The sequence below is a fragment of the Kitasatospora sp. NPDC001159 genome (assembly GCF_053598235.1).
In genome coordinates this window covers 1-89024 of record NZ_JBSFJV010000028.1, presented here as the reverse complement: position 1 = coordinate 89024, position 89024 = coordinate 1, and the positions used below count along the sequence as shown (strand labels likewise).

Genomic DNA, 89024 nt, shown 5'->3' with positions numbered 1-89024 from the left:
GCTGCCCTCGCTCATGCGTCCTCCTCGCTTCGCTCGGCGGGGGCATTCGCCCACGCGCGCCTCTTGATGATTCGCTCGCTGCCCTCGCTCATGCGTCCTCCTCGCTTCGCTCGGCGGGGGCATTCGCCCACGCGCGCCTCTTGATGATTCGCTCGCTGCCCTCGCTCATGCGGGCACCTCCTGCGTGAGTGGTCCGGCAACGGCTGCGGAGCTGGAGCCGGGGCCCGGCCCCGCCCGTCCCGGTGGGCATCGATCGGGGATCGACCGGGAGGGCGGGGGCCGGACCGCGGAATCGGGGGTGAACCGCCCTGTGGAGGGCGTTACTCGGCGCCCGGTCCGGCGTCCGCCACGGGGGCCTGGCCCTGGGCCGCGAGGACCTTGTTCAGCAGGGTGAGGTCGTAGATGCCGTTCAGGTTCGCCCCTGCGCCAGCGGAACTTGATCTGGGCAGCTTGAGCAGCCCGGCGGTCACGGCGTGGTCGGCCTCGGCCTGCAGGGTGTTCGCCAGCGGGTCGTCCAGGAAGTCGATGTCCTGCCAGGCCGGGTCGAGGACGGCCGGCTCCAGGGCGTTGCCGGCCTCCCTCTTGATCGCCTCGTTGGCGTCGGCCTTGGCCTTGTCGGGGTTGGCCTTGATGAAGGCGTTGGTCTTCACCGAGCCGCGCAGCACGGCCTCCACCACGTCCGGGTGCTCCTTGAGGAACTTCTGCGAGACGATGATGTTGGTGATCACGAACTTCTTGTCCGGCCAGACGTCCTTCTCGTTGAGCAGGACCTTCGCGCCGAGCGTGACCAGCTTGGAGGCGGTCGGCTCGGGCACCCAGGCGCCGTCGATGGAGCCCTGCCGGTAGGCGTCGGGGGTGACCTTGTTGTCGGTGCGCACCACCGAGACGTCGCCCGCGCCGGAGGCCGCGTCGACCTTGTAGCCCTTGCCCGCGAGGTAGTTGAGCAGCGCCACGTCCTGGGTGTTGCCCAGCTGCGGGGTGGCGATCTTCTTGCCCCTGAGGTCGTCGAGCGAGGAGACCTTGTCCGGGTTGACCACCAGCTTGACCCCGCCGGAGGCCGAACCTCCGATGATCTTCAGCGACTTGCCGTCGGACTTGGTGTAGCCGTTGATCGCGGGGGAGGGGCCGATCCAGCCGATGTCGATGGAGCCGGCGTTGAGCGCCTCGATCTCGGCCGGGCCCGCGTTGAAGACCTGGGTCTTGACCCGGGTGGCGCCCAACTCCTTCTGGAAGGTGCCCTCCTGGAGGCCGACCAGCGCGGTGCCGTGGGTCAGGTTGGCGAAGTAGCCGATCTTCACGGTGTCGGCGGAGAGCTTGGCGCCCGAACCGCCGGCCGCGGCCCAGGAGTTGGCCGAGCCGTCGGTGGAGCCCTTGTCGGCGGCCTTGGAGCCGTAGCCGCAGGCCGACAGCAGGGCCACGGCGGCCAGGCCGGCGACGGCGGCCGCGGCGCGGCGTCTGATCCGCCCGGCGTTGGGGCGGGGCAGCCCATGGGAGGCAATGCTGCGCGAGGGCGTCGGGTGCGGTGCCATGGTGAGTCCTGTTCGCGGACGGACCGTCAGGAGGCGGTCCCGGGCGGGAGGTCGGAAGGTGGTGTGCGCGGCATCGAGGTGCCGGGGCAGGCCGGGCCGCGGTGGCGGAAGCGGCCCGGTGACAGGGCGGTCAGCCCTGTCGGTCCACACATCGGGTCAAGCCGCCCTGGCCGCTGCCGAGGACGCCGCTGCCGATGCGGCCGCCTTCCTTGTCCATGCCCGAGAACGCCTCGCTGGGCATCAGACCCAGTCCTCCTCTTCGGATGCGTCGGGCGCGTCGTCGGTGCGTACGGTCTCGAAGGCCTCGCCCGCCATCCCGGCGGTGAGGGTGGTGCCGTCGGCCGGGTCGATCAGCAGGAACGAGCCGGTGCGGCGGTTGTCGCTGTAGCCGTCCAGGGCCAGCGGTTCGGCGGTGCGCAGCCGCACGTGGCCGATGTCGTTGACGTTCAACCCCTCGGGGGCGCTGCGCTGTTCGAGGCCCCCTTCACCGATCGGCGCAGTGATGTCGATCCGGTAGGAGATCTCCTTGACCAGCGCGCGCACCGTGCGGGTGGTGTGCTTGAGGAGCACCTTGCACCCGGCACGCAGCGGACGCTCGTTGAGGTGGCTGACGGTGGCCTCGATGTCCTTGGTCGGGGCGGGGGCCGCCCCGGCGGCGATCAGGTCGCCGCGGGAGATGTCGAGGTCGTCGGCGAGCCGGACGGTGACCGACTGCGGGGCCCAGGCGATGTCGGTCTCCCGGCCGAGCGCGTCGATCCCGGAGACGGTGGTGGTGTGTCCGGAGGGCAGTACGGTGACGCTGTCGCCGACCCGCAGCACCCCGGAGGCCAACTGGCCCGCGTAGCCGCGGTAGTCGGGGTGCTCCTCGGTCTGCGGGCGGATCACGTACTGGACCGGGAAGCGGGCGGCCTCCAGGCTGGGGTCGCTGCCGACCGGGACGGTCTCCAGGTGCTCCAGCAGGGTCGGGCCTCCGTACCAGTCCATGCGCGCGGACGGCTCGACGACGTTGTCCCCGGCGAGCGCCGAGATCGGGACGGCGAGGACGTCCTTGACGCCGAGCGAGGCGGCGTAGCCGGTGAACTCCTCGGCGATGGCGGCGAAAACGGGCTCGGCGTAGTCGACGAGGTCCATCTTGTTGACGGCCAGCACGACGTGCGGCACCCGCAGCAGGGCGGCGACGGCGGCGTGCCGGCGGGTCTGCTCGACCACGCCGTTGCGGGCGTCGACCAGGACGACGGCGAGCTCGGCGGTGGAGGCGCCGGTCACCATGTTGCGGGTGTACTGCACGTGCCCGGGGGTGTCGGCGAGGATGAACCGCCGCCGGGGGGTGGCGAAGTAGCGGTAGGCGACGTCGATGGTGATGCCCTGCTCGCGCTCGGCGCGCAGGCCGTCGGTGAGCAGCGCCAGGTCGGGCGCCTCCTGGCCGCGGCCCAGGGAGACGCGCTCGACGGCCTCCAGCTGGTCGGCGAGCACCGACTTGGAATCGTGCAGCAGCCGGCCGACCAGGGTGGACTTGCCGTCGTCGACGGAGCCCGCGGTGGCGAAGCGCAGCAGCGCTGTGGCGGTGGCTTCCTGGGTGGTGCTGGTCATCCTAGAAGTACCCCTCGCGCTTGCGGTCTTCCATGGCTGCTTCGGAGAGTTTGTCGTCGGCTCGCGTCGCACCGCGTTCGGTGAGGCGCGAGGCGGCGATCTCGGCGATCACGGCCTCGATGGTGGTGGCGTCGGAGTCGACGGCTCCGGTGCAGGACATGTCGCCGACGGTGCGGTAGCGGACCAGTCGCCGCTCGACGGGCTCGCTGTCCTTGGGGCCGCCCCACTCGCCGGCGGTCAGCCACATGCCGCCCCGGGCGAAGACGTCCCGCTCGTGCGCGTAGTAGATCTCCGGCAGTTCGATGCCCTCGCGCTCGATGTACTGCCAGACGTCCAGCTCGGTCCAGTTGGACAGCGGGAAGACCCGCACGTGCTCGCCGACGGCGTGCCGGCCGTTGTACAGCGACCACAGTTCGGGGCGCTGGCGGCGCGGGTCCCAGGCGCCGAACTCGTCGCGCAGCGAGAAGACGCGCTCCTTGGCGCGGGCCTTCTCCTCGTCCCGGCGTCCGCCGCCGAACACCGCGTCGAAGCGGTTCTTCTCGATCGCGTCGAGCAGCGGCACGGTCTGCAGCGGGTTGCGGGTACCGTCCGGGCGCTCGCGCAGCACGCCTCGGTCGATGAAGTCCTGGACGTGGGCGACGTGCAGGCGCAGGTTGTGCTCCGCCACGACACGGTCGCGGTAAGCGATGACCTCGGGGAAGTTGTGCCCGGTGTCGACGTGCAGCAGCGAGAAGGGCACCGGCGCCGGGTGGAAGGCCTTGAGCGCCAGGTGCAGCATGAGGATGGAGTCCTTGCCGCCGGAGAACAGGATCACCGGGCGCTCGAACTCCCCCGCCACCTCGCGGAAGATGTGCACCGACTCGGCCTCCAGCGCGTCCAGGTGGGACAGCGCGAAGGGCCCCCCCGAATTCTGGTCGGGGTCGTCGTCGGTGCGGACCGGGCTGTCGGTCGCGGTGGTCATGCGAGACTCCTCTCGGCCAGGAAGGCGTGCAGCTCGGCGGTCGACTCGGCTACCGTTCGGTCCTGCGTCTGGATGCGGAACTCCGGATTCTCCGGAGCCTCGTACGGGTCATCGACGCCGGTGAGACCCGAGATCTCACCGGCGGCCTGTTTGGCGTACAGGCCCTTGACATCGCGGTCTGAGCACAGCTCGACGGGGGTGGCGACGTGGATCTCCAGGAACTCGGTGCCGGCCGCCGCGTGCCGCTCGCGCACGGCGGCGCGGGAGTCGGCGAACGGGGCGATCACCGGGGCGAGCACCTTGACGCCGTTGGCGGCGAGCTTCTCGGCGACGAAGCCGATCCGGGTGACGTTGGTGTGCCGGTCCTCGCGGGAGAAGCCGAGGCCCTTGGAGAGGAACTCGCGGATCTCGTCGCCGTCCAGGACCTCGACCTTGTGGCCCTCGGCGCGCAGCCGCTCGGCCAGCGCGAAGGCCAGGGTGGTCTTGCCCGCGCTCGGCAGCCCGGTCAGCCACACGGTGGCGCCGCGCTCGCAGGGGACGGCCGCGGGGGCCGCCTCAGTGCCCCCGACGGAGCCGCGGCGGCTCAGGGCGTCAGCTGTCACGGTTCTTTCCTTACGCAGTAGTTGGCAGGGGCTCAGAGGTGGATGCCGCACTCGGTCTTGCCGGAGCCGGACCAGCGGCCGGCCCGGGCGTCCTCGCCCTCGGCGGGCTTGCGGGTGCAGGACAGCGGGGAGCAGCCGATCGAGGTGTAGCCCTCCCACAGCAGCGGGTTGAGCAGCACGCCGTTGGCGGCGACGTAGGCGTCCACGTCCTCCTGCGTCCACCGGGCGATCGGGGCGATCTTGACCTTGCGGCGCTTGGCGTCCCAGGCCACCACCGGGGTGTTCGCCCGGGACGGCGACTCGTCGCGGCGCAGCCCGGTGGCCCAGGCGTCGTAGCCGCCGAGGCCGCGGTTCAGCGGCTCGACCTTGCGCAGCGAGCAGCACAGGTCCGGGTCGCGGTCGTGCAGGTTCGGCCCGTGCTCGGCGTCCTGCTCGGCGACGGTCCTCAGCGGCTTGAGCGTGATGACGTTGACCGGCATGGTCGCGGCCACCGCGTCGCGGGTGCCGATGGTCTCCGCGAAGTGGTAGCCGGTGTCCAGGAACACCACGTCCACACCGGGGAACACCGAGGAGGCGAGGTGGGCGACCACCGCGTCCTCCATCGAGGAGGTGACGCAGAACCGCTTGCCGAAGGTGTCGGCGGCCCAGCGCAGGACCTCCTGCGGCGTGGCCTCCTCCAGTTCGCGGCCGGCCCGGACGGCGATCTCCTCGTAGTCAGTCGTCGTGCTGCTCATGGGACGTACCCCCGTTGGTCGGTGACAGCAGGCCGAGGAACTTCAGCTGGAAGGCGCGGCGGCAGCCGTGGCACTCCCAGGCGCCGTGTCCGGCCTCGGACGGGCGCAGGTCCTCGTCCCCGCAGTACGGGCAGAAGAACGGGGCGGCACGCTCACTCATGCGCCCAGCTCGCTTCGCTCGGCGGTCACTTCGTGACACACGCACCTCTTGATGGTTCGCTCACTGCGCCCGCTCACGAGAGCTGCTCCTCGGTGGCCCGGGCAGCCCACTGGGCGAAGCGCTCGCCCTCGGTGCGGTCGGCCTGGTAGCGGGTCAGCAGGCGCTCGACGTAGTCGGGCAGGCCGGCGCTGGTGACCTTGAGGCCGCGGACCTTGCGGCCGAAGCCGGCCTCCAGACCGAGCGCGCCGCCCAGGTGCACCTGGTAGCCCTCGACCTGGTTGCCGTGCTCGTCGGTGACCAGCTGCCCCTTGAGGCCGATGTCGGCGACCTGGATACGGGCGCAGGCGTTTGGGCAGCCGTTGATGTTGATGGTCAGCGGCTCGGCGAACCCCGGCAGGCGCTGCTCCAGTTCGTCGATCAGGGAGCGGCCGCGCTCCTTGGTCTCGACGATGGCGAGCTTGCAGTACTCGATGCCGGTGCAGGCCATGGTGCCGCGGCGGAACGGCGAGGGGGTGACCCGCAGGTCGAGCGCCTCCAGGCCGGCCACCACCGACTCGACGTGCTCCTCGGCGATGTCGAGGATCAGCATCTTCTGCTCGGCGGTGGTGCGGACCCGGTCGCTGCCGTGGGCGGCGGCGAGGTCGGCGATCCGGCCGAGCAGCTTGCCGTCGACCCGGCCGACGCGCGGGGCGAAGCCGATGTAGTACCTGCCGTCCTTCTGCCGGTGGACGCCGACGTGGTCGCGCCAGCGGGCGGCGGGCTCGGCGGGCGCGGGGCCGTCGACCAGCTTGTGCTCGAGGTACTCGTCCTCCAGCACCTGACGGAACTTCTCCGCGCCCCAGTCGGCGACCAGGAACTTCAGCCGGGCGCGGTTGCGCAGGCGGCGGTAGCCGTAGTCGCGGAAGATGCCGATCACGCCGCCGAAGACGTCCGGCACCTGCTCCAGCGGGACCCAGGCGCCCAGGCGCACGCCGAGCTTGGGGTTGGTGGACAGGCCGCCGCCGACCCAAAGGTCGAAGCCGGGCCCGTGCTCGGGGTGGACCACGCCGACGAAGGCGACGTCGTTGATCTCGTGCGCGACGTCCAGCAGTGGGGAGCCGGAGACGGCGCTCTTGAACTTGCGCGGCAGGTTGGAGAAGTCCTTGTTGCCGATGAAGCGGCGGTTGATCTCCTCGATGGCCGGGGTGCCGTCGATGATCTCGTCCTCGGCGATGCCGGCCACCGGGGAGCCGAGGATGACGCGCGGGGTGTCGCCGCAGGCCTCGGTGGTGGACAGGCCGACGGCCTCCAGCTTCTGCCAGATCGCCGGGACGTCCTCGATCCGGATCCAGTGGTACTGGATGTTCTGGCGGTCGGTCAGGTCGGCGGTGCCCCGGGCGTACTGCTCGGAGACCTCGGCGACGGCCCGCAGCTGGGGGACGGTCAGCCGGCCGCCGTCGATCCGCACGCGGAGCATGAAGTACTCGGAGTCCAGCTCGTGCGGGTCCAGGATCGCGGTCTTGCCGCCGTCGATGCCCTCCTTGCGCTGGGTGTAGAGGCCCCACCAGCGCATCCGGCCGCGCAGGTCGGCGGGGTCGATCGAGTCGAAGCCCCGGTGCGCGTAGATCGTCTCAATACGTGTCCGCACATTGAGACCGTCGTCGTCCTTTTTGAACTGCTCGTTGGCGTTCAGAGGAGTGAAGTGGCCCATGCCCCACTGGCCCTCGCCGCGGTGGCGGGTCACCTTGCGAGCCGCGGCGGGGCGGCGCGCGGCGGCGCGGTCGGCCGTGGGCTCGACGGTCTCGGGGGAGGTGGCCATGGTGAAGTCCTTCGGGGCAGGTGGCTCTGACGCCGGATCGGTCGCTGGGCGTGCTCGGCGGTGCGCTGCTGCTGTGACCTGCTGTTTCTCAGGGCCGGGAGAGCAGTGACCGAGGCCGGGCGGGGCGCCTGCGCAGCCGCTTCAGCGGGGATGGCGGGGTGGGTGGCGCCGGGTGCGGTGGTGGCAGCGGGGTGGGGGCTCAGGTCACCGGACAGATGGCGCTGGACACGCGAAGGAGATCGACGTGGAGTCGACCTACCAAGGTGGTTCCGGCGCTAGACATGGCAAGAGATTCGCACGGCACGGGACTCGCGGTCCACTAACATCCAAATGGTGGACGCTGGAGTGTCACTATTCGGTACACCGAACGGTTCCCGCCGCTCCCCGCCCGGTGTCCGGCCACACGCCCGTACCCCCGGGGGGAGATCAACCGGAGCGCCGCGGCCCGATACCGTTAGCCCTGTGCAAGCAGCAGGCGATACGAGCAGACCGAGCCCCGAGCGGCCCTCCCGGCGCCGGGGCAAGGGCTCCCGGCGCGCGGCCAAACAGGCCACCTGGCGCCGCACCGCGTGGGAACTGGTGAGGGACACCACCAACACCTGCGTGGAGTACCGGGTCACCGGCCTCGCCGCCGAGGCGGCCTTCTTCACCCTCCTGTCGATCCCACCGCTGCTGCTCGGCCTGGCCGCCACCCTCGGCTACCTCGACGAGTTCGTCGGCGCCGGCACCATCGACCGGCTCAAGCACGACATCGTCTCAGCCTCCGGGACGGTGCTGTCGGACTCCTCCGTCAACGAGGTCGTCAAGCCGCTGCTCAGCCAGGTCTTCGACCACACCCGGCCGGACCTGATCTCGATCGGCTTCCTGCTGTCGCTGTGGTCCGGATCCCGGGCGCTCTACATCTTCATCGACACCATCACGGTGATGTACGGGCTGGACGGCAAGCGTGGCATCGTCAAGACCCGGCTGCTGTCACTCGGCCTCTACCTCGGCGCCCTGGTGATCAGCTCGTTGGTGCTGCCGCTGCTGATGGCCGGGCCCGGACTGGTCGAGAACGCCGTGCACGGCATCGCGGGGCTCGTCGGCGCCGCCTACTGGCCGGTCGCGATCCTGCTGCTGATCGTCTCCCTGACCACCCTCTACCACCTGGCCGTACCGGTCTCCACGCCCTGGCGCGAGGACATCCCCGGCGCCCTGGTCGCCCTGGTGGTGCTGGTCTTCTGCAGCGTCGGCCTGCGGCTCTACCTGGTCAGCTCGGTCGAGGGCCCCTCGGTGTACGGCTCGCTGGCCGCGCCGGTGGCCGTACTGCTGTGGATCTTCGTGGTGGCCCTCGCGGTGCTCATCGGCGCCGCCATGAACGCCGCCATAGACCGCCGCTGGCCCACCCTGGAGACCGCCGACGCCCGCGCCGAGAACGAGCGCGCCCACGAGGAGGCCGCCGCCGCGGTGGTCCGCGAGGTGGCCGCCCGGCGGGCCGTCGAGCGCGCCCGGCGGGCCCGCGAGCTGGGTCTGGCCGAGGGCGTCGAGGATGAGTGGGGCGAGGAGGAGGTCGACGACGTCGACGTACCCGCCGAGTACCCGGAGCGGTGGGCCGACATACTGGCCGCCGACAACGTGCGCGGCCGCCTCACCGCCCGCGGCGGGCCGCACCACCGGCCCGCCCCGCCGCCGCCGGACAGTGACCGGCCGGCCGGGCCGCCGCCGGAGCGGCCGGCGCCGAGCTACCCGCCCAGGCCGCCGCGCCCGCCGTGGGAGCAGCGGTAACGGGCGATCAGGGTGTACGGGCAGGGCCTCCCCCGCGGGTGCGGGGGAGGCCCTGCGTGCGTCTGCGGCCGGATGTGACGACCGGGTGGTGATCAGGTGGCGGCCGGGTTCGGCGGGTACGGCGACTGCGGGGGCTGGCCGTAGCCGTGAGTGGGCTGGTCGGTGGCCGGGGGGTAGCCGTGGGAGGGCTGGGGGCCGCCCGGTCGGGGGCCTTCGGGCCGCAGGCCGGTGGGGGCGCGGCCGAACGCGGGGCGCAGCTCGGTGGGGGCACCCGGGTCCGCGGCGCCGGCCGGGGCGGGGCTCGGGTCGGTGTCCGGCGCGGTCGGGGCGGGCGTCGCCGAGCGGTCGGCCGGGCCGACCTTCGCCGGAAGCGGCTCCGGGCTCGGCGGGGCCGGCTCCAGGGCGGTGCGCCCCGAGGAGTCGCTCAGTTTGATCAGCAGCGCGACCATCAGCCAGTTCGCCAGCAGTGAGGAGCCACCCGCGGCCAGGAACGGCAGCGCCTTACCGGTCAGCGGGACCAGCCCGCTCACACCGCCGACGACCACGAAGATCTGCAGAGCGAGCGCCGCCGACAGGCCGGTGGCCAGCAGCTTGCCGAACGGGTCGGTCAGGCCGACCGCGGTGCGCAGCCCGCGCTGGATCAGCAGCACGTACACCAGCAGCACCGCCGTCACCCCGGCCAGGCCCAGCTCCTCGCCGATGGTGGTGAAGATGAAGTCGCTGCGCCCGGCGAAGCCGATCAGCCAGGGCCGGCCCGAGCCCAGGCCCGTCCCGGTCATGTGCCCGGTGCCGAGGCTGAACAGTGCCTCGGCGGGCTGCTCGGAGATCGCCGGGTCGTGCACCGGCTTGTAGTAGTCCATCGGGTGCAGCCAGGCCTCGACGCGCCCGTGCACGTGCGGTTCCACGGTGCCGACCACCGTCGCTCCGCCGACCGCCATGATCACGCCGAGCACCACCCAGCTGGTGCGCTCGGTCGCCACGTACAGCATCACGATGAAGAGGCCGAAGAAGATCAGCGAGGTGCCCAGGTCGCGCTCGAAGATCAGCACCAGCAGGCTGACCGCCCAGATCGCCAGCACCGGCCCGGCGTGCCGGCCGCGCGGCAGGGTCATCCCCCAGACCTTTCGCCCTGCCAGCGCCAGGGCGTCCCGGTTGGCCATCAGGTAGCCCGCGAAGAAGATCGTGATCGCGACCTTCACGAACTCGTCGGGCTCGAAGGAGGGCAGCCCGGGGAGCTTGATCCACCGCTTGGCACCGAAGCTGTCGGTCGGCGAGAACACCGGCGCGGTCAGCAGGATCAGCGCGCCCGCCATGAGCACATAGACGTACCGCTGGAAGAAGCGGTGGTGCTTGACGAAGACGATCAGTGCGAGCGCCGCCGCCACCGAGATGAACACCCACATGAACTGGGAGGGCGCGGCGGGGAGCTTCTGGTAGTCGCCCTTGACCGCGTGCGCGGCCTTGTAGCTGAAGTCCAGCCGGTCCAGCAGCATCAGCCCGAAGCCGGTCAGGAACACCCCGATCGGCAGGATCAGCGGGTCGGCGTACGGCGCGAACCGGCGCACCGCCAGGTGCGCCACCGCGACCAGTGCCCCGAGGGACAGACCGTGGACGAGCAGCCCCTTCGGCATCGAGCCGGTCAGCGCCAGCGAGGCGTCGATGTGTCCCGCCAGACAGACGGCCACCGCGAGGACCAGCAGGCCCAGCTCGATATTGCGGTGGCGCGCGGCCAGCCGGCGGCCCTCGCCGCGTGCAGTGCTTTGCACCTCTTGTCGTCCCCTTGTTGTCACCCACGTGGCCGGTATCGCCGACGGTGCATCCTGCCAGACGAACAGGGCTCTCCGCCGGTTGCGGTCCCGGGGTCGGCTAGGGCAGAACTTTGCCTTGGCAAACCTTTGTCGGGGCTAGGTAAAGCTTTGTTCAGGTCGGGGTATAGAGGTGGGCCCCGCGCAGGGCCGGTCGCGTGGGGAGCGCCATCATGGCCGGGCGCCGCGGCCTGTGCCCGGCGCCCTTCCCGGCGCCATCCGGCGACGGCCGGGTGGCGGCTGCGGACGAGGTGAGTGGACGGATGGACGGCGCGGCGCTTGCGTACAGCGGACCGCCCGCGTGGCAGTGGTCCGACCTGGTCACCTCCTGGACCTTCGAACCGCTGGTGCTCGCGCTCTCGGTGCTGCTCGGCGGCTGGTACCTGACCGCGGTGCGCACCGTCCGTCGGGGCGGCGAGCGCTGGCAACCCACGCGCACCGCCGCCTTCCTCGGCGGGCTGCTGCTGTGGATCTGGTGCACCTGCTCCGGCCTCGGCGTCTACGAGCGGATCCTCTTCACCGACCGGGCCGTGCAGGTCGTGCTGCTGCTCATGGTCGTCCCGCTGCTGCTCGCCCTCGGCGCGCCCGTCTCGCTGCTGGTCGAGTCCTCGCCGGACCACCGCCGCGAGCGGATCCTGCGGGCGCTGCGCAGCCGGCCGTCCAAGGTGCTGATGTTCCCGGCGGTCTCCACCGCGCTGCTGATGGCGCCGCCGTGGCTGCTCTACTTCACGCCCTGGTACGAGTGGTCGCTCTCCAGCGGGGTCGGCAACGTGGTGCTGCACTTGGCGCTGGTGCTGCTCGGCCTGGCGTACTTCTGGCCGCGGCTGCAGCTCGACCCGGTCGGGCACGAGTACCCGCACCTGGTCGGGCTGTTCATCACCTTCGCCGAAGTGATCTTCGACGCGGGCCTGGGGATCGTGCTGATCTACGGCGGCCACCTCGTCGCCGAGCACTACTACGTGGCGCTCGGCCGGCCCTGGGGGCCGAGCCTGGCGCAGGACCAGACCTGGGGCGGCAACGCCTTCTGGGTGCTGGGGGACCTCGTCGGGCTGCCGTTCCTGGCCGCGCTGGTGCGGCGGATGGTGGTGCAGGGGCGCGAGGAGATCAAGGCCGTCGACGCCGAGCTGGACGCCCGCTTCGAGGCGGCCGCCGAGGAGGCCCGGGCGGCGGGGCTGCCGGAGGAGGAGGAGACCGGCATGCGGCCCTGGTGGCTGGACGACCCGAACCTCAAGCACCGGTACGGCGGCTGACCGCGGCCGTTCGGCCCCTGGCTGGACCCGCTTCGGCCTCCGACCGAGCCCCTTCCGGCCTCCGCGAGTACGTTTGCGCAGGTCAAAAATAGGTTGGCCGCATACAGCCGTTCCGCTAGCGTGTGACGCGTCCGGTTCGGGGGCCGTTGGGCCACCCGAGGAGTAGAGAGCAGGAGGTGAACCCCCGTGGTCGTTGTCGCCCCGATAGCTGCCCTGGGCAGCACTCGCGTTCACCTCCTTTTCCCGGCCGCAGGCTGAGCCTTCCGCGCCAGCCGTAGCCCGCCGGGACCATCTCCTCCCGAAGGGCCACTGCGTTGTTCAACGCTGCCTCCGTTCCGTCGTACTCTCCTCTCTCTGCCTCTCCGTCCTCCGCCGAGGACTCCCCGCTGTCCCGCTACGGCTGGACGCCCGAGCACGCGCAGCTCTTCGCCCCGCTCGCCGAGGCCGGACTGCTCCCCGCCCGGATCGTCCGGGTCGACCGCGGCCAGTGCGACGCCGTCCTGGCCGACCCGGAGACGGGCGAGCTGCGCACCGTCCGGCTCGACACCCGGCCAGTGGGCGACGCCGACATGATCAACTGCCCGTGCACGGGCGACTGGGCTGCCGTCGACCTGAACGCCCAGCCGATGGCCGCCGTCTCCGCGTTGTTGCCGCGCTCCACCGCGATCATCCGCAAGGTGGCCGGCAAGCGCTCCGACGGCCAGGTGCTGGCGGCCAACGTCGACACCGTGCTGATCGCCGCCTCGCTCGCGGTCGATCCCGACCTCGGGCGGATCGAGCGCTTCCTCGCCCTGGCGTGGGAGTCCGGCGCCGAACCGCTGGTCGTCCTCACCAAGGCCGACCTGGTCGACGACGCCGAGTTCATCCGCGCCGACGTCGAGGCGGTCGCCCCCGGCGTCACCGTGCTGGTGGTCAGCGCCGAGACCGGCGAGGGCATCGACGTGCTCCGCGCGTGCGCCCCCGGCACCACCGTGGTGATCGGCCAGTCCGGCGTCGGCAAGTCCACCCTCACCAACGCCCTCGTCGGCACCGAGGTGATGGTCGTCCAGGAGGCCCGCTCGGTCGACCAGAAGGGCCGCCACACCACGACCACCCGCGAACTGACGGCGCTTCCCGGCGGTGGCGTGCTGATCGACACCCCCGGGCTGCGCGAGGTCGGCCTCTACGGTGGCGAGGGGGTGGACCTGGCCTTCGCGGACATAGCCGAGCTGGCCGAGGACTGCCGCTTCCACGACTGCGGCCACAACACCGAGCCCGGCTGCGCGGTCCGGGCGGCGCTGGACGACGGCACGCTGCCGCAGCGCCGGATGGACAGCTACCTCAAGCTCCAGCGCGAGAACGAGTGGATCGCCTCCCGCTCGGACGCCCGGGTGGCCAAGGCCCGGTTGAACAAGTGGAAGACGATCACCAAGTCGATGCGGGCGGCTGGAGGTCCGGTGAAGCGCTGACCTGATCTGGCCCGGCCACGGTCTTCCGGGGGCGTGGTGGCGCGGGCGGTCCGGACTGCCCGCGCCACCAGTCGGCCCGGGCAGTGCGGGCGGCACGGACTTCGGGAGCTACAGGTCCACCGGCGGCACATCTGCGGCACCGGCGGCATCGGCAGCGGTGGCAAGCGCGGAAGCCGGCGCCCTGCGGGCCCCGGCGTGGGCAGGAGGCGGGAAAGTGCGGGAAAAGGGTGGAGGAGGAGGCGGGAGGGCGGGGCGGGGCCCCCGAACGGTGATGTCCGATTCCCGCCAGTCGCCCCTCACCCGGTACCGCAAACTGGACAACGTGATCGACGACGACATCCGGTACCGAGCCGTGGACAGCCGCGACGCCCGCTTCGACGGCGTCTTCTTCACGGCCGTCACCTCCACCGGCATCTACTGCCGACCGAGCTGCCCCGCCGTGACTCCCAAGCGTGCCAACTGCCGCTTCTACCCCAGTGCCGCGGCCGCCCAGGGCGCCGGCTTCCGCGCCTGCCGCCGCTGCCGCCCCGACTCCGTGCCGGGCTCCCCGGAGTGGAACCACCGCGCCGACCTGGTCGGTCGCGCGATGCGCCTGATCGGCGATGGCGTGGTGGACCGCGAGGGCGTCGCCGGCCTGGCAGGTCGGCTCGGCTACAGCTCCCGCCAGCTGCAGCGCCAGCTCACCGCCGAACTCGGCGCCGGCCCGATCGCCCTGGCCCGCGCCCGCCGCGCCCAGACCGCCCGTCTGCTGCTGCAGACCACCGAGCTGCCCGTCACCGACATCGCCTTCGCGGCAGGCTTCGCCTCCGTCCGCCAGTTCAACGACACCGTCCGCGAGGTCTACGACCGCACCCCCACCGGCCTGCGCGCCGAGGTCGCGGCCGGCCGCCGCACCGCGACCCCGGCCGGCGGTCTCACCCTGCGCCTCGCCTACCGCGGCGCGATCGACAGCGACCACCTGATCGACTTCCTCGCCCTGCGTGCCGTCCCCGGCGTGGAGGAGGTCGTGCCCGGCGCGCTCCCCGGCGTCCGCACCTACCGGCGCACCCTCTCGCTCCCGTACGGGCACGGCATCGCCGAGGTCGACGGACTCGTGCCGGACGAGCCGCGGACCCGCGGCTGGCTCGACTGCCGTCTGCTGCTGGCCGACCTGCGCGACCTGCCGACCGCCGTCCAGCGACTGCGCACCCTCTTCGACCTGGACGCCGACCCGGACACCGTCGACGAGCAGCTCGGCGCCGACCCGGTGCTCGGGCCGCTGGTCCGCGAGCGTCGGGGCCTGCGCTCGCCCGGCCACGTGGACCCGCATGAGCTCGCCGTCCGTGCCGTGCTCGGCCAACAGGTCACGGTCGGTGCCGCGCGCACCCTGGCGGGCCGGCTCGCCGAGAAGTACGGCACCGCGCTGCCCGAGCCCAACGGCGGCCTGCGGCTGCTCTTCCCCACGGCGGCGGCCATGGCCACCGCCGACCCGGAGGACTTCGCGATGCCCGCCGCCCGCCGCCGCGCGCTCACCGGTCTGTGCGCCGCGCTGGCGGAGGGTGCGGTCCGCCTCGACGGTGGGGTCGACCGGGAGGAGGCCGCGGCCCAGCTGCTGGCCCTGCCCGGCATCGGCCCCTGGACGGTCGGCTACCTGCGGATGAGGGCCCTGGCCGACCCCGACGTCTTCCTCCCGAGTGATGTGGGCGTCAAGCACGGCCTCACCCGGCTGGGCGCCGACGGCGACCCGAAGTCCGCCGCCCGCGCGGCCGAGGCCTGGGCCCCGTGGCGCTCCTACGCCGTCCACCGGCTGTGGGCCGGTCCCGCGAACACCAGCCCCAGCCCCAGCCCCAGCCCCAAGCTCAGCACCAGCACCGGAACGGAGCACGACCCGGCATGACCACCACCGTCTACACCACCATGGAGAGCCCCTTCGGCCAGCTGTTGCTCAGCGGCGTGCTGCCCGAGGACGGCGGCTCGGCGGCCCTGGCCACCGTCACCGCGCCCGGGCAGAAGTACGCGCTGGCCGAGCCCGCCGACGACTGGGTGCTCGACCCCGAGGCCCTCGCCGAGCCGGTGGCGCAGCTGACCGCCTACTTCGCCGGCGAACGCACCACCTTCGACCTCCCGCTGGCGCCCGAGGGCACCGAGTTCCGCCGCCGGATCTGGGCCGCGCTGGACGAGATCCCGTACGGCAGGACCGTCACCTACGGCCAACTCGCCGAGCTGGCCGGGCAGGAGCCGCGGATGGTCCGGGCGGTCGGTGGCGCGGTGGGCGCCAACCCGCTGCTGATCGTCCGTCCCTGCCACCGGGTGCTGGGTGCCGGCGGCGCGCTCACCGGCTTCGCCGCTGGCGTGGACCGCAAGCGCTGGCTGCTGGAGCTGGAGAGCGGCACCCTCTTCTGACCGCGGGGCCGCGACATGGGACGGGCGTCTGACCTGGGCTGGCGTCTGACCCGGGCCCGAAGGCGGTTCAACCGCGCAGGTCCACCCGCCAGTTGTTGCTGCGCATGAACCGCCCGGGCGGGAACTCGAAGTCCGTCTGGCCGAGCAGCGTGAACCCGGCCTTCGCGCAGACCGCGTTGGAGGCGGGGTTGTCCACCGACGGGAAGGCGTGCAGATGGCGATGGGCGGCCTCGCGCCGGGCGGCGTCGACGGCGGCCCGGGCGGCGGCCACCGCGATGCCCCGACCCTGGTGGCCGGGCAGCACGTTCCACCCCATCTCGTGCACCGTCTCGCCCTCCCAGGTCCGGGTGCCGTAGCCGACCGTCCCGACCGCCTCGCCCTCGGGCAGCAGTACGATCCGGTACATGCAGCCCAGGCCGGACGGGACGAAGTCCAGGTAGCGCCCGTGCCGGACGAGCAGCTGCTCCTCGGTCTCCGGCCCGCCGACGTGCTTCTTCATCTCTGGCGTGTTGACCCCGCGCAGCAGCGTGAGGTCCGCGTCGGTCCAGGGCTCGATCCGTACTTCCACGGTGCTCATGCCGGGGACGGTAGCGCTCGTCGGCTGCGTCGACCAACGGTTTTACCCGGCCGAAGGCCCCTGCTCGGCGGTACCCGGCTGGGCCAGGGCGCGGGCGAGCTGCTCCAGCGCGGGCAGTGCGTGGACGACCGCCTCGCGGTCGGCCGGGTCGAGGGTGTCCAGGGCGGTGGCGATCCGGCGCTCGTGGGCGCTTTGCCAGTCGTCCAGCTGGCGCCGCCCGGCCGGGGTGAGCGCGATCCGGGCGGTGCGCCGGTCGCCGGGGTCGGCCTGGCGGTCCACGAACCCGGCCTCCAGCAGCTTGCCGACCAGCCCGCTGACGGTGTTGGGTGCGAGTCGCTGCCGGGCGGCGAGTTCGCCGACCCGCAGCGGTGCCGCGGCGAGCGTCTGGAGGAGCTCGACCTGCGCCATCGGCAGGGACTCCCACGGGTAGTCGGTGCGGATGCTGCTGCGCAGCGCGCGGCGCAGCCGGGTGACGGTGTCGGTCAGTCGCCGGGCGTGCTCGACCGCCGGGTCGGGGGTTTCGGCGGCGGGGTCGGGAACGTGCGGTGACGACGGCATGGCGGACAGCGTATCGCCTGGTACGGGGCGTTTCCGGGGCGCCGTCCGCCCCTCGGACGCGCAGTGTACGCAGTGCGAGACGTTTCGTGTCGCAGGACGATCGGCTCGTAGAGAGAACATGTCTGCATCCGATATATTCGTGGCATGAACGCCACCGCCCTTGCCGCGCGCCTGCTCACCGAGCGGCCCAGGCCCCGCGGCATCGCCGGCTGGCGCCATGCCCACTGGCTGGCCGTCGGCACGGTCTGCCTCGGCGCCTTCCTGGGTCAGCTCGACGCCAGCGTCATTGCCCTCGTCTTCCCAGCCCTCGGCCGCCACTTCGACGCGGGGTTCGCCGCCGTCGAGTGGGTCGCCCTCGCGTACCTGCTGGTCCTGGTCGCCCTGCTGGCCCCGATCGGCTGGCTGTCCGACCTGGTCGGCCGCAAGACCATGTACATCGGGGGCTTCGCCGTCTTCGGCCTCTCCTCGCTGGGCGCCGGATTCGCCGGCGGTCTGTGGATCCTGGTCGCCTGCCGGGCGGTCCAGGCCGTCGGCGCCGCGATGATGCAGGCCAACAGCGTCGCCCTGGTCGCCCGCGGCGTCCCGGAGCACGCGATGCGCCGCGCGCTCGGCATCCAGGCCGCCGCCCAGGGCCTCGGACTGGCGCTCGGCCCCAGCCTCGGCGGGCTGCTGGTGGAGCACGCATCCTGGCAGTGGGTGTTCTGGGTCAACGTGCCGATCGCGGTGTTCGGCATCGTGGCCGGCCGGTACCTGCTGCCCCGAACCCGAACCCGAACCCGCGTCCCGGGGGTGGTCCCGACACCGCGCGACGGCGAGCCGCGGGCGCCCCGCTTCGACCTGCCCGGCATGCTGCTGCTCACCGGCGCGACCACCGCGCTGCTGCTCGCCCTGTCCACCGCCTCCGGCCTGCCCCTGCCCGGCTGGGCCGTCGCCGTGCTGCTGCTCACCTCCGTCGTGCTGGCGCTGGCGCTGGTGCGCCAGGAGCGGCGGGCCGCCCGGCCGATCCTGGCGCCGGGGCTGGTGAACACCCCGGGCGTGCGGTCCGGGCTGGTGGTCGCGCTGATCGGCTACCTGCTGCTGTTCTGTCCGCTGGTGCTGGGCCCGGTGCTGCTCACCGGTGCGGGCTTGTCGACGGCCGCCGCGGGCCTGGTGGTCACCCTGCTGCCGGCGGCGTTCGCGGTCGCCGCGACGGTCGGCGGCGCGCTGCTGCCTCGGGGCTGGTCGGACCTGACCCGGTGCCGCTTGGGTGCGGGCCTCGCGGGCGCGGGACTGCTGCTGTTCGCCGTGCTGCCGGTCTCCGGCGCGACGGTGGCGGCCCCGCTGCTGGTCGCCGGGTACGGGCTGGGCCTGCTGCTGCCCGCCAACAACGCGTTGGTGATGCGGGCGATCCCGGCGGAGTGCTCGGCCGTCGGCGGCGGCATGGTGAACATGGCACGCAGCCTCGGCACCGCGCTCGGCATGGCGCTGTCCGTCCTCGGCGTCCACCTGGCGGGTGCGGCGTCCGGCGGGCGGACGGTGCTGATCGTCCTCGCCGTGGTCGCGGTGGCCGCCGCCGCGCTGACCCGGCCCGTCACCACCGGGGCCGGCCCCGCCGCTGCTACGCGGTGACGTTCAGGGCGTCCTGGGCCCGGTTCAGGCCGAGCCGCACCAGCGTCTCCAGGGCGTCCGCGCAGCGGTCCAACACCCCTGGCATCGCGGCCAGTTCGTCGTCCGAGAACTTCTTCAGCACGTGGTCGCCGATGCTCTGCCCCTTCGGCGGGCGGCCGATGCCGAACCGCAGCCGGATGAAATCGCGGGTGCCCAGCACCTCGCCCACCGAGCGCACCCCGTTGTGGCCGCCCGGTCCGCCGCCACGCTTCAACTTGCCGGAGCCGTACGCGAAGTCCAGGTCGTCCTGGACGACCACCAGGCGCTCGACCGGCACCCCGTGGCGGCGCAGCAGGGCGGCCACCGGGCGGCCGGACAGGTTGATGAACCACAGCGGCTTGGCCAGCAGCACCCGGCGGCCGTCCACCTCGATCTCCGCGACCAGGGTGGCGAGCCCGCGCCGACGGAACCGGCCGCCGTGCCGCTCGGCCAGCCGGTCCACGGTCAGGAAGCCGGCGTTGTGCCGGGTCAGCCGGAACCACGGGCCGGGATTGCCCAGGCCGGCGATCAGCCAGGGTGCGTCGGCGGTGGCCGTACCAGTGGTCATACGGGGTCTCCAGAGGTCGGGACGGCGTGACGGCCGGGGCGCGGTGGGGACGGTGCGGGACCGCCGCCGCGCCCCGGCCGTCCGGGAAAGCACTGCGGAACGGGGGAGCTTCGGTCGTCAGGACGCGGGCACGCCGGGGGCGGCGCCGCGCTCCTTGAGCATGTCGGTCATCAGCTCCAGCTCGGAGGTCTGGGCGACCACCATCGACTGGGCGAGCCGCTTCTCGACGTCGTTCTTCGCCAGGTCGACATAGCCCTGGGCCATCTCGACCCCGCCCTTGTGGTGCTCGACCATCAGCTGCAGGTAGAACACCTCGGCGTCCCGCCCGCTGAGCGAACGCAGCTTCGCCATCTGGGCGTTGGTGGCCATGCCGGGCATCAGCGAACCGTCGTGGGCCGCGTAGTCGTGGTCCATCCTCATCCACGCCATCGGCTTGGCGGTCGAGTGCTGCGACAGCCCCCACTGGTCGAGCCAGCCCGTCATCATCCCGCGCTGGTTGGCCTGCGTGTTGATGATGTCGAAGGCCAGGGTGCGGGTCGGCTCGTCGCCGGTGCGGTCCCGGACGATGAACGACAGGTCCACCGCCTGCTGGTGGTGGGTCGCCATGTCGCGCGCGAACCCGGCCTCGGGCGAGTCGTCCGCCGGGACGGCCACCGAGGCCGTGCCGGAGGCCGACGAGCCGCTCGCCACCAGGGCCGGCACCCCGAGCGCCAGCGCCACCGCGGCGGCCAGCGCGGCCGGCCACCACAGCCGCCGACGGCCGGGACGGGCCGCCGGCTCCTCGGTCGCCTTCGCTGCCGTCGCGTCCTCCTCCGGGAGGTCGGCCGCCGAGGCCTCCTCGGGGCGGGTCGCGTCGGCGGTCACATCTGCCCCATGGTGCAGGAGGCGCCCGGCTCCTGGGTCTGCTTGCCCTGGACGTACTTGGTGAAGAACTGGTTCACCCGCGGGTCGCTGGCGCTGTCCACGACCAGCTGGGTGCTCCAGGCGTTCAGGGTGATGGTGCCCTGCTCGTCCGGGTACGGGCTCATCAGCGAGTACGGGGTGGCCTTGACCTTGTCGGAGAGGGTCTTGATGTCCTCCGGCGTGGCCTTGCCGTTGTACGTCACCCAGACCGCGCCGTGTTCCAGCGAGTGGACGGCACGCTCGTTCTCGACCGGCTGGTCGTAGACGTGGCCCATGCAGTCCAGCCAGATCGCGTTGTGGTCGCCGCCGACGGGCGGGGTCATCGGGTAGTTGACCTTCTCCTTGACGTGGTTGCGGCTCAGGTCGCCGAAGGTCTTCACGCCCGGGATGTCCGCGTTGGCGGCGGCCTCCTTGTCCTTCTTCTTCTGGTTCTGGTCCATGACGATCCAGGTGCCGGTGGCGATCGCGCCGATCACCAGCACACCGGCCGCCACCGAGGCGATGACCTTGTTGCGGCGGTCGCGGCGCTCCTCGGCGGCGCGCAGCTCGGCGATGCGGGTGCGGCGGTCGGCGACGCCCTTGGCGCCGGGCTTGTCGGACTGCTTCGAGGCGGAACCCATGATGGTTGTCCTTGTCCCCGCCGCGCACGGCTGGTGGCGGCGGTCGGCTGTAGTGGGGGGAGGGGCGGACCCGCCGACGGCGAGCGTCGGCGGTGGGTTCCGCTCAGGACCGGTGGACCTGGAGTTCGTGCAGATCGGGCGCCGGGTGCGGGCCGTCCAGCAGCCCCGCGGGCACCACTCGGGGCAGCGCCTCGGGCGCCGGCGCGACGAGGGGTGAGACGGCGGGCTGCGGTTGCGGCGGCGGGTTCGGCAGTTGCGCGTCCTGCGGGCAGAACGGGTGGCTGGAGCAGCCGTTGTCGCGCGGCGGCTGGCCGTCGGCGGTGCACAGGATCCAGTGGTCCTGCTCCGCGGCGAGCCGCTGGTGGCGCTCGGACGCCCTGACGGCGTGGCCGGTGTGGGGAGTCTGCGCAGTGGCCTCCGCGGCGCTGACCACCGAGACGGCGCTCGCCGGGGCCGACGCAGGCCGGACGGGAGCGTCCAGCCCGTTCGCCTGGCCCGCGCAGGGCAGCGCCGTCAGCAGGGCGACCAGCAGCAGGACCAACAGCGCACCCGCCGGGCGGCCCGCCAGTGCGGCCCTCCCCGGTCGGAGCGAGCTGGGGGTCGACGCGGTCATGCGCACATTTAATCAGCCGAACGGGTGAAGCGATGCCCCTCATTGGGCCCCATTTTCAGCGGTCCCTGCCCTGCAATGTCCAGGAAACGCCCTGCTCGGGGCACATCCGGCAAGCCCGGACGGAACGGAAGCGAACACTGCGGGGGCGGCCCCCGCCACCGCCCGGCCGCGCCCCGACGAACCGCCTGGTGAGCGCGGTGGCCGGGATGATCCGTTCGGTGACCGGTTGTCGCCGAAACCCGGACAGGGTCGTTGCGCTTGGAGACAATGACGCCAGTCCGGCCCCGCCGGGGGCGGCGCGACCACGGACCGACCAGGAGCCGCCAGATGAGCAAGCAGGGTGCACCCGCACAGCCGCCCCGGCCGGGCGACGGCTGGTGGGACACGGTCTACGACGGCCCGGCGGGCACCCTTCCCGACACCCCGCACGCCGACCCGGGCGAGGGCAGTGTGGACGACTGGTTCGACACGGCGGTCGGGCTGATCGGGCAGCAGCGCACGGTGGGGCCGGAGGCCGCTCCGGGGGAGGAAGCGCCGGAGGCCGTCGCGGAGGCCGTCGCGGAGCCCGAGCCCGTCCCCGCGGTGGGTCGGGACAGCATCGACGACTGGTTCGACACCGCGATCGGCGTGATCGAGGGGACCGGCGGGATCGGCGGGATCGGACGCCAGCGCACCTCGACGGAGACCCATCAGTTCCCCGCCCCCTCCTTCGCCGCCGACGCGCCCCGGGCGGAGGCCGTTGCTGCGGCCGAGCCCGGTCCTGTGCCCGAGCCCGGGCAGGAGGCCCAGCAGGAGCCGGAGCCCGACGCGCCGCCCGCGCCGGTCTCCCTGGAGAAGCCCGCCCCGGCCCCCGCTCCCGAACCGGCGCCGGAACCGGAGCCCGCGGTTGCCGAGGAGCCCGCTTTCGAACCGGCGCCGGAACCCGCTCGCGCCCCTGAAACCGCCCGCGACCCCGACCCGGAGCCCGAGCCCGCCCCGCAACCCCCGGTCGCCAGGACCCCCACCCCCGAACCCGAGCCCGACCACGCCCCCCAGCCCGACCCGGAACCAGCGCCCCCCGTCCCCGACCCCCGCCTGGCCATCCGCGCGCCCCTCGCCGAGACCGGCCCCACCGTCCCGCACGTCGGCGAGCGCCCCCCGACCTACGGTCCCGAGCCGACGGCCGTACCGGAGACGGACCCGGGCTCGCTCGGCTCGGTCGTCCCGGACACCGCGCTGGAGGGCGCCCAGTACGGCAGCACCGTGCTGCGCGCCGTCTCCGTACGGGGCGACTCCGCCCGGTACCGGGGCGAGCCGCGCCGCGACAGCCTGCTGGTGACCAGGTTCGGCGACGGCCCCGATGGTCTGCTGCTCGCCGTCCTCGCGGGCTTCGAGCGCAGGGGCGACGCCGAGGACGAGGCGCTCACCGCGGAGACGGTCGCCGCCGCCACCGGCGAGGCCTGCCGCCAGCTGGCCGCCGCGATCGGGCGCAGCCGGGCCGGCCTGGCCGCCGATCTGCGCGACGGCGCCCGGGACCGGCTGCGCTACGGCCTCCAGCGCCTGGCCACCAGCGCCGCCGCCCCGCTGCGCGCGTTGGCGCCCCGGGCCGAGGGGGACGACACGCCGTCCCCGGCCTCGCTGCACTGTCTGATGGTGTCGCTGGACCCGGTGGCGGGCTACCGTGCGGCCTTCGGCGTCGGCCCGGGCGGGCTCTACCTGCTGCGCTCCGGCCACTGGATCGACGCCTACGCGGCCCGGCTGCTCCACCACCCGGACGGCCAGCCGGCGGCGCCGGACGGCCCGGTGCCGGACCCGCGCCCCTTCCGTTTCCGGCTGGTCCCCGCCACCCCGGGCGACATCCTGCTGCTCTGCAGCCCGGGCCTGGCCGGTCCGATCGCGGACGAGCCCGCCGTCGCCCACTTCCTCTCCGCGCACTGGGCGCACCCCCACCCGCCGGGCACGGTCGACTTCCTGCGCCAGGTCCAGGTCCGTGCCAAGGGCTACTCCGACGACCGCACGGCGGCCGCGATCTGGACCGAATGAGTCAATGCCCCTGCGCCGGAAGGCGGCCCGTAGGACGTCCGGTGCGTGCGGGTGAGCCCCGGCCGGTGCTCAGGCCCGCAGCAGGATGGTCGCGACCGCGGTGGCCTGGTCGAGGGCGGCGGGCCGGTCGGCCTCGGGCAGGCCGATGGCGATCGGGACGGCGAGGCCGTCGAGCAGGGCGCGCAGCTGGACGGCACGGTCGGCGGCGGGGCCGGGGGTGAAGTGGCCGGTGGCGGTGCCCTCCTCGATGAGGGCGACCAGGTCGGCCTGCCAGGGGGCCTCGATCTCCTGCTGGCCCTGGCGGATCTCGGCGCTGGCGGGGGAGCGGCCCCACACCTCGACCCAGAGGATCCAGCGCGGGTCGCCGGGCCCCTCGGGCAGGTAGAGGCGCAGGTAGGCGTCGAGGCGCTGCCAGGGGTCGGGGGCGTGGTCGGCGAGGGCCTCGCGGCGGCGGGCGCCGAGCTGTTCCTCGCTCCAGCGGAGGGTCTCCAGCAGCAGCTGGTCCTTGCTGCCGAAGTAGTAGAGCAGGTGCCCGGCGCTCATCTGGAGCTGCTTGCCGAGCCCGGCCATGGTGAGCTTGGCGAGCCCGTGTTCGGCGATCGCGGCCCGGGCGGTGGCGAAGACCTCCTCGCGGGGGCGCGCCGGCCGGCGCGGGCGGGCGTCCGCCATGTGCAGTGCTCTCCCTCGGTGGTGCGGAGCTCAGAAGGCTACCCGGGCGGGAGCGCGCGGCTCCCGCCCGGGGGCGGACGTCAGAGCGCCTTCGGCTGCTGCTGGGTGATGCAGTGGATGCCGCCGCCGTTGGCGAAGATCTCCCGGGCGTCGACGAGCTCGACGGTGCGGCCCGGGTAGGCCTTGGCGAGGATGTCGGCGGCCTCCCGGTCGCGCGGGTCGTCGAAGGCGCACAGCACGACCGCGCCGTTGGCCACGTAGTGGTTGATGTAGGAGTAGTCGACCGGCTCGCCGTCCTCGTCCAGCAGGACGGTGGGGGCGGGCAGTTCGATGACCTCCAGCGGGCGGCCCTGGGCGTCGGTGGAGGCGCGCAGGACGGCGACCAGCTCCCGGCAGACCTCGTGGTCCGGGTGGGCCGGGTCCGGCTGGACGTGGGCGACCACGACGCCCGGGCGGACGAAGGAGGCGACGATGTCGATGTGGCCGCGGGTGCCGAACTCGTCGTAGTCGCGGGTGAGTCCGCGCGGCAGCCAGATCGCCTTGGTGGTGCCGAGGAAGGCGTGCAGCTCGGCCTCGACCTCCTCCTTGGTCCAGTCGGCGTTGCGGCCCTCGCCGAGCTGGACGGTCTCGGTGACCAGCACCGTGCCCTCGCCGTCGACGTGGATGCCGCCGCCCTCGTTGATCAGCCGGGAGGCGAAGCGCCGAACGCCCGTCAGTTCGCCGATGTGTTCGGCGATGTGCTGGTCCTTGTCCCAGCGGGCCCAGGACTGCGCGCCCCAGCCGTTGAAGATCCAGTCGGCGGCGGCGACCGTGCCCTCGCCGTCGATCAGGAAGGACGGGCCGATGTCGCGCATCCAGGCGTCGTTGAGCGGGCGCTCGACGATCTCGACCCGATCGGAGACGTACCGGCGGGCGTCCGCCGTCTCACCGGTGTTGACGATCAGCATCACCGGCTCGTACCGGACGATGGTGTCGGCGACGGCCGCCCAGGCCTGGCGGGCCGCGTGCAGCTGCTCGGGGCCGTCGAAGGTGGGGTTGGCGGTCGGGAAGGCCATCCAGGTGCGGTCGTGGGGGTGCCACTCGGCGGGCATCCGGTAACCGAGGGAGGCGGGCGTGGGGGTGGTCATCATCAGGTCCTTGAGGGGGAGGATCAGAGGAAGTAGAGGCGGCTGAGCGAGACGCTGTCCGCGGGTTCGGAGCGCAGCGGCGAGCCGTCCAGCGAGACCAGCCCGGTCTCGGTGACCTCGACCTGGCCGATCCGGGCGTTGCGCACCATGTCGCGTGGCCCGATGCCGCGGGTGCCCCGGACGCCGACGCGGCGGCGGCGGGTGGGCAGTCCGTCGGCGGGGCGGTCGAGGTAGGCACCGTCGGCGGCGGCCCGGGCGACGAAGGCGACCGAGATGTCGGCGGCGGTCGCGCCGTGGGCTCCGAACTGCGGTCCCAGGACGAGCGGTTCGCAGCGGTCGGTGGAGGCGTTGGGGTCGCCGACCACGCCGTACGCGGGGAAGCCGGCCTTGAGGACGAGCTGCGGCTTGGCGCCGAAGTGGTCCGGGCGCCACAGCACGAGGTCGGCTAGCTTGCCGATCTCGATCGAGCCGACCTCGTGGGAAAGGCCGTGCGCGATGGCCGGGTTGATGGTCAGCTTGGCGATGTAGCGCAGCACGCGCTCGTTGTCGTCGCCGCTCTCGGTCGTCCCGTACGAGCCGGTGCCGTCCAGCGGGCCGAGTTCGGTTTTCATCTTGCCGGCCATGGCGAAGGTGCGGCGCACCGTCTCGCCGGCCCGGCCCATGCCCTGGGCGTCGGAGGAGGTGATGCCGATGACCCCGAGGTCGTGGAGGACGTCCTCGGCGCCCATGGTGCCGGCCCGGATGCGGTCGCGGGCCATCGCGGCGTCGCCGGGCAGGTCGACCTTGAGGTCGTGCGCGGAGACGATCATGTCGAAGTGCTCGCCCAGCGCGTCCCGGCCGAACGGCAGGGTGGGGTTGGTGGAGGAGCCGATGACGTTCGGCACGCCCGCCATCTTCAGCACGTTGGGGACGTGCCCGCCGCCGCAGCCCTCGATGTGGAAGGCGTGGATGGTCCGGCCCTCCAGCACCTTCAGGGTGTCCTCGACGGAGAGGCACTCGTTCAGGCCGTCGGTGTGCAGGGCGACCTGGACGTCGTACTCCTCGGCGACCCGCAGCGCGGTGTCCAGGGCGCGGGTGTGGGCGCCCATGTCCTCGTGCACCTTGAAGCCGGAGGCGCCGCCCTCGGCCAGCGCCTCGATCAGCGGGGCGTCGTCGGAGGACGAACCGCGGCCCAGGAAGCCGATGTTGACGGGCCAGGCGTCGAAGGCGTTGAACGCATGGCGCAGCGCCCAGGGCGAGTTGACGCCGACGCCCCAGACCGGGCCGAACTCCTGGCCGATGATCGTGGTGACACCGGAGGCGAGCGAGGCCTCCATGATCCGCGGCGAGAGCAGGTGGACGTGGGTGTCGATGGCGCCGGCGGTGGCGATCAGGCCCTCGCCGGAGACGATGGTGGTGCCGGTGCCGACCACCACGTCCACGCCGTCCAGGGTGTCCGGGTTGCCGGCCCGGCCGATCGAGGCGATCCGGCCGCCGATCAGGCCGATGGACGTCTTGCGGATGCCCTGGACCGCGTCGATCACCAGCACGTTGCTGATCACCACGTCGCAGGTGTCGCGGACGGCGGCGGGCTTGAGGTGCAGGCCGTCGCGGGCGGTCTTGCCGAAGCCGGCCAGGAACTCGTCGCCGGGCGCCTGGGAGTCGGACTCCACGCGGACGATCAGGCCGCTGTCGCCGAGCCGGATGCGGTCCCCGGCGCGCGGGCCGTGCACGGAGATGTAGTCGTGGGGGGAAATGGCGGTCATGCTCCCACCTCGTTGCGCTCGGCGGGCCACGCCCGCGTGGCAGCTCTGTTCGACTGCTCGCTTCGCTCACTCATGAGGGCACCTCGGTGTCGTCGAAGCTGGTCAGGTAGCCGGTCGCGCGGGCCTTCGCGAGGGCGGCCTCCTTCGCGCCGGGCGCGTCCAGGGGCCCGTCCACGAGCCCCGCGAAGCCGATCGCGACCCGCTGGCCGCCGATCGGCACCAGGCCGACCTCGACGGTGGCGCCCGGGTCGAAGCGCACCGAGGAGCCGGCCGGGACGGCCAGGTGGGTGCCGTAGGCGGCGGCGCGGTCGAAGGCCAGGCGCGGGTTGGCCTCGAAGAAGTGGAAGTGCGAGGTGACCGAGATCGGCACCTCGGAGGTGTTGTGGACGGGGAGCAGCAGTGTCTCCTCGACCGGGTCGTAGCCGACGCCGTCGCCGATCAGCGCGCCGCCGGGGGCGTCGTCGCCGAGCGAGCCGGCCCCCTTGAACGGGTCGTTGATGACGGCGAGGCGGGTGCCGTCCTCGAACACGGCCTCGACCTGGACGACGTTGACCACGTCCGGTACGCCGGGCAGTACGTCGTCGGCGGTCAGCACGGAGCGGCCGGCTTCGATGGCCTCGGCCAGGCGCCGGCCGTCGCGGGCGGCCTCGCAGACGGTGTCCGCGATCAGGGCGGTCGCCTCGGGGATGTTGAGGCGCACGCCCCGGGCGCGGCGGGCGCGGGCCAGTTCGGCTGCTGTGAAGATCAGCAGCCGGTCCCGCTCGGTGGGGGTCAGTCGCACGGTTCCTCGCTCGCTCGTCGCCGGGGAGGGGGTCGGCTCGGGGCCGGGGGCTTCCGGGGTGATGTTCGGACCATCGTTTAGAACGTCGTTCAAACATCTCGGGACATTGAACCCGGACCGGGCCGCCCTGTCCAGCGTTGCCGCTCCGGCCGGGTCCGGCCTGTCGGGCGGGTGGCGAGGGTGAGGGCGGGCGCCCGGCGGGGTGGGGGCAGGGTGTTCGGCGGGGGGAGCGGGGCCCGGCGCGCGGCGGTGGCGGAGGCGGGGCGCGAGGTCCGGCGCGCAGTCCGTACGGGCGCCGGGTGTGCGCGGGATCGGGTGGGGGCGGGCTCGAAAACTGCCTCTGCGCTTCGCAAACCTGTCCGGCGCGGGCAGTTGGATCACGTGAACCTCCCCGTGCCCCTTTCACCCCACGTGATCGGACGCACACTGTTGCAAACGCCGTCAACTGGGCATGAGGATGGTGGTCAGAACGAGGGGGCCACCCGGCCGGCGGGGGATCCGGAGGCGGGGGCCCGGATTTGAGGGCGGGGGCATGTGTTGATGGACGGTCAGTCGCGATTCCCGAGGCAGCGGACGAGTTCGGGCGACGCCTACCGGTCCGGGTCGGCCCAGGGCCCGGCGGTCGGCACCGGGACGACCGTGTCGGGCGCGTCGGCGCCCGGGTGCGCCTTGCACCGCCGGCTGCATCTGACGCTCGACCCGGCCGACCTGATCGCGGTCGGCGCGGTCCGGCACCGGCTGCGTACGGCGCTGAGCCACTGGGGGGTGCCGGAGCTGTCCGACACTGCCGAGCTGCTCTCCTCGGAGCTGGTCACCAACGCGCTGCTGCACACCGGCAAGGGCGCCGTCTTCGACGCGGTGCTCGGCTCGGACAGCCGGCTGCGGGTCGAGGTGCAGGACGGCGCGAGTCGGCTGCCCGGGCGCCGCCGCGCCCCGGAGGCCGAGTACGCGACCTCGGGGCGCGGCCTGACGCTGGTGGAGGCGCTCGCGGACTCCTGGGGGGTGCAGCTGAGGGGCGACGGCAAGGTCACCTGGTTCGAGCTCGCCCTGCCGTAGGCACTGCCGCGAGTCCCACCGTGAGCCCGAGCGCCGCGCCACTCGCACACACCGCCCGCACGATTGTTCGTCATCGATTGATCCGCTCTCGAAGCAAGCCCTGAACAGAAGGCGGAAGGCAAGATTTCCGGCCCGTTGCCATTGCCGCTCGGCCGAACATTGGCCAGGATGGTGGGAATGTGTGTCCACGTGCGGGAAGCAGCGGGGAGACCGAACCTCGACTGACCACCGTCCGTCGGCACCGTCCGATCCAGCACGACCCATCACATCGCCACGCGGCCCGTCCGGACGGTCGGCGCGGTCCGCCACGGCAGCGGCAGGAGCAGCATGCCCACTGAGCCCGAGTCGCCGGGGCCGGCGCTTCCTCCCGGCGCGTCCGCCGTGGAGCCGCTGCCAGCCGCCCGCCCGCCCGCGCAGGCCACGCGGCGGAACCCGCTGCGCACACCGCCCGTGCTCGCCTCCGGTCGGCTGGCCCCGGTGCTGTCCGGCGGACTGCCGCCCTCCTCCGCCGACACCATGCCGGACTGGCTGGAGCCCGCGATGGCCGCCAACGGCATCGGCTCCTTCGACTGGGACATCCGCCGCGACATCCTGGAGGGCGACCAGCGCGCCTGCACGATCATCGGCCTGGACGACGTCGAGCGCGGCCGCTTCGACCGAACCGCCGCCTCCTTCCTCTCCCTGCTGCACCCCGAGGACGCGCCCGTGGTGCGCCGCCGGGTCGAGCGCGCGGTGACCGAGCTGGGCCAGTGCGGCGCCTACTACCGCACCGTCGGGCCGAACGGCACCATGCGCGCGGTGCGCTTCCGCGGCCGGGTGCTCGCCGACGCCTTCGGCCGCGCCTCCCGGATGGTGGGCTTCGTCTGGGACGCCACCGTCGAACTGCACAAGCGCGACCGCGCGGACCGGCTCGCCCTGTTGCGCGAGGAGCGCTCCCGGTTCATCAAGGAGGCCGCCCGCGCCCTCTCCGAGGCGGTCACCGTCCGGGACGTGGCCCGGGTCTTCACCGAGCTGCCGCTGCCCGGACTTCCGCCGGACGGCCTGGTGCTCGCCTCCTTCGAGGCCGGCCGTGCGCAGATCCTCGGCGCCTGCGGCTACCGCTCCGAGTCGCTCGCGGTCTGGGACCGCGCCGTGCTGCCGTCCGGCCACCCCGCTGCCGAGGCGCTCCGGCACCGCGCCCCGGTCTTCGTCTCCAACCGCGAGGAGTTCCGCGCGCGCTACGGCGACGTCTGGGAGCAGACCAGCCGCACCGGCCGCGGCTCCTGGGCCTACCTGCCGCTGGTGGCCAGCGGCCGGGCGATCGGCGTCTGCGTGGTCAGCTTCGACGACGAGCGCGAACTGGACGCGGACGAGCGCACCCTGCTCACCACCCTGGGCGGGCTGGTCGCCCAGTCGCTGGCCCGGGCCCGGCTGCACGACGCCGAGCACGAGCTGGCGGCCGGGCTGCAGCGGGTGATGCTGCCCCGCACCGTCCCCTCCATCCCCGGGGTGACCACCGCCGTGCGCTACCTCGCGGCCGGCTCCGGCCTGCAGATCGGCGGCGACTGGTACGACGTGGTGCCACTGCCCGGCGGGCACGTCGGCCTGGTGATCGGCGACGTCCAGGGCCACGACGTGCACGCCGCCGGCATCATGGGCCAGCTGCGGATCGCGCTGCGCGCCTACGCCGCCGAGGGCCACCCGCCCGCCGCGGTGATGGCCCGTGCCTCCCGCTTCCTCGCCGACCTGGACACCGACCACTTCGCCACCTGCACCTACGCCGAGGTCAACGTGGACTACGGCGTGGTCTACGCGGTGCGGGCCGGCCACCTCGACCCGGTGGTGCGCCGCGCCGACGGCACCGCCGCCGTGCTGCCGGTGGCCGGCGGGCTGCCGCTGGGCATCGACCCGGACCAGGAGTACCGGGTCACCCGGTTCAGCCTGGACCCGGGCGAGACCGTGCTGCTGTGCACCGACGGCCTGGTCGAGGCGCGCGGCATGGACCTGGACGAGGGCATCGGCCGGCTCACCCGGGCACTCGCCCGTCCGCTGCGGGCCGTCGAGGTGGCGGCCCGCGACCCGCTGGAGGACCTGGCCGACCGGATCGCCTCCCAGGCCGCCGACTCCAGCGAGCGCGAGGACGACATAGCGCTGCTGCTCCTGCGCTGGGACGGCCCGGCAGGCGGGCTCACCACCCAGCAGCTGCGCCGCCGGATCGGCCAGGCCGACCTGGCGCGGATCGCCGAGGTCCGCGCCGAACTGCGCGACGCGCTGCGCCGCTGGGGCGTCGCCGAGTTCATCGACACCGCCGAGTTGCTCTCCTCCGAGCTGGTCACCAACGCCATCCGGCACACCGACCGTGACGCCATGTTCACCGCCCGGCTCTACCGCGAGTCGGCTTCGGACGGCGGCCGGGCCCGGCTGCGGGTCGAGGTGGAGGACGAGTCCGACCTGTGGCCCACCCGCCGCACGCCGGGGGAGCAGGCTTCCTCCGGCCGCGGCCTGATGCTGGTTGAGGCACTGGCGGACGCCTGGGGCGTGGAGCCGCGCGGCTCCGGCAAGCGGATGTGGTTCGAACTCAGCGGGGCGAGTGCCGCCTAGCGACCGTCTGACACCGACCGGGACGGGCGCGGCCCGAAGGGGCGTAAGGGACGCGGTGTCCGTGCCGCTCCCGCCGAGCGCGGGTCGGCTCCTTGGAACCGACCCGGCGCTCGTCCTCAGGCCCTCGGTCCGGGAGTGATGCCGTCGACGTGATCCCGGGAGCCCGTCAGCCGAACTGCTGCTCCAGATCCTTGAGTTTGCGCTCCAGCGAGTCCAGCCGGGGCACCGTGACGGTGTCCTCGTCCACGGTGAGGTCGATGGTGCGCCGCTCCGGACGGGCCGGCAGGCCCGGCTGGACGACGGCGCCGTCGGCCGCGCCGACCTCGCGCGGCTCGCCCTCACGGGAACCCGCGGCACCGGCCTCGGGCCGCTCCGGCCCGGGCCCGCCGGCTATGGCGGGCTCCGAGCCGGACTCCAACTGCCGTGGGGCGCCGCCGCGTCCGCGCCAGTGGCCGTTGCTCCGGTTGATCGCCCGGATCTCGGCCCGCTCGCGGCGGCCCGCCAGCTTGCGGCGCTCCTTCTCCAGCACCCGTTCCCGCTTGTCCTCGCGGACCTCGTCGACCGCCTCGTCCAGGCTGCGCACGCCCTCCAGCAGCATCAGCGACCAGGCCGCGTAGGTCTCGCGCGGGGCGCGCAGCCAGCGGACTATGCGGATCTGCGGCAGCGGGCGGGGCACCAGGCCCTGTTCGCGCAGCGCGGCCCGGCGGGTCTGCTTGAGCGCGCGGTCGAACAGGACCGCCGCGGACAGCGACATGCCGGAGAAGAACTGCGGGGCGCCGGCGTGGCCGAAGCCGCGCGGGGCGTGCACCCAGTTGAACCAGGCCGAGGCGCCGGCGAACAGCCAGACCAGCAGCCGGGAGCCGAGCGCGGCGTCGCCGTGGCTGGCCTCACGCACGGCGAGCACCGAGCAGAACATCGCGGCGCCGTCGAGCCCGAACGGGACGAGGTACTCCCAGCCGCCGGAGAGGCCGAGGTTCTGCACGCCGAAGCCGACCAGCCCGTGGAAGGAGAGCGCGGCAGCGACGCCGGCGCAGCAGAACAGCAGCGTGTACGAGGCGGCGCCGTAAAGGGACTCCTTGTGGCGGCGCCGTTCCTCGGAACGCTCCCAGGAATCCGCGCCGCCGGCGGTCGCGGATCCCCGGCTCCGGGCCAGGGCCACCAGGAGCGCGCTGACCAGCAGCCCAGCAACCCCGGTGACGGCCCAGCCGAGCGGTATGTCGGACAATTTCATCGCCGGAACCAGCCTCGCTTTCCTGCGTCGCGTTCCTGCGTCGTGATGGCGGGGACCATCATGACGGATGCTCGGCGGGCGAACGGCTGATTTGCTGTCAATGCGCCGAGGAGAGGGATTTCTGATCCGGCGGCAATCGGATTGTCTTATGAATATGAAGCGGATTGTTCCCGAAATCGCGGGCTTTTCGGACTCGGAATCGGACGGATTTCCGTCAACTCCGCGTGACATCGGGGTGGGCGGCTCAGCGCCGCCGGATCCGGGGGCAGCCGCCGCACATGTCCTTGGGCTCCACGGTGTACACGAGGCAGCAGCTGGCCCGGGCTCGGTCGGTGTCCGAAGCGCCCGGTGTACCACGCGAAGCACCGGCGCGGTCGGGCGCCGGGTCCGCGAAACCGGCGCCCGGGGTGAAGGGGGCCGGGACGGGAGCGGGATTCCGGCCCGCGTCGGGCGCGCGCGCGGGCTCGGCGGGCGCGGTGGATTCCGCCGGCCCGGTCGGCTCCCCGGGCGCCAGCAGCGCGGTCAGCTCGGCGCGCGCCCGCTCCTGCTCCCCGAGCAGCCCGCCCGCGTACCCGAGCCCCTCCACCACCGCGTCGGTGGCCATCGCCCACAGTACCCGCGGCCCGCGTCGCACCTCCGGCCCGAAGGCGGTCAGCACCGGCCCGAGGAACTCGGCCAGCGCGCACCGGAGTTCGGCGGCCAGCGCGTGCGCGTCCGCCGCCGTGCGGGCCTGCGGGGAACCGGCCGCCGGGTCGTCCGGCAGGCAGACGAAGGACTCCGGGCGGACCGTCAGCTCGACCGAGTTCGGGCCGCGGTGGACCGAGACGTCGTCCAGGCCGAGCAGCGGGACGCGCCGCTCCAGGAACCACGGCACGGTGAACAGCAGCGAGACCGGCCAGACGAAGCGGTGCAGCCCGAAGCCCGCCGCCACGTCCGGGCGCAGCGGCTGCCCGTAGCGGGCGAGGCCCTGCCGGGCGTCGTGGGCGACCAGCTCGCGCACCGCCCCGGGGTCCGCGACCAGGGCGGCGGCGGTCAGCCGGCCCTCGCCCCGCCGGGGCGGGGCGCAGCGCACGCTCACCGCCGGGGTGAGCACGGCCAGCCGGTGGTACGACGGCGCGCAGGGGGCGGGGGAGTCCGACGCGGGGTCGTGGGCGTGCGCCTCGGTGGTGCGGGGGGCGCACGGCGCGGGGTCGGGCCGGGTGCTGCTCGCGGTCATGGGCGGGCCCCATCGGGTCGACCGGGGCCGCCGCTGGACCGCCCGGCGGGCCCGGACGCCACGGCGACCGGGCCCGGCCGGACCTGGGCGCGGCGGTGCCCGGGGAACGGCAAGCCGACCTGTCCGGGGCGCTGCTCCCCCCGGACAGGTTAGGCTCACCTTAGCTGATTGTCCCCCGGGTCTCGCTGGTGATGCGTCCGTCCGGGGTGGGCCCCGGCGCGCGGGCGGTGCTCGGGGGCGTGGCGGACAGCTGGCGTGCGAGCCAGACCGGCACGCCGCCCAGGACGTGCACCAGCCGGGCGGCCTCGGCGCGCAGCCGCGTCGCCTCGGCCGGCTCGGACACCTCGGCGAGCGCAGCGAGCGCCGGCGCCACCCCCACCGTGAAGCCGAGTTGCTCGCGCAGCCGCAGCGAGGCGTCGAACCCCTCCCGGGCGTTCCCGCGGTCCCCGCGCGAGAGCGCCAGCGCGGCCAGATGCCGCCAGGTGTACGAGCGCAGCAGTTCGTCCCCCCGCTCGCCCGCGCCCTCGTGCGCCCTCCGGTAGGCGATCCAGGCGGCGCTGCGGTCGCGCAGCAGGTTCTCGGCGACCAGTCCGCGCCGGAAGTCCAGCAGCGGGCGGCCCGGCGCGTCCGGCGGCAGCAGGGCCGAGGTGCGGCCGAGCGCGGCCTGGGCCTCGTCCAGTCGGTCGCGCGGGCCGAGCACGCTCGCCAGGTACGCCAGGAAGCCGCGGGCGCAGGCGGCGGCCGCGCGCTGCTCGGTGCCCTCCGCCAGGGCCTCGGCCAGTCGCAGCGCCTGTTCCGCCTGGGTCCAGTGCGCGGCGGTGAACAGGCACCGCTCGATGAGGAGTTCGGCTCGTGCGAGGGCGGCCGTCGGGTCGTGTTCGGCGGCCGGGCGCAGCAGTTCGGCGGCCTCCTGCCAGCACCCCCGGGATCGCAGCCGCCACACGGTGTCGCCCGGTTCCTCCGCTGCCGCCCGCCCCCGCCCGTCCGGATCGCTCGGGCCCCATCCGTGCTCCGACAACGCCACCTCCTTGTGTGCGCCATCCGGCAAGGGCGCGGACCTGTCCCTGAGGCCCGGCCGTCACGGTCCGTTCGCATGGTGACGGCAGGGCGAAAGGCCCACGCTGTGGCGGCAATTCAACACGGGGGTGAGCTTGTGCACCAGATCACGAGCGGAGGTTGTTGCTTTTGGTGGGGAAATGATCTAGTGGGGGCGGTCAGGAGGTCCAGCCGGTCTCCATCAGGGCCTCGGCGGCGCCGTTGGCGGGCTGCGGAACGCCGGCCAGGTCCAGGCTGAACAGGGCGACCAGCAGCTGTTCGCCGCGTACGGTGGCCTGGTGCGAGTAACCGGCCAGGGTGAACATGGCGGCGGCCGTCTCCTCGGCGTGCAGGGTCTGCAGCCACAGGCACTCGACCGACTTCACGTCGGCCGGCTCGGTCCAGGTGTCCACCTGGGCGACCATCCGGCTGCCCAACAGGGTCACCCCGTCGCGCTCCTGAGCCTCGGTCAGCTCCAGGTCGTCGAAGCCCAGCCACTCCAGGTAGCGGGCGGCGGTGAACACCGCGTCCTGCGAGGTACGCACCGGGTGCGGGCGGAACGGCGTGCGGTGGCGGAACGGGCGGGAGCGCCCGGCCGAGCCCCCGGGCGGCGCGGGCGGGGCCGGCACCGGGGCGCCCATCGGGTGGGCCGGGTGCGGGCGGGAGGCCTGCGGGCCGGGGGCGGCGAGCGGGCTGGTCGTACCGCTGCCCAGCCGGGTGGCGCGGTCCACCGGCAGTCGGACGGTGGCCCCGCAGTTGCAGGTGAACTCGGGCTGTGGCCACTGGTCGGAGCGGCCGCAGTGCGGGCAGCGCATGCTCAGCCAGGAGTCCTCCCAGGACCGGAACCGCACCTGCACCGGCACCCCGCCGCGCAGCAGCGGCACCTTCAGCGAGGCGCCGCACGGACACGGCAGCGACGGCGGCTCGTACAGGTGCTCGCGGCGGCAGGCAGGGCAGCGGATCGCCCGGGCGCTACCGCCCGCCCCGGGCCCTGGCCGCGCGGGGTCGTGTCCGGTGAAATCGTCGGGCAGTCCTGCCATCGCGGGCTCCGTCCGTCGGTGTCGGGTGGGTGGGACGGTTCCCATGCTCCCCGAAATGCCCGGTTCTGGGCGCGGAATGGGGCAATCCTCAGGGACGGATCAGGGAACACCGCCCGGCAGGGGCGATGCCGACACCCATCGCAGGGAGGACGCGGTCGGCGTACGGAGGATGCTCAGTGCGCGGACCAGCGTTCCAGGTCCGCGGGGGTGTCCAGGTCGTTCGGGACGGCCACGTCCGCGCACTCGACCAGGACCAGTTCCCCGGCGTGCGCCGCCAGCAGGGCGCGGGCCCCGGCGTCGCCGGTGGCCCCCGCGGCCGCCTCCGCGAAGTGCCGGGCGCCGATCAGCACCGGGTGCCCGCGCCGCCCGTCGTACGCCGCCGCGGCCAGCTCGGCGCCCGTTCGGTGCGCGGCCAGCAGCCGGGCCACCGCGGCCGGGGTGACGCCCGGGGTGTCCACCAGCATCACCAGCACCGCCGGGGCCCCGGGCGGCAGGGCGGCCAGCCCGGCCCGCAGCGAGGAGCCCATGCCGTCCGCCCAGTCCGGGTTGGCCACCAGCCGGCAGCCCGGCAGGTGCGCGGTGGCCCGCACCCGCTCGCCCTCCGCGCCGAGCACCACCGTCACGTCCGGGCAGCCGCCGGCCCGTACGGTGGCCACCGCGTGTTCCACCAGTGGACGGCCCGCGTACCGGACCAGCGCCTTGGGCCGCCCGCCGAGACGGCGCCCGCCCCCGGCGGCGAGGACGAGGGCCGGGACGGCGGCTGCTGCGTTCTGCATGGGCCCAGCCTGCCCGGTGGGGCCGGGGCCGCGCAGCACCCCCGCGGTTGTACGAATCCACAAGGCGAAGGCGCAGGTCGCGGGCGGTCCCCGGCTGTTCGGCCGCTGGCCCCGTGGGCGCCCGCCCTCTGTACTGGGTCGGTGAACACCGCACCGCACACCGAGCCGCGGCGCCCGCTGGTGGACCGCTTCGGCCGGGTCCACACCGATCTGCGGGTCTCGCTGACCGACCGCTGCAATCTGCGCTGCACGTACTGCATGCCGGCGGAGGGGCTGGACTGGCTCGCCCGGGCCGCGGTGCTCGACGACGACGAGCTGGTGCGGCTGGTGCGGATCGCCGTGCAGCGGCTCGGGATCCGCTCGGTGCGGCTGACGGGCGGGGAGCCGTTGCTGCGGCGGGGAGTGGTGGGGCTGGTCGGGCGGCTGGCGGCGCTGGGGGTGGAGCTGTCGCTGACGACCAACGGGATCGGCCTGGCCCGTACGGCTGTCGGGCTGCGGGAGGCGGGACTGGGGCGGGTGAACGTCAGCCTGGACACCCTGCGGCCGGAGCGCTTCGCGGCGCTCACCCGGCGGGAGCGGATCGGCGATGTGTTCGCCGGGCTGGCGGCGGCGAAGGCCGCCGGGCTGGACCCGGTGAAGATCAACGCGGTGCCGGTGCGCGGGGTGAACGAGGACGAGATCGTCCCGCTGGTCGAGTTCGCCGTCGAGCACGGCTACCGGATGCGCTTCATCGAGTCCATGCCCCTGGACGCGCAGGGCGCTTGGGAGCGCGACGCGATGGTGACGGCGGACGAGATCCTGGCGCGGCTCGGCGAGCGCTTCGACCTGGTGCCGGCCGGGCGGCACGGCAACGCCCCCGCGGAGGAGTGGCGGATCGCCGGGACGCAGGCGGTGGTCGGCGTGATCGCCTCGGTGACCCGCCCGTTCTGCGGCGGCTGCGACCGGGTGCGGCTGACCGCCGACGGGCAACTGCGCAACTGCCTGTTCGCCACGGAGGAGTCCGATCTGCGCGCCCTGCTGCGCGGCGGCGCGGACGACGACCGCATCGAGGCCGCCTGGCGGACCTCGGTGGCGGGCAAGGGCCCCGGACACTCCGTCAACAGCGCCGAGTTCGTCCGCCCCGACCGCCCGATGTCCGCCATCGGCGGCTGACAGCCGGCGGAGTGCGAGCTTCGGCATGCTCCTTGGGCCCCCGGGGCGTCGGCCGATTCCTCAAACGACCTCCCGGGCGACCCCCCGGGTGGGTATCAGGCGGGTGCGGTGTGCCCTGGGCCGGGGGCGGGTGGTATTCGTGGGCGGTGGCCCCGATGATCCCCCGCCTGCCGCGGCGCGCCCTGCCCGCCCTCGCGGCCCTCCTGCTCGCCCTGTCGGCCGGCTGCACCGGCCCGGGCGGTCGGCGCGCCTCGGGCGCCCCGACCACCCGCCCGCCGCTCGCCGAGCGGGTCGCCGTCAGCGCCTCCCCGGTCCTGAAGGGGTTCTACGACCAGCGGATCGACTGGACGCCCTGCCCCGACCAGGGCGACGGCGACCAGGACGAGCCGGTCGTGCAGTGCGCCACCCTCAAGGTCCCGCTGGACTACGCCGACCCCGGCGGTCGCACCATCGGGGTCGCCGTCGCCCGGGTGCCCGCCGCCGACCCCGACGCGCGGCTCGGCTCCCTGCTGCTCAACCCCGGTGGGCCCGGCGGCTCCGGCGTCGGCATGGCCCGCTGGCGCTGGAAGGGCTACGGCCCGCTGCACGACCACTACGACCTGGTCGGCTTCGACCCGCGCGGCGCCGGCGACACCACCCCCGTGCGCTGCCTGGACGACCGCACCCGCGAGGAGTGGACCAGCACCGACGACCCGGCCTACGACCACGGCCGGATCCTCGCCGACGCCTGCCGGGCCCGGCACGCCGACCTGCTGCCGCACCTCGGTACCCGCGACAGCGCCCGGGACATGGACGTGCTGCGCGGCGCCCTCGGCGAGCGCAAGCTCGACTTCCTCGGCCTCTCCTACGGCACCTACCTCGGCGTCCTCTACGCCGAGGAGTTCCCCGACCGCACCGGCCGGCTCGTCCTCGACGGCGCCGTCGAGCGCAGCACCGACCTGGTGCACCTCAACGGCGAACAGGCCGTCGCCACGGAGGCCGAGTTCCGCGCCTTCGCCGCCGGCTGCGCCGCCGACGGCGGCTCCTGCCCGCTCGGCAGTGACCCGGCCACCGCCCCGAACCGGCTCGCGGACTTCCTCGACGGCCTCAAGGACCACCCGCTGCGCGCATCCGACGGCCGTACCGTCACCGCCACGCTCGGCTGGGCCGGCGTCATCGACGCGCTCGACGACGGCGCCCGCTCCTTCCAGCGGCTGCGCGGCGCCCTCGAACCGGCCCTCGCCCACGGTGACGTCGACGAACTGCTCAAGCTCGCCGACGGCGCCAACGGCCGTGGGGGGGACGGCCGTTACGAGACCGCTGCGGACGCCTTCGCGGCCATCCACTGCGCGGACGCCCCGATGGCGCCCACCGGGCAGGAGGTGGACGCGGCCCTCGCCGATCTCGCCGCCAAGGCCCCGCTGACCACCCGGCACGACCCCGGCGCCACCCTGTTCCTCCCGGACTGCCGCCCCTGGCCCTACCGTTCGCCGGAGCGGCCGCACACCGTGACCGCGCCCGGCAGCGCCCCGATCCTGGTGGTCGGCTCCACCGGCGACCCGGTCACCCCCTACCCGTGGGCGCGGCGGATGGCGGCCGGACTGCCGCACGCCGTGCTGCTCACCCGCGACGGCGACGGGCACACCGCGTACGACAAGAGCGGGTGCGTGCGCGACGCCGTCACCGCGTTCCTGGTGGACGGCCGGATGCCGGCGGCCGGGACGCGCTGCCCGTCCGACTGACGGTGCACGCGAAGGGGGCGCACCGCGCGAACGCGGTACGCCCCCTGGGGAGTCGGGGTCAGGACTTCGGAGCCGTCAGGTCGTAGAAGGTGGCGCCGCCGACCGTCTTGGCGGTGAAGTGGCTGGTCACCCAGGCCTCGATCTGGGCGGACTCGGTCTGCTGGCCGCCCTCGTCGCCTTCGCCGCCCGCGCCGCCGAAGCCGCGGCGGGAGCCGCCGCCGATGAACCAGTGCACCTTGCCCTCCTGGACGTACTTCTGGAAGTCGGCCAGGCTGAGCGAGGGGTCGGTCCCGTTGAAGCCGCCGAGCGCCATCACCGGCTTGCCGGTGGCGAGCTGGTAGCTCGCGGCGTTCTGCGAGCCGCTGGTGGCGGCCGCCCAGGTGTAGTGGTCGGCGTCCTGCGAGACCAGGGCCGCGGCCTCGTCGCTGACCTTGGTGCCGCCCAGCAGGCCGCCCATGCCGCCGCCCATGCCGCCGGGACCGCCCATACCCTCGGGGTCCTGGGCACCGGGGAAGCCGTTGCCGCCGGGGAAGCCGTTGGCACCGGGGAAGCCGCCCGCGCCGCCGCGCTCGTGGCGGCCGCCGGAGCCGTCACCACCGTTGCCGCCCGGGAAGCCGTTCTGCCCGTGCGAGCCCTGGCCGCCCGCGCCGCCGCCGGGGAAGCCGTTCTGCCCGTGCGAGCCCTGGCCACCGGGGAAGCCGCCCGGGAAGCCCTGGCCGCCCTGACCGCCCTGGCCGCCCTGTCCGAACATCCGGCCGTTGCCCGGGAAACCCTTGGCGCCACCGGCGCCCTTGCGTCCCGCGCCGCCCGGCCCGAACGCGCCCTTCACGGAGGGCCCGGCGGTGATGATCGAGCCGTTGTGGGCGGTGTCCACGGTGTCCACCGCGTACGCCGCCGGACCGCCGAGCGCCGCCGCCAGGCCCAGCAGGCCGGCTACCGAGGCGATCCGCGCGCCCGTCCGCCCGGACACCTTTCCGGCGAACTGCCCGGCCACCAGCGCGGCCGCCGCGACCAGTCCGCCGACCAGCACCGCCCAGCGCAGCCAGGGCAGGAAGTCGGAGCTGCGCCCGAGCAGGACGAAGGCCCACACCGCCGTCACCGCGAGCACGCCCGCCAGCAGCAGCGCGTACGGCAGCCGGTGCCGCGCCCGCCACAGCCCGTCCACGCCCATGCCGAACAGCGCCGCGACGGCCGGGGCCAGCGCCACCGTGTAGTACTGGTGGAAGATCCCGGACATGAAGCTGAAGATCAGCGCGGTGGAGATCAGCCAGCCGCCCCAGACCAGGAAGGCCGCGCGGGCGGTGTCGGGCCGGGCGTAGCGGCGGGTCGCCCAGAGGCCGACCACCAGCAGGATCAGCGCGGCCGGCAGCAGCCAGGCGATCTGCCCGCCGATGTCGCTGCCGAACAGCCGGGTGATGCCGGTCTGGCCCCAGCCCCGGTTGCGCATCGCGCCGCCCGGCAGGTCGAGCCCGGCCGGGAGCCGTCCGCCGCCGCCCACGCTGCCGCGCTCGTTGCCGTCGACCCGGCCCAGGCCGTTGTAGCCGAAGGTGAGCGACAGGAAGCTGTTGTCCTGCGAGCCGCCGACGTACGGGCGGGCCGAGGCGGGCAGCAGCTCGACGATCGCCACCCACCAGCCGCCGGAGACGACGACGGCCGCGCCCGCGAGCAGGGTCTGCCACACCCGCCGCCAGAGGCCGGTGGGCGCCACGACCAGGTAGATCACCGCGAAGGCGGGCAGGATCAGGAAGGCCGCCAGGGTCTTGGTGAGGAAGGCGAACCCGAACATCACCCCGGTGAACACCAACCACCGGGTGCTCGCCGTCTCGATCGCCCGCACCAGCCCGTACGCGGACAGGGTGAGCAGCAGCACCAGCAGCGCGTCCGGGTTGTTGAAGCGGAACATCAGCGCCGCCACCGGGGTCAGCGCCAGCGCCGCGCCGGCCAGCAGACCGCCGAGCGGGGAGAAGCGGCGGCGCACCGTCGCGTACAGCACGCCGACGGTGGCGGCGCCCATCAGCGCCTGCGGGGCGAGGATCGACCAGGAGGAGAAACCGAAGATCCGGGCCGACAGCGCCATCGGCCACAGCGACGCCGGGGGCTTGTCGACGGTGATGAAGTTGGCGGCGTCCGAGGAGCCGAAGAAGAAGGCCTTCCAGCTCTGGCTGCCGGCCTGGACGGCGGCCGAGTAGAAGGCGTTGGCCCACCCGGAGGCGCTCAGGCCCCACAGGTAGAGGACGGCGGTCGCGGCCAGCAGCGCCAGCAGGGCCGGGCGCACCCAGCGCGGGTCGTCCGCGCGGCCGCGCCAGGCGCGGGCCGGGAGGGTGCGCAGCCGTCCGGACCAGGAGGCGGGGCCCTTGGGGCCGGCGGGCGGCAGGGGCTGCTCGGGGAAGAGCGGTGCCGGGTCCGGCCGGGCGGCGCCCGGCTGCGGCACCTCCGGCGGCGGGTAGTTCGCGGCCTCGGGCCACGGGTCGCCCGGGTCGCCGGCCGGAGGGGAGTAGCTGCTCGTGGTCATGCGCCATACCGTGCGTGGCGCGGCTGAGAGAACCGTGAGACGAGGCTGTGAGACGGGTGTGATCTGCCCTGTTTCGCCCGCGCGGGCCCGGGTTTCAGGCGGGCTTCACCAGGCCTTCACGCCGGGGCTTCACGACCCGTCCTTCCCGGTCCTCACGCGGCCGGCGGCATGGTGATGTGCTTGCCCAGCCACTCCAGGGCCGGGGGGATCTCCCGGGTCCAGGTGTGGAAGTTGTGGCCGGCGGTGTCCAGGGTGATGGTGGACATCCTGGTCGGGGCCTTGAAGGCGCCGACCATCGCCTGGGTCTCCTCGTAGTTGTTCTCGTCGTTCGCGGTGGTCAGCAGCAGCGAGACCGGGGCGGCGGGCTGGTTCTTCAGCCGCCACAGCAGGTCGTTCTCCTGCTTCAGCTTGTCGCTGCCGCCGAACAGGTCGCCGGTGGTCGGGTCGTGGGCCGCGCTGTAGTAGCCGGAGAGCGCTACCGCGGCGGGGTAGCTGTCGGGCTTGCGCAGCGCGAACTTGAGCGCGCAGTAGCCGCCGGTGGAGTTGCCGATCACGGCCCGGTTCGCCGGGTCGGTGCCGATCCGGTAGGTGGTGGCGAGGGCCTTGGGCAGGTCGCTGGTGAAGAAGGTCTCCACCTGGGGGCCGTTCGGCACGTCGACGCACTCGGTGTCCCGGTCGCCGACCAGGGTGGGGCGGGTCATCACCAGGATGGTGGGCGGCAGCTTCTTCTGCTCGATCGCGTCGAGGGTGGACGCGGGGTACTGCATCAGCGAGATCAGCTTCTCCGGGGTGCCCGGGTAGCCGGTGAGCACCAGGGCCATCGGGAAGCGCTGCTTGGCGAAGTCCGGCTGGAAGTACTGCGGCGGCAGGTAGACGTACGCCTCGGTGGTCAGGCCGCTGCCGGCTCCTTTGACGTCGACCTTCTGGATCAGCCCGGAGCGCTCGGGCTCCGAGCCCTGGGTCGAGTAGAAGCTCTGCTGGCCGGTGACGGCCACGCCGGAGGCGTTCGGCGAGTGGTCGACCACCGTGCCGAGCTTGCCGCTGGTGCCGAGCAGGTCGGTCCAGGAGCTGTAGAAGCCGAAGTAGCTGTTGGCTATCAGCCCCATCGCGACCAGCACCGCCACCTGGGTCGCCAGGAAGGCGCCGATCCGGCCCACCCAGGCCTTCCAGCCCTTCCCGCCGAACCGCGGCCAGAGCCACATGGTGGCGGCGAAGACGAGGACCGCGACGGCCGAGGCGGCGATCTGGAGGGGGAGGCCGGTGAGACTGAGCACGAGCCCGATCGTAGTTGACCCTGATGGGCGGGCCCGGTCGGCCCCTTCGGGTGATCGCCGGGAACCGGTTGACCGGGGTGGTTCGTGCTCGGCATCATCTCGCCCCGCATGTGCACGGAGTGTGCGCGGGACGTCATCAGGGTGGGGTTGTGAAGTTCTCGGGGTCCACGGGTAGGTCCGTTCTGGCTGTCGGCGCGGCGTTGCTGCTCGCGGCGTGCTCCGGCGGGGGCGGTACGGCCGCGCCGAGCGCGACGTCGTTCGGCGCGGCGCTCGACCAGGCCCTCGGGCCGGTCGGCACTGCGTTCGGCAAGGCGACCTCGGCCAAGACCGCGTTCGACCTCCAAACCGCGCTCGCCGACCTGGCGTCCGACGCCAACCGGGCCGCAAGGAACGTGAACGCCGCCGCCGCGCCCTCCGACGCCGCGCCGGGGCGGGTCGACCTGGCGACCGCGCTGACCACGCTCGCCACGGACACCGAGGCGGTCCGAGCCGACATCACGGAGCACAAGGTCTGCGCCGCCGGCGCCGGCCTGGCTCAGTTCGGAGCCGGTCCGGGGCTGGCGGGGGTCTCGGCGGCGCTCACCAAGCTGACGGCGGCCGGTTACCGGACCACCTTCACCGTCCCGCAGCTGCCCAAGCCGCTGGCGCAGCCGCGGACCCTGGCGAACGGCACCATGGTCCGCGAGGCTGGGAAGAGCGGCAAGGGCGTGCTGAAGGTCGACAACAACAGCCCGGCGGACGCGGTCTTCACGCTCGCCGCGGACGGCACGTCGGTGGCCTCGGTGTACGTGGCCAAGGGGCAGCAGGCCACCATCGAGGGCATTGCGGACGGCCCGTACGGCCTCTCCTTCACCGGCGGGGCGGACTGGGATCCCGAGGCGAAGCAGTTCACGCAGCACTGTGCGTTCGCCAAGTTCACGGACAAGCGCGACGTCACGTCGAACCAGGGCGGGACGGTCTCCCTGCTCGGGGAGGACGGCAACATCAACCCCGCCGCCGAGTGGGTGGTCGACAACTCCGCTGTGCAGCCGTAGCGTTCGGCGAGTTCGCCCGTAACGGGCATACCAGGACAGGTGATTGCCAGTTGATGGCACAACATGGGTCCAGTAGTGGCGAGTTGCGCCGGAACGGTTGACCGCTTGAAGTGACCATGGCACTTTCGTGCGGGCGCGGGCCTCGGCGACCAGCCGGGGACCTCGCCATCCCCCACAAGGAGAGCCATGTTCAAGAGACTTGTCGCGGTGGCCGGTACGAGTGCCGTCGTCGCGAGCGGGCTGGCCTTAGCCGCCGCCCCCGCACACGCCGTCCAGGCGGCCGACCTGACGGCGACCATCGCCCTGGACGACTGCTCGGCCTCGCTGGTCCGGTTCCCCGCCTCCGCGGCCGGCGACCGGGCGATGATGCTCACCAACGGGCACTGCCTGCCGACCATGCCCCCGGCCGGCCAGGTCATCCAGAACGTCAGCGCCAGCCGCAGCGGCACCCTGCTGGACGGCGCGGGCAACAGCCTCGGCACCGTCCAGGCCGACCAGGTGCTCTACGCGACGATGACCGGCACCGACGTCGCCCTCTACCGCCTCACCGACACCTACGGGTCGATCAGCTCCAAGTACGGCGCCACCGCGCTGACCATCAACGACGCGCACCCGACCGACGGCGCCTCGATGTACATCCCGTCCTCGTACTGGAAGCAGGTCTGGAACTGCTCCGTCAACGGGTTCGTGCCGACCCTGCGCGAGGACCAGTGGACCTTCCACGACTCGCTGCGCTACAACCTCGCCTGCAACACCACCCACGGCACCTCCGGCTCGCCGATCATCGACTCCGCGAGCGGGCGGATCATCGGCATCAACAACACCGGCAACGACAACGGTGAGATGTGCACCCTGGACAACCCGTGCGAGGTCGCCGCCGACGGCACCACCACGGCCACCAAGGGCCAGAGCTACGGCCAGGAGACCTACTGGTTCACCACCTGCCTGAACAGCAGCCGGGCCATCGACCTCACCGTGCCCGGCTGCCTGCTCACCAAGCCGGCCGGCACCGGCGCCGTCTCGGTCAGCAGCCCCGGTGACCAGTCCACGGCGGTCGGCGCCGCGGTGAACCTGCAGATCAATGCCTCGGGCGGCACCGCCCCGCTGTCGTACAGCGCGAGCGGTCTGCCCGCCGGGCTGTCGATCAACTCCTCCACCGGCGTGATCTCCGGCACCGCGACCACCGCGGGCAGCTCCAACGTGACGGTGACGGTGAAGGACTCGGCCGGCAAGTCGGCCACCACCAGCTTCGGCTGGACGGTCACCGGTGGTGGCGGCGGCAGCTGCACCCCGGCACAGCTGCTGGGCAACCAGGGCTTCGAGACGGGTTCGGCGGCGCCGTGGACCGCTTCGAGCGGCGTGGTCGACAACAGCTCCTCGCAGGCGGCGCACAGTGGCAGCTGGAAGGCGTGGCTGAACGGCTACGGCACCACCCACACCGACACGCTGTCCCAGACGGTGACGATCCCGGCGGGCTGCAAGGCGACGCTGGGCTTCTGGCTGCACATCGACACCGCCGAGACCGGCTCCACCGCGTACGACAAGCTGACCGTGTCGGTGAACGGCACCACGCTGAAGACCTACTCCAACGTCGACGCCGCGTCCGGCTACCAGCAGCGCACCTTCGACCTCTCGTCCTACGCGGGCCAGACGGTCACCCTGAAGTTCAACGGCGTCGAGGACTCCTCGCTCCAGACGAGCTTCGTGATCGACGACACCTCGATCCAGACCAGCTGACCCCAGGCTGCGAGGCGGGGCCCGGCGGCTGCGGCCGCCGGGCCCGTCGTTTGCTCAGGTTTCGCTCAACTTCCCTACGCGGTAAGGGCCGATGGTTAGGCTGCCGACTGACATCGAACGGGCGGGCGATTCGTCGGCGTGATGACCTGTCGTGCGCTGGCGCCGCTTGCGCCGGTCCACGGCCGCATGGAGCCATACGGTTTGGGGGGCGGGGACGAGTGACTGACCTGGATTTCGAGCGGCGGGTGAATCCGTGGCTCTTCGACAAGTCGGGGAATCTGACGGAGGACGCGAAGAAGCGGTTCCCGGACCTCGCTGCCGCCGCCTCGGGCGCTGCGGCCCCGGGGTGGGCGCCGCCACCGGTGGCTACGGCGGCTCCCGGCGGGCCGACGGTGAAGGTGAGCCCGGAGGCGCTGCGCAAGGCGGGGACCAACGCGGGCACCCTGCACACCGACTTCGACAAGGCCACCAAGGACGTGTGGAAGGACCTCCAGGGCAGCCTCCAGGGCATGTCCAAGGACTGGGCGATCGTGGGGGCGGTCCAGGCCGCGCACGAGATGTGGGAGGCGCAGGCACAGGCGACCAGGCAGGCGATCGCGGACATCGCCGCCGGTCTGGCCAGCAATGCCGACCAGTACGCGCGTGCCGACCAGGTGAACGCCCAGAACTTGCAGACGAACTGAGGCCGGCGACATGAGTACCTACTCCGACCTGCGCCAGGAGACGTTCAAGGGCATCGAGGCCCTGGCCTCGGCCTTCGAGTCGTTGACGAGCAACTGGAATCTCTCCTCCGAGTTCACCGGCGACATCCTCACGCCGCTCCAGGGTTCGAACTGGCGGGGCGACGCGGCCGAGCGGGCTGCCGCCACCATCACCAAGACCCGCAACGAGCTGGATGCGGCCTTCGAGGAGGCCAGCGCGATCGGCAAGGCCCTGCGGGACGCACACACCGAACTCGCCGCCGCCCGGGCGGATTTGGACGCGGCGTTGAAGAGGGCCGCCGACCACTCCCTGACGGTGGACGCGGATGGCGTCAACATCAGCTGGCCCGCGCCGACGAGCGAGGCCGACAAGCACGACCCGACCTACGCCACCACCTACAAGGCCCTGGCCCAGTCGGTGGCCGACGACATCGCGAAGGCCGTGGCCCGCGCGAAGGCGGCCGACACCGCAGCCGCCGCGGCGCTCGGCGGAGCCACCGGGAAGAGCAAGACCGCGTTCCAGCCGTCGACGGGCCCGGAGGAACAGGGCAAGAAGGCGGCGGACCTCCTCAAGCTGGCTGGGAACCTCTCAGACGCCCAACTCGACGAGCTCAACAAGGCACTGAAAGCCAACGCCAACAACCCGCAGTTCACCACGGCCTTCTACAACCGGCTGGGACCGGACGGCTTCCTCAAGTACTACGGCCAGCTGGCCGCCGCTTCGGCCGACAAGGGCGGCAACCGGCCACAGGCCATCGCCGACCTCCAGAAGAACCTTGGCACGGCGCTGGCCAGCGCCACCGACAGCCACAACTTCCCTCATCTGTCGGACGAGTGGGAGGCGGGCCTGCGCCGGGCCGGAGCCGCCAGGACGGACATCCTGCCGGGCGGCAACAACCGGGCCAGCGGCAGCGTCCAGCCGTACGGCTACCAGATCCTGGCGAACATCCTGCGGACCGGAACGTACGACCCGCGCTTCCTCAACCCGGTCGCCGAACACGTCACCCAGCTCAGTGAGATGCCCGGCTTCTTCACCTCGACGCCCTGGCTCGGCTCCGACCTGGACCGGATGAAGCTGCTGGGCTCCGCGCAGGGTTCCGAGCTGGGCGGCTTCAACCCGATGGCGGGCGTCCTGGACGCGCTCGCACACAGTCCCGAGGCCGCGACCAAGTTCTTCAACGACAAGGAGACGACCTACAACCTCGACGGGTCGGTCAAGGCCTACAACCAGGACAACACCTACCTTGCGAGGCTGACCGCGGGGGGTGACCACTCACCGCTCCAGGACATTCTGAACGGGAACGACTATGTCTCCGGTGGCCACGCGGAGTCGCCCGGTGTGCTCGCCCTCGGCCACGCGCTGGAGGCGGCGACCACCGGCCGCGCCTACGACGCGCCCCCGGACACCCCCCTGCCGCTGCACACGCCGGAGATGGGGAAGGTGATGACGGACATCGTCAACCGCTTCGGGAACGGCGACGGCCCCAAGCTGCTCCACCCCGGCGGCGACTTCGCTGCTCTGGCGCCCAGCCTGGGCCACGCGGCAGCGGCATACATGGGCGACGTCCAGGGCGCGCTCAGCCCGGACGACAAGGATCTGCCCCGCTACGGCACCCCGGCGAACCTGAATCAGGCGAACACAGCGAAGCTCCTCGGCGCGCTGGGCCGCAACCCCGACGCCTTCGGCGCCATCGCGCAGGCCCAGCAGGCATACACGACGGCGCACATCCAGGACGTGATCATGCACCGGGGCGACTACGGCACCCACTACGACGCGGCCGTGCACAACGCGGCGCACGCCGGCGGCGAGGTGGCCGGAATCATCACCGAGGCCCGGACCCAGGAGGTCGTGCGCGATGCGAAGGCTCAGACAGACGCCTACAACCACGCCCTCGACGAGAAGGCCGTGTGGGCCAAGTCGGTTTGGCTCATGACGGGCGGCGAGCTCGTGAAGGGCGTCCCAATCATCGGCCCCGGTGTCTCGGAACCGGTGAAGCACTACATCGACGATCTGGCCCATAACTACCATATCGAGGCGAAGTTCGCGGACCCGGCGACGATCTCGCAGACGGACGGCGCGAACGCGGCGGCGGCCTCCGCCAAGAGCGCGGTGCTCAACGCAGCTCAGGGGGCCGGGATGAGCGAGAAGGAAGTCGAGGCGATGGCCACGGACACCGCGAACCAGGTGCGCTATGCCCACACCGATGGTTCGACGCTCGTCACGACGGCCATCAATGACTGAGCGCAGGCGGCTTCGGCGGCGGTGGCTCGCCGCCGGGGTCGCGGGGGTGGTCCTCGCCGGGCTCGGGTGGTGGTGGCGGTCGGCTCACGCACCCGCCGAACTACCCGCCAGTGCTTGTTGGTCTGTGCTCACCCGGGCGGACCTCAAGCCCTTGGCGGATGACGCGCACGGGAAGTTCGTCGAGTCCGACTGGACGTACGACGGCGGCTGGCGGGTCGACATTCGGGAGCGGCTCCGCCCGACCGCGGCGTACCAGAACTGCGAGGTCCGCCGAACCGCAGAGGACTCGATCGTGCGGATCGACGTACGGGCGATGGACGAGTCCGCCGTGAAGAGTCTCAGCGGCACGACCTTGTGGGCACACGAGAGCCGGCTCGACTTTGGTGCGGACGTGCAAGGGTGGGTCGGCCAGGGTGAAGTGGGCCTCGGGCTCCGGTGCGACAACCCGGAGACCACGCGTACGGACCGGCCGTACGTGGGGGTCACGGTCAGTACGGGCGGCACGTACGCCCATCCGTCGGACAGGAGTCACCGAGCGATCCTCGACGTCCTGCTGAAGGTCGCCAAGGCCGTCGTGGCGGACTACCCGTGCTCGAACCCGGTGCACCTGCCGGACAGTGTTCCCGGGGCGGCGACGAACTTCCCGCCGCTGGATCACTGACCGATCGGGCTCCTTATGCTGATCAGATGATCAAGCCGATAGAACTGGTGATATTCGACTGCGACGGAATCCTGGTGGACAGCGAGGTGATCGCCGTCCGCGTGCTGGTGCAGCTGGGGGAGGAGTACGGCTGGCCGCTCACCGAGGCCGAGGTGATCGAGAGGTTCGTCGGGCGGTCCGAGGCGGCCAACCACACGATGGTTGCCGAGCGGCTCGGCGAGGAGGCCGCGACGCTGTTCGACAAGCGCTTCCGCGAGTTGCACGCCGAGGCGGTTGACGCCGAGTTGACCCCGGTGGACGGCCTGGTGGAGGCGCTGGAGGCGATCGCGCTGCCCACCTGCGTGGCGTCCAGCGGCACCCACGAGAAGATGCGCCACACCCTCGGCCGGACCGGCCTCTACGAGCGGTTCGCCGGGCGGATCTTCAGTGCCACCGAGGTCGGGCGCGGCAAGCCCGCGCCCGACCTCTTCCTGCACGCCGCGCGGAGCATGGGCGTCGACCCGGCCGCCTGCGTGGTGGTCGAGGACAGCGGGCCCGGCGTCACGGCCGCCCGTGCCGCCGGGATGCGCGCGCTGGGTTACGCGGGCGGGGTCACGGCGGCGGAGCGGCTGGCCGGGCCGGGCACGGTCGTCTTCGAGGACATGCGCGAGCTGCCCGGCCTCATCGCGGCCTACCAGGGGTAGGTGCCGCCGTCGGGGTGGAAGAACCGGCCGGTCGGACCGGGCAGGGCCTCGCCGAGCTGGCGGGCGATCCGGCGGCCGCCCTCCTCGGCGGTGGCGTGGCCGCTGTGGCCGTTGAGGTCGGTCGCGCAGTAACCCGGCTCCAGCGCGCAGACCTTGATGCCGGACTCGCGCAGGGCGCGGGCGTAGACCAGGGTGACGGCGTTGAGCGCGGCCTTGGAGGAGTTGTAGGCGAGCAGGGTCGCGTGCTCCCAGATCGGGGACTCCGGGTCGGCCAGGAAAGAGAAGCTGCCGAGGCCGCTGGAGACGTTGCCGATCAGGGCGGCCGGGGACCTTCGCAGCAGCGGCAGCATGGCGTTGACGACGGTGACGGCGCCGAACACGTTGGTCTCGTACGTCTCGCGCAGGGCATCGACCGGCAGCTCCTCCGGGGCGCGCCGCCAGTCCCGGGCCACGCCCGCGTTGTTGACCAGGGTGTCCAGCCGACCGTACTCGGCGGCGATCAGTTCGGCCGCGGCGGCGACGATCGCCGGGTCGGTGACGTCCAGGCGGACGAAGCGGGCGGACAGGCCCTGCGCGGTCAGCCCGGCAGCGGCCGCGGCGCCGCGCTCGGGGTCACGGGTGCCGATCAGCACGGTGTGGCCGGCGCGGGCGAGTTCCCCGGCGGTGGCGAGGCCGATGCCCTTGTTGGCGCCGGTGATCAGGACGATGCGGTTGGTTGTCATGCGTCGACCCTCGCCGAGTGGCGCCGGGGCCGGGAGAGCACTGTCGAGGGTGGTATCGGCGGTCCCATGGTCCGCCGGGGCCCGCCGGGCCACACTGGCGGGGTGGAACACGTGGACCGGGCGGAGCTGGCCGCCTTCCTGCGGCGCTGGCGCGCCCGGATCCAGCCCGCCGACGTCGGCCTCCCGGCCGGCGGACGGCGCCGCACCCCGGGCCTGCGCCGCCAGGAGGTCGCGCAGCTCGCGGGCATGTCGGTGGAGTACTACATCCGGCTCGAACAGGGCCGCGGGCCGCGCCCGTCCCGTCAGATGATCGGCGCGATCAGCCGGGCCCTGCGGCTGTCCGAGGACGAGACCGCCCACCTGCACCACCTGGTCGGCGAGCCGCCGCTGCCGCCGAGCTCGCTGCCCCGTGACGTCCGGCCGGGCATCCTGCACCTGCTCGACCGGCTGGACGACACCCCGGCCATGGTCTGCAGCGCCGCCCGCGACGTCCTCGCTTGGAACGCCATGGCGGCCGCCCTGCTCGGCGACTTCTCCGCCCTGCCGCCCGGCGAGCGCAACATCATCTGGCGCTTCTTCACCGATCCGGGCACCCGCGCCCGCCACGACCCCGCCGGCCAGGCCAAGTTCGCCCGCCGCGCGGTCGCCGACCTGCGCTCCGCCGCCGCCCGCTACCCCGCCGACAGCGGGGTGCGCCGCCTGGTCGACCGGCTGCTCGCAGGCAGCTCCGAGTTCCGCGCACTCTGGGCCCGGCAGGACGTGGAAGTGCGCCGCTCCACCCGCAAGCGCATCATGCACCCGGTGGTCGGCCCGCTCGACCTCGACTGCGAGGCGCTGCACGACCCGCACCGGGACCAGTGGACGATCTTCTACACCGCCGCGCCCGGCACCCCCTCGCACTCGGCGCTGCGACTGCTCAAGGTGGTCGGCAGCCAGGACCTCGCGGTCAGGGACTGAGCGGGCGCAGCGTGGCCGCGGCGAGGTCGAGGAAGTCCCGTACGACGCCCGCGCGGTCGCCGTCCTCCGGCACCGCCAGGCAGGTCTCGACGGGTGGGAAGTCGGTGACCGGCAGATAGGCGAGGTCGGGGCGGGAGTACGAGCCCGCGACGCTCAGCGGGACGAGTGCGATGCCCTGCCCGGAGGCGATCAGCTCGAACTTCTCGTCCAAGGTGTAGGTCCGCCGTGCCCGGGCGTCGAGGATCGGCTCGCCGTCGAGGTCGGCCGTGGTGAGGCTGCGGCGGTCGGCCAGCGGATGCGCCACGGGCAGGCAGGCGACCTTGGTCTCGTGCCCGATGGGGACGGTGCGCAGCCCCGCGTCGTCGAAGGGACGCCGCAGGTAGCCGACGTGCGCGCGGCCGTCGCGCAGCGGCGCGTCCTGCTCCCACCAGCGCAGCGGGAGCACGTCCACCCCGACGTCCGGGTGCCGCGCGGTGAACGCCCGGATCGCCTCCGACACGTGCAGGCCGGGCGAGAAGGCGACGACCAGCCGCTGTTCGCCCCGCGCCGCCTGCTGGACGCGTCGTACGGCCGCGTCCACCGTCGCGGTGATCCGCTGCGCCTCCTCGTACAACTGTCTTCCGGCGGAGGTCAGTTCGACGCTTCGGGTGGTGCGGGTGAACAGCGTGCAGCCCAACTCCCGCTCGAACGCCCGGATCTGCCGGCTCAGTACCGGCTGGGCGATGAACACCGCGCTCGCCGCCCGGCCGAATCCGCCGTGCTCGGCCACCGCGACGAAGTAGCGGAGCTTGCGCAGGTCCAGATCCATACCCGCACGGTATCAACGCGCCCGGAAGGGTATTGGACGCCCGGGCCGCGCCGCTCGGAGACTCGGACCATGACCGACAAGCGCAACACTGCCCTGATCATCGGCGCCTCCCGCACCCTGGGCCTCGGCCTCGCCGCCGAGTTCCTCCGCCGCGACTGGGACGTCATCGGCACCGTTCGCGGCAACGCGCGCACCGGCCTGCACGACCTGGCGGACGCCTCCGGCGGGCGGCTGACCGTCGAGTCGCTGGAGATGACCGACCCGGAGCAGATCGCGGCCCTGCGCGACCGACTCGCCCACCGCACCCTGGGCCTGCTCTTCGTGAACGCCGCCATCACCCGCGGCGACCTCCCGATCGGCGAGGTCCCGACGGACATGTTCACCGAGGTCATGGTGACCAATGCGCTCAGCCCGATGCGCGTCGTGGAGACCCTCGGCCCGCTGGTCGCACCGACCGGAACCGTCGGCGTGATGTCCTCCGACCAGGGGAGCATCGCCCTGAACACCGACGGCGGCCAGGACCTCTACCGGGCCAGCAAGTCCGCGCTGATCCAGCTGATGCGCTGCTACGCCGCTCGCCGGTCGGACGACCCGCGGACGCTGCTGCTGATGGACCCGGGCTGGGTGCGTACCGAACTCGGCGGCCACGAGGCCGAGCTCAGCGTGGAGGAGAGCGTCCCCGGCGTCGCGGAGACGATCGAGCGCCACCGCGGGAAGTCCGGTCTCCACTTCGTCGACCACCAGGGCCGGGTCGTGCCCTGGTAATTCGTTTGCCGGGCCTGATGGGTGCTGGCAGGGTCGGACGCCATGCCGTCTTCCCCAAAGATGCACGCTGACGAACTGGACATCGACGAGGCGCTCGTGCGGCGGATGGTGGCCGCACAGTTCCCGCAGTGGGCCTCGCTGCCGGTCGAGTCGGTGGACTCGGCGGGCACCAGCAACGCGATGTACCGGCTGGGCGCGGACCTGGTGGTGCGGATCCCGCGCATCCCGGGGGCGGCCGAGGACATCGAGAAGGAGCACACCTGGTTGGGGCGTCTGGCGCCCGAACTGCCGGTCGCCGTACCGGTGCCGGTGGGCCTGGGCGATCCGGTCGACGGCTGTCCGTGGCCGTGGTCGGTGCTCCGCTGGCTGGAGGGGGCCAACCCGGCGGCCGGGAATGTGCGCCAACCCGAGCTGTTGGCAGTCGACTTGGCGTCGTTCGTGACCGCCGTCCACCGGGTGGACCCGGCCGGCGGCCCGGCCTCCTATCGCAGCGAGACGCTGGCGGAGCGGGACGGGGCGGTCCGTCGGGCGATTGTGGCGGTGGCCGGATTGGTGGACGCGGAGGCCGTAACGACCCTCTGGGAGACATCACTTCGAGCGCCCGAGCACCCCGGCCCGCCGGTCTGGATCCACGCCGACCTCCAGCCCGGCAACCTGCTGGTCGACGGCGCGGGACGGCTCAGCGCCGTCATCGACTTCGGCTGCGCCGGCCTCGGCGATCCGGCCGTGGACCTGCTCCCGGCCTGGTACGTCCTCCCGCCTTCCGCCCGTCACACCTTCCGCGCGGCCTGCGGCGCTGACGATGCGGCCTGGGCCCGGGGGAGGGGATGGGCGCTGTCCGTCGCCCTGATGGAGCTCACCTACTACCGGGAGACCAACCCCCGGATGGCGCGCACCGCCCGGTACGTGATCGGCGAGGTGCTCACCGATCACGCCTCGTCGGCGGGCAGCCGCCACTCGTAGGGGAACAGGTCCTGCGCCCAGTTGGGGGAGGCGGCGAGTTCGGCGGCGGCCTGCGGGGTGCGCAGGAGACAGCGGTGGCGTAGTAGTTCGCGGCGCTCGGCGGGGGTGAGCAGGCGTTCCTCGGGGCCGAGGTTCTTGTAGTCGTCCGGTTCGAGGTCCGGGTGGCCGTCGATCGGGGCGTCCTCGGCGACGTTGAGCAGGTCGCCGTCGACGGTGCGGTAGTCGAGGCGGAAGTCCGTGCGCCACTGGGAGTTGCTGCCCCAGCTCTGGGAGAGATCGCGCGTGGGCCGGTGGGCCCGGCGGAAGGTCCAGTAGATCGGTGAGCGGTCGGCCACCCCGCGCTCGGCGTGCGCGGCGCCGGCCCGGATCCGTACCCCGACGCGGCTGAACAGCAGCTCGCCGAGCATCAGGCCGGGCCAGCGGACGTCGAGGATCTCGATGGGGGAGTCCGGGTCTTCGGCCTGCTCGACCTCGGTGATCTCGTGCAGGAAGGGGTCGAAGGGGGTGCTGTTCTCGAACGGGGTCATCCCGAGCGCGGTGAACAGGTTCAGGTACGGCGGAAGTTGGGGGTCGAGAAGAAGGTAGTCGCTGACGCGGCTGAGGGCGTAGAGCTCCTGGAGGAGGTCCCAGCCCTCGCCTCGGTCGGTCCACCAGTGGTCGTGGTGGGTGGCGGCGGTGCGGAGGCGCGAGGCGTAGCCGTCGGTGGCGGCCTGGTCGAGCCAAGGGGCGATGACGTCCTCGTACGGGCCGTCGGTGTCGAGTAGCGCCTCGTACAGCGCGCGAGCGTTCACCCGGGCGATCCTGGCAGGTTTTACTCTCCGGTCAACCAACCTTCGGCCTGGCGTGGGTAGCGTCCCGGGTCATGAGCTTGGTGGACGTGAAGGAGTGTGTGGCCCGACTGCCGGAGGCCTGGCGGTCCGTGGTGCTGGGGCGGGTCGGGACTGCGGAGGTGAAGGTGCTGCGGATGGACGGGCGGGAGCTGGAGGCGGAGGCGCACGGGACGGCGGAGGTGCTCTTCGTCGCCGATGGCCGCCTCGAACTGGAGTTGGAGGGAGAGGAGTTGACGGTCGCCGCCGGTGAGCTGTGCCGGGTGCCGGCGGGCGCGCGGCACGCGGTGCGGGCGGGCAGCCGGGGGACCTTGCTTATTGTGGAGGTGTCCGAGGAGGAGTGATCGCTACCATCGCCGGTATGACCGCAGTGGACGAGCGCATCAACCAGGCAGAACGACTCTACGAGCAGGGCGTGTTCGGGGGTGACCACGCGGCGTTCGCCGAGGCCGACAGGAATCTGGACGCGGTCGAGGCGGATCTGGCGCTGGCCCGCGGGCGGATCGCACATGCGCGATTCGTGGCGCAGCAGGTCGAGCCGGAGGAGGAGCTGGGCCTGTTCGAGCGGGCCGGAACGATCTACGAGCGGCTCGGCGACGTGCGGGGGCAGGCCGAGGCACTGTTCTGGACGGGGGCGTACCACCAGGCGGTTCGCGGGGATGACGGGGAGGCCCGCCCGATCCTCGAATGCGCCCTGGATCTCGCCCGGAGTGCGGGTGACAACCTCATCGCCTCCTACGCCCTGCGCCACCTGGGCATCCTGGACCACAAGGCGGGCCGCCTCCGCGAGGCCCGCGAGCAGTTGGAGGAGTCCACCCGGCTGCGTTGCGAGTACGACTTCGCTCCGGGTGTGGGCGCCAACCAGGTCGCCCTTGCCCGGATCGCGGCGGAGGAGGGAAGGCGTAAGGAAGCGGCCGAACTCCTGAGCAGGGCCGGGGCGTTGGCGAACGATACGGATTCGTACGGGCTGATGGCTTGGATCATCGATGCCCGGAAGGAATTGGGTATCGGATGAGGCTGGGCGGTGCCTCGCCCGGGAGGGGCGAGGCACCGCCAAGTGGCAGTCAGTCAGGCGGCCAAAGAGGCGGACGGGGCATCGGATATCGTGCCCGGTCATGGGTGAGCTCATAGTGATACGGCACGGCCAGACCGAGTGGAGCCTGTCGGGCCGGCACGCCGGCCGCACCGACGTCCCGCTGACCGAGGCGGGCGAGGCTGCGGCCAGGGCGCTCGCGCCGAGGCTGGCCGAGCGCCGCCCGGTCGCCGTGCTCAGTAGTCCACTGAGCCGCGCCCTGCGGACGGCGGAGCTGGCCGGCCTGACGGACGTCGAGCCCGATCCCGACCTGGTGGAGTGGGACTACGGCGGTTACGAGGGCCTGACCGCGGAGCAGATCCAGGAGACCAGGCCGGGCTGGGACCTTTGGGAGGACGGCGTCGTCCCCGGCGACTCCGACCACCCCGGCGAGCAGCTCCAGCAGGTGGCCGCACGCACGGACGCGGTGCTGGCCCGGGTCCGTCCGCTACTGGACGACGGCGACGTCGCCGTCGTCGCCCACGGACACCTGGCGCGCGTGCTCACCGTGCGCTGGCTCGGCCTCGACGCGTCGGCCGCCCGACTGCTCGGCCACCCGCATCCGGGCACGCTCAGCTTCCTGGCCACCGAGCACGGTCGGCCGTGCATCGCCGCCTGGAACGTCCCGTAGCGGCAGGCGTTCGCCCACCCCCGGCTCGGATCCGGCGACCCGCGCACTAGAAGGGCGGCCAGTCGGATCCGGGCGGAGGAGTGACCTGTGGCCGCTCGCGCTTCTCGCCCCGCGGGTCAGTCGGCCAGCGCCGGTCGATGACGGCGGCGGCCTCCTTGCAGCTTCGGCAGGCGTTGTCCCGGCCCGGCAGCCAGTAGTACGGCGAGGCGTGCATGCCGTCCTGCCGTATGCCGCACAGGGTCGTGCCGAAGTACCCGTAGGCGTGGGAGACATCGGCGGGCAGTTCCTCGGACTCGGCCCTTTCCCAGCGCCACTCGGGCGGCTCGTGGCGCGGGCGTGAGACCTCCTGGGGGCCGTGCCCGAGCTCGGTCCATGCGTAGCACCAGGCGCAGAACCAGCGCTCCTTGACCGGCAGGGCCCAGTCCGCTCGTGGTTCCGATACGGGCACCCACCGCATCCGGCGGTCGCAGACGTCACAGATCACAGCTGAATTCTGGCGGGCGGCACTGACAAACGCTCAGGGCTTCGTCCAGGTCAGCGAGTAACGCCGCAACATGTGCCACCGGTAGCGCACCCCGGGCAGCACCCGCCGGGCGGTCTCCCGCACCTCGCGGTAGCTCATTCCCGGCGGGGCCACGGGCATGCCCTCCGGGGCGCCCGCCCGTCGCAGCACCTTCACCGACCGTACCAGCGGTGCGGCCGCGACCCGCCGGGCCCAGTCCGCCGCCGACTCCTCCCGCGCCATGCCGACCACCACCAGGATCCCGCCGGGTCGCAGCAGTTCCCGCATCCGGGTGAGGGCGGCCTCGAAGTCCATGTGATGGACGGCCGTGACCGAGCACACGAAGTCGAAGCCCTCGCCCGTCAGGTCCAGGGTGAGGAAGTCCCCCTCCAGAAAGGTGGGTTCGGAGTAGGTGGCCCGCGCCAGCGCGACCATCTCACCGGAGAGATCCACCCCGACCACCCGCCCGCACCGCCGCGCCAACCTCGCCGCCAACAGCCCGTCCCCGCACCCCACATCCAGCGCCGCCCGACACCCGGGCGGAACCGCCCGCAGAATGCCCGGGTGGCGGGCCACATTGGTGTTCCAGTACGGGACTTCGTCGTGCATGACCCCCACGGTAGAGGTCCTGTGCCCCCGGCGGCGCCCGGCGGAACCGGCCGGACGCCGCCGGGGTGGGTCAGTTGGCCCGGATCAGGTGGCGGGCGAAGAACCGGGCGGCGCTGTCGGCCTCGAAGCGGGGCAGGTCCTTGTGCTTGCCCGAGTTCACGTGCAGCGACTTCTCCTTCGAGGCGAAGGCGTCGAACAGCGCGAGGCCGGCCTCACGGGTGATGTGCTCGTCGTCCCACTGCATGTCGTACTCGATCGGGATGGTGATCCGCTTCGCCTTCTCGGCCAGGGTGTCGGGCCAGTGCTGGCCGAAGACGGCGGCGGTGATCCGGGGTTCGGCGGCCACGAACGGCAGTCCGATCGCGGTGCCCATGTTGATGCCCCAGAAGCCGACCGGCCCGCCGGTGCCGATCTCCGGAAGGTCCTGGAGGGCGTCCAGGGTCGCCCGGTACTCGGGTACGGCGAGGTCTGCGAGGTGGTCGTTGTAGCGGACGACGATCGGGCCTTCCGGCTCGCCGGCCGCCCGCGCCCGGTACAGCTCGGCGATTTCGGCTTCGTCGTGTGCCGTGCGCGGCCGGTCGCCGTGGCCGGGTGCGTCGAGGACGGCGACGTGGAAGCCGGAGCCGGTCACGAGGAGTCGGGCGCGGCCGGACATGGCCGGGTGCTTCTTGTGGTTGCCGCCGCCGTGGGCCATCAGGACCAGGGGTGCGCGGTCGGCGCCGGAGGCGGGGGACCAGAGGACGCCGGGGGCGTCGCCCAGGGTGAAGTCGCGCTCGCGGATGCCGTTCGAGGACGACTCGGAGGTGAACTGAAGAGCGTACATAGCGTGTTGCCTTTCGGGAGTGCCCAAGCGTGTTCGGGGGCTCCCGGCGGACAGCTGCGTCTATCGCCCGACCGTGACGGAGAGGGGGAGCACCCACATCGATACAGCGTTCACGGGGTCTCACCTCCTCGTTCGTTGTCGCGGTCGGGGGGAATTCTGCAGCCTGGACGGCCTCCGGCGCAAGACCGGTTCCTCCTCACCATCCGTCAAGTGCCGTGGCCACGGCAGCCTCCGCATGCAGACGAGCGGTGGGGAACACCGGGACCGGGCTGTCCTCCGGTCGGACCAGCAGTTCGATTTCGGTGCAGCCGAGGATGATTCCTTCCGCCCCGGCTGCCACCAGCTCCTCGATCACCCGCTGGTAGGCCGCCCGGGACTCCTCCCGGACCTCCCCCATGCACAGTTCCTCGTAGATCACCCGGTGGACCAGGGCGCGCGAAGCGGCTTCCGGCACCAGGACGTCCAGTCCGCAGGACGCCAACCGCCCCCGGTAGAAGTCCTGTTCCATGGTGAACGCCGTCCCCAGCAGACCCACCCGCCGAACGCCCGCTGCCCGGACGGCCGCAGCGGTGGCGTCGGCGAGGTGCAGCAGCGGCACGGAGACCGCAGCCGCGACCTGGTCGGCGACCTTGTGCATGGTGTTGGTGCAGATCAGCAGCAGGTCCGCGCCCGCCGCCTCCAGTGAGCGCGCCGCGCCGGCCAGGACCGAGCCGGCCTCCTCCCACCTCCCCGCCGCCTGTAGCTGCTCGATCTCGGCGAAGTCGACGGAGTGGAGCACCAGTTGGGCGGAGTGCAGTCCGCCCAGCCGGTCCCGGGTGAGCTCGTTCAGCAGGCGGTAGTACTCGGCGGTGGATTCCCAGCTCATGCCGCCGATCAGTCCGAGGGTTTTCATGGGCCAAGTTATAAGCCAGAGGAGAGTATCGAGGCAAGCGTATAAGGATTACTTTGAGAAATTCCTGGCCTTACCTCGGCACCCGGTGCTGCCACTCCCGGCTGAACACCACCGACCCCGCCTCCAGTGCCCGCAGCTGCACGATGCTGAGGAAGTGCCCGGCATCGCACCGCAGTTGGGTGCGGGTCTGGACGGTGACGTCCCAGCCGATGTCCGGCCGCTCCAGCCGCACCGTGTGGTCCGTACGGGCCTGGGCGCTGAGCGGGGCGCCGGTGAGGATGCGGTACGCGGTGACGGTGTGCTCGTCGCGGACCAGCCCGTCGGGGTGGGTGCGGGTGCCGTCGGTGGCGGGGGAGAGTTCGGCGCGCCACTCGTGGCGGCCGATGTCGTGGATGGTGACGTGTTCGGGCCGGGCGGTGAGCGGCTCGGTGAGGTGGATGTCCAGCGGGTCGGGCAGTGCGGGCGCCTCGAAGGTGACGGGCGCGGCGCCTACGTCCGCGGCGAGGTGCCGGACGGGCAGGCTGAGGGTGGAGCGGGACGGGTCGAGGGCGTAGCCTCGGTCGTCGGCGGGCGGCCACACCCAGGGCCAGTAGACGGAGGAGAAGGCGAGCCGCAGTCGGTGCCCGGCCGGGACGGTGGCCGCGCAGGCGGCGAGCTCGATCTCGGCGTCCGGGCCGGCGGCCGTCAGCACTCCTCGGGTGAGCAGTTCCGAGGTGCCGTCCGGGCCGACCGCGCAGAGCCGGGCCGCCAGCTGGACGGGCCCGCCGTCCTCGCGGGAGCGCAGCCGCAGCCGTACGGTCGGGGCGCCGAGCACCTCGACCGGTTCGGGCAACGGCTGGGAGTCGAAGCAGACCGAGCGGCCGTCCTCCTCGCGCTGGTCCGGCGGCTGGTCGGCGGGGCGACCGTGCGGGACGTAGGCGCCGGCGTTGAGGCCGGTGTGCTGCGGGGATCGGACGTGGACGTAGCGGTCGTCGGAGGAGGTGCCAGCGGTGCGCAGCTGTTCGTCCAGGGCGTAGTGGATCTCCCGGACGTCGGGGGAGGGCCAGCTGTCCTCGCCGGCCCAGCGGGTGCTGATCCAGCTGCGCAGGGCCGGTTCCTTGAGGGCGCCGGTGTCGACGCCGCGCAGCCAGTGGTCCCACCAACGCAGGGACTCGGGCAGGGCGGCCTCTGGCAGGCCGTGCGGCCAGGGGCCGAGCAGGGCGTGCGCGGTGGGGGATTCGGCCAGCAGGCGCAGGACGAAGGAGCAGGACGGGTCGCCCCAGCCGGCGACCGCGAACACCGGGACGGAGACCGGCACGGTGGTGTCCCCGGCGGCGAGCCAGGCGTCGACCGGGGGTTCCAGCGACTCCATCCGGGCCAGCCAGCCGGAGCGCCAGGCGTCGCCGGTGTGCCGCGGGTCCGGGGGGAGGGCGGCGTCGGCGACCAGGGCGGTGAGCCGGGCGTGCAGGTCGGCGGCGAGGACGGCGCCGCCGAGCCGGTGGCCGCCCTCGGGGCAGGCGGCGACGACCGCGCCGACGGTGTTCGGGGTGCGGGCGGCGAGCCGCAGTGCGGTGGTGCCGGCGGCGCCGACGCCCAGGAGGCCGACCCGGCCGGTGCACCAGGGGCGGCGGGCGAGCCAGTCGATGACGGCGGTGCCGTCGGTGAGTTCCTGCTCGCCGCCGGGTTCGGCGGGCAGGCCGCCGGAGTTGCCGTGGCCCCGGGTGTCGACCCGGACGGTGGCGTAGCCGTGGCCGGCGTACCAGGGGTGGCGGCGGGCGTCCTCGGCGGCGGTGCGGTCGGAGAGGCGGTCGGCCGAGTACTCCAGCAGGGCCGGGACGGGCTCGTCGCTGACCGGGCGCCACACCCGGGCGGCCAGCTGGGTGCCGTCGGGCAGCGGGACGCGGACGTCCTCGCGGGTGGTGTGGAAGGGGTATGACGGCATGGCCGCTCCCATCGGGTCCCGGGCCGGTGAGCGTCGAGCGGCCCGGGGTGCGTACGGGGACGGCGCCGCGGGCTGTCGGCATTCCGACCCTAGGGGAGGAAGCGGTGGATTTCCTGACGAGATGGGATGAAGTGGCTACGCCTTGCTCAGCCGGGCGGGGCAGGCGTGGATGGAGTAGGCCCCGAAACCGACCTGTAATTGCGTATGACTTGCAACTACTTGCCCAGAGGGGGAAGGATGGCCCAGCTCTGACCACCCTGCCGAAAGGACAAGACGATGACCGGCCCCCGCTGGCGCGACCGGCTCACCCGTGAGGAGTGGATGCGCCTGGCCGGGATGGGCGGCTTCATCCTCGCGCTGCACGTGGTCGGCTGGTTCACCCTGCTCGCGCTGGTCGCGCCCGAGCACTACGACGTCGGCGGCCAGGTCTTCGGCGCGGGCATGGGCCTGACCGCCTACACCCTCGGCATGCGGCACGCCTTCGACGCCGACCACATCGCGGCGATCGACAACACCACCCGCAAGCTGATGGGCCAGGGAAAGCGGCCGCTGTCGGTCGGCTTCTGGTTCTCGCTCGGGCACTCCTCGATCGTCTTCGGCCTCTGCGCGCTGCTGGCCTTCGGCATCCGCTCGCTCGCCGACCAGGTGGAGGCGGACGACTCCACCCTGCACAGGATGACCGGCCTGATCGGCACCGCCGTCTCCGGCACCTTCCTGCTGCTGCTCGGTCTGATCAACCTGGGCGCGTTCAACGGCATCCTCAAGGTGTTCCGCCGGATGCGCGAGGGCGAGTACGACGAGGCCGAGCTGGAGCGCCAGTTGGAGCGGCGCGGGCTGATGAACCGGATCCTCGGCAAGGTCACCCGGGCGGTCACCAAGCCCTGGCACATGTACCCGGTGGGCCTCCTGTTCGGCCTGGGCTTCGACACCGCCACCGAGGTGTCGCTGCTGGTGCTGGCCGGCGGCGCGGCGGCCTTCTCGCTGCCCTGGTACGCGCTGCTGACGCTGCCGATCCTGTTCGCGGCCGGGATGAGCCTGCTGGACACCATCGACGGCTCGTTCATGAACTTCGCCTACGAGTGGGCGTTCTCCAAGCCGGTCCGCAAGATCTACTACAACCTGACCGTCACCGGCCTGTCGGTGCTGGTCGCGCTGGTCATCGGCCTGATCGAGTTGATCGGCCTGATCGGCGAGAAGTTGGACATCACCGGCGGCCCGATCGCCTGGATCGGCGGGCTGGACCTCAACTCCGTCGGCTACGCGATCGTCGGCCTGTTCGTGCTGACCTGGATCGGCGCGATCGCGTTCTGGAAGTTCGGCAAGGTCGAGGAGAAGTGGTCGGCGGGGCTGGCCGCGGCCGAGTCGGAGTGACCTGACGGGAAAGCCGAGGGGCCGGTGACCGGGGTCTGGTCACCGGCCCCTCGGGGCTTCACGAGCCTTCAGCGGCTTGACGGGGCTCGTTCGACGGCGGGTGTCACCGCAGCGCGGCGAGCACCGCGTCCGCCATCACCTTCTCGCCGGTCGCGTTCGGGTGGAACGGCACGGCGGGCGAGCCGGGCAGCGCGCCCTCGATCCAGCGGTCGTCCGAGCAGACGTCGTGCCCGACGGACGGCGTCGCGGTGTCCACGTACGTCGCGCCGCCCGCCGCCGCCGTGGACTTGAGGGCGGCGTTCAGCTTGTTGAGCACGCCGTACATGTATTCGACGTCGCCCGGCGTCACCGGCTGGCGCAGGACGCACTTCGAACCGTCGGCGGGCAGCACGGACGGGTAGCCGACCAGCAGCACCCTGGCCTTGGGCGCCTTGGCGTGGATCTGCTTCAGGGTGGTGGCGATCTGCGGGGCGATGGTGGTGGTGATCCGCTCGGCCAGGTCGTCGTTGCCGTACTGCCAGGACCAGGTGTTCCAGTCCCAGTAGCCGTGGTGGTAGACGTCCTTGCAGGGCGTGCCGAGCGGGTTGACCACCGCGCCGGCGATGCAGGTGGCGACCAGTTCGCCGAGGCCGAGGTCGCTGGACGCGAGGTCGTTGCCGCCGATCCCGAGGGTGACCAGGTCGGTGTCGCCGGTCACCGAGTCCAGCTGCGGGTCGTTGACCCGGATGAAGGCGTCGTACTGCGGCTGCGTCATGGCCTTGACCTTGGCGGCCGCGCAGGTGGCGTCGGTGTACGCGCCGGCCTTGAGCGCGGCGGCGACCAGGTGGCCGTAGTTGTGGTCGGAGCGCAGGCACAGCCCGGCCGACTGGCCGGGCACCCCGGCGCCGGCGGCGTAGGAGTCGCCGAGGGCCACGACGTGCTTCGGTGCGGCGGTCGCGGCCTGGGCGGTGGTGGAGGTGAGCGCGAGGGCGGCGCCGAGGGCGACGGCGGCGAGCGCGGTGGAATTGCGGAGTCGCCGGGAATTCCGGGCAGGGCGGAGCACGGTTCCTCCTGGGGGAGAGAAACGACGGGTGGGGGTCGTGGTTCGACGGGTGGGGGTCGTGCCGAGCCGGGCCACAGCTACTCGCAGGTAAGTTACTGCCAGGTTTCGCGCACGTCCATCGTTTCGGCGGAAATTCCGGAAATCCCGTCAGATGGCACTGGGTGACATTTCGAATTCCGCTCCACCGTGTATCGGAGGCATTTCCGAAACGCGGTGGAGCGGAATTCGTGCCAGCGCTTGTTACCGACCGGTTGACCGGGCGTCACCCCAGGCCGCACTATCGGGCGCACACCGACAGCCGCGACGGAGGACTGCGCAATGGCCCTGGACGCCGACGTCATCGTCATCGGAGCGGGACTCGCAGGCCTCGCCGCCACCGCCGAACTCGCCGACGCCGGACGGAAGGTGATCCTGCTCGACCAGGAGCCCGCCGCCTCCCTCGGCGGCCAGGCGCACTGGTCCTTCGGCGGCCTCTTCCTGGTCGACTCGCCCGAGCAGCGGCGGATGCGCATCCGTGACTCGCACGCGCTCGCCCGGCAGGACTGGCTCGGCACGGCCGGCTTCGACCGGCCCGAGGACGCCTGGCCGCGCCGCTGGGCCGAGGCCTACGTCGACTTCGCGGCCGGAGAGAAGCGCGCCTGGCTGCATGGCATGGGCGTGCGGTTCTTCCCGGTGGTCGGCTGGGCCGAGCGCGGCGGCTTCCTCGCCGACGGGCCCGGCAACTCGGTGCCGCGCTTCCACATCACCTGGGGCACCGGGCCCGGGCTGCTCGCCCCCTTCGTCCGGCGGGTCCGCTCCGCCGCCGCCCGCGGACGGGTCGACCTGCGTTTCCGGCACCGGGTCACCGGGCTGTCCGCCACCGCGGGCGTCACCGACACCGTCACCGGCGAGGTGCTGGTACCCAGCCCGGCCGGCCGCGGCGAGGCCAGCTCGCGCGAGGTCGCCGGGAGCTTCGAACTGCGCGCCCAGGCCGTGATCGTCACCTCCGGCGGCATCGGCGGCAACCACGACCTGGTCCGCAAGGCCTGGCCCGCCCGGCTCGGCACCCCGCCCACCACGATGCTCTCCGGGGTGCCCGCGCACGTCGACGGCCTGATGCTGGAGATCGCCGGACGGGCCGGCGCCAACCTGATCAACGGCGACCGGATGTGGCACTACACCGAGGGCATCGAGAACTGGGACCCGATCTGGGCCCGGCACGGCATCCGCATCCTGCCAGGCCCCTCCTCGCTCTGGCTGGACGCGTGCGGCCGGCGGCTGCCCGTCCCGCTCTTCCCCGGCTTCGACACCCTCGGCACCCTCGAACACATCATGGCGAGCGGCCACGAGCACACCTGGTTCGTGCTCAACCAGCGCATCATCGAGAAGGAGTTCACCCTCTCCGGCTCCGAACAGAACCCCGACCTCACCGGCAAGTCCGTCCGCGGGGTGCTCGGACGGGCGCTGCCCGGCGCACCCGGGCCGGTCCAGGGGCACCTGCGGCACGGCCCGGACTTCGTGGTCGCGGGCAACCTCGCGGACCTCGCCCGGGGCATGAACGCCAAGACCCGCGAACCGCTGATCGACCCGGACGAGCTGCGCCGCACCGTCGAGGACCGCGACCGGCAGGTGGCCAACCCCTTCGCCAAGGACCTCCAGATCACCGCCATCCACGGCGCCCGCCGCTACCTGGGCGACAAACTCGTCCGCACCGTCGCCCCGCACCGCATCCTCGACCCGGCCGCCGCCCCGCTGATCGCCGTCCGGCTCAACATCCTGACCCGCAAGTCGCTCGGGGGCCTGGAGACCGACCTCTCCTCGCGGGTGCTGCGCCCGGACGGCGAGGTGCTGCCCGGCGTCTACGCGGCGGGCGAGGCGGCCGGCTTCGGCGGCGGGGGCGTGCACGGCTACCGCTCGCTGGAGGGGACGTTCCTCGGCGGCTGCCTGTTCTCAGGGCGGGCGGCGGGACGGGCGGCGGCGGAGGCCGTGGCGTAGCGGGGGTCCTCGACGGCGCGGGCGTCGACGGTACGGGCCGCCGCGATGAGAACGCCGCGCTCAACCTCGCTTCCCTCGTGAAGCGTCACGCCGCCGTCCGGCGCCGGACGGCGGCGAAGGAGGCGATGACGACCGAGGAGACCAGCCCGGCCAGGGCGAGCAGGGCCCCGAGCACCAGCAGCGCCGCCGCGCCGATCAGCTTGCCGGGCAGGGCGGGGGAGTCGGCCCCGGAGTGCCAGACCACCCGGCCCGCGGTGAGCTTGGCGAGGTCGACGGTGCCATGCTGTCCGTCGTCGACCCTCTGCCGGGAGTCGATCGCCTCGTCGCGCCGGTCGCCCATCAGGAAGGCCCGCCCGAGCGGGACGGTGACGTCGAAGTCGTGGGAGCAGGCGCCGGTCTGCCGGGCGAGCGGTTCGTCCAACGGCTTGCCGTTGAGGCTGAGCTGTCCGCCGGCGCAGGCGATCCGGTTGCCGCCGAGGGCCATCACCCGGGAGACCACGGGGTGGTGGAAGTCCCAGGGGGAGTCGACGACGTAGAGCTCGCCGCGTCGGACGTCCGCGGCCGCGACCCGGTCGGTCAGCATCCGGTCGCCCTGCCGCAGCCCCGGCCCCATCGCCGTGCCGTCCATCCGGTGGACCGAGTAGCCGCCGGTGAGGACCACTGAGAGCCCGAGCGCCCCGCAGAGGATCCCGAGCACGCCCACGGCCACCGAGAACCACAGGCCCACGGCCCTCCGCTTCGGCATCCGCCCGTCCTTCCCTGGAAACCGCCCCGTGTCGGCGCGGGGCCCTGGGCATCCTAGGGCCTGTCTCTCGGGTCCTTGCCGCGGCCGCTCGGCCTGGCGGAGGGTCCCCGGGCGCCCGGTACAGTTCCGGTGCAGAGCGTGCCGCCGACCAGGGCTCGCCGACCCGAGGGGGAGCAGAGCCGATGAGTCGCCGTGACCGAGACCGGAAGCAGGGTGCAGGGTCCCCGGTGACCGTGACCGTCTGCCGCGGCTGCTGCTGCGGCACCGAGGCGAAGCACCCCGGGGTGGACCACGCGGGGCAGTACGAGCGGCTGCGGACCGCGGTCGGCTCGGCGGGCCGGGTCCGCGCGGTGAAGTGCCTGGACGTCTGCACCCAGTCCAACGTGGTGGTGGTCGGCCCCTCCAGCGAGGGCCGGGCGGCGGGCGGCCGTCCGGTCTGGCTTGGCTTCGTGCTGATGGACGAGATGATCGACGACATAGCCGCCTGGGTGCACGCGGGCGGTCCGGGCCTGGCCGACCCGCCCGGTCTGCTCGACCTCCAGCTGATCTCGGTCTCCCGCCGGGTGCGCGAGGCCCTGCCCGACTGACCCCCTGAACGGCCGGATCGCTACTGACAGTTTGTCAGATAGCAGTCCCGGGGCGGCGGTGAGGCCGGACCACTACCATGACCGGTGCATCGAGCCGCGCAAAGGGAGGAAGACGATGACGACGGTCTGCCGCATCTGCGCGGGCACCGGCCGGACCGCCGGCCTCAACTGCCGTACCTGCCAGGGCACCGGCACCACCGAGGTGGGCGGCGGGGGCGGCAACTGCTTCCTCTGCAACGGCACCGGGGTGTACGTCCGCTACCGGGTGGACGCGACCGGCGCCAGGCAGGCCTACCGGGACGAGATCTGCCGCACCTGCGACGGCACCGGCGACCGGGCCGCGACCCACTGGGACGAGCCGTCCGCCTGAGCTCTGGACCGGAACAGGCGCACACTCAGGCCTCGTGGCCCGAGGGGCAATGATCCGTCGTCGCGTCGGACGTGGAAATTCTGTTCAGTGGCCCTCGGTCAATTTTTGATCTTCACATGGGGGTGCGCTGGAGGTTGTTCATCGAGCGTCCGCGCATGACGTCTCGTGCGAGATCCCGGTCAACCCGGGTGTCTCGGCAGGCGAGCAGGCGAGCAGGCGGGGGGTGCCGGCTGGGGCTGGTAGGTCCCGAGTGCGCGACCGGGGTTCGGCGTTGAGGGAACGTTCCCTTGGGAGGGTTCCTCAGCGCCGGGGCCCGTACATGATCACGGCGACCCCGGCCAGGCAGATCAGCGCGCCCAGCACGTCGTAGCGGGTCGGCCGGAAGTCGTCCACGAACACGCCCCAGAGCAGCGAGCCGGCCACGAACACCCCGCCGTACGCGGCCAGCACCCGGCCGAAGTGGCTGTCCGGCTGCAGCGCCGCGACGAAGCCGTACGCGCCGAGCGCCACCACCCCCAACCCGGCCAGCCACCACGGCCGTTGCTCCTTCACGCTCTGCCAGACCAGCCAGCAGCCGCCGATCTCGGCGACCGCGGCGAGGGCGAACAGGGCGACGGAGCGCAGGACGGTCATGGTGCCGAGCGTATGCGCTCGCTCAGCTCTGCCGGTACGTGGCCAGGAAGCGCCCGATCCGGTTGATCGCCGTCTCCAGGTCGTCGGCGCGCGGCAGGGTGACGAAGCGGAAGTGGTCCGGGCGGGGCCAGTTGAAGCCGGTGCCCTGGACGACGTGGATCTTCTCGCGCAGCAGCAGGTCCAGCACGAAGCGCTCGTCGTCGACGATCCGGTGCACCGCCGGGTCGAGCCTGGCGAAGGCGTACAGGGCGCCCTTGGGCTTGACGCAGCTGACGCCGGGGATCTCGTTGAGCGCCTTGACCGCGACGTCGCGCTGCTCGGTGAGCCGGCCGCTGGGCAGTACCAGGTCGTTGATGGACTGGTGGCCGCCGAGCGCCGCCTGGACGGCGTACTGGGCGGGCACGTTGGGGCACAGCCGCATGCCGGAGAGCATGGTCAGGCCCTCCAGGTAGTCGGTGGCGTGCTGCTTGGGGCCGGAGACGACCAGCCAGCCGCTGCGGAAGCCGGCCACCCGGTAGGCCTTGGAGAGGCCGTTGAAGGTGAGGGTGAGCACGTCGTCGGCGAGGGCCGCCAGGCAGTGGTGCTCGGTGCCGTCGTAGAGGATCTTGTCGTAGATCTCGTCGGCCAGCACCATCAGGTGGTGGCGGCGGGCCAGGTCGAGGATGCCCTCCAGCAGTTCCTTGGGGTAGACCGCGCCGGTGGGGTTGTTGGGGTTGATGACGACGACCGCCTTGGTGCGGTCGGTGATCTTGGCGGCGATGTCGTCCAGGTCCGGGTACCACTCGGCCTCTTCGTCGCACAGGTAGTGCACGGCCTTGCCGCCGGCCAGCCGGACGGACGCGGTCCACAGCGGGTAGTCCGGCGCCGGGACGAGCACCTCGTCCCCGTCGTCCACCAGCGCGGTGACGGCCATCTGGATCAGCTCGGAGACGCCGTTGCCGAGGTAGACGTCGTTGACGGTGACGCCCTCGACCCCGCGCTGCTGGTAGTACTGCACCACCGCGCGACGGGCCGGCAGGATGCCGCGCGAGTCACTGTAGCCGTGCGCCTGGGGCAGGTTGCGGATGATGTCCTGGATGATCTCCTCGGGCGCCTCGAAGCCGAACGGGGCCGGGTTGCCGGTGTTCAGGCGCAGCACGCTGTGCCCGGCCTCCTCCAGGGCGTTGGCCTGGTCGACCACCGGGCCCCGGATCTCGTAGCACACGTCATTCAGCTTGCTGGACTGCCGAAACTCCACCTGCGGCCTCCCGACCGTCACCACCGCTCCGTTGCTTCTGCTTTGTTCTACCAAGCTGGCACTTGGAAAGTCCAACCTCTTAGCTATGCTGATCCGCATGTCACGCCGAAGCTACGACCAGTACTGCGCCGTCGCCCGCGCCCTGGACGCGGTGGGGGAGCGCTGGAGCCTCCTGATCGTCCGTGAACTCCTCCGCGGCCCGCGCCGCTACACCGACCTGCACGCGGACCTGCCCGGTGTCTCCACCGACATCCTCGCTGCCCGGCTCAAGCAACTGGAGGGCGAGGGGCTCGCCGTCCGGCGCAAGCTGGAACGGCCGGCCAGCGCGACGGTCTACGAGCTGACCGAACGCGGACGCGAGCTGCGGCCGGTGATCGAGGCCTTGGGGGAGTGGGGGCTGGGCGCACTGGGCGAGCAACGGCCCACCGACGCGGTGCGCGAGCACTGGTTCACGGCCCGGAGCGCTGTGGAGGAGGCGGCCGTCGTCGCGGGGTGACCGCCGCGGGCGGGGGCGGCCGCCGTGTGAAGGGGCGGCGGCAAGGCCCCCGTCGCCGGCCGCCGCCCCGTGTCCCCAGGATGGCGCGGACCGATAAACGGACGCTGGACGCGGAATGAGCGCCGGGGCCCCGACGCCGAGGCCCGCGGGCGCGCACGTACGATCGTCGGACCGCGAGGCCATCTCAGGAGAGCGGAGGCAGTCCGTGCCCACCACCTACCGCAGCTACGTCGCCGTCGGGGACTCCTTCACCGAAGGCATGTGCGACGACCTGCTGCCCGACGGTCACCACCGCGGCTGGGCCGACCGGCTCGCCTCGGCACTCGCCGCCGAGCGCGCGGACCGGGTGGGGCCGGCGGACGGGGACTTCCGCTACGCCAACCTCGCCGTCCGCGGCAAGCTCATCGGCCAGATCCACGACGAGCAGCTCCCCACCGCCGCCGCCATGGGCGCCGAACTCGTCACCCTGGCCGGCGGCCTCAACGACGTGCTGCGCCCCGGCTGCGACATCGACCGGGTCGAGCGGCTGCTCGGCCGCTGCGCCGCCGACCTGCGCGCCGCCGGCGCCACCGTCGTCCTGTTCACCAGCACCGACCCCACCCGCCGCCTGGCCGGCAGCGCCCGGCTGCTGCCCGCCATCCTGCGGATGAAGGCCTTCGTGCAGGAACTCGGGCGGCAGGACGGCTTCGCGGTGGTCGACCTGTTCTCCGCGCCCTGCTTCGACGACCGCCGGCTCTGGGCGGAGGACCGCCTGCACCTGTCGCCCGAGGGCCACCGCCGGGTCGCCGAGGGCGTGCTGGAGGCGCTCGGCCGCCCCGCCGCCTTCGACTGGCGAGCCCCGCTGCCGCCCGCCGCCCCGACCGGCCGGGCCGAAAGGCTGCGCTCCGACGCCCGCTGGCTGGGCGCCCATCTCGGCCCGTGGATCGGCCGCCGCCTCACCGGCCGCTCCTCCGGCGACGGCCGCCCGCCCAAGCGGCCCGAGCTGCTGCCGTACCGGTAGGCCGACTGCTTGGGTCCTCGTGCTTGTCAGTCCTCCTGCTCTTCCAGGACCAGGCTCGCCATCGGGGCGTGGGTGGTCCAGCCCAGCGAGGTGTAGAGCGCCTGCCCGGCCGCCGTGCCGACCAGCACGCCGGTGCGGGCACCGGTCTCGTACGCGGCGGACTGCAGGGTCCGCATCACCACCGAGCCCAGGCCCCGGCGGCGCTGCTCGGGGGCGGTCACGATCTGGTCCGGAACGGCCACCGGGCCGGCCAGGCCCGCCTGGCCCCGGGCGGCGAGGCGCCCGTCCTCGGCGCGCACCAGCACCCGCAGGATCCCGCCCCTGGTCCAGGTGGTCACGGTGTGGCCGGTCGGGAGCTCGGGCCGCTCGGCGGAGAGCGGGACGGTCATCAGGAAGCCCGGCGGGCCCAGCCGCCACTGCGGGCCGAGCCAGGGGCGCACCGTGTCGTCCTCGGCGAACAGCTTCAGCCAGGTGGTCGGCGCGGTGATGGTCTCGGCGAGCTCGCGGACGTCGGCCTCGGTCGGCTCGGGCAGCACGTGCCGGCCCACTTCCCCGACCGGTGCGCCGACGTCGATGCTCCAGCCCCAGGGCCGCTCCACCGGATCGGCGGAGCCCCGGGAGACGGTCCAGCCGCTGATCCACATCCGGACCAGCTCGGTGATGCTCGGCTGCGGCATGCCGCCTCTCCCCCGTTCGTAATGGTCTCTCTTCGATTGCACACCTTACTGATGTGGGGGCGGTTCTGCCCAGTAGGATTTCTGGTCCATGGTGCCGGACCGGTGCCCAGCTGCTGGAAGGACCCCGGAACGTGCGCGAGACCGAGCCGCCGCAGGACGGGACGGCGGCCGCGCCGACCCTGCTCCAATCCGACTGCCGCAGCTGCTTCGGACTCTGCTGCGTCGCCCTGCCGTTCGCGGCCACCGCCGACTTCGCCGTCAACAAGGCCGCCGGCACCCCCTGCCGCAACCTGCAGACCGACTTCAGCTGCGGCATCCACGCCCGGCTGCGGGACAGCGGCTTCCAGGGCTGCACCGTCTACGACTGCTTCGGCGCCGGACAGCGGGTCTCCCAGGTCACCTTCGGCGGGGTCAGCTGGCGCGAGGAACCCACGAGCGCCCAGCCGATGTTCGACGTGTTCCCGATCGTGCGGCAGCTCCACGAACTCCTCCGGTACCTCACCGAGGCGCTCGCCTTCGAGCCCGCCCGCCCGGTCCACGCGGACCTGCGCCAGGCCCTGGAGGAGACCGACCGCCTGGCTGCCGGCACCCCCGAGGCGATCCTCGCCGTCGACGTCCCCGCCCACCGCCAGCAGGTCAGCGACCTGCTGCTGCGCGCCAGCGAACTCGTCCGCGCCTCCGTCCCCCGCCGCCGCGAGCACCGCGGCGCCGACCTCTTCGGCGCCCGCCTGCGCGCCGCCGACCTGCGCGGCGCCAACCTCCGCGGCGCCCTCCTCGTCGCCGCCGACCTCTCCGGCGCCGACCTGCGCCTCGCCGACCTGATCGGCGCCGACCTGCGTGACGCCGACCTCTCCGGCGCCGACCTCTCCTCGGCGCTCTTCCTCACCCAGGCCCAGCTCAACGCCGCCCGCGGCGACGCCACCACCCGTCTCCCCGCCACCCTCATCCGCCCCACCCACTGGCCGGAGGCGGTCAGTGCCGCCGTGCCCGCCGCCGCCCCGCGCAAGCCCCGTGGCGGGGCCGGGCCACGGGGTGGCGGCCGCTCGGGCAGGCCGCGTCGGCGGTAGCCCCGCCTCGCTGCCGTTCGCGGCTCGGGGTGGAGCGGATCCTCGCAACGGGACCGCGGTTCACGCGGCGGCGTAGCCGTGGATGAGGAGGTCGAAGGCGCGGGTGGCGTCGGCGACGGCTTCGGGGTGGAGGTCGTCGGCGGTGCGGCCGTCGTCGTGGATGCGGCGCCAGTTGTACAGGGCGAGGACGCGTTGGGCGGCGGTGACCTGGGCGGCGAGCAGGGGGGCGGTGAGCTCGTGCGGCGGGGCGAGGTCGGGGGCCTCGCGCAGGGCGTCGGCGAGGGACTGTTCGGCGCGGGCGACGTAGGCGCCGACCCGCGCGGCCAGGCTCGGGGTGCCGTAGACCAGGGCGGTGAAGGCCAGCACCTGGGGGTGGTCGTTGAGGCCGGTGACGGGGTCGCGCCGGGCGAGGCCGTCCAGGAAGTCCCGGCGCAGGGCGTCGAGCACCGACTCGTCGGCGTCCCGGCCGCGGACCACGTCGGCCGCCTGCTCCTGGTGGTCGGCGAAGCGGTGGACGACCAGGTCCTCCTTGCTGGGGAAGTAGCTGAACAGGGTCGGCTTGGAGACCTCGGCGGCGGCCGCGACGTCCGCCACCGACACCTGGTCGAAGCCGTGTTCCAGGAAGAGCGCGATGGCCGCCTCGGAGATGGCCTGTCGCGTCCGTTCCTTCTTGCGTTCCCGCAGTCCGCTCATGGGGCCAGGCTAACAGCAGCGGTTGACCGGGGCAGGTTTCTAACTCGGTATGACAGTCGGGATGTCGGAAGCCGGGGGACCGGGCCGAGGGATCAGGAGTCGAAGGACTCCATGATCTGCCGGACCGACTCCACCACCGGCGCGCCCGCCCGGACCAGCGAGGCCACCCCGGAGATGTTGCGCAGCGCCCGCCGCAGCACCGACGGCGAGGCGGTGGAGCCGTCGCCGATCTCCTCCAGCGACTCGTCCAGCACCTCCCGGTCCTCGGCCGGCACCTGGTCGCGCAACAGTCGTACGGCGGCGGTGAGTTCGCGCAGTGCCGCCTGGGGGTCCAGCGGGCCCTGGTTCTTGACGATGCCGATGTTGTGGTCGCCGTGCTGGGTGACCGAGTCGCCGAAGTGGAAGGAGTTGCTCACGGTCCGACCCGCTTTCCGGTGTTGTGGTTGCCGTACTGGGTGATCTTGTCGCCGATGTGGACGTTCTCGACCTGGAGTGCGAACTCGGCCTGGGGGTTGTCGATCGCATCCATGATCATCTGGATCAGGTTGCCGATCTGCCGGGCGTCGTGGCTCACCACGGCGGTGGTCGCCGAGTTCGAGGTGTCGATGACCAGTTGGTACACCGCCCTCTGCCGCAGCCGGGTGACGAACCGGTAGAGGCAGAACAGGAGGGCGGCGACCAGCAGCACGCCCGGGATGACGGCCGCCTGCGTCTGGTCCGTCGCGTTCTTGGTGAGCGCGCCGACGAAGCTGGCGGCGAACAGCAGGCCGATCACCTGCCGGACGAACCTGATAATGGTCCGCGAGCGCTTGGGCGGCCACCACACCAACTGCCGGGCCCGGGCGATGTGCTGCAGCGGGTACGCGTCCCCGCCGATCCACAGCACCCGTCGGCTCACCCTGACGTCGATCACATTCCGCGCCAAGTCCGTTCCCCCTACAGCTAGTGGCGGGGAGAACCATAGCAATGGCCACGGACAGCGAGAGTGCGTCGGAGAGGAGCTCCGGACCGGTCCTACACGCTGCGGTCGGCGAGGACCTCGCGGACGACGTGGCGGGCGTTGGCGGTCAGGGCCGGGTCGGTGTGGCGGTAGTAGGGGATCGTCACCAGAGCGATGGAGAACGCCCAGGCACGGCCGCGGGCCCACATCGCGTCGTCCGCGTGCAGGGCGGCCCGGAAGGTGGGGCGGGCGGCGGCGGGGAGCAGGTTCCAGGCGACGATCAGGTCGGCGGTGGGGTCGCCGACGCCCATAAGGGCGAAGTCGATGACGGCGGCGAGCCTGCCGGTTCTGGAGACCAGCAGGTTGCCGGGGGTGAGGTCGCCGTGCATCCAGGTCGGCGGGCCCTCGTACTCGGGGAGGCGGAGTGCCTTGTCCCACAGGGCGGTTGCAGCGGCGGTGTCGATCGCGTCGGCCAGCTGGGCGATCGCCGCGCGGGTGGCGCCGTCCCGGGAGGCGAGCGGGAGGCTGCGGTGCCCGGCCGGGCCGCCAGCGGGGTTGGCGGCACGCAGCCCGTTGACGAAGCCGGCCAGGTCGCGGGCCAGGGCGTCGGGGGCGGCGAGGGCGCCGACGGCAGGGTTGACGCCGTCGAGCCAGCGCAGCACCGACCACTCCCACGGGTAGCCGGCGGCGGGGCGGCCGACGGCGACCGGTGCGGGGACGGGCAGCGGCAGTCGCGGTGCCAGTCGGGGCAGCCACTGGTGCTCCCGGCGGACGTCCCCGGCCGCCCACTCCACCCGGGGCAGTCGGACGGCGAGTTCGGGCCCGAGCCGGAACATCGCGTTGTCCGTCCCGGCGGACCCGACCGGCGTGACCGGAAGACCCACCCACTCGGGGAACTGGGCGGAGATCAACCGCCGTACCAGGGCCGCGTCGACGACCGGTTCATCGGGGTGCATCCGGGCGGCAGCGCACATGCCCGGCAGCGTACAGCGCAGATCGCCGGGCTTCAGCCGGATTCCCGAACTACCGGGCCCGATAAGGTGAGGAGATGGTGATCAGTCAGCGGACGGACGGGGAGCGCCGGGCACTGCGCGCGGCGCTGGGTGCGTTGGTGCTGCTCACGCTGCTGGGCGCGACCGGACGGTACGGCCGGCGCCTGGGCGGCCTGCTGGTGCTCCGCGAGTGGTTCGACCGGCCGCTGCTGCTGGGCACGGTGGCGCTGCCGCTGCTGCTCGTGGTGCTGTACTGCGTCACCTGGCGGGCCTGGGTCCGGGTGGTCCTGGGCGCCGTCGTCATGCTGACGGCGGTGGCCGCCGTGCCGATGTGGGTTTTCCTGGACGGCCCCCGGGTGACCGAGACACTGGGGGTGCCCAGCCGCCCCGACCGGCGGATCGTCCACCAGGAGGAGGGCGGGGTGCTCGACTCCGCCCAGCGGTTCTTCATCGACCAGGGCACCGGCCTGGCCACCCGCCGCTGGCAGATCGCCTACGCGACGTACGCGTCCGGCGAATCGATCGACGCCGCCTGGGACGGCCCGGACCGGCTCACGCTGACCTCGGGCGGCCGCACCACGGTGATCGAACTCGCCGCCGACGGCCGGCCCAGTGGCTCGCTCACGCTGGTGTGACCCGCACCCCGATCGTCCCGCCCCGGCCCGTCCGGGTAGGAAGCCACAACTTTGCCCCGCTCAAGCCTGATTGGGGCCGCCGCGGGGATCGCGCCACGCCCGCCGCCCCGGGTGCGGCCGGGAGGCGTCACCGGTACCTGCCAGAATGCAGGGCGTACGGCGAACGCTCTGAAGGAGAAGGTGACCGGCTTCGTGACCACGCCAGTCGAGCAGGGGGCCAGGCAGGCCCAGCAGGCGATCGAGCGGAAGATCGCCGAGGAACTGGGCGTCCGCGAGGGGCAGGTGAAGGCGGCCGTCGACCTGCTCGACGGCGGCGCGACCGTCCCCTTCGTGGCCCGGTACCGCAAGGAGGTCACCGGGTCGCTGGACGACGCCCAGCTGCGCACCCTGGAGGAGCGGCTGCGCTACCTGCGCGAGCTGGAGGAGCGCCGGGCGGCCGTCCTGGAGTCGATCGAGGCCCAGGGCAAGCTGGACGACGCGCTGCGCGCCCAGGTGCTCGCCGCCGACTCCAAGGCCCGCCTGGAGGACATCTACCTGCCCTTCAAGCCCAAGCGGCGCACCAAGGCGCAGATCGCCCGCGAGGCCGGGCTGGAGCCGCTGGCCGACACCCTGCTCGCCGACCCGACGCAGGACCCGGCCGCGCTCGCCGCCCGGTACCTGGGCGAGTCGGTGGCGGACGGCCCGGCCGCCCTGGAGGGTGCCCGGGCGATCCTGGTCGAGCGCTTCGGCGAGGACGCCGACCTGGTCGGCTCGCTGCGCGAGCGGATGTGGACCCGCGGCCGCCTGGTCGCCAGGGTCCGCGACGGCAAGGAGGGCGACGGCGCCAAGTTCGCCGACTACTTCGACTTCGCCGAGCCCTACACCAAGCTCCCCTCGCACCGCATCCTGGCGATGCTGCGCGGCGAGAAGGAGGAGGTGCTCGACCTCGAACTCTCGCCCTACGACGGCGAGTCCGAAGGCGACCTGCCCGGCGAGAACGACTACGAGCAGCGCATCGCCAGCCGCTTCGGCATCGCCGACCGCGGCCGCCCGGCCGACAAGTGGCTGGGCGACACCGTCCGTTGGGCCTGGCGCACCCGCATCCTGGTCCGGCTGGGCATCGACCTGCGCGCCCGGCTGCGCGCCGAGGCCGAGGACGAGGCGGTGCGCGTGTTCGCCGCCAACCTGCGCGACCTGCTGCTCGCCGCCCCGGCCGGCACCCGCGCCACCATGGGCCTGGATCCGGGCTTCCGCACCGGCGTGAAGGTCGCCGTGGTGGACGCCACCGGCAAGGTCGTCGCCTACGAGACGATCTACCCGCACCAGCCCGCCAACAAGTGGGACGCGGCCCTGGCCGCCCTGGCCGCGCTGGCGAGGAAGCACGACGTCGACCTGGTCGCGATCGGCAACGGCACCGCCTCCCGGGAGACCGACAAGCTCGCCGAGGACCTGATCAAGCGCCACCCCGAGCTGGGACTCACCAAGGCGATGGTCAGCGAGGCCGGCGCCTCGGTCTACTCGGCCTCCGCGTTCGCCTCACAGGAGCTGCCGGACCTCGACGTGTCGATCCGCGGCGCGGTCTCGATCGCCCGCCGTCTCCAGGACCCGCTGGCCGAACTGGTCAAGATCGACCCCAAGTCGATCGGTGTCGGCCAGTACCAGCACGACCTGAGCGAGGTGAAGCTCTCCCGCTCGCTGGACGCCGTGGTCGAGGACTGCGTCAACGCCGTCGGCGTGGACGTCAACACCGCCTCGGCGCCGCTGCTCACCCGGGTCTCCGGCGTCACCGCCACGCTGGCCGACAACATCGTCGCCCACCGCGACGCCAACGGCCCGTTCCGCACCCGCAAGCAGCTCAAGGACGTCGCCCGGCTCGGCCCCAAGGCCTTCGAGCAGTGCGCCGGCTTTCTGCGCATCCCCGGCGGCGAGGACCCGCTGGACGGCTCCAGCGTGCACCCCGAGGCCTACCCGGTGGTGCGCCGCATCCTCGCCTCGACCGGTGGGGAACTGCGCGAGCTGATCGGCAACAGCGAGCGGCTGCGCGCGCTTCGCCCGGCCGACTTCGCCGACGACACCTTCGGTGTCCCGACCGTCACCGACATCCTCGGCGAGCTGGACAAGCCGGGCCGCGACCCGCGTCCGGCCTTCCGCACCGCCGTCTTCAAGGAGGGCGTCGACAAGATCGGCGACCTGGAGGTCGGCATGGTGCTGGAGGGCGTGGTCACCAACGTCGCCGCCTTCGGCGCCTTCGTCGACGTGGGCGTCCACCAGGACGGGCTGGTGCACGTCTCGGCGCTGTCGAAGAACTTCGTCAAGGACCCGCGCGAGGTGGTCAAGCCCGGCGACATCGTCAAGGTCCGGGTGCTCTCGGTGGACGTGCCGCGCAAGCGGATCGGGCTCACCCTGCGGTTGGACGACGAGGTCGGCCACGAGCGCGGCGACCGGGGCGACCGCGGCGGCGACCGGGGCGAGCGGCAGGCCCGCCCGCCGCGCCAGGAGCGGCGCGGCGGCGGTCAGGGCGGTCAGGGCGGTCAGGGCGGCCGCGGCGGGCAGGACCGGCGCGACCGCGGCGATCGGGGCGGCTTCGGCGGCGGCGCGCCGGCCAACAGCGCCATGGCGGACGCGCTGCGCCGCGCGGGCCTTGCCGGTGGCGGCGAGGGCGGCTCGGGCGACCGGCGCTCCGGGCGGCGCTGAGCGGTCGCGATGGCGGCAGCGGAAACGGCCGGGGCCGGTGGGTGCGGGAAGCACGCCGGTGGGAACCGCCACGCCGTCCGGCGACATTTCGAGCTTCCCGCTCCTGATGTTGGCGTTCACGTCCGCCACGTACGACCGCAGCTGTGCGAGCTGCGCCGCAGGCACCTTCGTCAGCACCGACGCCGGAGCGTCGATGGCGTACCCGGACTTGGAGAAGGTGACGTACCCGTTGAGCAGGTGCAGCGGGCTGGACTGCGGAGCGAGCTCGCCGCTGGGAAGGCGGCTGCCCGTCGCCGGCCCGTGCTGCGCCTTCGAGTCGATCTGCGCCTGCTGCGAGCTCACCGGGGCGGCCGAGGCCGCAGGAGAAATCGTCATCAGCAGGCCGGTGGCCGCGATCAGTGCGACTCCACCAAGAGACGCACGTCTCACAACACTCTTCAATTTGACCCCCAGTCGATGTCGCGCCGGACACTGGCCGGCGCGCCCCAATAATCACACCAGGCCCGCCCGTTGGGCGAGTCAGGGAATCGTCAATTCCGTATCGACCGGACTTCCGCCGACGCGGGTAGCGGCGTTCGGCTGAGCCGCCGGATCGCCCGGAAGTCTCGGAAATTCCTTAGCCGCGCCTCTGCTTCGCTGGCTGGGCGCCGGGAGCGGCCCGCGAGGTGTGGCTGAAGGAGAACGATGACCAAAGGTGCACTGATCACTGGGGTGACCGGTCGGGACGGATCGTACCTGGCCGAGCACCTGATCTCCCTGGGGTACGAGGTCTGAGGCCTGACCAGGGGGCAGGCCAATCCGCGGAAGGATCCGATCAGCCACCTGATCCCCGAACTGCACTTCTTCGACGGCGACCTGATGGTCCAGAGCGGTCTGGTCTCGGCGGTCGACGCGATCCAGCCCGACGAGGCTACAACCTCGGGGCGATCTCCTTCGTGCCGATGTCCTGGCGTCAGCCGGAACTCGTCACCGAGGTCAACAGCACCGGGGTGCTGCGGGTGCTGGAGGCCATCCGGATCGTCAGCGGCATCAACAAGCCGTCCGGCGCCGCCGACGGGGCCGGACAGATCCGCTTCTACCAGGCCTCCAGCTCCGAGATTTTCGGCATGGTCGTCGAGACCCCGCAGAACGAGCGCACCGTCTTCCACCCGCGTAGCCCGTACGGCGTGGTGAAGACTTACGGGCACTACATCACCCGCAACTACCGCGATTCATAGGGGATGTACGGCATCTCGGGGATCCTGTTCAACCACGAGCCGCCGCGCCGGGGCGCCGAGCTCGTGACCCGGAAGATCTCGCTGGCGGTCGCCCAGATCAAGCTTGGCCTCCAGGACAAGCTCCTGCTCGGCAACCTCGATCGGGGTGCGCGAAGGCGGCCAGGACCGAGCCCACGGCGCCGGTCACCACAGCCCCAGCTTCTCGACGACGTCGGCGGGCTTGGGCAGCTGGGGGCTCGCCTGGCCGTTGAGGGAGATGGGCACGTCCAGGTCGCGGCGCACCGTGATCATCTCCTCCCAGCGGAGCACGTCGGCCCAGGCGGTGGTGATCGCCGTGCCCTTGGCGCCGGTCAGCCGCCCGGAGCCGGGCAGGTCACACAGCCGCATCCCGTCGCGCAGCAGGGTGACGGCGGCCTTCGCACCGACGCGCCGGATGCCGGGGATGTTGTCGGACGTGTCGCCGGTCAGGGCGCGGAAGGCCGGCCACTGCGCGGGGGTGACGCCGAACCGGCCGACGACCTCGTCGGCGGTGATGATCCGCTGGGACGCCTTCCAGGAGCGGTTGAGGATACGCACGCGATCGTCGAGGAGCTGGTAGAAGTCCATGTCCCGCGACATGATCAGCACCGGTCGGGAAGCGGCGGCCTGGATGGCGATGATCGGCTGCCGCCACAGCGTGCCCGGGCGATCCGGCCGGCTGTCGGCATCGGTGTGCGCGCCGCGGGCCGGGGGCGGGGTCACCGGCCCGCCCGGATCAGGTCGAGGACCTCCGTGGTGGGCCGCACGTCGGCGAAGGACCGGTAGAGGGTCCGCAAGGTGGCGTTGTGGACCTCGTCGCTGCCGGCGGCCGTGCCGTCGGCTACCACGATCACCCGCAGGCCCAGGGTGAAGGCGTCGCGCGCCGACCCGGCCACGCACACGTCGGTGACGACCCCGCACACCACCACGGTGTCGATGCCACGCTCGGCCAGCAGGCCGGGCAGCGGGCAGAAGCCGGGGAAGAACGCGCTGGCCGCGGCCTTCTCCACGAGCAGGTCGCGCCCTTCGTCCACGGTGAACTGCGGCCACAGGCGCCCGGCGAGCGGGCCGCTGCCGCCGGAGGTCCGGTACAGCTCCGCGATCTCGGGGCCGTAGAACTCCTCGCGGGCCGCACTCGGCCCACCGGGTCCCGGCAGCACCCAGGCCACCAGGCCGCTGGCCTCCCGCAGAGCGCCCGCCAGGTCCTGGATCTGCGGGATCACCCCGCGCGCGTACGGCCCGTCGAAGAACGGCACCATGTCGATCACCACCAGCGCGGTGCAGGCCGGATCGAGCCGGGTGTATGCGTGACGGCGGCCGCGACGCTCCTCCTGGCGGGCGTACTCGCGCTGCGGGATCGACCAGGCGTGCAGCAGGGCGGGGGCGTCGGCCGGAGACAAGGCGTTCACGCGCACCCCTTGGAGTGGATGGTGTTGGCGGCCATCAGGACCGACACCGCGGCGCCGGAGAGCAGGAGCGTGCCGTCCATCGCGGCGGCCACCGCCTCCTGCAGCGGCCACCACTCCACGGTCATGCCCGTCTCGGCGCCGGTCAGCTCCTGCTCACCGAGCGTCAGATCCCGGGCGATGAACATGTGGAGCCTGGCCGTGGACTTGGTCATCAGGGCGATCTCGCCGAGCCTGCTCCAAGTGGTGGCCGTGATGCCCGCCTCCTCCTTGAGTTCGCGCCGCGCGGCGTCGAGCGGGTCCTCGCCCGGGTCGAGGCTGCCGCCCGGCGGGGTGAGGACCTCGCCGTGGACGTAGCTGCGGTAGCGGACCATGGCGATGCGGCCCTGGTTGTCCAGGGCGATCGTCAGAGCCCCGTCGACCCGGGCCTGGTGGAATTCGATGGCCCCTTCGGTGCCGTCGGGCTGGGTCACCGTGTCGCGATGGATCAGGTACGAGCCGGTGTCCAGCAGGGTGGCGCGGCTGTGGTGCTGCCACGGCTTCGGAACGGCCGGCTGACGGGTGACGGTGGGCAGGCTCAAGGACGGACTCCTTCGGGCTGGCGGGCGGTGGTGAGCAGCGGGAGGGGACGGTCAGGATGAGTGGTCGGGCTGGGCGCGCCGGGCATCGTCGTCGGCCGGCCGACCCTGTCGGGCGGTCAGGTCCGGTCGGGAGTACGGGGGTGGCGCTGTCCAGGCAGCGGGGTGTTGCCGTACTGGCGGGCCTGGAGTAGGTAGGCGGTGCGGTAGCTGCCGCGCCCGGGCCGGCCCGGGGCCGGCCCGTTGCCCATGAGCCCACCGAGTCCGCTCCGAACCGCGCACTCTCCAGGGTCCGCGCGAACTCCGCGTCCTCCAGGGCGGCGAGCTCGACCGAGTCGGCGTGCCGCAGCAGCGTCAGGGTGGTGATCCGCTCGACCTGGGGCTCCAGGACCGCCGCCGCCCACGTCGAGGCCGACGACAGCCAACTCGCCGCGCCGGTCGCCGCACCCGCGACCAGCAGCGGAACCACCGCGCGGTGCAGACTCTGCGTGGCACTACCGCCGGCCAGTAGCTCGGCCAGCACCCGGTTGGTCGCCACCAGCGCAACCGCGGCGGAGACGGCACGGCCGACCTCGGCGCACACCACGCCGACCAGGGCCCGCCGGTCGGCCTGCCATGCCAGGCGCCAGGCAGGGACCAGCATGGCCGGGATCTGCCGGACGACGCGGCGCAGCGTGGCATCAGCGGTGACGCTCTCGTGCCGGGCGAACCCGAAGTCGTAGCCGAACTTGGCCCCGAACAGGCGCAGCTCACCGGCCGAGGGCCGGAACTCGGGTCGAGGCTTGCGGCATGGCCAGATCACTGGGCGGCTCCAAAACTCGTCGAAGGGCACGGGCAGGATGGCGGTGCACGCGCCGACCCGGGTGGCGGCCGGGCGCACCGTCCTCCTCCGGCCGCGTTACACCGGCGCGGCGGCGAGGCGATCACGGAACACCCGCAGTGCGACGACGAGGCCACGGTCACAGCGGCAGTACCCAGTGCAGGCCCGGGCCGCCGATGACGCGCTGCTCCTGGTCGGTCAGCTCCAACCGGTAGGCGTCCGGCCGGCCGGCAGCGGCCCAGCGCTCGTGGACGTCCTCGGCGAGCTGCCACAGGGCGCGCGGGCCCCACTCGGTGACGGTGGCACCGTCCGGGGCGATGTGGGCGCGCGACCCGTCGGTGCCCACGAGCACCACATCCTCACCTCCGGCCGGGCTCCAGAAGCGGCGCACCCCGGGCAGCAGGTGGCCGACCGCGACCCAGAAGCCGCGCTCGGAGTGCGGGGGCGGCGCCAGGACGGCCGTGCGCGTGGCGACGCCGACTGAGCATTGCCCGGGTACCGGCAGCCAGCCGGAGCCTCGGGCCGGGACGTGCCCCCACAGGTCGGCGGTCAGCGTGCCCGAGAAAGCACCGCCCCTGTCATGTTCGACGAGGGCGGTGGCGTGCCAGCCGGGCGCGCCGGGGTTGATGGTCGTGCGCAGCAGACCGCCCGGCGCCAGGCGGCGCAGCCAGCCGGCCGGGACGGCGGGCACGGCGAAACTGGCGGCGATCTTGTCCCAGGTGCCTTCGGGCAGGCCGCGCAGCGCGTCGCGGGCCAGAAGCCGCACGTCGGCGCAGATCTCCCGGAGCCTGGGCGTGGCCTGGCGCACCAGGTCGCGGTCGCACTCGACGCCGGTGACCTGGCGCCCGGTCAGGCAGTGGGCGACCGCCGACAGGTAGCCCGTGCACGCCCCCAGTTCGAGGAACCGGTCTCCCGAGACGACCTTCAGGTCCTGCAGGGTGCGGGCGAGGAGCCCGGCGCCGGAACTCTGGGCGCAGGGCCGGCCGGTGTAGACGGCGCCAACCGTGTGTTCGGCGGCCGGTTGGTCGGCGAGTTGGACGACCACCTGATCCATGGAGTAGACGAGCGCCCGGTACGCGGCCCGGTCTCCGTCGGCGTCCAGCAGCCGCCAGCGCTTTGTCGGCCGCTCCTCGCCCAGCGGTAGGTAGGCGCGCGGGATGAGGTGGTGGCGCGGCACGGCGGCCATCGCCGCGACGACCGCCGGGTTGTGGACCCCGGGCTCCGCGGCCAAAGCGAGCGCGTAGCCGCTGGGCACCGAGCCGACAGTGGTGGCGTCCGCCGTCGCGGGCGGCCCCTCGACGGCGCACAGGTCAGGTGCTGTGCTTCTTGGCGTAGCGTTCACCGGGTCTCCCGTCGGTGGTTCGTCGTGGTTCGTCGGTGGTCAGGGACGCACGATGTGGGCCGGGACACCGCTGCGCACCGCGGCCAGCACGGCGCGCGTCAGGGCGTGGTCGTGGGCTCCGGTCCCGTCCTCGAGCTGCGCCTCGGAGACGGTGACGACCTCGTCGTGCTCGCGCGGGTCGAGCCGGATCGCGGCGAGCTGCGCGGCCGTGAGCGTCGGCGCCGCGTGGATGAACCCGATCTTCGTCGGCCAGCCGGCCCGGGGCCCCTCGACGACGGTGGCCACCAGCGGCAGCAGTTCCGGGTCGGGCGAGTACCGAAGGCCGGTCTCCTCGAAGGTCTCGCGCACCGCGGTGTGCAGTGGGTTCGGGTCGGTGAAGTCGGCGTCCCCGCCAGGAAATTGAAGTCCCTTGGCGGGGTTGGTGGAGCGCAGCAGGACCACCTTGCCCTCGGCGGTGGTGAGGAAGAGGTCGGCCCACATCGTGGCGGCGGGGATACCGGCCAGGTAGGAGGGCAGGGGGAGGTAGCCGGGGTAGGGCTTGGGCTGGGCGGCATGTCGGCCGATCAGGTCTCGCTCGTGGTCGGCGAGCCGGTCGGGAAGGTCGGCGGGCAGCACCCACCGGTGCACATCGTGCTCGGCGCTGAGGACGACGTCCTGCGGGTGGTCGAGGGTGGCGGCGAAGGCGAACTCGCGCACCCGTCGGCCGCGGGCGTTGTCGTAGTCGCTGTAACCGAGGTAGGCGGTGACCCGCGCCCCGGTGATGCCGGTCGCCGCGGCGCGCCGCGCGGTCACCAGGGGGCTCTCGCCATCCTCGATGCCGCCACCTGGCAGCTCCCACAGCCCGCCCAGCCGCGCGGTGGCCGCCCGGCGCACCAGCAGCACCTCGGCACGGTGGTTGACGAGCAGGACCGCGGTGGCCAGGTGCTGCGCGCCGGCGGCCCGGGCTTCGGCGAGCAGGTCGAACGGTGGCTGGTCGGTCATCGGGCGCTCCAGGTCAGCGAGGTCGGGCCGGCGAGGTCCCGGTAGCCGAGCGAGCGGTACAGCTCCTCGGCGTCCGGGGACGCGGTGAGGTTGATCTGTCCGCAGCCGTGGGCGGTCAGCCAGTCGTGCACGGCCGCGACGACCCGCCGGGCGTGGCCCTGGCGGCGGTGGGCGGGGTCGGTCGCGACGGAGGCGATGTGCCCGACGTACGGTCCTTGACCGGGCCTGGGCATGCGGTCGGTGTACTGAGCCACCGCGCAGGACAGCAGGCGGGTGCCGTCGTCGATGACGAACGCGGCGAACCGCTCGTCACCGGCGAGCCGGTCGGCGAACCACCGCTCGCACTCGCCCGACCACTCCCGCTCGGGAACAGTGCCGGCGGAAGCGAGCATGACCAGGCGCAGCCGGGTCAGCTCACCCGCGTCCGACGGCACCGCCCGCCGCAGGCCTGCCCCGGCGGTCGCGGCCGGTCGGTGAGGTGGGCGCGGTGCGGGTGGTCGGACGGCCACACTGTCCCGGGTCTGCGCCGCGTGGGCGAGCAGCAGATCGCGCGTCGAAGTGCGAAGCCGCAACCGGTTCAGCATGTCCGGGGTGAACCAGCGCAGCAGGACGCCCTCGGTCAGGCCCACCGCATCCGGGTCGCCGGCCCAGCGGGCGGTGTAGACCTGGACGGGCACACACAGACCGTCGGCGCCGATGGCCTGCTCCACGACGAGCGGCTCCAGTGCACCCAGTTCGAGACCGGGGGCCTCCTCGGCGAGCTCGCGCCGCAGCGTGTCCTCCAACGTACGGTCCTGCGGCTCGCGGCCACCGCCGAGCAGACTGAACTCACCCGGGGCCCAGATGTGGCCGAACGCATCGCGCAGGTGCAGGAGGTAGCGGCCGTTGCCGTCGTGGATCAGCACGGAGGCGTTCACCGGTTCCGGCCGCCCGTCCAGGCCCGCGGTGCTCAGCTTGGCGCGCAGCGACGGGGAGGCGACCTGCTCGAAGGGGCGCCACTCGCAGCCGGTGACCTCCTCCGCCTGGAGCGCCATTTCGGGTGTTGCTGCGTCGGCGAGGTAGAAGGCGAACCGGAAGTCGTAGTGCTGGTGGGTGCCCTCACCCTTGTCGGGGTTCGGGTCGATGTCGTTCAGGTCGATGTCGACGGGCTGGGCGAGGAGCTGTGGGACCAGGCACAGCGCCTCGGGCGGGATGCCGGCCTCCTCGGTGACTTCCCGCATTGCGGTGGCCAGCAGGCTGGTGTCGGATTCCTCGCCGTGGCCGCCGGGGCAGAGCGTCAGCCCGGTGGCCTTGTGGTGGATGTGCAGGACCTGCTGTTCGCGATTGATGACGACGGCGCTGCAGGTGATGTGTGCGGGCAGCGTCGTGCGGCTGGTCGGCGCAGGCTCGGAGGCCAGCATGGCGAGCAGCGGTTCGAGCTTGGCGCGTTCGGTGGGGTGGTGGGCCAGGTAGGCGCGGGTGACGGCGGTGATGGTGACGGCGGACGGCGGCAAGCGGGGCTCCTTCAGAACCGGGGGACGAGGACGGGCACGGCTATCCGTGGGCGTGGTGGGCTCAGGCGGTTGGGTCTTCGAGGGCGTGGTTCCACGTGCCCAGGTGGTCGGGGTCTAGGAGCGGGGCGACTGGGGTGGCCAGGTACTCGTGTTCGACGAGGTAGAGGGCGGCGGTGCCTTGGTGGCCGGGGAAGAGTTCGCTCAGGTGGTGGTGGACCTCTTCCTGGGTGGCGTTGTCCTTGTGGAGGAGTCGGCGGGCGAGGAGCTTGGTGTTCCATACGTCCAGGCCGACGGCGGACGGGTTGCGGGAGGCGCGGGAGGCGATGATGCCCGCGGTGTAGGGGCCGACGCCTTTGATCTCGGAGCTCAAGCGTTTGCCTCCTTTCACGTCTCGCTGATCATCAAGTCGAGGGTTCTCACCACAGCTCCTCAAGGCAGGAACAGCGCGCGGTATGCGGAACCACCGCAGCGGCAGGCGGCGGAAGCTCAAGTTGGCAGCCCAGATGCAGAGTTAGGCCGGATTTGCGGTCGAGGAGTGTCTGATGATGACGCTGATCGAGTCCGGCGTTCAAGCGGGTCGCCTCCGGGCGAGCCCGGGTCGAACGGGGAGTTTTCGAGCACCTTGGCGGCGCGGCCGAGAGCGTCCTCCAGCCGGTCGTGAACGGCGTTGGCATGGTGGTGGAACCCAGTGCGCAGGCGGCGAGAGCCTGTTCGAGCGCGGTCGCCCTGCCGGGTTCGAGGTGGTCGCGGACGCCGTGGTGGGTGAGGAGGTCGCGTAGCGCGTAGCCGTCGCCGGATTCACTCGTTCGATTGGCCAGGCGTCTGAGCAGGTTTCGGGCCCGGTTCGAAGATGAGACAGTGGCCGATGGCGGCGTCGGCGTGTCGTTCACCAGGTCGGCACAGCGCGGTGAGCAGCGCGGTGACGGCGTCCTCCCAGGGGTCGCCCGGCTCGGTGTCCTCCAGTAGCGCGAGGGCGCCGGACAGGTCGCCGGTGGTGGCGGCGGCGAGGACTGCGGTCTGGCGGCCGTCGAGGATGCGCCGGCCGATGCCGCGATGTTCCTCGATGTGGCGTAGGGCTTCGCCCCAGCGGCCGGCGGAGGTGAGGGCGCGGGTGCCGTCGGCGATGACGACCCGCCACAGCCACTGGCGGACCTCGCCGCGGTGCTGGTCGTTCTCGGTGAGGCGGGCCGGGACGGTGATGCCATCGAGGGTCGTCTCGGTGGCGGTGGTGACGGCTCGGTAGAGGTTGAGGAGGAGTTGGTGGCCGTGCTGGTGGTGGCCGGCGCGGATGTGGAGGCGGGCGAGGTTGACGATCGGCTCGAGGCCGCGGATGGCGCTCATCGCGGGGAGGCGGGCCGCGGGTGAAGTAGAGGGCGGCGTGGCGTGCCCGTCGGGCCAGCCGATCCCACTGTCGGCCACCATGTCGAGCAGCGGCACCAGCGCGCCGCGGCCGTAGCGCTCGTAGAACTTCTGATGGTAGGACCGCCATGCTGCCGTGCCGTTGGGAGCGGCGCTGAGCCTGGCCAACAGGTGGGCGGCTCGCGCGGCCTCGTCGGCCACCGCTTGCGGGAGGACCAGGTCGGCGTCCAGCCGCAGATCGACGGCCGGAGCTGGAAGGCTGCCGTCAGCGGTACGCAGATCCGCCAGGATCTCGGCGGCATTGGCGACTTGCTTGGCTCCGGCCTTTTCCAAGGCGGTCAGGAGGGGCTCGAGAGGGTCGGGATCGGTTGCCGGGGTGTGAAGGTTCGTGATGAGCGCCCGCTGGGTGACGAGCTCGGACAGGATGCCGGTGACCTGTTCGGCGGTTGCGGTGGGGAACTCGGCGTGGACCTTGTCGGCCAGGTCCTGGAAGCGGAGCGGCTGGCGTGCGGCGGCGAGAGCGAAGGCGACGGGCCGGGTGTGGCGCAGGGTCGTCTCGCCTGCGGCCGTTCCGCCGCCGGGCTGGACGACCGGCCGGTGGGGGACGACTAGGAGCGTGGGTCAGTAACGAGCAAGCGGCTCCGCTCCCGTCACCGACGGATCGGTCGCGGCGGCCTCGGCGGGGCCTGTGTGGGGTTCGGGC

At 72.9% G+C, this 89024-nt stretch carries 81 protein-coding genes and 5 pseudogenes; 34 read left to right on the top strand and 52 right to left on the bottom strand.

Translation table 11 applies throughout. The features are described from left to right. Window positions 1–320: 320 nt before the first annotated feature. The 8 genes from ACWC9T_RS17160 to ACWC9T_RS17125 form a co-directional block, all read right to left on the bottom strand. Complete coding sequence (locus ACWC9T_RS17160; protein ID WP_449821862.1) at window positions 321–1529, bottom strand: aliphatic sulfonate ABC transporter substrate-binding protein; 1209 nt, start codon at window positions 1527–1529, stop codon at window positions 321–323. A 240-nt stretch (window positions 1530–1769) separates the two neighbouring features. Continuing rightward, the gene (locus ACWC9T_RS17155; RefSeq protein WP_449821861.1) at window positions 1770–3119 is read right to left on the bottom strand and encodes a sulfate adenylyltransferase subunit 1; all 1350 of its coding nucleotides are present in this window, start codon (window positions 3117–3119) and stop codon (window positions 1770–1772) included. 1 nt (window position 3120) lies between these two features. Beyond that, a complete protein-coding gene (cysD, locus tag ACWC9T_RS17150; RefSeq protein WP_449821860.1) occupies window positions 3121–4080 on the bottom strand; it encodes a sulfate adenylyltransferase subunit CysD in 960 nt (319 codons plus the stop codon). After that, window positions 4077–4667 (bottom strand): adenylyl-sulfate kinase, encoded by a 591-nt coding sequence (gene cysC / locus ACWC9T_RS17145; protein WP_449821865.1) that lies wholly within the window; start codon window positions 4665–4667, stop codon window positions 4077–4079. Before cysC ends, cysD begins: the two co-directional genes overlap by 4 nt. Window positions 4668–4714: 47 nt before the next feature. Continuing rightward, window positions 4715–5416 carry a phosphoadenylyl-sulfate reductase gene (locus ACWC9T_RS17140; RefSeq protein ID WP_449821859.1) on the bottom strand — a complete coding sequence of 234 codons (702 nt, stop codon included), beginning with the start codon at window positions 5414–5416 and terminating at the stop codon, window positions 4715–4717. Then, window positions 5397–5576, bottom strand: a complete 180-nt coding sequence (locus tag ACWC9T_RS17135; RefSeq protein ID WP_449821858.1) for a hypothetical protein — start codon at window positions 5574–5576, stop codon at window positions 5397–5399. The genes ACWC9T_RS17140 and ACWC9T_RS17135 overlap by 20 nt, the downstream gene beginning before the upstream one ends. A 73-nt stretch (window positions 5577–5649) precedes the next feature. Continuing rightward, window positions 5650–7374, bottom strand: a complete 1725-nt coding sequence (locus ACWC9T_RS17130) for a nitrite/sulfite reductase (protein ID WP_449821857.1) — start codon at window positions 7372–7374, stop codon at window positions 5650–5652. 199 nt (window positions 7375–7573) lie between these two features. After that, the gene (locus ACWC9T_RS17125; RefSeq protein ID WP_318264789.1) at window positions 7574–7657 is read right to left on the bottom strand and encodes a putative leader peptide; all 84 of its coding nucleotides are present in this window, start codon (window positions 7655–7657) and stop codon (window positions 7574–7576) included. 179 nt (window positions 7658–7836) lie between these two features. Here ACWC9T_RS17125 and ACWC9T_RS17120 point away from each other — a divergent pair, with 179 nt between their 5' ends. Continuing rightward, window positions 7837–9138, top strand: a complete 1302-nt coding sequence (locus ACWC9T_RS17120) for a YihY/virulence factor BrkB family protein (protein ID WP_449821856.1) — start codon at window positions 7837–7839, stop codon at window positions 9136–9138. 92 nt (window positions 9139–9230) lie between these two features. On the opposite strand, the gene ACWC9T_RS17115 is transcribed toward ACWC9T_RS17120, so the two are convergent. Beyond that, window positions 9231–10904, bottom strand: a complete 1674-nt coding sequence (locus tag ACWC9T_RS17115; RefSeq protein ID WP_449821855.1) for an FtsW/RodA/SpoVE family cell cycle protein — start codon at window positions 10902–10904, stop codon at window positions 9231–9233. 212 nt (window positions 10905–11116) lie between these two features. On the opposite strand from ACWC9T_RS17115, the gene ACWC9T_RS17110 reads away from it, so the two are divergent. From ACWC9T_RS17110 to ACWC9T_RS17095, 4 genes are all read left to right on the top strand, one after another. After that, window positions 11117–12193 (top strand): cytochrome c oxidase assembly protein, encoded by a 1077-nt coding sequence (locus ACWC9T_RS17110; protein ID WP_449821854.1) that lies wholly within the window; start codon window positions 11117–11119, stop codon window positions 12191–12193. 314 nt (window positions 12194–12507) lie between these two features. Next, window positions 12508–13641: a ribosome small subunit-dependent GTPase A gene (gene rsgA / locus ACWC9T_RS17105; protein ID WP_449821853.1), complete on the top strand. Its 1134-nt coding sequence runs from the start codon at window positions 12508–12510 to the stop codon at window positions 13639–13641. Window positions 13642–13912: 271 nt separating this feature from the next. After that, on the top strand, window positions 13913–15517 hold the full coding sequence (locus tag ACWC9T_RS17100) for a DNA-3-methyladenine glycosylase 2 family protein (RefSeq protein WP_449821852.1): 1605 nt from the start codon (window positions 13913–13915) through the stop codon (window positions 15515–15517). Continuing rightward, a complete protein-coding gene (locus tag ACWC9T_RS17095; RefSeq protein ID WP_449821851.1) occupies window positions 15514–16023 on the top strand; it encodes a methylated-DNA--[protein]-cysteine S-methyltransferase in 510 nt (169 codons plus the stop codon). The genes ACWC9T_RS17100 and ACWC9T_RS17095 overlap by 4 nt, the downstream gene beginning before the upstream one ends. 67 nt (window positions 16024–16090) lie before the next feature. Here the strand turns inward: ACWC9T_RS17095 and ACWC9T_RS17090 are convergent, their stop codons facing one another. Together ACWC9T_RS17090 and ACWC9T_RS17085 are read right to left on the bottom strand one after the other, a co-directional pair. Next, the gene (locus tag ACWC9T_RS17090) at window positions 16091–16600 is read right to left on the bottom strand and encodes a GNAT family N-acetyltransferase (protein WP_449821850.1); all 510 of its coding nucleotides are present in this window, start codon (window positions 16598–16600) and stop codon (window positions 16091–16093) included. 42 nt (window positions 16601–16642) lie between these two features. After that, on the bottom strand, window positions 16643–17158 hold the full coding sequence (locus ACWC9T_RS17085; RefSeq protein ID WP_449821849.1) for a MarR family winged helix-turn-helix transcriptional regulator: 516 nt from the start codon (window positions 17156–17158) through the stop codon (window positions 16643–16645). Window positions 17159–17302: 144 nt separating this feature from the next. Between ACWC9T_RS17085 and ACWC9T_RS17080 the strand changes: the two genes are divergently transcribed. Beyond that, a complete protein-coding gene (locus ACWC9T_RS17080; protein ID WP_449821848.1) occupies window positions 17303–18766 on the top strand; it encodes an MFS transporter in 1464 nt (487 codons plus the stop codon). Here the strand turns inward: ACWC9T_RS17080 and pth are convergent. From pth to ACWC9T_RS17060, 4 genes are all read right to left on the bottom strand, one after another. Then, complete coding sequence (gene pth, locus ACWC9T_RS17075; RefSeq protein WP_449821847.1) at window positions 18756–19352, bottom strand: aminoacyl-tRNA hydrolase; 597 nt, start codon at window positions 19350–19352, stop codon at window positions 18756–18758. The two genes, ACWC9T_RS17080 and pth, sit on opposite strands and share 11 nt — an antisense overlap. Before the next feature lie 117 nt (window positions 19353–19469). Then, window positions 19470–20102, bottom strand: coding sequence for a DUF305 domain-containing protein (locus ACWC9T_RS17070; protein WP_449821864.1), 633 nt, complete (start codon window positions 20100–20102; stop codon window positions 19470–19472). A gap of 110 nt (window positions 20103–20212) precedes the next feature. Beyond that, window positions 20213–20875: a DUF3105 domain-containing protein gene (locus tag ACWC9T_RS17065; protein WP_449821846.1), complete on the bottom strand. Its 663-nt coding sequence runs from the start codon at window positions 20873–20875 to the stop codon at window positions 20213–20215. A 103-nt stretch (window positions 20876–20978) separates the two neighbouring features. After that, the gene (locus ACWC9T_RS17060) at window positions 20979–21488 is read right to left on the bottom strand and encodes a hypothetical protein (RefSeq protein WP_449821845.1); all 510 of its coding nucleotides are present in this window, start codon (window positions 21486–21488) and stop codon (window positions 20979–20981) included. A 327-nt stretch (window positions 21489–21815) separates the two neighbouring features. Between ACWC9T_RS17060 and ACWC9T_RS17055 the strand changes: the two genes are divergently transcribed. After that, on the top strand, window positions 21816–23510 hold the full coding sequence (locus ACWC9T_RS17055; RefSeq protein ID WP_449821844.1) for a hypothetical protein: 1695 nt from the start codon (window positions 21816–21818) through the stop codon (window positions 23508–23510). A 69-nt stretch (window positions 23511–23579) separates the two neighbouring features. On the opposite strand, the gene ACWC9T_RS17050 is transcribed toward ACWC9T_RS17055, so the two are convergent. The 4 genes from ACWC9T_RS17050 to ACWC9T_RS17035 all read right to left on the bottom strand — a co-directional run bounded on the left by ACWC9T_RS17050 (window position 23580) and on the right by ACWC9T_RS17035 (window position 27832). Continuing rightward, window positions 23580–24179 carry a TetR/AcrR family transcriptional regulator gene (locus ACWC9T_RS17050; RefSeq protein ID WP_449821843.1) on the bottom strand — a complete coding sequence of 200 codons (600 nt, stop codon included), beginning with the start codon at window positions 24177–24179 and terminating at the stop codon, window positions 23580–23582. Window positions 24180–24259: 80 nt separating this feature from the next. Next, window positions 24260–25309 (bottom strand): agmatine deiminase family protein, encoded by a 1050-nt coding sequence (locus ACWC9T_RS17045; RefSeq protein ID WP_449821842.1) that lies wholly within the window; start codon window positions 25307–25309, stop codon window positions 24260–24262. Window positions 25310–25329: 20 nt separating this feature from the next. Then, the gene (locus tag ACWC9T_RS17040) at window positions 25330–27051 is read right to left on the bottom strand and encodes an urease subunit alpha (protein ID WP_449821841.1); all 1722 of its coding nucleotides are present in this window, start codon (window positions 27049–27051) and stop codon (window positions 25330–25332) included. A 70-nt stretch (window positions 27052–27121) separates the two neighbouring features. Continuing rightward, window positions 27122–27832, bottom strand: a complete 711-nt coding sequence (locus ACWC9T_RS17035; protein WP_449821840.1) for an urease subunit gamma — start codon at window positions 27830–27832, stop codon at window positions 27122–27124. A gap of 669 nt (window positions 27833–28501) precedes the next feature. On the opposite strand from ACWC9T_RS17035, the gene ACWC9T_RS17030 reads away from it, so the two are divergent. Beyond that, a complete protein-coding gene (locus tag ACWC9T_RS17030) occupies window positions 28502–28888 on the top strand; it encodes an ATP-binding protein (protein WP_449821839.1) in 387 nt (128 codons plus the stop codon). Between the two features lie 327 nt (window positions 28889–29215). Continuing rightward, window positions 29216–31468: a SpoIIE family protein phosphatase gene (locus ACWC9T_RS17025; protein WP_449821838.1), complete on the top strand. Its 2253-nt coding sequence runs from the start codon at window positions 29216–29218 to the stop codon at window positions 31466–31468. A gap of 166 nt (window positions 31469–31634) precedes the next feature. Here ACWC9T_RS17025 and ACWC9T_RS17020 read toward each other — a convergent pair whose 3' ends face one another. The 5 genes from ACWC9T_RS17020 to ACWC9T_RS17000 form a co-directional block, all read right to left on the bottom strand. Further along, window positions 31635–32699, bottom strand: coding sequence for a DUF2637 domain-containing protein (locus tag ACWC9T_RS17020; RefSeq protein WP_449821837.1), 1065 nt, complete (start codon window positions 32697–32699; stop codon window positions 31635–31637). A gap of 244 nt (window positions 32700–32943) precedes the next feature. Next, window positions 32944–33915, bottom strand: coding sequence for a (2Fe-2S)-binding protein (locus tag ACWC9T_RS17015; RefSeq protein WP_449821836.1), 972 nt, complete (start codon window positions 33913–33915; stop codon window positions 32944–32946). A gap of 160 nt (window positions 33916–34075) precedes the next feature. Beyond that, window positions 34076–34933 carry a hypothetical protein gene (locus tag ACWC9T_RS17010; RefSeq protein WP_449821835.1) on the bottom strand — a complete coding sequence of 286 codons (858 nt, stop codon included), beginning with the start codon at window positions 34931–34933 and terminating at the stop codon, window positions 34076–34078. Window positions 34934–35129: 196 nt separating this feature from the next. After that, complete coding sequence (locus tag ACWC9T_RS17005; protein WP_449821834.1) at window positions 35130–35990, bottom strand: hypothetical protein; 861 nt, start codon at window positions 35988–35990, stop codon at window positions 35130–35132. A gap of 173 nt (window positions 35991–36163) precedes the next feature. After that, complete coding sequence (locus ACWC9T_RS17000) at window positions 36164–36766, bottom strand: nucleotidyltransferase family protein (protein WP_449821833.1); 603 nt, start codon at window positions 36764–36766, stop codon at window positions 36164–36166. A 141-nt stretch (window positions 36767–36907) separates the two neighbouring features. On the opposite strand from ACWC9T_RS17000, the gene moaA reads away from it, so the two are divergent. Beyond that, window positions 36908–37918 (top strand): GTP 3',8-cyclase MoaA, encoded by a 1011-nt coding sequence (gene moaA, locus ACWC9T_RS16995; RefSeq protein WP_449821832.1) that lies wholly within the window; start codon window positions 36908–36910, stop codon window positions 37916–37918. 155 nt (window positions 37919–38073) lie between these two features. Next, the gene (locus ACWC9T_RS16990; protein WP_449821831.1) at window positions 38074–39639 is read left to right on the top strand and encodes an alpha/beta hydrolase; all 1566 of its coding nucleotides are present in this window, start codon (window positions 38074–38076) and stop codon (window positions 39637–39639) included. Window positions 39640–39697: 58 nt separating this feature from the next. Here the strand turns inward: ACWC9T_RS16990 and ACWC9T_RS16985 are convergent, their stop codons facing one another. Continuing rightward, on the bottom strand, window positions 39698–42151 hold the full coding sequence (locus ACWC9T_RS16985) for a glycosyltransferase family 39 protein (protein ID WP_449821830.1): 2454 nt from the start codon (window positions 42149–42151) through the stop codon (window positions 39698–39700). 152 nt (window positions 42152–42303) lie between these two features. Beyond that, complete coding sequence (locus tag ACWC9T_RS16980; protein ID WP_449821829.1) at window positions 42304–43425, bottom strand: alpha/beta hydrolase; 1122 nt, start codon at window positions 43423–43425, stop codon at window positions 42304–42306. A 200-nt stretch (window positions 43426–43625) separates the two neighbouring features. Here ACWC9T_RS16980 and ACWC9T_RS16975 point away from each other — a divergent pair, with 200 nt between their 5' ends. The 7 genes and pseudogenes from ACWC9T_RS16975 (at window position 43626) to ACWC9T_RS16945 (ending at window position 50483) form a co-directional block, all read left to right on the top strand. Then, window positions 43626–44459 (top strand): hypothetical protein, encoded by an 834-nt coding sequence (locus tag ACWC9T_RS16975; RefSeq protein ID WP_449821828.1) that lies wholly within the window; start codon window positions 43626–43628, stop codon window positions 44457–44459. A 186-nt stretch (window positions 44460–44645) separates the two neighbouring features. Continuing rightward, a pseudogene (locus ACWC9T_RS16970) lies at window positions 44646–45263 on the top strand (trypsin-like peptidase domain-containing protein); the annotation flags it as partial. Window positions 45264–45467: 204 nt separating this feature from the next. After that, window positions 45468–46196 (top strand): annotated as a pseudogene (locus ACWC9T_RS16965) (putative Ig domain-containing protein); the annotation flags it as partial. 218 nt (window positions 46197–46414) lie between these two features. Continuing rightward, window positions 46415–46879 (top strand): WXG100 family type VII secretion target, encoded by a 465-nt coding sequence (locus ACWC9T_RS16960; RefSeq protein WP_449821827.1) that lies wholly within the window; start codon window positions 46415–46417, stop codon window positions 46877–46879. Window positions 46880–46889: 10 nt separating this feature from the next. Continuing rightward, complete coding sequence (locus ACWC9T_RS16955) at window positions 46890–49139, top strand: hypothetical protein (RefSeq protein ID WP_449821826.1); 2250 nt, start codon at window positions 46890–46892, stop codon at window positions 49137–49139. A gap of 151 nt (window positions 49140–49290) precedes the next feature. Then, window positions 49291–49800 (top strand): hypothetical protein, encoded by a 510-nt coding sequence (locus tag ACWC9T_RS16950; protein ID WP_449821825.1) that lies wholly within the window; start codon window positions 49291–49293, stop codon window positions 49798–49800. 26 nt (window positions 49801–49826) lie between these two features. Beyond that, the gene (locus tag ACWC9T_RS16945) at window positions 49827–50483 is read left to right on the top strand and encodes an HAD family hydrolase (protein ID WP_449821824.1); all 657 of its coding nucleotides are present in this window, start codon (window positions 49827–49829) and stop codon (window positions 50481–50483) included. Here the strand turns inward: ACWC9T_RS16945 and ACWC9T_RS16940 are convergent. Beyond that, a complete protein-coding gene (locus ACWC9T_RS16940) occupies window positions 50471–51205 on the bottom strand; it encodes an SDR family NAD(P)-dependent oxidoreductase (protein WP_449821823.1) in 735 nt (244 codons plus the stop codon). The two genes, ACWC9T_RS16945 and ACWC9T_RS16940, sit on opposite strands and share 13 nt — an antisense overlap. 102 nt (window positions 51206–51307) lie before the next feature. Here ACWC9T_RS16940 and ACWC9T_RS16935 point away from each other — a divergent pair, with 102 nt between their 5' ends. Further along, a complete protein-coding gene (locus tag ACWC9T_RS16935; protein WP_449821822.1) occupies window positions 51308–52162 on the top strand; it encodes a helix-turn-helix transcriptional regulator in 855 nt (284 codons plus the stop codon). Here ACWC9T_RS16935 and ACWC9T_RS16930 read toward each other — a convergent pair. Continuing rightward, window positions 52152–52970, bottom strand: a complete 819-nt coding sequence (locus ACWC9T_RS16930; protein ID WP_449821821.1) for a LysR family transcriptional regulator — start codon at window positions 52968–52970, stop codon at window positions 52152–52154. The two genes, ACWC9T_RS16935 and ACWC9T_RS16930, sit on opposite strands and share 11 nt — an antisense overlap. Window positions 52971–53039: 69 nt before the next feature. Between ACWC9T_RS16930 and ACWC9T_RS16925 the strand changes: the two genes are divergently transcribed. Both ACWC9T_RS16925 and ACWC9T_RS16920 read left to right on the top strand, forming a co-directional pair. Beyond that, window positions 53040–53735: an SDR family oxidoreductase gene (locus tag ACWC9T_RS16925; protein WP_449821820.1), complete on the top strand. Its 696-nt coding sequence runs from the start codon at window positions 53040–53042 to the stop codon at window positions 53733–53735. A gap of 60 nt (window positions 53736–53795) precedes the next feature. Beyond that, window positions 53796–54698, top strand: coding sequence for an aminoglycoside phosphotransferase family protein (locus ACWC9T_RS16920; RefSeq protein ID WP_449821819.1), 903 nt, complete (start codon window positions 53796–53798; stop codon window positions 54696–54698). On the opposite strand, the gene ACWC9T_RS16915 is transcribed toward ACWC9T_RS16920, so the two are convergent. Then, window positions 54665–55489, bottom strand: a complete 825-nt coding sequence (locus ACWC9T_RS16915) for a hypothetical protein (RefSeq protein ID WP_449821818.1) — start codon at window positions 55487–55489, stop codon at window positions 54665–54667. The genes ACWC9T_RS16920 and ACWC9T_RS16915 overlap by 34 nt on opposite strands. 71 nt (window positions 55490–55560) lie before the next feature. Here ACWC9T_RS16915 and ACWC9T_RS16910 point away from each other — a divergent pair, with 71 nt between their 5' ends. The 3 genes from ACWC9T_RS16910 (at window position 55561) to ACWC9T_RS16900 (ending at window position 57228) form a co-directional block, all read left to right on the top strand. Then, complete coding sequence (locus tag ACWC9T_RS16910) at window positions 55561–55869, top strand: cupin domain-containing protein (RefSeq protein WP_449821817.1); 309 nt, start codon at window positions 55561–55563, stop codon at window positions 55867–55869. 17 nt (window positions 55870–55886) lie between these two features. After that, complete coding sequence (locus ACWC9T_RS16905) at window positions 55887–56540, top strand: tetratricopeptide repeat protein (RefSeq protein ID WP_449821816.1); 654 nt, start codon at window positions 55887–55889, stop codon at window positions 56538–56540. A gap of 100 nt (window positions 56541–56640) precedes the next feature. Then, on the top strand, window positions 56641–57228 hold the full coding sequence (locus ACWC9T_RS16900; protein ID WP_449821815.1) for a histidine phosphatase family protein: 588 nt from the start codon (window positions 56641–56643) through the stop codon (window positions 57226–57228). A 46-nt stretch (window positions 57229–57274) separates the two neighbouring features. Here the strand turns inward: ACWC9T_RS16900 and ACWC9T_RS16895 are convergent, their stop codons facing one another. The 5 genes from ACWC9T_RS16895 to ACWC9T_RS16875 all read right to left on the bottom strand — a co-directional run bounded on the left by ACWC9T_RS16895 (window position 57275) and on the right by ACWC9T_RS16875 (window position 61975). Further along, window positions 57275–57676, bottom strand: a complete 402-nt coding sequence (locus tag ACWC9T_RS16895) for a hypothetical protein (protein ID WP_449821814.1) — start codon at window positions 57674–57676, stop codon at window positions 57275–57277. A gap of 69 nt (window positions 57677–57745) precedes the next feature. Beyond that, the gene (locus ACWC9T_RS16890; protein ID WP_449821813.1) at window positions 57746–58339 is read right to left on the bottom strand and encodes a class I SAM-dependent methyltransferase; all 594 of its coding nucleotides are present in this window, start codon (window positions 58337–58339) and stop codon (window positions 57746–57748) included. Window positions 58340–58409: 70 nt separating this feature from the next. Next, window positions 58410–59162 carry an alpha/beta hydrolase gene (locus tag ACWC9T_RS16885; protein WP_449821812.1) on the bottom strand — a complete coding sequence of 251 codons (753 nt, stop codon included), beginning with the start codon at window positions 59160–59162 and terminating at the stop codon, window positions 58410–58412. A gap of 196 nt (window positions 59163–59358) precedes the next feature. After that, the gene (locus ACWC9T_RS16880; protein ID WP_449821811.1) at window positions 59359–60054 is read right to left on the bottom strand and encodes an aspartate/glutamate racemase family protein; all 696 of its coding nucleotides are present in this window, start codon (window positions 60052–60054) and stop codon (window positions 59359–59361) included. A gap of 70 nt (window positions 60055–60124) precedes the next feature. Next, on the bottom strand, window positions 60125–61975 hold the full coding sequence (locus ACWC9T_RS16875; protein WP_449821810.1) for a CocE/NonD family hydrolase: 1851 nt from the start codon (window positions 61973–61975) through the stop codon (window positions 60125–60127). Between the two features lie 276 nt (window positions 61976–62251). On the opposite strand from ACWC9T_RS16875, the gene ACWC9T_RS16870 reads away from it, so the two are divergent. Continuing rightward, window positions 62252–63346, top strand: coding sequence for a HoxN/HupN/NixA family nickel/cobalt transporter (locus ACWC9T_RS16870; protein ID WP_449821809.1), 1095 nt, complete (start codon window positions 62252–62254; stop codon window positions 63344–63346). A gap of 103 nt (window positions 63347–63449) precedes the next feature. Here ACWC9T_RS16870 and ACWC9T_RS16865 read toward each other — a convergent pair whose 3' ends face one another. Continuing rightward, window positions 63450–64388, bottom strand: coding sequence for an SGNH/GDSL hydrolase family protein (locus ACWC9T_RS16865; RefSeq protein ID WP_449821808.1), 939 nt, complete (start codon window positions 64386–64388; stop codon window positions 63450–63452). A 318-nt stretch (window positions 64389–64706) separates the two neighbouring features. Here ACWC9T_RS16865 and ACWC9T_RS16860 point away from each other — a divergent pair, with 318 nt between their 5' ends. Continuing rightward, on the top strand, window positions 64707–66362 hold the full coding sequence (locus tag ACWC9T_RS16860; protein WP_449821807.1) for an FAD-binding dehydrogenase: 1656 nt from the start codon (window positions 64707–64709) through the stop codon (window positions 66360–66362). An 85-nt stretch (window positions 66363–66447) separates the two neighbouring features. Here the strand turns inward: ACWC9T_RS16860 and lepB are convergent, their stop codons facing one another. Then, complete coding sequence (gene lepB / locus ACWC9T_RS16855; RefSeq protein ID WP_449821806.1) at window positions 66448–67107, bottom strand: signal peptidase I; 660 nt, start codon at window positions 67105–67107, stop codon at window positions 66448–66450. A 182-nt stretch (window positions 67108–67289) separates the two neighbouring features. Here lepB and ACWC9T_RS16850 point away from each other — a divergent pair, with 182 nt between their 5' ends. Both ACWC9T_RS16850 and ACWC9T_RS16845 read left to right on the top strand, forming a co-directional pair. Next, window positions 67290–67694, top strand: a complete 405-nt coding sequence (locus ACWC9T_RS16850) for a (2Fe-2S) ferredoxin domain-containing protein (RefSeq protein WP_402940495.1) — start codon at window positions 67290–67292, stop codon at window positions 67692–67694. A gap of 115 nt (window positions 67695–67809) precedes the next feature. Next, window positions 67810–68064 (top strand): hypothetical protein, encoded by a 255-nt coding sequence (locus ACWC9T_RS16845; protein WP_355672070.1) that lies wholly within the window; start codon window positions 67810–67812, stop codon window positions 68062–68064. Between the two features lie 300 nt (window positions 68065–68364). Here the strand turns inward: ACWC9T_RS16845 and ACWC9T_RS16840 are convergent, their stop codons facing one another. Together ACWC9T_RS16840 and ACWC9T_RS16835 are read right to left on the bottom strand one after the other, a co-directional pair. Next, on the bottom strand, window positions 68365–68697 hold the full coding sequence (locus ACWC9T_RS16840; RefSeq protein ID WP_449821805.1) for a YnfA family protein: 333 nt from the start codon (window positions 68695–68697) through the stop codon (window positions 68365–68367). Window positions 68698–68719: 22 nt separating this feature from the next. After that, window positions 68720–69934, bottom strand: coding sequence for a pyridoxal phosphate-dependent aminotransferase (locus ACWC9T_RS16835; protein WP_449821804.1), 1215 nt, complete (start codon window positions 69932–69934; stop codon window positions 68720–68722). 97 nt (window positions 69935–70031) lie between these two features. On the opposite strand from ACWC9T_RS16835, the pseudogene ACWC9T_RS16830 reads away from it, so the two are divergent. Further along, window positions 70032–70385: pseudogene (locus tag ACWC9T_RS16830) on the top strand (winged helix-turn-helix transcriptional regulator); the annotation flags it as partial. A 250-nt stretch (window positions 70386–70635) separates the two neighbouring features. After that, entirely contained in the window at window positions 70636–71430 is a 795-nt protein-coding gene (locus ACWC9T_RS16825) for an SGNH/GDSL hydrolase family protein (protein WP_449821803.1), read from the top strand. A gap of 26 nt (window positions 71431–71456) precedes the next feature. Here the strand turns inward: ACWC9T_RS16825 and ACWC9T_RS16820 are convergent, their stop codons facing one another. Beyond that, window positions 71457–72107 (bottom strand): GNAT family N-acetyltransferase, encoded by a 651-nt coding sequence (locus tag ACWC9T_RS16820; RefSeq protein WP_449821802.1) that lies wholly within the window; start codon window positions 72105–72107, stop codon window positions 71457–71459. Between the two features lie 131 nt (window positions 72108–72238). Here ACWC9T_RS16820 and ACWC9T_RS16815 point away from each other — a divergent pair, with 131 nt between their 5' ends. Continuing rightward, window positions 72239–73174 (top strand): pentapeptide repeat-containing protein, encoded by a 936-nt coding sequence (locus ACWC9T_RS16815; protein WP_449821801.1) that lies wholly within the window; start codon window positions 72239–72241, stop codon window positions 73172–73174. Window positions 73175–73234: 60 nt separating this feature from the next. Here ACWC9T_RS16815 and ACWC9T_RS16810 read toward each other — a convergent pair whose 3' ends face one another. From ACWC9T_RS16810 to ACWC9T_RS16795, 4 genes are all read right to left on the bottom strand, one after another. Continuing rightward, window positions 73235–73867 (bottom strand): TetR family transcriptional regulator, encoded by a 633-nt coding sequence (locus ACWC9T_RS16810; protein ID WP_449821800.1) that lies wholly within the window; start codon window positions 73865–73867, stop codon window positions 73235–73237. Between the two features lie 92 nt (window positions 73868–73959). Beyond that, window positions 73960–74283: a hypothetical protein gene (locus ACWC9T_RS16805; protein ID WP_449821799.1), complete on the bottom strand. Its 324-nt coding sequence runs from the start codon at window positions 74281–74283 to the stop codon at window positions 73960–73962. Then, entirely contained in the window at window positions 74280–74792 is a 513-nt protein-coding gene (locus ACWC9T_RS16800) for a DUF6232 family protein (RefSeq protein WP_449821798.1), read from the bottom strand. The genes ACWC9T_RS16805 and ACWC9T_RS16800 overlap by 4 nt, the downstream gene beginning before the upstream one ends. 89 nt (window positions 74793–74881) lie before the next feature. Beyond that, window positions 74882–75781, bottom strand: a complete 900-nt coding sequence (locus tag ACWC9T_RS16795; protein WP_449821797.1) for an aminoglycoside phosphotransferase family protein — start codon at window positions 75779–75781, stop codon at window positions 74882–74884. A gap of 74 nt (window positions 75782–75855) precedes the next feature. Here ACWC9T_RS16795 and ACWC9T_RS16790 point away from each other — a divergent pair, with 74 nt between their 5' ends. From ACWC9T_RS16790 to ACWC9T_RS16780, 3 genes and pseudogenes are all read left to right on the top strand, one after another. Continuing rightward, window positions 75856–76434: a hypothetical protein gene (locus ACWC9T_RS16790; RefSeq protein ID WP_449821796.1), complete on the top strand. Its 579-nt coding sequence runs from the start codon at window positions 75856–75858 to the stop codon at window positions 76432–76434. A gap of 192 nt (window positions 76435–76626) precedes the next feature. Further along, entirely contained in the window at window positions 76627–79107 is a 2481-nt protein-coding gene (locus tag ACWC9T_RS16785) for a Tex family protein (RefSeq protein WP_449821795.1), read from the top strand. Between the two features lie 684 nt (window positions 79108–79791). Beyond that, window positions 79792–80465, top strand: a pseudogene (locus ACWC9T_RS16780) (GDP-mannose 4,6-dehydratase); the annotation flags it as partial. A 42-nt stretch (window positions 80466–80507) separates the two neighbouring features. Here ACWC9T_RS16780 and ACWC9T_RS16775 read toward each other — a convergent pair. From ACWC9T_RS16775 to ACWC9T_RS16735, 9 genes and pseudogenes are all read right to left on the bottom strand, one after another. Beyond that, on the bottom strand, window positions 80508–81065 hold the full coding sequence (locus tag ACWC9T_RS16775; protein ID WP_449821863.1) for a 5'-3' exonuclease H3TH domain-containing protein: 558 nt from the start codon (window positions 81063–81065) through the stop codon (window positions 80508–80510). Next, a complete protein-coding gene (locus ACWC9T_RS16770) occupies window positions 81062–81751 on the bottom strand; it encodes an isochorismatase family protein (RefSeq protein ID WP_449821794.1) in 690 nt (229 codons plus the stop codon). The genes ACWC9T_RS16775 and ACWC9T_RS16770 overlap by 4 nt, the downstream gene beginning before the upstream one ends. Continuing rightward, window positions 81748–82329 carry an NUDIX domain-containing protein gene (locus ACWC9T_RS16765; RefSeq protein WP_449821793.1) on the bottom strand — a complete coding sequence of 194 codons (582 nt, stop codon included), beginning with the start codon at window positions 82327–82329 and terminating at the stop codon, window positions 81748–81750. The genes ACWC9T_RS16770 and ACWC9T_RS16765 overlap by 4 nt, the downstream gene beginning before the upstream one ends. Before the next feature lie 116 nt (window positions 82330–82445). Beyond that, window positions 82446–82577: a hypothetical protein gene (locus tag ACWC9T_RS16760; RefSeq protein WP_449821792.1), complete on the bottom strand. Its 132-nt coding sequence runs from the start codon at window positions 82575–82577 to the stop codon at window positions 82446–82448. 708 nt (window positions 82578–83285) lie between these two features. Beyond that, entirely contained in the window at window positions 83286–84488 is a 1203-nt protein-coding gene (locus ACWC9T_RS16755; protein WP_449821791.1) for a protein-L-isoaspartate O-methyltransferase family protein, read from the bottom strand. A gap of 39 nt (window positions 84489–84527) precedes the next feature. Then, window positions 84528–85469, bottom strand: coding sequence for an NUDIX domain-containing protein (locus tag ACWC9T_RS16750; protein WP_449821790.1), 942 nt, complete (start codon window positions 85467–85469; stop codon window positions 84528–84530). Further along, the gene (locus tag ACWC9T_RS16745; protein WP_449821789.1) at window positions 85466–86962 is read right to left on the bottom strand and encodes a GNAT family N-acetyltransferase; all 1497 of its coding nucleotides are present in this window, start codon (window positions 86960–86962) and stop codon (window positions 85466–85468) included. The genes ACWC9T_RS16750 and ACWC9T_RS16745 overlap by 4 nt, the downstream gene beginning before the upstream one ends. Before the next feature lie 61 nt (window positions 86963–87023). Next, on the bottom strand, window positions 87024–87332 hold the full coding sequence (locus ACWC9T_RS16740) for a hypothetical protein (protein WP_449821788.1): 309 nt from the start codon (window positions 87330–87332) through the stop codon (window positions 87024–87026). A gap of 428 nt (window positions 87333–87760) precedes the next feature. Continuing rightward, window positions 87761–88873: pseudogene (locus ACWC9T_RS16735) on the bottom strand (lantibiotic dehydratase); the annotation flags it as partial. Between the last annotated feature and the right edge of the window lie 151 nt (window positions 88874–89024).

Coding starts and splice junctions, on each gene's coding strand:
- ACWC9T_RS17005 (WP_449821834.1), bottom strand. CDS start 35,990: ATGGCAGGACTGCCCGACGATTTCACCGGACACGACCCCGCGCGGCCA.
- ACWC9T_RS16870 (WP_449821809.1), top strand. CDS start 62,252: ATGACCGGCCCCCGCTGGCGCGACCGGCTCACCCGTGAGGAGTGGATG.
- ACWC9T_RS17025 (WP_449821838.1), top strand. CDS start 29,216: ATGCCCACTGAGCCCGAGTCGCCGGGGCCGGCGCTTCCTCCCGGCGCG.
- ACWC9T_RS17040 (WP_449821841.1), bottom strand. CDS start 27,051: ATGACCGCCATTTCCCCCCACGACTACATCTCCGTGCACGGCCCGCGC.
- ACWC9T_RS17000 (WP_449821833.1), bottom strand. CDS start 36,766: ATGCAGAACGCAGCAGCCGCCGTCCCGGCCCTCGTCCTCGCCGCCGGG.
- ACWC9T_RS17110 (WP_449821854.1), top strand. CDS start 11,117: ATGGCCGGGCGCCGCGGCCTGTGCCCGGCGCCCTTCCCGGCGCCATCC.
- ACWC9T_RS17100 (WP_449821852.1), top strand. CDS start 13,913: ATGTCCGATTCCCGCCAGTCGCCCCTCACCCGGTACCGCAAACTGGAC.
- lepB (WP_449821806.1), bottom strand. CDS start 67,107: ATGCCGAAGCGGAGGGCCGTGGGCCTGTGGTTCTCGGTGGCCGTGGGC.
- ACWC9T_RS16875 (WP_449821810.1), bottom strand. CDS start 61,975: ATGCCGTCATACCCCTTCCACACCACCCGCGAGGACGTCCGCGTCCCG.
- ACWC9T_RS17140 (WP_449821859.1), bottom strand. CDS start 5,416: ATGAGCAGCACGACGACTGACTACGAGGAGATCGCCGTCCGGGCCGGC.
- ACWC9T_RS17095 (WP_449821851.1), top strand. CDS start 15,514: ATGACCACCACCGTCTACACCACCATGGAGAGCCCCTTCGGCCAGCTG.
- ACWC9T_RS16925 (WP_449821820.1), top strand. CDS start 53,040: ATGACCGACAAGCGCAACACTGCCCTGATCATCGGCGCCTCCCGCACC.
- ACWC9T_RS16790 (WP_449821796.1), top strand. CDS start 75,856: ATGGTGATCAGTCAGCGGACGGACGGGGAGCGCCGGGCACTGCGCGCG.
- ACWC9T_RS16905 (WP_449821816.1), top strand. CDS start 55,887: ATGACCGCAGTGGACGAGCGCATCAACCAGGCAGAACGACTCTACGAG.
- ACWC9T_RS17065 (WP_449821846.1), bottom strand. CDS start 20,875: ATGGGTTCCGCCTCGAAGCAGTCCGACAAGCCCGGCGCCAAGGGCGTC.
- ACWC9T_RS16890 (WP_449821813.1), bottom strand. CDS start 58,339: ATGCACGACGAAGTCCCGTACTGGAACACCAATGTGGCCCGCCACCCG.
- ACWC9T_RS16990 (WP_449821831.1), top strand. CDS start 38,074: ATGATCCCCCGCCTGCCGCGGCGCGCCCTGCCCGCCCTCGCGGCCCTC.
- ACWC9T_RS16955 (WP_449821826.1), top strand. CDS start 46,890: ATGAGTACCTACTCCGACCTGCGCCAGGAGACGTTCAAGGGCATCGAG.
- ACWC9T_RS17130 (WP_449821857.1), bottom strand. CDS start 7,374: ATGGCCACCTCCCCCGAGACCGTCGAGCCCACGGCCGACCGCGCCGCC.
- ACWC9T_RS17135 (WP_449821858.1), bottom strand. CDS start 5,576: ATGAGTGAGCGTGCCGCCCCGTTCTTCTGCCCGTACTGCGGGGACGAG.
- ACWC9T_RS17015 (WP_449821836.1), bottom strand. CDS start 33,915: ATGACCGCGAGCAGCACCCGGCCCGACCCCGCGCCGTGCGCCCCCCGC.
- ACWC9T_RS17085 (WP_449821849.1), bottom strand. CDS start 17,158: ATGCCGTCGTCACCGCACGTTCCCGACCCCGCCGCCGAAACCCCCGAC.
- ACWC9T_RS16920 (WP_449821819.1), top strand. CDS start 53,796: ATGCACGCTGACGAACTGGACATCGACGAGGCGCTCGTGCGGCGGATG.
- ACWC9T_RS16850 (WP_402940495.1), top strand. CDS start 67,290: ATGAGTCGCCGTGACCGAGACCGGAAGCAGGGTGCAGGGTCCCCGGTG.
- ACWC9T_RS16940 (WP_449821823.1), bottom strand. CDS start 51,205: ATGACAACCAACCGCATCGTCCTGATCACCGGCGCCAACAAGGGCATC.
- ACWC9T_RS17125 (WP_318264789.1), bottom strand. CDS start 7,657: ATGTCTAGCGCCGGAACCACCTTGGTAGGTCGACTCCACGTCGATCTC.
- cysD (WP_449821860.1), bottom strand. CDS start 4,080: ATGACCACCGCGACCGACAGCCCGGTCCGCACCGACGACGACCCCGAC.
- ACWC9T_RS16860 (WP_449821807.1), top strand. CDS start 64,707: ATGGCCCTGGACGCCGACGTCATCGTCATCGGAGCGGGACTCGCAGGC.
- ACWC9T_RS17050 (WP_449821843.1), bottom strand. CDS start 24,179: ATGGCGGACGCCCGCCCGCGCCGGCCGGCGCGCCCCCGCGAGGAGGTC.
- ACWC9T_RS17055 (WP_449821844.1), top strand. CDS start 21,816: ATGAGCAAGCAGGGTGCACCCGCACAGCCGCCCCGGCCGGGCGACGGC.
- ACWC9T_RS16900 (WP_449821815.1), top strand. CDS start 56,641: ATGGGTGAGCTCATAGTGATACGGCACGGCCAGACCGAGTGGAGCCTG.
- ACWC9T_RS17060 (WP_449821845.1), bottom strand. CDS start 21,488: ATGACCGCGTCGACCCCCAGCTCGCTCCGACCGGGGAGGGCCGCACTG.
- ACWC9T_RS17045 (WP_449821842.1), bottom strand. CDS start 25,309: ATGATGACCACCCCCACGCCCGCCTCCCTCGGTTACCGGATGCCCGCC.
- ACWC9T_RS17080 (WP_449821848.1), top strand. CDS start 17,303: ATGAACGCCACCGCCCTTGCCGCGCGCCTGCTCACCGAGCGGCCCAGG.
- ACWC9T_RS16885 (WP_449821812.1), bottom strand. CDS start 59,162: ATGTACGCTCTTCAGTTCACCTCCGAGTCGTCCTCGAACGGCATCCGC.
- ACWC9T_RS16810 (WP_449821800.1), bottom strand. CDS start 73,867: ATGAGCGGACTGCGGGAACGCAAGAAGGAACGGACGCGACAGGCCATC.
- ACWC9T_RS16845 (WP_355672070.1), top strand. CDS start 67,810: ATGACGACGGTCTGCCGCATCTGCGCGGGCACCGGCCGGACCGCCGGC.
- ACWC9T_RS16750 (WP_449821790.1), bottom strand. CDS start 85,469: ATGACCGACCAGCCACCGTTCGACCTGCTCGCCGAAGCCCGGGCCGCC.
- ACWC9T_RS17090 (WP_449821850.1), bottom strand. CDS start 16,600: ATGAGCACCGTGGAAGTACGGATCGAGCCCTGGACCGACGCGGACCTC.
- ACWC9T_RS16945 (WP_449821824.1), top strand. CDS start 49,827: ATGATCAAGCCGATAGAACTGGTGATATTCGACTGCGACGGAATCCTG.
- ACWC9T_RS17160 (WP_449821862.1), bottom strand. CDS start 1,529: ATGGCACCGCACCCGACGCCCTCGCGCAGCATTGCCTCCCATGGGCTG.
- ACWC9T_RS16840 (WP_449821805.1), bottom strand. CDS start 68,697: ATGACCGTCCTGCGCTCCGTCGCCCTGTTCGCCCTCGCCGCGGTCGCC.
- ACWC9T_RS16880 (WP_449821811.1), bottom strand. CDS start 60,054: ATGAAAACCCTCGGACTGATCGGCGGCATGAGCTGGGAATCCACCGCC.
- ACWC9T_RS17155 (WP_449821861.1), bottom strand. CDS start 3,119: ATGACCAGCACCACCCAGGAAGCCACCGCCACAGCGCTGCTGCGCTTC.
- ACWC9T_RS17020 (WP_449821837.1), bottom strand. CDS start 32,699: ATGAAATTGTCCGACATACCGCTCGGCTGGGCCGTCACCGGGGTTGCT.
- ACWC9T_RS16820 (WP_449821802.1), bottom strand. CDS start 72,107: ATGCCGCAGCCGAGCATCACCGAGCTGGTCCGGATGTGGATCAGCGGC.
- ACWC9T_RS16910 (WP_449821817.1), top strand. CDS start 55,561: ATGAGCTTGGTGGACGTGAAGGAGTGTGTGGCCCGACTGCCGGAGGCC.
- pth (WP_449821847.1), bottom strand. CDS start 19,352: ATGACCACTGGTACGGCCACCGCCGACGCACCCTGGCTGATCGCCGGC.
- ACWC9T_RS16795 (WP_449821797.1), bottom strand. CDS start 75,781: ATGTGCGCTGCCGCCCGGATGCACCCCGATGAACCGGTCGTCGACGCG.
- ACWC9T_RS16930 (WP_449821821.1), bottom strand. CDS start 52,970: ATGGATCTGGACCTGCGCAAGCTCCGCTACTTCGTCGCGGTGGCCGAG.
- ACWC9T_RS16985 (WP_449821830.1), bottom strand. CDS start 42,151: ATGACCACGAGCAGCTACTCCCCTCCGGCCGGCGACCCGGGCGACCCG.
- ACWC9T_RS16760 (WP_449821792.1), bottom strand. CDS start 82,577: ATGGGCAACGGGCCGGCCCCGGGCCGGCCCGGGCGCGGCAGCTACCGC.